Origin of the sequence: Corynebacterium faecium, assembly GCF_027257105.1 — a bacterium.
Taxonomy (GTDB): domain Bacteria; phylum Actinomycetota; class Actinomycetes; order Mycobacteriales; family Mycobacteriaceae; genus Corynebacterium; species Corynebacterium lehmanniae.
Map to the genome: position 1 here is coordinate 113,980 of NZ_JAPYJX010000006.1, position 108,717 is coordinate 222,696.

122 protein-coding genes, 8 tRNA genes and 1 pseudogene (2 of these 131 cut by a window edge) are annotated in these 108,717 nt (G+C 65.6%); 59 read left to right on the forward strand and 72 right to left on the reverse strand.

Annotated elements, in window-relative coordinates; all coding sequences use genetic code 11:
- Positions 1-1,128, forward strand: partial view of a Rib/alpha-like domain-containing protein gene (locus O5O53_RS08020; protein WP_269511136.1) — the final stretch only. The gene continues 7,641 nt to the left of window position 1, outside the view; only the last 1,128 of its 8,769 coding nucleotides appear in the window; its start codon lies beyond the left edge, outside the window; it ends in the stop codon at positions 1,126-1,128.
- 43 nt (positions 1,129-1,171) lie between these two features.
- Here the strand turns inward: O5O53_RS08020 and O5O53_RS08025 are convergent, their stop codons facing one another.
- The 9 genes from O5O53_RS08025 to O5O53_RS08065 form a co-directional block, all read right to left on the reverse strand.
- Positions 1,172-2,752, reverse strand: coding sequence for a ComEC/Rec2 family competence protein (locus O5O53_RS08025; RefSeq protein ID WP_269511139.1), 1,581 nt, complete (start codon positions 2,750-2,752; stop codon positions 1,172-1,174).
- A 2-nt stretch (positions 2,753-2,754) separates the two neighbouring features.
- A complete protein-coding gene (locus O5O53_RS08030) occupies positions 2,755-3,396 on the reverse strand; it encodes a ComEA family DNA-binding protein (protein ID WP_269511142.1) in 642 nt (213 codons plus the stop codon).
- Positions 3,397-3,498: 102 nt separating this feature from the next.
- Positions 3,499-4,299: a DegV family protein gene (locus tag O5O53_RS08035; RefSeq protein WP_269511146.1), complete on the reverse strand. Its 801-nt coding sequence runs from the start codon at positions 4,297-4,299 to the stop codon at positions 3,499-3,501.
- Complete coding sequence (locus tag O5O53_RS08040) at positions 4,300-4,932, reverse strand: histidine phosphatase family protein (protein WP_269511149.1); 633 nt, start codon at positions 4,930-4,932, stop codon at positions 4,300-4,302.
- A 9-nt stretch (positions 4,933-4,941) separates the two neighbouring features.
- A complete protein-coding gene (gene rsfS / locus O5O53_RS08045; protein ID WP_239306239.1) occupies positions 4,942-5,415 on the reverse strand; it encodes a ribosome silencing factor in 474 nt (157 codons plus the stop codon).
- A gap of 66 nt (positions 5,416-5,481) precedes the next feature.
- Positions 5,482-6,102 (reverse strand): nicotinate-nucleotide adenylyltransferase, encoded by a 621-nt coding sequence (gene nadD, locus O5O53_RS08050; RefSeq protein WP_239306238.1) that lies wholly within the window; start codon positions 6,100-6,102, stop codon positions 5,482-5,484.
- A 6-nt stretch (positions 6,103-6,108) separates the two neighbouring features.
- The gene (locus O5O53_RS08055; protein WP_181888920.1) at positions 6,109-6,504 is read right to left on the reverse strand and encodes a hypothetical protein; all 396 of its coding nucleotides are present in this window, start codon (positions 6,502-6,504) and stop codon (positions 6,109-6,111) included.
- Complete coding sequence (locus tag O5O53_RS08060; RefSeq protein ID WP_269511151.1) at positions 6,504-7,442, reverse strand: cutinase family protein; 939 nt, start codon at positions 7,440-7,442, stop codon at positions 6,504-6,506. Before O5O53_RS08060 ends, O5O53_RS08055 begins: the two co-directional genes overlap by 1 nt.
- Before the next feature lie 9 nt (positions 7,443-7,451).
- Positions 7,452-8,738 carry a glutamate-5-semialdehyde dehydrogenase gene (locus tag O5O53_RS08065; RefSeq protein ID WP_269511154.1) on the reverse strand — a complete coding sequence of 429 codons (1,287 nt, stop codon included), beginning with the start codon at positions 8,736-8,738 and terminating at the stop codon, positions 7,452-7,454.
- A gap of 70 nt (positions 8,739-8,808) precedes the next feature.
- Between O5O53_RS08065 and O5O53_RS08070 the strand changes: the two genes are divergently transcribed.
- Positions 8,809-9,042 (forward strand): hypothetical protein, encoded by a 234-nt coding sequence (locus O5O53_RS08070; protein WP_126857909.1) that lies wholly within the window; start codon positions 8,809-8,811, stop codon positions 9,040-9,042.
- Positions 9,039-9,428 carry a type II toxin-antitoxin system VapC family toxin gene (locus O5O53_RS08075; RefSeq protein ID WP_269511157.1) on the forward strand — a complete coding sequence of 130 codons (390 nt, stop codon included), beginning with the start codon at positions 9,039-9,041 and terminating at the stop codon, positions 9,426-9,428. The genes O5O53_RS08070 and O5O53_RS08075 overlap by 4 nt, the downstream gene beginning before the upstream one ends.
- Here the strand turns inward: O5O53_RS08075 and O5O53_RS08080 are convergent.
- Entirely contained in the window at positions 9,425-10,339 is a 915-nt protein-coding gene (locus tag O5O53_RS08080; RefSeq protein ID WP_269511160.1) for a D-isomer specific 2-hydroxyacid dehydrogenase family protein, read from the reverse strand. The two genes, O5O53_RS08075 and O5O53_RS08080, sit on opposite strands and share 4 nt — an antisense overlap.
- 70 nt (positions 10,340-10,409) lie before the next feature.
- Between O5O53_RS08080 and O5O53_RS08085 the strand changes: the two genes are divergently transcribed.
- From O5O53_RS08085 to O5O53_RS08100, 5 genes are all read left to right on the forward strand, one after another.
- The gene (locus tag O5O53_RS08085; RefSeq protein ID WP_269511163.1) at positions 10,410-10,676 is read left to right on the forward strand and encodes a hypothetical protein; all 267 of its coding nucleotides are present in this window, start codon (positions 10,410-10,412) and stop codon (positions 10,674-10,676) included.
- Between the two features lie 411 nt (positions 10,677-11,087).
- The gene (locus O5O53_RS08090; protein ID WP_269511166.1) at positions 11,088-11,681 is read left to right on the forward strand and encodes a hypothetical protein; all 594 of its coding nucleotides are present in this window, start codon (positions 11,088-11,090) and stop codon (positions 11,679-11,681) included.
- A gap of 188 nt (positions 11,682-11,869) precedes the next feature.
- Positions 11,870-12,148 (forward strand): pentapeptide repeat-containing protein, encoded by a 279-nt coding sequence (locus O5O53_RS11750; protein WP_158093103.1) that lies wholly within the window; start codon positions 11,870-11,872, stop codon positions 12,146-12,148.
- Between the two features lie 701 nt (positions 12,149-12,849).
- Complete coding sequence (locus O5O53_RS08095) at positions 12,850-13,275, forward strand: YjdF family protein (protein ID WP_269511169.1); 426 nt, start codon at positions 12,850-12,852, stop codon at positions 13,273-13,275.
- Positions 13,276-13,483: 208 nt separating this feature from the next.
- Entirely contained in the window at positions 13,484-13,723 is a 240-nt protein-coding gene (locus O5O53_RS08100; RefSeq protein ID WP_181888928.1) for a hypothetical protein, read from the forward strand.
- Positions 13,724-13,744: 21 nt separating this feature from the next.
- Here the strand turns inward: O5O53_RS08100 and proB are convergent, their stop codons facing one another.
- The 8 genes from proB to O5O53_RS08140 all read right to left on the reverse strand — a co-directional run bounded on the left by proB (position 13,745) and on the right by O5O53_RS08140 (position 21,702).
- Complete coding sequence (gene proB, locus O5O53_RS08105; RefSeq protein ID WP_269511172.1) at positions 13,745-14,860, reverse strand: glutamate 5-kinase; 1,116 nt, start codon at positions 14,858-14,860, stop codon at positions 13,745-13,747.
- A 21-nt stretch (positions 14,861-14,881) separates the two neighbouring features.
- The gene (gene obgE, locus O5O53_RS08110) at positions 14,882-16,387 is read right to left on the reverse strand and encodes a GTPase ObgE (protein ID WP_269511175.1); all 1,506 of its coding nucleotides are present in this window, start codon (positions 16,385-16,387) and stop codon (positions 14,882-14,884) included.
- Positions 16,388-16,479: 92 nt separating this feature from the next.
- Complete coding sequence (gene rpmA, locus O5O53_RS08115; protein WP_181888931.1) at positions 16,480-16,824, reverse strand: 50S ribosomal protein L27; 345 nt, start codon at positions 16,822-16,824, stop codon at positions 16,480-16,482.
- Positions 16,825-16,845: 21 nt separating this feature from the next.
- Positions 16,846-17,151, reverse strand: coding sequence for a 50S ribosomal protein L21 (gene rplU, locus O5O53_RS08120; RefSeq protein WP_181888932.1), 306 nt, complete (start codon positions 17,149-17,151; stop codon positions 16,846-16,848).
- A 185-nt stretch (positions 17,152-17,336) separates the two neighbouring features.
- Positions 17,337-20,090, reverse strand: a complete 2,754-nt coding sequence (locus O5O53_RS08125) for a translation initiation factor IF-2 N-terminal domain-containing protein (RefSeq protein WP_269511178.1) — start codon at positions 20,088-20,090, stop codon at positions 17,337-17,339.
- Positions 20,091-20,262: 172 nt separating this feature from the next.
- Entirely contained in the window at positions 20,263-20,820 is a 558-nt protein-coding gene (locus tag O5O53_RS08130; protein WP_269511180.1) for a TetR/AcrR family transcriptional regulator, read from the reverse strand.
- Between the two features lie 137 nt (positions 20,821-20,957).
- Positions 20,958-21,368, reverse strand: a complete 411-nt coding sequence (gene ndk, locus O5O53_RS08135; RefSeq protein ID WP_034998207.1) for a nucleoside-diphosphate kinase — start codon at positions 21,366-21,368, stop codon at positions 20,958-20,960.
- Positions 21,369-21,396: 28 nt separating this feature from the next.
- Positions 21,397-21,702, reverse strand: a complete 306-nt coding sequence (locus O5O53_RS08140; RefSeq protein ID WP_269511183.1) for a hypothetical protein — start codon at positions 21,700-21,702, stop codon at positions 21,397-21,399.
- Positions 21,703-21,727: 25 nt separating this feature from the next.
- Here O5O53_RS08140 and O5O53_RS08145 point away from each other — a divergent pair, with 25 nt between their 5' ends.
- Positions 21,728-23,137, forward strand: a complete 1,410-nt coding sequence (locus O5O53_RS08145) for an AMP-binding protein (protein WP_269511186.1) — start codon at positions 21,728-21,730, stop codon at positions 23,135-23,137.
- On the opposite strand, the gene O5O53_RS08150 is transcribed toward O5O53_RS08145, so the two are convergent.
- Genes O5O53_RS08150 through O5O53_RS08165 form a run of 4 tightly spaced genes read right to left on the reverse strand, consistent with a single transcriptional unit; the run spans position 23,134 to position 28,728 of the window.
- Positions 23,134-23,559 carry a DUF4233 domain-containing protein gene (locus tag O5O53_RS08150; RefSeq protein WP_269511189.1) on the reverse strand — a complete coding sequence of 142 codons (426 nt, stop codon included), beginning with the start codon at positions 23,557-23,559 and terminating at the stop codon, positions 23,134-23,136. The two genes, O5O53_RS08145 and O5O53_RS08150, sit on opposite strands and share 4 nt — an antisense overlap.
- Positions 23,556-25,049 carry a bifunctional tetrahydrofolate synthase/dihydrofolate synthase gene (gene folC / locus O5O53_RS08155; RefSeq protein WP_269511192.1) on the reverse strand — a complete coding sequence of 498 codons (1,494 nt, stop codon included), beginning with the start codon at positions 25,047-25,049 and terminating at the stop codon, positions 23,556-23,558. The genes O5O53_RS08150 and folC overlap by 4 nt, the downstream gene beginning before the upstream one ends.
- The gene (locus O5O53_RS08160; protein WP_269511194.1) at positions 25,050-27,752 is read right to left on the reverse strand and encodes a valine--tRNA ligase; all 2,703 of its coding nucleotides are present in this window, start codon (positions 27,750-27,752) and stop codon (positions 25,050-25,052) included.
- A gap of 22 nt (positions 27,753-27,774) precedes the next feature.
- On the reverse strand, positions 27,775-28,728 hold the full coding sequence (locus O5O53_RS08165; protein ID WP_269511197.1) for a malate dehydrogenase: 954 nt from the start codon (positions 28,726-28,728) through the stop codon (positions 27,775-27,777).
- Positions 28,729-28,870: 142 nt separating this feature from the next.
- Between O5O53_RS08165 and O5O53_RS11755 the strand changes: the two genes are divergently transcribed.
- On the forward strand, positions 28,871-29,608 hold the full coding sequence (locus O5O53_RS11755; protein ID WP_269511201.1) for a TetR/AcrR family transcriptional regulator: 738 nt from the start codon (positions 28,871-28,873) through the stop codon (positions 29,606-29,608).
- Positions 29,609-29,618: 10 nt separating this feature from the next.
- On the opposite strand, the gene clpX is transcribed toward O5O53_RS11755, so the two are convergent.
- The gene (clpX, locus tag O5O53_RS08175) at positions 29,619-30,899 is read right to left on the reverse strand and encodes an ATP-dependent Clp protease ATP-binding subunit ClpX (RefSeq protein WP_269511204.1); all 1,281 of its coding nucleotides are present in this window, start codon (positions 30,897-30,899) and stop codon (positions 29,619-29,621) included.
- Positions 30,900-31,009: 110 nt separating this feature from the next.
- Between clpX and O5O53_RS08180 the strand changes: the two genes are divergently transcribed.
- Positions 31,010-31,771 (forward strand): alpha/beta fold hydrolase, encoded by a 762-nt coding sequence (locus tag O5O53_RS08180; RefSeq protein WP_269511207.1) that lies wholly within the window; start codon positions 31,010-31,012, stop codon positions 31,769-31,771.
- 50 nt (positions 31,772-31,821) lie between these two features.
- Positions 31,822-32,457, forward strand: a complete 636-nt coding sequence (locus O5O53_RS08185) for a hypothetical protein (protein WP_269511210.1) — start codon at positions 31,822-31,824, stop codon at positions 32,455-32,457.
- Positions 32,458-32,521: 64 nt separating this feature from the next.
- Here the strand turns inward: O5O53_RS08185 and O5O53_RS08190 are convergent, their stop codons facing one another.
- The 5 genes from O5O53_RS08190 to O5O53_RS08210 all read right to left on the reverse strand — a co-directional run bounded on the left by O5O53_RS08190 (position 32,522) and on the right by O5O53_RS08210 (position 35,881).
- Entirely contained in the window at positions 32,522-33,142 is a 621-nt protein-coding gene (locus tag O5O53_RS08190) for an ATP-dependent Clp protease proteolytic subunit (protein WP_034998194.1), read from the reverse strand.
- A 30-nt stretch (positions 33,143-33,172) separates the two neighbouring features.
- Complete coding sequence (locus O5O53_RS08195; protein WP_181888944.1) at positions 33,173-33,769, reverse strand: ATP-dependent Clp protease proteolytic subunit; 597 nt, start codon at positions 33,767-33,769, stop codon at positions 33,173-33,175.
- Between the two features lie 387 nt (positions 33,770-34,156).
- Positions 34,157-35,512, reverse strand: coding sequence for a trigger factor (gene tig, locus O5O53_RS08200; RefSeq protein ID WP_269511213.1), 1,356 nt, complete (start codon positions 35,510-35,512; stop codon positions 34,157-34,159).
- Between the two features lie 79 nt (positions 35,513-35,591).
- Positions 35,592-35,668, reverse strand: a tRNA-Pro gene (locus O5O53_RS08205).
- 138 nt (positions 35,669-35,806) lie between these two features.
- A tRNA-Gly gene (locus O5O53_RS08210) sits at positions 35,807-35,881 on the reverse strand.
- An 85-nt stretch (positions 35,882-35,966) separates the two neighbouring features.
- Here O5O53_RS08210 and O5O53_RS08215 point away from each other — a divergent pair.
- From O5O53_RS08215 to O5O53_RS08245, 7 genes are all read left to right on the forward strand, one after another.
- The gene (locus tag O5O53_RS08215) at positions 35,967-36,764 is read left to right on the forward strand and encodes a DUF1542 domain-containing protein (protein ID WP_269511216.1); all 798 of its coding nucleotides are present in this window, start codon (positions 35,967-35,969) and stop codon (positions 36,762-36,764) included.
- 60 nt (positions 36,765-36,824) lie between these two features.
- On the forward strand, positions 36,825-37,598 hold the full coding sequence (locus tag O5O53_RS08220; RefSeq protein WP_269511219.1) for an electron transfer flavoprotein subunit beta/FixA family protein: 774 nt from the start codon (positions 36,825-36,827) through the stop codon (positions 37,596-37,598).
- Positions 37,599-37,607: 9 nt separating this feature from the next.
- A complete protein-coding gene (locus O5O53_RS08225; RefSeq protein ID WP_269511222.1) occupies positions 37,608-38,537 on the forward strand; it encodes an electron transfer flavoprotein subunit alpha/FixB family protein in 930 nt (309 codons plus the stop codon).
- Positions 38,537-39,949 carry a cytochrome b/b6 domain-containing protein gene (locus tag O5O53_RS08230; protein ID WP_239306217.1) on the forward strand — a complete coding sequence of 471 codons (1,413 nt, stop codon included), beginning with the start codon at positions 38,537-38,539 and terminating at the stop codon, positions 39,947-39,949. The genes O5O53_RS08225 and O5O53_RS08230 overlap by 1 nt, the downstream gene beginning before the upstream one ends.
- Positions 39,950-40,034: 85 nt before the next feature.
- Entirely contained in the window at positions 40,035-40,982 is a 948-nt protein-coding gene (locus O5O53_RS08235) for an FTR1 family iron permease (RefSeq protein WP_269511225.1), read from the forward strand.
- On the forward strand, positions 40,982-42,232 hold the full coding sequence (gene efeO, locus O5O53_RS08240; RefSeq protein ID WP_239306215.1) for an iron uptake system protein EfeO: 1,251 nt from the start codon (positions 40,982-40,984) through the stop codon (positions 42,230-42,232). The genes O5O53_RS08235 and efeO overlap by 1 nt, the downstream gene beginning before the upstream one ends.
- Positions 42,232-43,500 (forward strand): Dyp-type peroxidase, encoded by a 1,269-nt coding sequence (locus O5O53_RS08245; RefSeq protein WP_239306214.1) that lies wholly within the window; start codon positions 42,232-42,234, stop codon positions 43,498-43,500. The genes efeO and O5O53_RS08245 overlap by 1 nt, the downstream gene beginning before the upstream one ends.
- A 6-nt stretch (positions 43,501-43,506) precedes the next feature.
- Here the strand turns inward: O5O53_RS08245 and O5O53_RS08250 are convergent, their stop codons facing one another.
- From O5O53_RS08250 to O5O53_RS08265, 4 genes are read right to left on the reverse strand one after another with little or no spacing between them, the layout of a single operon-like run.
- Positions 43,507-44,301, reverse strand: coding sequence for an N-formylglutamate amidohydrolase (locus O5O53_RS08250; protein WP_269511228.1), 795 nt, complete (start codon positions 44,299-44,301; stop codon positions 43,507-43,509).
- Positions 44,270-46,045 carry a glycosyltransferase gene (locus tag O5O53_RS08255; protein ID WP_269511231.1) on the reverse strand — a complete coding sequence of 592 codons (1,776 nt, stop codon included), beginning with the start codon at positions 46,043-46,045 and terminating at the stop codon, positions 44,270-44,272. The genes O5O53_RS08250 and O5O53_RS08255 overlap by 32 nt, the downstream gene beginning before the upstream one ends.
- Complete coding sequence (locus O5O53_RS08260) at positions 46,042-47,157, reverse strand: glycosyltransferase (RefSeq protein WP_269511234.1); 1,116 nt, start codon at positions 47,155-47,157, stop codon at positions 46,042-46,044. The genes O5O53_RS08255 and O5O53_RS08260 overlap by 4 nt, the downstream gene beginning before the upstream one ends.
- A complete protein-coding gene (locus O5O53_RS08265; RefSeq protein ID WP_269511237.1) occupies positions 47,154-48,074 on the reverse strand; it encodes a glycosyltransferase family 4 protein in 921 nt (306 codons plus the stop codon). Before O5O53_RS08265 ends, O5O53_RS08260 begins: the two co-directional genes overlap by 4 nt.
- 36 nt (positions 48,075-48,110) lie before the next feature.
- Between O5O53_RS08265 and O5O53_RS08270 the strand changes: the two genes are divergently transcribed.
- From O5O53_RS08270 to O5O53_RS08280, 3 genes are read left to right on the forward strand one after another with little or no spacing between them, the layout of a single operon-like run.
- On the forward strand, positions 48,111-48,938 hold the full coding sequence (locus O5O53_RS08270; RefSeq protein WP_269511240.1) for a WcbI family polysaccharide biosynthesis putative acetyltransferase: 828 nt from the start codon (positions 48,111-48,113) through the stop codon (positions 48,936-48,938).
- Positions 48,935-49,798, forward strand: a complete 864-nt coding sequence (locus O5O53_RS08275; protein WP_269511242.1) for a glycosyltransferase family protein — start codon at positions 48,935-48,937, stop codon at positions 49,796-49,798. The genes O5O53_RS08270 and O5O53_RS08275 overlap by 4 nt, the downstream gene beginning before the upstream one ends.
- Positions 49,774-50,880 (forward strand): glycosyltransferase family 2 protein, encoded by a 1,107-nt coding sequence (locus O5O53_RS08280; RefSeq protein WP_269511244.1) that lies wholly within the window; start codon positions 49,774-49,776, stop codon positions 50,878-50,880. The genes O5O53_RS08275 and O5O53_RS08280 overlap by 25 nt, the downstream gene beginning before the upstream one ends.
- A gap of 6 nt (positions 50,881-50,886) precedes the next feature.
- Here O5O53_RS08280 and O5O53_RS08285 read toward each other — a convergent pair whose 3' ends face one another.
- The gene (locus tag O5O53_RS08285) at positions 50,887-51,354 is read right to left on the reverse strand and encodes a ribose-5-phosphate isomerase (RefSeq protein ID WP_239306206.1); all 468 of its coding nucleotides are present in this window, start codon (positions 51,352-51,354) and stop codon (positions 50,887-50,889) included.
- A gap of 5 nt (positions 51,355-51,359) precedes the next feature.
- Complete coding sequence (locus O5O53_RS08290; RefSeq protein WP_269511246.1) at positions 51,360-51,977, reverse strand: mycothiol-dependent nitroreductase Rv2466c family protein; 618 nt, start codon at positions 51,975-51,977, stop codon at positions 51,360-51,362.
- Positions 51,978-52,010: 33 nt separating this feature from the next.
- On the opposite strand from O5O53_RS08290, the gene pepN reads away from it, so the two are divergent.
- Entirely contained in the window at positions 52,011-54,404 is a 2,394-nt protein-coding gene (gene pepN / locus O5O53_RS08295) for an aminopeptidase N (RefSeq protein WP_269511248.1), read from the forward strand.
- Here the strand turns inward: pepN and O5O53_RS08300 are convergent.
- Positions 54,391-55,533, reverse strand: a complete 1,143-nt coding sequence (locus O5O53_RS08300) for a cystathionine gamma-synthase (RefSeq protein WP_269511250.1) — start codon at positions 55,531-55,533, stop codon at positions 54,391-54,393. The two genes, pepN and O5O53_RS08300, sit on opposite strands and share 14 nt — an antisense overlap.
- Before the next feature lie 64 nt (positions 55,534-55,597).
- Here O5O53_RS08300 and O5O53_RS08305 point away from each other — a divergent pair, with 64 nt between their 5' ends.
- Both O5O53_RS08305 and O5O53_RS08310 read left to right on the forward strand, forming a co-directional pair.
- Positions 55,598-56,554, forward strand: coding sequence for a mechanosensitive ion channel family protein (locus O5O53_RS08305; RefSeq protein WP_269511251.1), 957 nt, complete (start codon positions 55,598-55,600; stop codon positions 56,552-56,554).
- The gene (locus tag O5O53_RS08310; RefSeq protein ID WP_181888961.1) at positions 56,538-56,951 is read left to right on the forward strand and encodes a globin; all 414 of its coding nucleotides are present in this window, start codon (positions 56,538-56,540) and stop codon (positions 56,949-56,951) included. The genes O5O53_RS08305 and O5O53_RS08310 overlap by 17 nt, the downstream gene beginning before the upstream one ends.
- Here O5O53_RS08310 and O5O53_RS08315 read toward each other — a convergent pair.
- The 5 genes from O5O53_RS08315 to O5O53_RS08335 form a co-directional block, all read right to left on the reverse strand.
- Entirely contained in the window at positions 56,948-57,574 is a 627-nt protein-coding gene (locus tag O5O53_RS08315; protein ID WP_269511253.1) for a DUF8185 domain-containing protein, read from the reverse strand. The two genes, O5O53_RS08310 and O5O53_RS08315, sit on opposite strands and share 4 nt — an antisense overlap.
- On the reverse strand, positions 57,575-57,979 hold the full coding sequence (locus tag O5O53_RS08320) for an acyl-CoA thioesterase (RefSeq protein ID WP_269511255.1): 405 nt from the start codon (positions 57,977-57,979) through the stop codon (positions 57,575-57,577).
- Between the two features lie 9 nt (positions 57,980-57,988).
- A complete protein-coding gene (ettA, locus tag O5O53_RS08325) occupies positions 57,989-59,659 on the reverse strand; it encodes an energy-dependent translational throttle protein EttA (protein WP_269511257.1) in 1,671 nt (556 codons plus the stop codon).
- A 115-nt stretch (positions 59,660-59,774) separates the two neighbouring features.
- Positions 59,775-60,410 carry a single-stranded DNA-binding protein gene (locus O5O53_RS08330; protein WP_269511259.1) on the reverse strand — a complete coding sequence of 212 codons (636 nt, stop codon included), beginning with the start codon at positions 60,408-60,410 and terminating at the stop codon, positions 59,775-59,777.
- Between the two features lie 168 nt (positions 60,411-60,578).
- On the reverse strand, positions 60,579-62,561 hold the full coding sequence (locus tag O5O53_RS08335) for a bifunctional copper resistance protein CopD/cytochrome c oxidase assembly protein (protein ID WP_269511261.1): 1,983 nt from the start codon (positions 62,559-62,561) through the stop codon (positions 60,579-60,581).
- A 55-nt stretch (positions 62,562-62,616) separates the two neighbouring features.
- Between O5O53_RS08335 and O5O53_RS08340 the strand changes: the two genes are divergently transcribed.
- A tRNA-Arg gene (locus tag O5O53_RS08340) sits at positions 62,617-62,690 on the forward strand.
- A gap of 198 nt (positions 62,691-62,888) precedes the next feature.
- Here O5O53_RS08340 and O5O53_RS08345 read toward each other — a convergent pair.
- On the reverse strand, positions 62,889-63,086 hold the full coding sequence (locus O5O53_RS08345; RefSeq protein WP_367616733.1) for a PspC domain-containing protein: 198 nt from the start codon (positions 63,084-63,086) through the stop codon (positions 62,889-62,891).
- A 219-nt stretch (positions 63,087-63,305) separates the two neighbouring features.
- On the opposite strand from O5O53_RS08345, the gene O5O53_RS08350 reads away from it, so the two are divergent.
- The 7 genes from O5O53_RS08350 (at position 63,306) to O5O53_RS08380 (ending at position 67,552) form a co-directional block, all read left to right on the forward strand.
- Positions 63,306-63,431: a hypothetical protein gene (locus tag O5O53_RS08350; RefSeq protein WP_267465814.1), complete on the forward strand. Its 126-nt coding sequence runs from the start codon at positions 63,306-63,308 to the stop codon at positions 63,429-63,431.
- Between the two features lie 231 nt (positions 63,432-63,662).
- Positions 63,663-65,045, forward strand: a complete 1,383-nt coding sequence (locus O5O53_RS08355) for an MFS transporter (RefSeq protein ID WP_269511263.1) — start codon at positions 63,663-63,665, stop codon at positions 65,043-65,045.
- Between the two features lie 167 nt (positions 65,046-65,212).
- Positions 65,213-65,665 (forward strand): hypothetical protein, encoded by a 453-nt coding sequence (locus O5O53_RS08360; RefSeq protein ID WP_269511265.1) that lies wholly within the window; start codon positions 65,213-65,215, stop codon positions 65,663-65,665.
- Complete coding sequence (locus tag O5O53_RS08365) at positions 65,662-65,982, forward strand: transcriptional regulator (protein WP_269511267.1); 321 nt, start codon at positions 65,662-65,664, stop codon at positions 65,980-65,982. Before O5O53_RS08360 ends, O5O53_RS08365 begins: the two co-directional genes overlap by 4 nt.
- Positions 65,983-65,992: 10 nt before the next feature.
- Positions 65,993-66,799 carry a mycolate reductase gene (gene cmrA / locus O5O53_RS08370; protein WP_269511269.1) on the forward strand — a complete coding sequence of 269 codons (807 nt, stop codon included), beginning with the start codon at positions 65,993-65,995 and terminating at the stop codon, positions 66,797-66,799.
- Complete coding sequence (gene orn / locus O5O53_RS08375) at positions 66,800-67,429, forward strand: oligoribonuclease (RefSeq protein WP_239356637.1); 630 nt, start codon at positions 66,800-66,802, stop codon at positions 67,427-67,429. It abuts the gene before it with no gap.
- 47 nt (positions 67,430-67,476) lie between these two features.
- Positions 67,477-67,552: transfer RNA gene (locus O5O53_RS08380), tRNA-His, on the forward strand.
- Between the two features lie 149 nt (positions 67,553-67,701).
- Here O5O53_RS08380 and O5O53_RS08385 read toward each other — a convergent pair.
- Positions 67,702-68,898, reverse strand: a complete 1,197-nt coding sequence (locus O5O53_RS08385) for a L,D-transpeptidase (RefSeq protein ID WP_269511271.1) — start codon at positions 68,896-68,898, stop codon at positions 67,702-67,704.
- Positions 68,899-69,099: 201 nt separating this feature from the next.
- Between O5O53_RS08385 and O5O53_RS08390 the strand changes: the two genes are divergently transcribed.
- Positions 69,100-69,172, forward strand: a tRNA-Lys gene (locus O5O53_RS08390).
- Between the two features lie 91 nt (positions 69,173-69,263).
- On the opposite strand, the gene O5O53_RS11760 is transcribed toward O5O53_RS08390, so the two are convergent.
- Positions 69,264-70,424 (reverse strand): site-specific integrase, encoded by a 1,161-nt coding sequence (locus O5O53_RS11760; protein ID WP_269511273.1) that lies wholly within the window; start codon positions 70,422-70,424, stop codon positions 69,264-69,266.
- A 31-nt stretch (positions 70,425-70,455) separates the two neighbouring features.
- Positions 70,456-71,079 (reverse strand): hypothetical protein, encoded by a 624-nt coding sequence (locus O5O53_RS08400; RefSeq protein WP_269511275.1) that lies wholly within the window; start codon positions 71,077-71,079, stop codon positions 70,456-70,458.
- A gap of 171 nt (positions 71,080-71,250) precedes the next feature.
- On the opposite strand from O5O53_RS08400, the gene O5O53_RS08405 reads away from it, so the two are divergent.
- The 6 genes from O5O53_RS08405 (at position 71,251) to O5O53_RS08430 (ending at position 73,652) form a co-directional block, all read left to right on the forward strand.
- On the forward strand, positions 71,251-71,493 hold the full coding sequence (locus O5O53_RS08405) for a helix-turn-helix transcriptional regulator (protein ID WP_269511277.1): 243 nt from the start codon (positions 71,251-71,253) through the stop codon (positions 71,491-71,493).
- Positions 71,494-71,515: 22 nt separating this feature from the next.
- Positions 71,516-71,806: a hypothetical protein gene (locus tag O5O53_RS08410; protein ID WP_269511278.1), complete on the forward strand. Its 291-nt coding sequence runs from the start codon at positions 71,516-71,518 to the stop codon at positions 71,804-71,806.
- A gap of 10 nt (positions 71,807-71,816) precedes the next feature.
- Positions 71,817-72,071 (forward strand): hypothetical protein, encoded by a 255-nt coding sequence (locus O5O53_RS08415; protein ID WP_269511280.1) that lies wholly within the window; start codon positions 71,817-71,819, stop codon positions 72,069-72,071.
- Positions 72,068-72,349 (forward strand): hypothetical protein, encoded by a 282-nt coding sequence (locus O5O53_RS08420; RefSeq protein ID WP_269511282.1) that lies wholly within the window; start codon positions 72,068-72,070, stop codon positions 72,347-72,349. Before O5O53_RS08415 ends, O5O53_RS08420 begins: the two co-directional genes overlap by 4 nt.
- 95 nt (positions 72,350-72,444) lie before the next feature.
- Positions 72,445-72,645: a hypothetical protein gene (locus O5O53_RS08425; protein ID WP_269511284.1), complete on the forward strand. Its 201-nt coding sequence runs from the start codon at positions 72,445-72,447 to the stop codon at positions 72,643-72,645.
- Between the two features lie 155 nt (positions 72,646-72,800).
- The gene (locus tag O5O53_RS08430) at positions 72,801-73,652 is read left to right on the forward strand and encodes a helix-turn-helix domain-containing protein (protein ID WP_269511286.1); all 852 of its coding nucleotides are present in this window, start codon (positions 72,801-72,803) and stop codon (positions 73,650-73,652) included.
- Between the two features lie 448 nt (positions 73,653-74,100).
- Here the strand turns inward: O5O53_RS08430 and O5O53_RS08435 are convergent, their stop codons facing one another.
- Together O5O53_RS08435 and O5O53_RS11765 are read right to left on the reverse strand one after the other, a co-directional pair.
- Complete coding sequence (locus O5O53_RS08435) at positions 74,101-74,649, reverse strand: hypothetical protein (RefSeq protein ID WP_269511287.1); 549 nt, start codon at positions 74,647-74,649, stop codon at positions 74,101-74,103.
- A gap of 381 nt (positions 74,650-75,030) precedes the next feature.
- Positions 75,031-75,243 (reverse strand): annotated as a pseudogene (locus tag O5O53_RS11765) (WhiB family transcriptional regulator); the annotation flags it as partial.
- A gap of 23 nt (positions 75,244-75,266) precedes the next feature.
- Between O5O53_RS11765 and O5O53_RS08440 the strand changes: the two are divergent.
- The 6 genes from O5O53_RS08440 (at position 75,267) to O5O53_RS08465 (ending at position 78,408) form a co-directional block, all read left to right on the forward strand.
- Positions 75,267-75,452: a helix-turn-helix domain-containing protein gene (locus O5O53_RS08440; RefSeq protein ID WP_269511289.1), complete on the forward strand. Its 186-nt coding sequence runs from the start codon at positions 75,267-75,269 to the stop codon at positions 75,450-75,452.
- Positions 75,449-75,922 (forward strand): helix-turn-helix domain-containing protein, encoded by a 474-nt coding sequence (locus O5O53_RS08445; RefSeq protein ID WP_269511291.1) that lies wholly within the window; start codon positions 75,449-75,451, stop codon positions 75,920-75,922. The genes O5O53_RS08440 and O5O53_RS08445 overlap by 4 nt, the downstream gene beginning before the upstream one ends.
- Before the next feature lie 46 nt (positions 75,923-75,968).
- Positions 75,969-76,676, forward strand: a complete 708-nt coding sequence (locus tag O5O53_RS08450; RefSeq protein ID WP_269511293.1) for a hypothetical protein — start codon at positions 75,969-75,971, stop codon at positions 76,674-76,676.
- Positions 76,669-77,154, forward strand: coding sequence for a hypothetical protein (locus O5O53_RS08455; protein WP_269511295.1), 486 nt, complete (start codon positions 76,669-76,671; stop codon positions 77,152-77,154). Before O5O53_RS08450 ends, O5O53_RS08455 begins: the two co-directional genes overlap by 8 nt.
- Positions 77,151-77,456: a hypothetical protein gene (locus O5O53_RS08460; protein ID WP_269511297.1), complete on the forward strand. Its 306-nt coding sequence runs from the start codon at positions 77,151-77,153 to the stop codon at positions 77,454-77,456. Before O5O53_RS08455 ends, O5O53_RS08460 begins: the two co-directional genes overlap by 4 nt.
- 385 nt (positions 77,457-77,841) lie before the next feature.
- Positions 77,842-78,408 (forward strand): isochorismatase family protein, encoded by a 567-nt coding sequence (locus O5O53_RS08465; protein ID WP_269511299.1) that lies wholly within the window; start codon positions 77,842-77,844, stop codon positions 78,406-78,408.
- Positions 78,409-78,410: 2 nt separating this feature from the next.
- Here the strand turns inward: O5O53_RS08465 and O5O53_RS08470 are convergent, their stop codons facing one another.
- Both O5O53_RS08470 and O5O53_RS08475 read right to left on the reverse strand, forming a co-directional pair.
- Positions 78,411-79,058, reverse strand: a complete 648-nt coding sequence (locus O5O53_RS08470; RefSeq protein WP_269511301.1) for a DUF305 domain-containing protein — start codon at positions 79,056-79,058, stop codon at positions 78,411-78,413.
- 89 nt (positions 79,059-79,147) lie between these two features.
- Positions 79,148-79,423 (reverse strand): DUF3618 domain-containing protein, encoded by a 276-nt coding sequence (locus O5O53_RS08475; protein WP_269511303.1) that lies wholly within the window; start codon positions 79,421-79,423, stop codon positions 79,148-79,150.
- 79 nt (positions 79,424-79,502) lie between these two features.
- Here O5O53_RS08475 and bcp point away from each other — a divergent pair, with 79 nt between their 5' ends.
- A complete protein-coding gene (bcp, locus tag O5O53_RS08480) occupies positions 79,503-79,988 on the forward strand; it encodes a thioredoxin-dependent thiol peroxidase (RefSeq protein WP_269511305.1) in 486 nt (161 codons plus the stop codon).
- Between the two features lie 25 nt (positions 79,989-80,013).
- Here bcp and O5O53_RS08485 read toward each other — a convergent pair.
- Positions 80,014-80,098: transfer RNA gene (locus tag O5O53_RS08485), tRNA-Leu, on the reverse strand.
- Positions 80,099-80,201: 103 nt separating this feature from the next.
- Here O5O53_RS08485 and O5O53_RS08490 point away from each other — a divergent pair.
- Positions 80,202-80,654 carry a hypothetical protein gene (locus O5O53_RS08490; RefSeq protein WP_269511307.1) on the forward strand — a complete coding sequence of 151 codons (453 nt, stop codon included), beginning with the start codon at positions 80,202-80,204 and terminating at the stop codon, positions 80,652-80,654.
- A complete protein-coding gene (locus tag O5O53_RS08495; protein ID WP_269511309.1) occupies positions 80,651-81,028 on the forward strand; it encodes a DUF3817 domain-containing protein in 378 nt (125 codons plus the stop codon). The genes O5O53_RS08490 and O5O53_RS08495 overlap by 4 nt, the downstream gene beginning before the upstream one ends.
- A gap of 57 nt (positions 81,029-81,085) precedes the next feature.
- On the opposite strand, the gene lptM is transcribed toward O5O53_RS08495, so the two are convergent.
- The 8 genes from lptM to clpS form a co-directional block, all read right to left on the reverse strand.
- On the reverse strand, positions 81,086-81,460 hold the full coding sequence (gene lptM / locus O5O53_RS08500) for an LPS translocon maturation chaperone LptM (protein WP_269511310.1): 375 nt from the start codon (positions 81,458-81,460) through the stop codon (positions 81,086-81,088).
- A gap of 22 nt (positions 81,461-81,482) precedes the next feature.
- A complete protein-coding gene (rdgB, locus tag O5O53_RS08505) occupies positions 81,483-82,082 on the reverse strand; it encodes an RdgB/HAM1 family non-canonical purine NTP pyrophosphatase (RefSeq protein WP_269511312.1) in 600 nt (199 codons plus the stop codon).
- Positions 82,076-82,804, reverse strand: coding sequence for a ribonuclease PH (gene rph / locus O5O53_RS08510; RefSeq protein WP_181888987.1), 729 nt, complete (start codon positions 82,802-82,804; stop codon positions 82,076-82,078). The genes rdgB and rph overlap by 7 nt, the downstream gene beginning before the upstream one ends.
- 23 nt (positions 82,805-82,827) lie before the next feature.
- Positions 82,828-83,595 (reverse strand): MBL fold metallo-hydrolase, encoded by a 768-nt coding sequence (locus tag O5O53_RS08515; protein WP_269511314.1) that lies wholly within the window; start codon positions 83,593-83,595, stop codon positions 82,828-82,830.
- A 33-nt stretch (positions 83,596-83,628) separates the two neighbouring features.
- Positions 83,629-84,450 carry a glutamate racemase gene (gene murI, locus O5O53_RS08520; RefSeq protein WP_269511316.1) on the reverse strand — a complete coding sequence of 274 codons (822 nt, stop codon included), beginning with the start codon at positions 84,448-84,450 and terminating at the stop codon, positions 83,629-83,631.
- A 10-nt stretch (positions 84,451-84,460) separates the two neighbouring features.
- Complete coding sequence (locus O5O53_RS08525; RefSeq protein WP_269511356.1) at positions 84,461-85,081, reverse strand: rhomboid family intramembrane serine protease; 621 nt, start codon at positions 85,079-85,081, stop codon at positions 84,461-84,463.
- Positions 85,082-85,534: 453 nt separating this feature from the next.
- Positions 85,535-86,074, reverse strand: a complete 540-nt coding sequence (locus O5O53_RS08530; protein WP_269511319.1) for a DUF2017 domain-containing protein — start codon at positions 86,072-86,074, stop codon at positions 85,535-85,537.
- A 10-nt stretch (positions 86,075-86,084) separates the two neighbouring features.
- Entirely contained in the window at positions 86,085-86,429 is a 345-nt protein-coding gene (clpS, locus tag O5O53_RS08535; protein ID WP_239307514.1) for an ATP-dependent Clp protease adapter ClpS, read from the reverse strand.
- Between the two features lie 46 nt (positions 86,430-86,475).
- Between clpS and O5O53_RS08540 the strand changes: the two genes are divergently transcribed.
- Together O5O53_RS08540 and O5O53_RS08545 are read left to right on the forward strand one after the other, a co-directional pair.
- Complete coding sequence (locus O5O53_RS08540; RefSeq protein WP_269511321.1) at positions 86,476-87,822, forward strand: nicotinate phosphoribosyltransferase; 1,347 nt, start codon at positions 86,476-86,478, stop codon at positions 87,820-87,822.
- Positions 87,823-87,825: 3 nt separating this feature from the next.
- Positions 87,826-89,790, forward strand: a complete 1,965-nt coding sequence (locus O5O53_RS08545) for an ATP-dependent DNA helicase (RefSeq protein ID WP_269511323.1) — start codon at positions 87,826-87,828, stop codon at positions 89,788-89,790.
- Here the strand turns inward: O5O53_RS08545 and O5O53_RS08550 are convergent.
- The 3 genes from O5O53_RS08550 to nrdF form a co-directional block, all read right to left on the reverse strand.
- A complete protein-coding gene (locus O5O53_RS08550; protein WP_437177853.1) occupies positions 89,780-90,520 on the reverse strand; it encodes a peptidyl-tRNA hydrolase in 741 nt (246 codons plus the stop codon). The genes O5O53_RS08545 and O5O53_RS08550 overlap by 11 nt on opposite strands.
- Positions 90,521-90,590: 70 nt before the next feature.
- Positions 90,591-92,294: an aa3-type cytochrome oxidase subunit I gene (gene ctaD, locus O5O53_RS08555; RefSeq protein ID WP_269511327.1), complete on the reverse strand. Its 1,704-nt coding sequence runs from the start codon at positions 92,292-92,294 to the stop codon at positions 90,591-90,593.
- A 268-nt stretch (positions 92,295-92,562) separates the two neighbouring features.
- Entirely contained in the window at positions 92,563-93,552 is a 990-nt protein-coding gene (nrdF, locus tag O5O53_RS08560; protein ID WP_269511329.1) for a class 1b ribonucleoside-diphosphate reductase subunit beta, read from the reverse strand.
- A gap of 152 nt (positions 93,553-93,704) precedes the next feature.
- Between nrdF and O5O53_RS08565 the strand changes: the two genes are divergently transcribed.
- Positions 93,705-94,418: a FadR/GntR family transcriptional regulator gene (locus O5O53_RS08565; protein ID WP_181888995.1), complete on the forward strand. Its 714-nt coding sequence runs from the start codon at positions 93,705-93,707 to the stop codon at positions 94,416-94,418.
- A gap of 95 nt (positions 94,419-94,513) precedes the next feature.
- Here O5O53_RS08565 and nrdE read toward each other — a convergent pair whose 3' ends face one another.
- From nrdE to ykgO, 4 genes are all read right to left on the reverse strand, one after another.
- Positions 94,514-96,679: a class 1b ribonucleoside-diphosphate reductase subunit alpha gene (gene nrdE, locus O5O53_RS08570; protein WP_239307509.1), complete on the reverse strand. Its 2,166-nt coding sequence runs from the start codon at positions 96,677-96,679 to the stop codon at positions 94,514-94,516.
- Between the two features lie 10 nt (positions 96,680-96,689).
- On the reverse strand, positions 96,690-97,211 hold the full coding sequence (gene nrdI, locus O5O53_RS08575) for a class Ib ribonucleoside-diphosphate reductase assembly flavoprotein NrdI (RefSeq protein ID WP_269511331.1): 522 nt from the start codon (positions 97,209-97,211) through the stop codon (positions 96,690-96,692).
- 85 nt (positions 97,212-97,296) lie between these two features.
- Positions 97,297-97,527, reverse strand: coding sequence for a glutaredoxin-like protein NrdH (gene nrdH / locus O5O53_RS08580; RefSeq protein WP_070475768.1), 231 nt, complete (start codon positions 97,525-97,527; stop codon positions 97,297-97,299).
- Between the two features lie 319 nt (positions 97,528-97,846).
- Positions 97,847-97,969, reverse strand: coding sequence for a type B 50S ribosomal protein L36 (gene ykgO, locus O5O53_RS08585; protein ID WP_005288826.1), 123 nt, complete (start codon positions 97,967-97,969; stop codon positions 97,847-97,849).
- A 114-nt stretch (positions 97,970-98,083) separates the two neighbouring features.
- On the opposite strand from ykgO, the gene nadE reads away from it, so the two are divergent.
- The gene (nadE, locus tag O5O53_RS08590) at positions 98,084-98,908 is read left to right on the forward strand and encodes an NAD(+) synthase (RefSeq protein ID WP_239307507.1); all 825 of its coding nucleotides are present in this window, start codon (positions 98,084-98,086) and stop codon (positions 98,906-98,908) included.
- On the opposite strand, the gene O5O53_RS08595 is transcribed toward nadE, so the two are convergent.
- A complete protein-coding gene (locus O5O53_RS08595; RefSeq protein WP_269511334.1) occupies positions 98,905-99,666 on the reverse strand; it encodes a fructosamine kinase family protein in 762 nt (253 codons plus the stop codon). The two genes, nadE and O5O53_RS08595, sit on opposite strands and share 4 nt — an antisense overlap.
- Complete coding sequence (locus tag O5O53_RS08600; protein WP_269511336.1) at positions 99,659-100,102, reverse strand: methylated-DNA--[protein]-cysteine S-methyltransferase; 444 nt, start codon at positions 100,100-100,102, stop codon at positions 99,659-99,661. The genes O5O53_RS08595 and O5O53_RS08600 overlap by 8 nt, the downstream gene beginning before the upstream one ends.
- A 49-nt stretch (positions 100,103-100,151) precedes the next feature.
- Here O5O53_RS08600 and O5O53_RS08605 point away from each other — a divergent pair, with 49 nt between their 5' ends.
- The gene (locus tag O5O53_RS08605; protein ID WP_269511338.1) at positions 100,152-100,835 is read left to right on the forward strand and encodes a hypothetical protein; all 684 of its coding nucleotides are present in this window, start codon (positions 100,152-100,154) and stop codon (positions 100,833-100,835) included.
- A 49-nt stretch (positions 100,836-100,884) separates the two neighbouring features.
- Here O5O53_RS08605 and O5O53_RS08610 read toward each other — a convergent pair.
- From O5O53_RS08610 to pgm, 5 genes are all read right to left on the reverse strand, one after another.
- Positions 100,885-100,960 (reverse strand) — tRNA-Ala (locus O5O53_RS08610).
- A gap of 41 nt (positions 100,961-101,001) precedes the next feature.
- Positions 101,002-101,074: transfer RNA gene (locus O5O53_RS08615), tRNA-Ala, on the reverse strand.
- Positions 101,075-101,192: 118 nt separating this feature from the next.
- On the reverse strand, positions 101,193-101,927 hold the full coding sequence (locus tag O5O53_RS08620; RefSeq protein ID WP_181889003.1) for a thioredoxin domain-containing protein: 735 nt from the start codon (positions 101,925-101,927) through the stop codon (positions 101,193-101,195).
- Positions 101,928-101,986: 59 nt separating this feature from the next.
- Positions 101,987-102,469, reverse strand: coding sequence for a MauE/DoxX family redox-associated membrane protein (locus O5O53_RS08625; protein WP_239356661.1), 483 nt, complete (start codon positions 102,467-102,469; stop codon positions 101,987-101,989).
- A gap of 18 nt (positions 102,470-102,487) precedes the next feature.
- Positions 102,488-104,113, reverse strand: a complete 1,626-nt coding sequence (pgm, locus tag O5O53_RS08630; protein ID WP_269511340.1) for a phosphoglucomutase (alpha-D-glucose-1,6-bisphosphate-dependent) — start codon at positions 104,111-104,113, stop codon at positions 102,488-102,490.
- A gap of 109 nt (positions 104,114-104,222) precedes the next feature.
- Here pgm and O5O53_RS08635 point away from each other — a divergent pair, with 109 nt between their 5' ends.
- The 5 genes from O5O53_RS08635 to O5O53_RS08655 all read left to right on the forward strand — a co-directional run bounded on the left by O5O53_RS08635 (position 104,223) and on the right by O5O53_RS08655 (position 107,066).
- Entirely contained in the window at positions 104,223-105,641 is a 1,419-nt protein-coding gene (locus tag O5O53_RS08635; RefSeq protein ID WP_269511343.1) for an alanine/glycine:cation symporter family protein, read from the forward strand.
- A gap of 79 nt (positions 105,642-105,720) precedes the next feature.
- Positions 105,721-105,990 carry a CrcB family protein gene (locus O5O53_RS08640; RefSeq protein WP_392398796.1) on the forward strand — a complete coding sequence of 90 codons (270 nt, stop codon included), beginning with the start codon at positions 105,721-105,723 and terminating at the stop codon, positions 105,988-105,990.
- Positions 105,983-106,351 (forward strand): fluoride efflux transporter FluC, encoded by a 369-nt coding sequence (locus O5O53_RS08645; RefSeq protein WP_269511348.1) that lies wholly within the window; start codon positions 105,983-105,985, stop codon positions 106,349-106,351. The genes O5O53_RS08640 and O5O53_RS08645 overlap by 8 nt, the downstream gene beginning before the upstream one ends.
- An 18-nt stretch (positions 106,352-106,369) precedes the next feature.
- On the forward strand, positions 106,370-106,720 hold the full coding sequence (locus tag O5O53_RS08650; RefSeq protein WP_070473751.1) for a CrcB family protein: 351 nt from the start codon (positions 106,370-106,372) through the stop codon (positions 106,718-106,720).
- The gene (locus tag O5O53_RS08655) at positions 106,713-107,066 is read left to right on the forward strand and encodes a CrcB family protein (RefSeq protein WP_269511350.1); all 354 of its coding nucleotides are present in this window, start codon (positions 106,713-106,715) and stop codon (positions 107,064-107,066) included. Before O5O53_RS08650 ends, O5O53_RS08655 begins: the two co-directional genes overlap by 8 nt.
- A 4-nt stretch (positions 107,067-107,070) precedes the next feature.
- Here the strand turns inward: O5O53_RS08655 and O5O53_RS08660 are convergent, their stop codons facing one another.
- On the reverse strand, positions 107,071-108,717 hold the 3' portion of the coding sequence (locus O5O53_RS08660) for an ABC transporter permease (protein WP_269511352.1). Its footprint extends 882 nt past the window's final position; the window shows 1,647 of its 2,529 coding nt (coding positions 883-2,529); the start codon falls outside the window, past its right edge — the gene reads right to left on this strand; it ends in the stop codon at positions 107,071-107,073.

Genomic DNA, 108,717 nt, shown 5'->3' on the forward strand with positions numbered 1-108,717 from the left:
GATGTCACCGCACGGTTCTCGCTGGTGGCTGTCGACGGCACGCCGATGTCCGAGGTGACCGACTGGGACGCCGACGGCGTGTCCAACGAGGACGAAGTAGCCAAGGGCTCGAACCCGTTCGACCCGGCATCCGTGCCGGCCGGCACCGACACGGAGCCGGAGCAGCCGAACGGCGGCTACCCGCCGGAAATCACCGTCACCCCGGGCGACACCACCGAGGTCCCGACGCCGACGCTGCCGGACGGCACCACCGTCACCCCGGCACCGGAAACCCCGGACTGGGTCGAGGTCAAACCCGACGGCACCGTCGTGATCACCCCACCGGAAGACACCACCCCGGGCACCTACCCGGTCGAGGTGGAAATCACCCGCCCCGACAAGGAGCCGACCAAGGCCACCATCAAGGTCACGGTCGCAGACGGCACCGACACGGACCCGCAGCAGCCCGAGCCGGAGCAGCCGAACGGCGACTACCCGCCGGAAATCACCGTCACCCCGGGCGACACCACCGAGGTCCCGGCGCCGACACTGCCGGACGGCACCACCATCACCCCGGCACCGGAAACGCCCGACTGGGTCGAGGTCAAACCCGACGGCACCGTCGTGATCACCCCGCCGGAAGACACCACCCCGGGCACCTACCCGGTCGAAGTCGAAGTCACCCGCCCCGACAAGGAGCCGACAAAGGCCACCATCGAGGTCACGGTCACAGACGGCACTGGCGGCACCACCGAGACCCCCGCACCGTCCGGTTCTTCTGAGCTGACGGAGGAGGAGCGCGGGCGCTGCATCGCCACGGGCGTCGGCTTCGGCCTGCCGCTGCTGGCGCTGATCCCGATCGCGCTCGGCTCGCAGGTGCACCTACCGTGGGTCGACGAGATGTCGCAGCAGGTCAGCGCCGCGCTGCGCGACGCTAACACCCAGCTGCAGCAAAAGGTGGGCGTGTACAACCAGGACGTTGTCGACCAGGTTGAGAGCATCAACCGCCAGCTGCAGGAGTTCGGCCGCGAATACGGCACCGTCATCGGCGGCGCCGGCGCTGTCGCGGTGGTCGTGCTCGCTTCCGCACTCCTGTGGGAAAACTGCACCCCGGGCGAGCAGCTGAGCTCCGAGTCCAGCAGTAAGTAGTACTCGGGGTCAGGACGCCTGACTCGCGACGATGCGTCGCGGGTCAGGCGTCTTCTGCGTTTTCGTTGGGGAAGATGACGGGGATCCCCTCGCGCGTGGCCACAGGTCGGCCTCGCGGTGGGCCGCCCTCCAGCACGACGACGATCTGCGCCCACTCCGGCACCGGCTCCGCATTTTCGATGGTCTCCACGACGTGGGCGCGAAGCCCCGTCGGGTCGACGGGCGCGGGCTCGCCCGGCGCGACAAACAGCGCCAGCCCGACGACAGCAGCGCAAACCGTGGCGCGGGGCCGGCCCGCCAAGAACCCGGCGAGCACCCACCCGTAGACCACCAGCGCCGTCAGCGGGGTGGCCGACACCGTGGCGCTGGGCAGCCCCGCGCCGAATTTCGCCACCGTGTGCACCCACCACGCCAGCGGCTCGACGCACCACAGCACCGGCACCTCCAGCCCGCCGGGCAAAAGCGACGCCACCGCCGCGATGAGCCCCAGCACCGTCACCGGGCCCACCACGGGTGCGACCAGCACGTTGGCACCGACCGAGACCAGCGAGACTTTGCCGGCCATCATCGCCACGATGGGCATGGTGGCCAGGTCCGCCGCCACCGCCACAGCAATGGCGCGCACGAGGATGTCCGGCCAGCCAGTCACCGCCAGCGCGCGGTACAACAGCGGGTAGAGCGCCACGATGCCGGCCGTCGCCGCCACCGACAGGGCGAAGCCGTAGTGCACCGAAAGATCCGAATCCACCAGCACCAACCCGATGACCGACAGGCACAGCGCGTGGATGGGCTCTGCCTGCCGGGAGGCGAGCACCGCCACAAGCCCCACCAGGCCGGACACCGAGGCGCGCAGCACGCTCGGCTCCGGGCCAACCAGCGCGGCGTAGATCAAAAGCGCCACCGCCGAGGCGGCGATCCTGCCGCGTAGTCCCGCCCCAATTGCGGCCGCCGCCACGGTGGCGAAGGTGGCCACGATCGCAATATTCGCCCCGGACACGGCGGACAAATGTGACAGGCCTGTGTCGATGTACATCTGTTGTTCGGCTGGCGGTTGCAGGGAGACGTCGCCAAGCACCATGCCCGGAATGAGCCCGCGCGCACCCTCGCCCACCTGCGCCTGGACCGCCGCGGCGAAGGTGGAACGCACGTGGTGCGCGAACGCCGCCAGCCCCTCCGGCGGCCCGAGGACCTCGACGTCGCCGTTGAGCACGAACGGGTTCACGCCCGGCACGCCGGACTCCTTTGACACCCCGCGGCCCACCACCTGCGCGCCGGCGACCGCGCCGTCGGGCAGGTCGTCTGCGAACACCGGCGTCGTCGACGGCTGGTCGGGCACCTTCACCCGCACCAGGTAGGCGCCGGACTCGGTCTGCTTCGGGGTGCCGCTGACGGTGCCCACGATCTCGGAGGCGGAGACGCTTGCGTGTTTGCGCACCGCCGCCGTGAGTGTCGCCGCCGCGCCGAGGCCCGCGGTCAGCACCGCCTGGCCGTGCTCGCGTGCGAGCAGGCAGCCGGCGGCCAGCACCGCGACAACAAGAAGTGCCGCCCACACCCCGAACAGGACGCAGCACGCCGCCGCGGCCCACACCGCCAGCGCCGCCGGCACCAGCCGCAGCTCCGACACCGCTACAGCCCCACCATGTCACGCATGGCCTCGAACTTCGCGGGTCCGATGCCGCGGACGTCCATGAGCTGCTCCACCGCGGTAAACGGCCCGTTGGCCTCGCGGTGGGCCACGATCGCCGCCGCGGTCGCCTCCCCCACCCCGGGCAGCACGGTCAGCTCGGAGGCGGACGCGTTATTCAGCGACACCGTTCCAGTGTCAGGCGCGGCCGCTCCTCCGCCGCCTGCCGGGGGCGCCGCGCCGACGGCCTGGACGTGGATCTGCTGGCCGTCCACAAGCAGCTGCGCCTGGTTGTGCGCCAACAAATCCGCGTGCGGCAGCGGCTGTGCGATCTGCAGGGCGTCGGCGATACGGGAGCCCTCGTTCAGCGTCATCAGTCCCGGGTTGGCCACCTCCCCCACCACGGCCACGACCACCACCCCGCTGACCTCGGTCGGCGAGGCCACCTGCTCCCAGTCGACGTCCCCCTCCGACCCGCCGCCACGCAGCAGCGCCCACGCACCCACCACAACCAGCAGCGCGACCACCGCCGCGGCGGCCGGCTTCACCGGCACGGACACACGCGGCGCGGGATAGCGCACGGCCAGGAGGTCCTCTTCCCCGGTGGGCCGGGTGAGCTCCTGGAGACGATCGATGGCGTTCATGCCCGGCACGCTAGGTCCACAAACCCCGCACCGGAAGACCCCAACCGCAAACCTGTGGATAACGTTGTTGCAGCGTCACCTATCAGGGCGGGTTATCCACACCTACTGGGCTGATTCCCGAGAAGAAAAGACAACCGACAGCCCAATGGCGCCGGGGCCGGTGTGGACCGCGAGGACGTCGACAAGCGGCTCGCACATCACCCGCGAGCCCTCCGGCAACTCCGCCTCAAGCGAGGCCACCAGCTGCTCGGCCGCCTCCTCGGCGTCCGCGTGTTGGATCGCCGCGAACACCGGCTGTCCCTCGGCGCGCTCCACCACCAGCTCTGTGAGCTTGGCAAACGCCTTCGACTGGGTGCGGGTCTTGCCGGCGAGCTCCAGCTTGCCGTCGTGGATGCGCAAAATCGGCTTGTTGGCTAGAAGCGCAGCCGAGAGCACCGCGGTGCCGGTGGGCAGGCGTCCGGACTTGCGCAGGTCGTCGAGCTGGTGCAGGTACACCCACGTCTCGGAGCGGGCGAGCGTCGATTTCGCCATCGCCTCGCACGCCGCCAAATCGCCGCCCTCCTGGGCCACGGTGGCGGCGGCCATGGCGGCCGCGCCGATGGTCATGCCGGCGGCATCCGTCTCCACCACTTTCACCGTGCCGGGAAACACCGCGGATGCCGCCACGGCCGCGGACCACGTCGACGACAGCGCCTTGGACAGGTGCAGCGCGATCACCCCGTCGTCGCCGCCGCGCTCCAGCTGGCGCGCGTAGCAGGCCGCAAGCTCCAGCGAGGACAGCCCGGAGGTGCCCTTGTCCTCGCCGCTGCCCATGACGTGCATGTCGGCGACGGTGATGTCCAGCTCGCGGACCACCTCGGGCGGCAGCCCCGCCGAGGAATCCACCACCACGCGCACTGCCATTTAGTTCAGCCCCCGGTTCCAGGCTTCGAGGAACCAGCGGATCTTCGCCGGTTCGTCCAGGCGCGGCATCGCCACCAGCCGCGCCGTGTTCGCGTTGCCCAGGCCCTTGATCGCGGGGTACTGCGCCACCACGAAGCCCAGCAGCGACGCGGTCAGCGCGGCGATGGTGCCGCCGTGGGAGACCAAAAGCACGGCGGAGTTGTCCCACTCGTCGTAGTCGCGCATCAGCTCGCCCACCACGGCCTGCGCGCGCGCCGCCACCTCGAGACGGCTCTCCCCGCGCGGCGGCGCCCACGTCGCGTCCGTGCGCCACACCGCCCGCGCACCTTCGTGCTCCGTGTCCACCTCGGTGTGGGTTTTGCCTTGCCAGTCGCCGAGGTGCGTTTCGCGCAGCCGCTTATCGACGTCTACAGTCAACCCCAAATCCGCCGCAACCACGTCAGCAGTGTTTTTCGCGCGCACGAGGTCGGAGGAGATGATCTTGGAAATACCCAGGTCACGCAGCTCTTTGGCGGCGGCGTGGGCCTGGTTCACACCGCGTTCGGAGAGCACGGTGTCCAGCTGCCCCTGCATGCGGGAGGTGGCGTTGTACTCCGTTTCGCCGTGGCGCAGCAGGATCAAACGTCGTTGCATGCGCGACGCCTAGAACTCGTCGTCTGCGGCCGCCGGGCCGTCGCCGGCCAGCGGCAGGTCCTCGATGTTCTGCGCCTCGCGCAGCTCGGCCTCGTTGCCGAAGGTGGCGGGGCGCTCGTAGGGCTCCAGGCCCTCGACCTCGATAGCCGGGCAGTCCGCGTACAGGCGGTCCAGGCCGTAGAACTCGCGCTCTGCCTCGCGCTGGATGTGCACGACGAAGTTGCCGTAATCCAGCAGCACCCAGCGGTTTTCGCGGTTGCCCTCGCGGCGCTTCGGCTCCACGCCCTCATCCGTCAGGTCGTCTTCGACCTCCTGGACGATGGCGGCGACCTGGCGCTCGTTGTCGGCGGAGACGATCACGAACACGTCCGTGATGGCCATGACGTTGGAGACGTCGATAACAGCGATGTTCTTGCCAAGCTTTTCGTCGGCCGCTTTGGCGGCAATCTTGGCCCGGTCGATGGAGATCTGCGGAGCGGTCAAGTGGCAAACCCTTCGTTGGTTGGACAGACCCCGTCATTGTCCCACGACACGGCCTAAGAGTGCTACTTAGGCATAGAGGGCGTTCTTGGTGATGTACTGCACCACCCCGTCCGGCACGAGGTACCACACGGGCCGGCCCTCGGCGGCACGCTCGCGGCAGTCGGTAGACGAGATGGCCATCGCTGGGATTTCCACCAGGTGCACGCGCTCCTGGATGTCGGCCGGCAGCATGTCCTCGCGCAGCTCGTAGCCGGGGCGGGTCACGCCGACGAACTCGGCGAGCTGGAACATCTCCTCCCAGTCGTGCCAGGACATGATGGAGGCCAGCGCGTCGGCGCCGGTGATGAAGTACAGCTCCTCGTCCGGGAACTGTTCGCGCAAGTCCCGCAGCGTATCGATGGTGTACGTCGGCCCGTCGCGGTCGATGTCGACGCGGGAGACGGAAAAGCGCGGGTTGGAAGCGGTGGCAATCACCGTCATCAGGTAGCGGTCTTCCGCCGGGCTGATGGTCTTGCCCGCCTTCTGCCACGGCTGGCCGGTGGGCACGAAGATGACCTCGTCCAGGTTGAACCGGTCCGCCACCTCGCTGGCGGCGACCAGGTGGCCGTGGTGGATCGGGTCGAACGTGCCGCCCATGACCCCGATGCGCCGCGCCTGCTCCAAGGAAGCTGCGTAGTGCTCCGTCATGCGCCGTTACCTCGCCGGGGGCAGCATGCGGATGTCCACCGACTCGATGAACAGCAGTCCGGCGCCGAGCACCAGCGCGAGCAGTGCGCCGACCACGCCGACGACGGCACCGATGCTGAGCTCGTCGCGTGTGTCGTCCGCCCACTTGTTGGCGCTGCTCGAGGAGCCGGCGGCAACCTCACGCTCCTTGCACACCTGCTTGCCGTCCACCTCCACCGGGATCGGGTTGCCCTTGGCGTCCAGGATCGGGTTGCCCTTGGCGTCCACTTCCCACTCGCAGGTCTTTTCCACCGTCACGCGCTGCGTGGTGTCGCGCGTGATGGTCTCCGCGCCCGCAGGCGCAACTGAAAGCGCGACGGCGCAAGCGGTCGCGGCGGCGGTGGTCCGAATCAGCTGGTTCATTAGCCGTACCGTACCTGATCCACGAAGCGCCCGAACGCGTCGGAGACTTGGTTGTCCCAGCGGGAGCTCCAGCGGAAGTAGCGGGCGTGGTTGCCGCCGGTGGCGCGGGAGGCCTCCAGCGTCTGCACGGACAAGTCGCACACGGCGTCCAGCGGCAGGCAGTAGTTGACGCGGTTGCGGGTCGCCGCGGCGGTCTTGGTGTTGAACGGCAGCGCGCCGAGGATGCCACCCGCGCCGCCGCCGCGCACGCCCACGGTGGACCAGTCGCCCGGGGCGGTGTTCGGGTTGCCAAAGTAGACCACGCCGGCGAGCTGGCCGCGCCGCGCCAGTTCACGCTCGTGCTCCAGCAGAATCATCGCGCCCTGGGAGTAGCCGGACAGGATGTACTTCGGGCGGCAGCCGGTGGCGCGCTCGTAGTCGTTGACCATCTGCATCACACCACCCCGGCCGATCTTCACCGAGTCCAGGAACTGGGTCGCGGCGGTGCGCGCCATCATGAACATCGGGCTGGCCCACTGGATGGCAAGGCCCAGCGCCTGAAGGAGCGTCGACGGCACGGCAACCTCGGGCACGTCGTACTCCGGGAAGGTTGCCGGGTAGTAGCGCGGCTCCAAGCCGATGACCTCGACGTCCTTCATCAGCGAGTTGCCGCCGTGGGTGGCGGTGTAGCGGCGCTCCGCGTGCTGGAGGAAGGCGCGGATGGTCTCCGCTTCCCAGCCGTTGGAGGTCCAGGCCGCCCCGCCCGAGTAGCGCGTGGGGTAGATCTGGGTGTTTTGGCCGGAGCCGCGGGCGGCGATGACCGCGACGGCCGGGCAGCGGGTTTGCGCGTCGGCTTCCTGCACGGGCGCGACGGGGGAAACGGTGGCTGTCACGGCGGTGGCGACAGCGGTGGCGAACAGGCCGAAGCGGGCGCGCCAGGAGGAACGGGATTTTTTCACGCGGATAGACTAGCGCACCTGGCCGGTACCTTCCAGGATCCATTTAGTGGTGGTCAGCTCCGGCAGCGCCATCGGCCCGCGGGCGTGCAGTTTCTGGGTGGAGATGCCGATTTCGGCGCCCATGCCGTATTGCTCCCCGTCCGTGAAGGCGGTCGATGCGTTGAGTACGACGGCGGCGGCGTCCACGGCGTCAGCGAATCGTCGTAAAGCATGTGCGTCCTGGGCCGCAATCGCCTCGGTGTGGCCGCTGGAGTAGCGCGCGATGTGGGCGATCGCCCCCTCGACGCCATCTACGACGGCACTCGCGATGTCCATGCTGAGGTACTCCTCGGCGAAATCGGCCTCGGTTGCAGGCGCAACGTCCGCACCGAACGCATGATGCTTCTCGACGTCTCCGTGCACCTCAACCCCCGCATCCTGCAACGCAGCAACGACCGCGCGTTTGTCCTCGTCCGCGAGAGCGGCGTCAATGAGCACCGTCTCGGTGGCGTTGCACACGCTGACCCGGCGCGTCTTGCCGTTGATGAGCATCGCGATCGCCTTGTCCAGGTTTGCGGAGGCGTCGATGTAGAAGTGGCAGTTGCCGGTGCCCGTCTCGATGGTGGGCACGGTTGCGCCGGTGACCACCGCCTCGATGAGCCGGGCGCTGCCGCGGGGGATGACCACGTCGACACACCCGCGTGCGGTGATGAGGTCCTGGACCGAATCGTGGGACTCGCAGGGCAGCAGCTGCACCGCCTCGCGAGGCAGGTCGTGTGCTGCGAGGGTGTCCTGCAGCACCTCGACCAGTTTTTCGTTGGAGCACCGCGCCGTCTTCGAGCCGCGCAGCAGCGCCACGTTGCCGGATTTCAGCGCCAGGCCGAACGCGTCGACGGTGACGTTCGGGCGGGCCTCGTAGACCATGCCCATCACGCCGAGCGGGACGCGCACCTTCTTCATCTGGATGCCGTTGGGCAGCGTGCGGCCGGTGAGCACCTCCCCCACCGGGTCCTGCAAGCTGGCCACCTGGCGCAGGCCGCCAGCGATGCCCTCGATACGGTCCTGGTCGAGCGCAAGCCGGTCCAACACCGACTCCGCCAGGCCGTTTTGGCGGCCTTGCTCCAGGTCGCGGGCGTTGGTCTCGAGGATCTCCCCGGCGCGCTCCGTCAGCGCGGCCGCCGCGGCCAGCAGCACCGCGTCCTTCGCCGGGGTCGGCAGCGCGGCGATGACCGGCGCGACCTCCTTCGCGCGGCGCGCCTTCGCGAGCACCTCCTCGCGCTCGGCCTGTCTTTGCTGGTCAGTCTGCTGCGCACTCATGCAGCAATCCTAGCGCTAGACGATTACCAAAACCCTTGACACCGGCGCGGGGGTAGCCCACTATTTCGGTATGACCGATCTGCAGCTCTTCAACGTCCCGGAAAAGCTGGTGCGCGCCCTTGAAGCGCAGGCCCAGCTTCGGAACACGTCTGTGTCCGACGTCGCTGTTGACGAGCTGACATTCGCGCTCAACCGTCGCAAGCGTTCCGCGGCCCTGGCTCGACTCGCCAATCTTCCCCGGGTGAGCACGAAGGGCGAATCCATCGCCGAAGCTGTTCGCGCTGAACGGGATGCCCGCGCATGATTCTGGATACGTCCGCTGCAATCGAGCTATTGCTACGGACTGAGAAGGGCGACCAGGTACTCGAGCTGGTCTCTGTTGAAGACGCAGAAATCCACGCGCCTCACCTACTGGTAACTGAAGTCGTGCAGGTAATGAGAAGGCAGGTGCGTTCCAACGTTTTAGACGTGAGTAGAGCGGCCGAGTCTTTATCGATCTTGAGCGAGCTGGGTATCCAATTTCACGGACACCTTCCGCTCATGGCTCGAACCTGGCAGCTCCGCGAGAACGTCTCCGCTTACGATGCCACTTTCATTGCGCTTGCCGAAACGCTTAATCAGCCGCTCGTCACCGCAGATGCCCGCCTCGGTAACGCACCTGGATTCGGGGCCACCATACTGGTCATTTAGTACCCCGCGTCGACGTCGACTTCGGTGGCCATCTTCTCGCCCGCGGTAAACAGCTCCCAGTTCTTCGCGGCCAGCCCGCCGATGCGGCGCTCCATGAACCGCGGGATGTTGGCCACGTGCGGGGTGATCACGCAGTTGTCCAGGCCCCACAGCTCGTGGTCGGCGGGCAGCGGCTCGGGCTCGGTGACATCCAGGCCGGCGCCGCGCAGGCGGCCATCGGCAAGTGCCTGCGCTAGCGCCTGCGTATCGACGAGCGGCCCGCGCCCCACATTGACAATCACCGCGCTGTCCTGCATCTTCCCGATGGTCTCCACGTTGACCATGTGGCGGGTTTCCTCGGTCAGCGGGGCGATGAGGACGAAGTAGTCGTGGTTGGCCCAGACATCGTCGGAAAGCGTCACGGTGCGGTCCGCGCCTTCAACGGGGTTGCCGGAGCGGTTGACCGCAGTGATCTCCATTCCGAAGGGTTCGAGGAAACGGATCAGCGTTTTACCGATGCCGCCGGCGCCGATGATCGCGAGCTTCTTGTTGTCGAAGAGGTATTCCTTCTCCTTGAACAGCTGCGTGTTGTTCCACTCGCGATCTACCGCTTTCATACGGTGCTCTACTGCCAGTAGGAGGGCGAGGGTGGATTCGGCCACGGTGTCGTCGTAAAGCCCACCCGCATTAGCAAAGCGCACGCCATTGGCCGCATGCTTGGACAGAATGCCGGCCTCCAGCAAACCTTCAATGCCGGCGTACTGGATCTGCACAACCTTCACGCTGTCCGGCAGCTCATCCGGGAAATCCTTCGGACCGCCACCGAACAACACGAGGTCCGGGTTGTCCTCAAGGGCGACGTGTTGATGTCCCTTCGCCTCCAGCGCGGCGATGGGTTCGTTTTTAGGCTTTGGCAAATACGTGAACTTCATGCCTACCCAGAGTATGGAAAAACTCGACCTCCGGCCCCGGCATTCACACCCCGGCATTCACACCATTTAAGTGTCCAAGACCGCCGGTGCCGCCCCTGGGAAACTGACAAACGAGTCCCGCGAACGTGCCAACGGACTCTTGAAACGTCTTCGTCAATTCGACGTGGTCATCGACTGCGACCCGTCCTCCCCACCCATCGTGGGCCTCACGAGCCTTCCGGGCTTCACCCACCTGCCACGCACAGTAGAAGACAAGAACTTCGTCATGAAGATCAAACCCGAAACTCGCATCACTCCGCTGGGTGACAAGATCTGGCGCATGGTCCTTCGGAGATAATCGACTCCATGCGTTCTCTCATCCTGAGACTTCTCGTCATTTTGCTCGCAATCGTATTGCAGCCGGTGCGGCAGACCTTGTAATTGCCAAACGTGCGGGATTATCCCCGATTGACAGGCGGGCTCTCGAGGAGTTCCAAACACTCGCCGACACCCCGCAACTGTGGCGCGACGTCGACGTAGTGTCACACCCGTTCGTCCTCATGAGCAAAGACTCCGGATTCAGCTATCTCGTCACAAACGAGCCAGTATCGTCGCCGTTTGCCGAGCCGATTCCTGCACCGGCGGCAGAAGGTTTCCACGTATACCGGCTTGCACGCCTTTACCCGCAGCTGCTGCCAACATGGTTGCTCGGTGGCAACTTCACCACTATCGGTCACCCAAACGAGTGCTCGGTCAGGATTCCTATTACGTGAAGTTCGGCGAGCACAGCTTCGACGTTCCAAACTCTTCTGAACACTTCATCACTTTCCTCGCACACGAGGCTTTCCATTTCTACGGGCAGGAGAACTGGAGCATGGATCCGGGTCCGCTTGGTCAGCCAGATCTTGCTTTGCTGGAAGAAGAGCTCGTGCTTTTCGACGAAATACGCGCCGAAACCAGCCCAAGCCGCCTCAGAGACTTAGCCCACGGGCTGTTGGCTATTGAGATGCGCCGACTCGCTGCCGACCCGGAGTACGTCGCCGCTGAACGCTGGAAGGCAACGGTCGAAGGCACAGCAACATACGTTGGGATCAAAGCTTTGGAAATAAAGGCCCTTACACTATCGTGTCGCAGTGGACGGATAAAAATGGAAAGCTGGTTTACCTTCGGGAAAAGGCTCGGACGAAAAACCAGAACAAACACGGTCTATCCATTCGTGCTTCACAAGCTTCAACAAAATATGCGCCAAAAATTAAGCGCTCCGGCGACCGCTATGAATATCGCCTGCCCATGGATCATATTTCCTGCTCAGGTTGGGGACCTTTTAAGAAGTGCCGGAAAGTTGAAACCACAGACATATTAACGGTGGTTGGTTTCAACAAGATAAGGGACGGCAAACCTTACGGAGTTGTAACCACTCACTGCCTTGGCTACCAAGGCCGTTGCCCGCAATGGATTATCAATTCACCGCAGATTAAATAGCAAATGTACAAAACGATGCCTCAATCGTGGGCCACGGAGCTCGCTGGGGAAGACATTTCCGGGAAAGATATGTCCAACTATGACCTGACGGATATCAATCTCGAAGGAAGCATATGCAAAGGATGCTCGTTTCGCGGCTCCATGGTGGCATGGGCTAACTTGAAATCGGCAGATTTCACCGACGCAGATTTTACGAACGCAATTCTTAGCGAGTCAGACCTTCGTGGAGCGACATTAACGCGCGCGAATTTTACGAACGCATATCTGGTACCTGTTACCGCCAGTCCAAGGCAATTCTCTGAATGTACAGGTTTGGATGCAAGTAATGCGATACTTTATAGCCCCTGATTGCGCCTACACGAATTCCGTTCAAGCCCTACGGTGTATCGGGTGTTGAAAAACGCATAGATACGGCGCGGCGTGCGGGTGAATATACGCCCCACGGTGATTGCTGTATGGCAGGCAATATGTTTAGGCATATGGCACGACATACGCTAAAGCATATGTTATAGCGTATGTTCACCGAAACGTGGCTTTACCTGTTGGTTCTTTCATTGAGGCGGGCTCCGAAAATGCCAGTCCACAGGGCGAGTAGTCCCAGCGACGCAATAAGTGCGGTAAGAATTAGCGGCAGCTCTGCGAGGTTGAAGATGAGATAAGCGCCCAGGATCATTGCCACGCTGGTTCCGCCTCCAATCGCGGCGACTCGCATACGGTCTTGGGGCTGTTCGCGGCGGATGGTCTGGACGGCCAAGACGGTGGCACACACCAGCGCAGCCAAGACAATAACTATGTACAGTCCTCTTCTCCTTTCGGTGCTGGCGCTTATCCTATCGGGAGGGTGTGCACGGTCTGCGTGCTGCATTTCCTCAGAATCAGGGTGTGTTAGTGTTACCTCCCGTAAGATCCTGATGCGCGAAACGCACAGTCTCAGTAGGAAGTCTGAGCGATAGCACTAGCCAGTTCTATCCGTCGCTTTAGCTCTTGCGCTCATTAGAGCTAAGGAATCCAGCGTCGTCAGGTCCGCTTTAGCGTACCTGGAGACAACTTTGCCTGCTCAATTCACCCTTTTTCACGATGGTCAATTTTGGTGCGGAGTCTACGAGACTTCCAGTAACAACCAACTCCGCGCCGTCCGAGTAGTTTTCGGCCCAGAGCCTAATAACGCCGAACTTTATGAGTGGCTGCTCGTCAATGGTTCTTCCCTAGTCAAACGGGCCCATCGTTCCGTACCTATACCTGGCGCTATTGAAGAGCCACAGCGAGGAAATCCCAAACGCCTGCAGCGGAAAGTCAATAAAGAGCAACGCAAGACTTCAGGGGTGTCCTCGAAAGCCCAAGAAGCAACAAAATTAAATTTTGAATTAGCTAACGCAAACAAAAAGAAAGCTTCTCGGATCGCTCGGCGCGAGGAAGCGCAACGGAAATTTCAGATCCGTGCCGCTAAAAAGAAGGCCAAACATAAAGGCAAGTAGTCGAAGGCGTCAAAGCGAAGTTGCCATACAGCGAGAGCAAAGCTGTGTAGGCGTGAGTCAACTTATGCGCACGTACGCTCCCCGCTATATGCCTACAAGGACAAAGGGTGCCCCTAGCCTAGTGAGGGACGCGTCAACTCGGAAGATTTACATCGTTTGAGCTTGGCGTTTCCCTCCTTCCGAAGCCGTCGGATACGACTTCGGACCTATGTACTTCGACAACACCGCACACGCGCCGTTTTCAGAAATAGTGCCGTTCTACCAGTCAGGGCAGCTCGACGAAGGCTTTCTCGCCGGCCGGATGCCATACGAAACAGGAGCGCAACTCGCACTACTCCTCGATGCGCTGGACCCTGCCCAAAACTGGCAGTACTACCTCAATGGTCAAAGCCCGAATGAGAAGCGAACACTCATCGACGCCCTTGAACACACCCTCCAGGTGCACTGAAACTTCACTTACGGCTACCCCCTACAACCTGGAGGCGTAGTTGCTCAGGTAGTCGGCGTGGACGACTGGGCGGCGTTGGTGTTCGGGCAGCTCGTCGGAATGGCGTCCCAGCATCCCTGCGAGTTCGGAGGCGTCGTACGCCACTTCCCCGCGACCAATAGCTTCGGAGTCCGGCCCAAGGATCTCCACAATGTCGCCTGCATGGAACTCGCCTTGGATCCCGGTAATCCCCACTGCGAGCAGGCTCGTGCCGCCGCGGGTCACGGCCTCGACGGCGCCCTTGTCCAGGCGCAGCACCCCCTCCGCGTCCGCAGCGTAGAGGGCCCAGAACTTCCAGGCGTTGAGTTTGCTCTCCGGACGAGTGTGGAACACGGTGCCCACCTGCGCGTTTTCGAGCGCGTCCTCGATCTTCTCTGTGGACGTGAGCAACACCGGCACGCCGCCGCGGGTGGCCAGGCGCGCGGCCGAGACCTTCGCCGCCATGCCGCCGGTGCCGAAGACGCCCCCGTCGCCGGCTTCGACGTCGGTGAGGTCGTTGCCGGAGCGGACTTCGTCGAGAAGCTTCGCCCCAGGATCGGCGGGGTTTTTGTCGTAGAGTCCGTCCACGTCCGACAGCAGCACCAGCGCGTCCGCCGACACGAGGGTGGCCACGATGGCGGAGAGGCGGTCGTTGTCGCCGAAGCGCATCTCGGAGGTGGCCACGGTGTCGTTCTCGTTGACGATCGGTACCGCGCCCATCTGCCGCAGCCGGTCGATCGTGCGCTGCGCGTTGCGGGCGCGCTCGCGGGACCCGGCGTCGCTTTGCGTGAGCAGCACCTGTCCAACCGTCCGGCCGTAGCGCGCGAACGAGGCGCCCCACACCTGCGCGAGGTGGATCTGCCCCACCGACGCGGCCGCCTGCTTGGTGGCCAGATCGCGCGGGCGCACCTTCAGCCCCAGCGGCCCCATGCCCGCCGCGATGGCGCCCGAGGACACCACGACCACTTCGGAACCGCGCACGATGCGGTGTTCAATAGCGTCCACGATGCGGTCGATCTTCGCCGGATCCAGCTCGCCTGCGGCATTGACCAGGGAACTCGTGCCCAGCTTGACCACAATGCGGCGAGCGGCGGCGATCTCTTCGCGGAGGGAAGTCATGCGTTTGGAGTCTACGCGGCCCTAGCCCTGCCAGCGCTCGCGGTCGGCTTCTTCGCCGGTGCCGTAGTCGTACTCGTCGATCAGGCCGCGGCGGGCCTGCGACGCACGCTTGCGCTCCGCCGCGGACGTGCGGTCCGTGCCGCCCAGGCGCGCGTCCTGGCCGCGGCCGGCCAGCGTCGGGTCGCCGCCGATGGTCGGCTCCCAGTCGAACGAGATCTCGCCGATGGTGACCGTGTCGCCCTCGCGGGCACCGGCCTTGCGAAGCATGTCCTCCACGCCTGCCTTGTTCAAACGGTCCGACAGGTAGCCGACGGCCTCGTCGTTTTCGAAGTCCGTCTGGCGCACCCAGCGCTCCACCTTTTCGCCGGTGACCAGCCAGCCTTCCGGGTACATGGGGTCGCGCACGACCTCCACGCCGCCGTCCTCGCCGCGTCGGCTGAGGGCTTTGGGGCGGATGACCTGTGGTTCGTCGATAGGCATAGTGCGACGCTTCTTGCGGGTGCGCTTGACGATGTCCCACAGCGCCCACTTCAGCTCGTCGAGGCCCTCGCGGGTGGCGGTGGAGATCATGTACACCGGCCAGCCGAACTTCTCCTCGATGTCCGCGCGGAGAAACTCGGCGAGCTCCTTGGCCTCCGGGATATCCATCTTGTTCAGCACCACCAGGCGCGGGCGCTCGCGCAGGTCGCCCAGGCCGGAGTCCATGTCGAGCGCGTCGGCGTAGGTGTCCAGCTCGTGCTCGAGCGCCTCGATGTCGGAGATCGGGTCGCGGCCCGGCTCCATCGTCGCCACGTCCACGATGTGCGCGAGCACCGCGGTGCGCTCAATGTGGCGCAGGAAATCAAGGCCGAGGCCCTTGCCTTCGCTCGCGCCCGGGATCAGGCCGGGCACATCCGCGATGGTGAACGTGTCGTGGCCGACGTTGACCACGCCCAGGTTCGGCGCAAGCGTGGTGAACGGGTAGTCCGCGATCTTCGGCTTCGCTGCGGAAACCACGGAAATGAGCGACGACTTGCCTGCCGACGGGAACCCGACCAGGCCCACATCCGCCATCGACTTCAGCTCCAGGATCAGGTCGTGCGCCTCCCCCGGCTCGCCCTTCAGCGCGAAACCGGGGGCTTTGCGTTTCGCCGTCGCCAAGGCGGCGTTGCCCAGGCCGCCGAAGCCGCCCTCGGCCGCGATGAAGCGGGTGCCCGGGACGGTCAGGTCCGCGAGCACCTCGCCGTCCTCGCTGCGCACCACCGTGCCCACCGGCACCTCCAGCACGAGATCTTCGCCGCGGGCGCCGTTGCGCCAGTCGCCGGCGCCGTTCGCGCCGCGCTGCGACTTGATGTGCGGGCGGTACTGGAAGTCCAGCAGGGTGTGGACCTGGGTGGACACCTCAAGCACGATGTCGCCGCCGTGCCCGCCGTTGCCGCCGTCCGGGCCACCGAGCGGTTTGAACTTCTCGCGGTGGACGGACGCGCAGCCGTGGCCGCCGTCGCCTGCTTGCAGGTGCAGGGTTGCGCGATCAACGAATTGGGCCATGGTGGGTTTTCCCGCCTTTCTTTAGGACACGGACGATGATATGCAAAAAGCGCCGTCGGCCCGAATGGACCGGCGGCGCCTACGCTTCGCGGTTACGCGGTGGCGGTTGCCTCTTCGGCGGTGCCTTCGTCGACAACGCCTGCTGCCTCGGCCTGCTCGAGGACCTCGGAAGCGACGCCCTGGCCGTCGGCCGGGACGATGTTGACGATGCGGCGCTTACGCTTGATGCCGAACTGGACGGAGCCTGCGGTCAGTGCGAACAGCGTGTCGTCGCCGCCGCGGCCGACGTTGTCGCCCGGGTGGAACTTGGTGCCGCGCTGGCGGACGAGGATCTCGCCGGCCTTGACCTGCTGGCCACCGAAGCGCTTCACACCGAGGCGCTTGGACTCAGAGTCACGACCGTTCGAGGAGCTGGATGCACCCTTCTTGTGTGCCATTGTTCAAATTCTCCTATGTGTTTACTTGATGCCGGTGATCTTGACGGTGGTCTGCTGCTGGCGGTGGCCCTGGCGGACCTTGTAGCCGGTCTTGTTCTTGTACTTCAGAATGTCGACCTTCTTGCCCTTGCCGTGCTCGACGATCTCTGCGGTCACGTTGACCTTGGACAGTGCGTCTGCGCCGGAGGTGACGTCTGCGCCATCTACGAGAAGGATCGGGGTGAGTTCGACCTTGTCGCCTGCTTCACCCTCAAGCTTCTCGACCTTGACGAGGTCGCCCTCGGCAACCTTGTACTGCTTGCCGCCGGTCTTGACGATCGCGTACATAGAGGGTTACCCCTTATCTCTACTCGCCCGCCCCCTGCATGCTCGGAGGCGGAAATGGAACAGTTTGAGCGTTTCGGGGCCGATGGTGAGCCTGCCGTGCCCGCATGCGTAGGCAACGAGGCGGCACGCCCCGAAACAGCGACTCGGCAAGACTACACCGGCACCCTGCGCTTTACCAAACCGCGTTAGCTGCTGCGGCGTGTGGCGCGCCTGCGTCCGCGCCGCGGGGATGCCTTTGCTTCTCGACGGCGCTCCGACTGCCCCTCTTCCTTCTTCGGCCTTTCCTTCTCGGCCGCGCGGGCGTTGGCGGCTGCGGCGGACGTGGCGTTGGACTTGCGCACTGCGCGTCGGCGGCCCCGGCGGCCCGCCGCCGGCTTCTCCTTTTCTGCCGGCTCAACCTTCTTGGCATCCGAGTCGGCTACTGCTGCGGTGGTCTCCTCGGCGGCGTCCTGGTAGTCCTCGCGGCGCGGGCGGTGATCCGAGCGGGAGTTGCCGCGGGTGCGGCGCTTGCGGCGCGGCGAGTTGTCGAACTCGTCCACCGCTTCCTCGAAGCTCTGCTGCGGGGTGTCCTGCGTGTCCGCCGGGCGCTCGTCGCGCTGCTCCTGCGCGTCCGTCTGGTCCGTCCGGTCCGTCTGGGGGCCGCGCCCACGGTTGCCTCCGCGGCGGCCGCGGCGGCGCGAGGAACGGCGGCGCGGCTCGGAGCTGTCGTCGTCGACGTCGGAATCCGCAGCGTCAGCGGAGTCGCTGTCGTCGCTGAAGATCGAGTTGAGCAGGTTGTCCATCTCGTCTTCGTTGAGGTGCTTGCGCTTGGAGCGGCGCGAACCGCGCGACGGCTGCTCGTCGCGGCCCGAGTCGCGCCCGGTGTCGTGCTCAGTGTCGTGCTCCGCCTCGGCGGGCTTGTTGCGGCCGCGGGAGGAGCGGTGCTCGTCGTCACGCGAACGGCGCTTGGAGCGCTCCTCGCGCCCGCGCTCGGAGTAGGGGTCGTGCTCGACGGGGTCGTCGGAAACGATGATGCCGCGGCCGCCGCAGCACTCGCACTCGGTGGAGAAGGTCTCCAGCAGGCCGTTGCCCAGGCGCTTGCGGGTCATCTGCACCAGGCCCAGCGAGGTGACTTCGGAGACCTGGTGGCGGGTGCGGTCGCGGCCGAGTGCCTCGTTCAGGCGGCGCAGCACGAGCTCCTGGTTTTCGGGCAGGATCATGTCGATGAAGTCGATGATGATCATGCCGCCGATGTCGCGCAGGCGGATCTGGCGCACGATCTCCTCGGCGGCCTCCAGGTTGTTGGAGGTGACCGTCTCCTCCAGCGAGCCGCCGGAGCCGGTGAATTTGCCGGTGTTGACGTCGATGACGGTCATGGCTTCGGTGCGGTCGATGACCAGGGTGCCGCCGGACGGCAGCCACACGGTGCGCGACAGCGCCTTCTGCAGCTGCTCGTCGATGCGGTGGACCTCGAAGGCGTCCTTGCCGTCGTGCTTCGAGCGGTCGAACTTCTCCAGGCGGTCCAGCAGGTCCGGGGCGACGGACTGCACGTAGGCGTGCACGGTGTTCCACGGCTTGCGGCCGTCCACGATCAGCGACGTGAAGTCCTCGTTGAACAGGTCGCGCACGACCTTGACCAGGATGTTCGGCTCCTCGTAGAGGGTGACCGGCTTCGCGCCCTTGGAGTTTTTCTCCTTTTCCGCCTGGTTCTGGATGGCGGTCCACTGGTTGTGCAGGCGGTTCACGTCGGCCGCGATGGCCTCTTCCGGCACGTTCTCGGCTGCGGTGCGGATGATCGCCCCGCCCTTGCCGGGCACGACGTTGTTCAGGATCTCCTTCAGGCGCTTGCGCTCCGGCGCCGGCAGTTTGCGGGAGATGCCCGCGCTGCGGCCGCCCGGCACGTACACCAGGTAGCGGCCGGCCAGCGAGATCTGGGTGGTCAGGCGCGCGCCCTTGTGGCCGACGGGGTCCTTGGTCACCTGCACCAGCACCTGGTCGCCGGATTTCAGCGCCTGCTCGATGCGGCGCGAACGCCCGCCCAGCCCGGCGGCTTTCCAGTCCACCTCGGAGGCGTAGAGCACGCCGTTGCGGCCCTGCCCGATGTCGATGAACGCGGCCTCCATGCTGGACAGCACGTTCTGCACGCGGCCGAGGTAGATGTTGCCGATCATGGAGGACTGGCTTTCGGCGGTGACGAAGTGCTCCACCAGCAGCCCGTCTTCGAGCACGCCGACCTGGGTGATCTTGCCGTGGCCGTCGTGGCGGTCGCGCTCGCGCACCACCATGTGGCGCTCCACGGACTCGCGGCGCGCCAAAAACTCGGCCTGGCTGACAATGCGGGAGCGTTTGCGCTGCTCTTCGCGCTTCTCGGTGCGGCGGCGGCGCTGCGCCTCCAGGCGCGAGGAGCCTTTGATCGCCTTCGGCTCTTCGATGACTTCGGGCTCTTGCGTATCGACGTCCTCCGGCGAAGCCTCGTCGTCAGGCTTGGGCTCCTTCTCCTCGCTCGGGGCAGCCTGGCGGGTGGCGCGGCGGCGCTTGCGCTCCGGGGCCTTGAAGACGGGAGCGCGGTTGGTTGTCTCCTCCGGCACGGGGGTGATCTCCGGCTCGACGTCGGTGAGCGGGCCCTCGCGCAGGTCCGCCTCGACCTTCTCCTCGATCTGGTGGATCTCGTTTTCCACGTCCTTGCGCACGCGCTGGCGGATCTTCTCGTCCGCGGCGTCGTCGGCGGTCTCGTCGCCGGTGGTGTCTGAGGCGGCGGCGTCGGCGAGCGCGTCGAGAAGCTGCTCGCTCTCAGCGCGCGTCAGCGTGGATTGCGCGACCTTGACCACCCCGAGCTCCGACAGCGCCACCACGAGCTCTTTCGACGGCACGCCGAGGGCCTTGGCCAGGGTGAACACGCGGGTTTTCTCCGCGAGCTGGGAGCGGTCGAATTCGGCATAAATATTCTTGTGACCAGCCAATGTGCGTCACTCTCCAATTTTGCTCAGCCGCAACCCGCCGGGGTGTGCCGGGCGCTGGCAAAACGGTGCCGAAGCGGCCGCGCGGCGAACCCCACGGTGCGGTACATGTGAAAGTTTCCTAGCACCGCCAGGCGGCGCTTGCGCTCCCCATTGTGGCACAGCGGGGCAGTGTTTACTTCTCGGCCAGTCGCAGAAGGTCGGCCACCGCGGCCACGGGGGCGTTCTCGTGGGATTCGGTCAGGGCGGTGCCCACCACGATTTGCAGCACACGCGCGGCGTTGAAATCCACGCCGGCGCGCTGCAGCAGCTGGGAGATGAGCTCCTTCAGTTCGCTGAGGGTGCGGCCGACAAAGTCGCCGACCTCGCCGGTTTCGCGCTGCGCCTCCACAAACGCGGAGATCACGGCGCGCGCCCGCTCCGGCTGGCCGCACGTCACCACCGCGACGGCCGCCTCCGCCAGGTTCACCGGGTCTGTCAGCGCCTCACCCTCGGCGGTTGCGCGTTTGAACGCGTCACGCCGGCCCTGCTCCAGCCGTTCGAAGCAGGTAGCCACAAGTTTGTCGCGCGTGGAGTAGTAGTAGCCGATGGATCCCACCGGCACCGACGCCGCCGCAGCGACCTGGCGGTGCGTCACCCCTTTGAGTCCCTCCGAAAGCAGCAGACCGATCGCCGCATCCAGGATCGCAGAGCGCTTCTCCACCGCTCGTGCCTGTTCGCTGCGAGATGCCACCACCATCTCCCTTTCTCACTATGCGGATTACATGCGACTCTATTTATACAACAATTGATCCCGCGTGATTCTAATTCCCCCCGTCCAAGGCGTGAAAAACACCGCAGCCGGGTGGCTGCGGTGTTGGCTACGTGCACTTAGAGGTTCGGGAACCAAATTCCGATCTCGCGCTCGGCGGACTCCGGCGAGTCCGAACCGTGGACAACGTTCTCCGCCACGGACAGCGCGAAGTCGCCGCGGATGGTGCCCGGGGTGGCCTTGGCAACCGGGTCGGTGCCGCCGGCCAGCTGGCGCCACGCCTCGATGGCGCGCTCACCCTCGACAATGCCGGCAACCAGCGGAGCGGAGGTGATGAAGTCCACCAGCTCGCCGAAGAACGGCTTGTCCTTGTGCTCTGCGTAGTGCTTCTCAGCGGTCTCGCGGTCTGCAGTGCGCAGGTCCAGCTCCACTAGCTTCAGGCCCTTGCGCTCGATGCGGGAGATGATGTCGCCGACGTGGCCGTTTGCAACACCGTCGGGCTTGATCAGGATCAGAGTACGTTCAGTCATAGCCCAAAATCTTACCCCAAAGTCGTGGTTAAGCCTCGCGCACGATGCGCGCCGCGTCTTCCGGCGTGGTGTTGCGGAACCACAGCTGCACCTGCTGCACCGCCAGCTGGAAGTTCCCCTCCGCCTTCATGCGGTTGACGGTGGCTCGCTGCTCGTCGTCAAGCTCGGGCGCAATCTCCTCGCGGCGCGTGTATTGCTCGTAGAACCCGAGCACCAAAAACAGCCCGGCGGCGACGATCGCCGCGGTGCCCACCCACCCGGGCAGGGTGGTGTAGACGGTAACCACCGCGACGATGGAGAACACGGCGGCCAGGGCAAAACTCACGATGCGCATGGGCCATACCGTAGCCTTGTTGCCCATGGTGCACAGCTCTCCCCTGCCGGATGTCGCGCTGCCAAATACCGCGCTCGACCGCCTGGTCCCGCGCTCGGGTCTGCCCGCCATCACCGAGTACGACACCGGACGCACCGTCTCCTACGCCGAGCTGGGCGCGCTCGCCGACGCCGCCGCCACCCGCCTGCGCAACCGCGGCGTGGGCCCGGGCAGCGTGGTTGAGCTGCGCTTGCCCAACTCGATCGACTTCGCGGTCGCCTTGCTCGCCGTTTCGCGCACGGGTGCGGCGGCGTGCCTTGTCGGGCATTCGCTTATCGACGCCGAAGCGTCCCGGTTGTCTGCCCTCGCCGGCGCCACCCACCGCGTCGAGCCGGACGATCTCGCCCCCGGCCCCGCCGACGCGTTCGCGCCCGCGGACCCTGACTCGGTGGCCGCCATCCCGTTTTCCTCCGGCACCACCGGGCTGCCCAAGGGCGTGGAGCTGACGCATCGCTCGATTACCGCCAACGCGGTGCAGTTCAACGCGGCGCTGGCCGCCAGCGGCATCGGCGCGGGCACCCACGTGGCCGCTCCCCTGCCGTTTTCCCACATCTACGGGCTGAACACGCTGCTGCTGTCTTCGCTGGCCGCGGGCCGGCACGTGTTCACCGCCGCGCGCTTCGACCTCGCCGAGTTCGCCCGCGCCCACCGCGAGCACGCCATCGAGCTGAGCTTCATCGCCCCGCCGATCGCGCTGGCGCTGGCGAACTCGCCTGCCGTCGACCCGGCCGATTTCGCCGCCTGCGCCCACATGGTCTGCGGCGCCGCCCCCTTGGACGAGGCGCTGGCGCGCCGCGTGGAGGACCGCCTCGGCACGGTCATGCTCCAGGGCTACGGCACCACGGAGTCTTCGCCGGTGACCCACGTCGGCATCGCCGGCAGATCCAACCCGGGCACCATCGGCTTCGCCATCCCCAACACCGAATTCCGCGTGGTGGACTTAGGCACCGGCGCGGAGCTTCCCGACGGCCACGACGGCGAGCTGCACGTCCGCGGCCCCCAGGTCATGCGCGGCTACCTCCACAACCCTAAGGCCACCAGCAACGCCATCGCGGACGGCTGGCTGCGCACCGGCGACATCGCGCGGGTGAACCCGGACGCCACGGTCACGGTCGTGGACCGCGCCAAGGACGTGTTCAAGTACCACGGGTTCCAGATCGCCCCGGCCGAGCTCGAGGCGCTTATGCTCACGCACCCGCAGATCGATGATGTGGCTGTGGCCGAGCGCGGCGGCGTGCCGAAGGCTTTCGTCGTAAAGCAAGGGCCCTTGAGCGAAACCCAAGTGATGGAGTGGGTGGCGGCTAGGGTGACCGCCTACAAAAAGGTGCGCGCCGTGGCGTTCGTGGAGGCGATCCCCCGCAACGCCGCCGGCAAGATTTTGCGCAAGGACCTTTAAGTGCCCAGGTGTTGGGTGGTGAGGTAGCCGCCGCGCATGCGCTGGACAATTTCGGAGCGCATGCGGATGACGAAGTACCAGACAATGCCGAAGATGATGCCCACCGCCGTGACGGACCAGTGGATGAAGAAGCCGAAGATCAGCGGGATCTGCAGCGCCAGGTCGATCCACAGCGCCGCCGGCTTCTTCTGGAAGAACGCCATGACCACATGCGCCAGCCCGATGACGGTGACGTAGACCCAGTTGAAGGTGGTCCAGTGCTCGCCGCCGTCGACTTTCAGGATGACGGTGAGGATGAGCAGGACCGTGATGGCCTCCATGATCAGCGTGCCGGCGAGCACGCCGGTCAGCCCCGACAACGGGTCCTTGACGGGCGCCTTGCCGGGGCCGAGCGGGCCCATCTGCTGCTTTTTGGGTGTCATTGCGGGTCCTTTCCAAACATGGCGCGGGCCTCGCCGGCGGTGACCACCGAGCCGGTGATGATCACGCCGGAGCCGGACTGCACGCCCACCTCGGCGAGCGCTTCCTCCGCCAGCTCCACGGCGAGTTCGTAGGCGGACGGCAGGTGCTCCTCGACGTGCACGCGCTCGTCGCCGAAGACCTCGCGTGCGGTTTCCGCCAGCTCGTAGGCGTCCGTGGCGCGCGAGGAGCTGTTCTGCGTGATCACCACCTCGGTGAGCACGGGCTCGAGGGCCTCCATGATGCCCCGGGCGTCCTTGTCGCCCAAGATGCCCAGCACGCCGATGAGGCGCGTGAAGTCGAAGTCGCGCTCCAGCGCCGCCGCGAGCGCCTTCGCGCCATGGGGGTTGTGGGTGGCGTCGATGAAGGTGGTCGGGGTGGCGCGCACGCGCTCCAGGCGTCCCGGCGAGGTGGTGGCGGCGAAGCCCTCGCGCACGGTGTCCGCGTCGAGCGTGCGTTCTGACGACGCGCCGAGGAACGCCTCCACCGCCGCCAGCGCCACCGAGGCGTTGTGGGCCTGGTGCGGCCCGGACAGCGGGATGAACACCTCCGGGTACTCGCCGGAAAGTCCCTTCAGCGTGAGCGTCTGCCCGCCCACGGCCACCTCGGAGGCGGCCACGCCGAACTCCTGGCCGAAGCGGGCCACCGGCGCGCCGATTTCCACCGTGCGCTCCAGAATCACGCGCATCGCGTCCGGCTCCTGCTGGCCGATCACGGCCACGGCGTCCGCGCTGCGGATGATCCCGGCCTTCTCGCCGGCGATTTCGGCGATGGTGTCGCCCAGGTAGGTGGTGTGATCCAGGCCGACGGGCATGATCACGTCCACGTCCGCGTCGACGACGTTGGTGGCGTCCCAGGTGCCGCCCATGCCGACTTCGACCACGGCGACGTCGACAGGCGCATCCGCAAAGGCCGCGAACGCGAGGCCCACCATGACCTCGAAGTAGCTCATGGGCACACCGGTGCGCTCGTCCACCATCTGGATGTACGGCTCGATCTCGCGGTAGATGCGCACGAAATTCGCCGGGTGGATCGGCTCGCCGTCGATGCCGATGCGCTCGGTGACGGACTGCAGGTGCGGACTCGTCGTGCGGCCCACGCGGTTGCCGAACGAGCGCAGCAGCGACTCCACCATCCGCACCGTGGATGTCTTGCCGTTGGTGCCGGCGACGTGGATGACCTTGAAGGACTTCTGCGGCTCGCCAAGGAAATCCATGAGCAGCTCGATGCGCTCCAGCGACGGGTCGATGTCCGTCTCCGGCCAGCGGGCGGTGAGCTCCGCTTCCACCTGCGCGAGCGCGACGAGGTCTTCCTCGCTCACGCCGCGCGGGGCGAGCGCGTCGTCCTCGCGCCCCTCCCCCGGCGCGCCGAGGTTGAGCGTCAGGCCAGTGTCGGTCTGCTGGATGTCGTACTGCTCCGGAAGTTCGGGCAGCTCGAAATCATTGTCTGCCACTTAGGCCTCCGGCAGCTGTTCCAGGCGGGCGGTGACGCGCTCGAACTCTTCCTGCGCGACCTGCTGGCGGACCTTGATCTTCTCCACGACCTGCTCCGGCGCGTTGGCCAGGAACTGCTCGTTGGCGAGCTTGCCGCCGGTGGTGTCCAGCTCCTTCTGCGCCGCGGCGAGCTCCTTTTCCAGGCGCTTGCGCTCCGCGGCGACGTCCACGGTGCCGGAGGTGTCCAGCGCGACATCGAGGTTGGCTTGGCTCAGGCGCATTTCAATGCTTGCCGACGCGCTAAAGTCCTCCCCCGGCTCCTCCACCCTGGCAATCTGGCGGACCACGTCTTCGAGCTCCGCCAGGTCCGCGGACGCGAAGTCCACGCGCGCCGGCACCTTCTGAGAGGGCTTAACACCCTGGTCGGAGCGGAAGCGGCGCAGCTCGGTGATGAGCTTGATGGCGTCCTCCACGCGGGTGCGGGCCTTCGTGTCGGTCTCGGCGCCGCCGTTGGTGTCGTCCGCGGTCGGCCACGGCGCGATGGTGACGGTTTCCTCGCCGGTGAGCGCCTTCCACAGCACCTCGGTGACAAACGGCATGGTCGGGTGCAAAAGGCGCAGCACGACGTCGAGGACGCGGCCGAGCACGACCTTGGTGGTCTCGCCCTGCTCGCTCTCGCCGTCCCGTGGGATCTGGGTCTTGGCGATCTCCAGGTACCAGTCGCACAACTCGTCCCACGCGAAGTGGTAGAGCAGCTCGTTGGCCTTGGCAAACTGGTAGTCGTCCAGGTAGGCGTCCACCTTGGCGCGCACTTCCTCGGCGCGGTCCAGGATCCAGCGGTCCGCGTCCGTGAGCGCCTCGCGCGCCGGCAGTTCGCCGACGTGCGCGCCGTTCATCAGCGCGAACTTGGTGGCGTTAAACAGCTTGGTGGCGAAGTTGCGGGCGGCGGTGGCGTGGTCGTCGCCGATCGGCAGGTCCACGCCCGGGTTCGCGCCGCGGGCCAGGGCGAAGCGCAGCGCGTCCGCGCCGTACTGCTCGACCCAGTCCATCGGGTCGATGCCGTTGCCCAGGGACTTGGACATCTTGCGGCCCTTTTCGTCGCGCACCAGGCCGTGCAGGTACAGGTGCTCGAACGGAATCTGGGGGCGGCCCTCAGCGCCCTCCCCCAGGATCTCGGGGGTTTCCTGGCCGGCGAAGGTGCCGAACATCATCATGCGCGCCACCCAGAAGAACAGGATGTCGTACGCGGTGACCAGCACGGTGGTGGGGAAGAACTTCTCCAGCTCCGGGGTCTTTTCCGGCCAGCCCATGGTGGAAAACGGCCACAGGGCGGACGAGAACCAGGTGTCCAGCACGTCCGGGTCCTGCTCGTAGCCTGCCGGCGGCTCCTCGTCCGGGCCGACGCAGACCACGTCGCGCTCACCGTTTTCGTCCTCCGGGCCGTACCAGATCGGGATGCGGTGGCCCCACCACAGCTGGCGCGAGATGGTCCAGTCGTGCATGTTGTCCACCCAGTCGAAGTAGCGCTTCTCCATGGATTCCGGGTGGATCTTGGTGTCGCCTTCGCGCACCGCGTCGCCGGACATCTTCGCCAACTCGTCGACCTTGACAAACCACTGCAGGGACAACCGCGGCTCGATCGGCTCGCCGGAGCGCTCCGAGTGGCCCACGGAGTGCACGTACGGGCGCACCTCCTTGACAATGCGGCCCTGCTCCGCCAGCGCCTCGCGCACGGCCACGCGGGCGTCTTCGCGCGTCATGCCGTCGAAACGGGTGCCGGTATCGGCGATGCGCCCCTTCTCGTCCATGATGATCGGCATGTCCAGGTTGTGGCGCAGGCCCATCTCGTAGTCGTTCGGGTCGTGCGCCGGGGTGATCTTCACGGCACCCGTGCCCAGTTCCATGTCCACGTAGTCGTCCGCGATGACCTCAATTTGCAGGTCCTCGCGCAGCGGGTGCGGGAACACCTGGCCGATCAGGTCGGCGTAGCGCTCGTCGTCGGGGTGGACGGCGATCGCGACGTCGCCAAGCATTGTTTCCACACGGGTGGTGGCCACGACCAGGTGCGGCTCGTCGTCGTTCAGCGAGCCGTAGCGGATGGAGACGAACTCGCCCTCGACGTCCTTGTACACCACCTCGATGTCGGAGACAGCGGTTTCCAGCACCGGCGACCAGTTGACCAAGCGGTAGTCGCGGTAGACCAAGCCCCGGTCGTAGAGCTGCTTGAAGATGGTCTGCACGGCGCGCGACAGGCCGTCGTCAAGCGTGAAGCGCTCCCGCGACCAATCCACCGAGTCGCCGATGGCGCGCATCTGCGTGGTGATCGTGCCGCCGTACTGCTCCTTCCACTCCCACACGCGCTCGATGAACTCCTCGCGCCCGTAGTCGTAGCGGTCCTTGCCCTCTTCCGCCTTGAGCTTGGCTTCCACCTTGGTCTGGGTGGCGATGCCCGCGTGGTCCATGCCCGGCAGCCACAGCACCTCGTAGCCCTGCATGCGCTTGCGGCGCACCAGGGAATCCATCAGGGTGTGGTCGAGGGCGTGGCCCATGTGCAGCTGGCCGGTCACGTTCGGCGGCGGCAGCACGATCGAGTACGCGGGCTTGTCCGAGGCCGGGTCCGCCGTGAAATAACCGGCGTCTACCCAACCTTCGTACAGGTCGCGTTCGTGGGCGCTGGGTTCCCACGACTTGGGCAGGTCGTTCGCAAGATCGTTCTGAGTCACGCGCCCTATCTTAACCAGCGCCCTAACACAGCTTGTCGGCGATGGCGGCTTCCTCCCGCAGGGCCTCGATGTTGGCGTTGATGCGGGTCCTTTGGTCGTCGGAAAGCTCGAGCCCCTCGACGAGACGCCAGCTGCCGTCGCTGACGGCCGGGAAGCCGAAGACGAGGCCAACGTCGACGCCGTATTCGCCTGTCGACGGCAACGCCACCGTCGCCCACCGCCCCCCGGTGCCCTGGACCCAGTCGCGCATGTGGTCCACGGACGCCGACGCCGCAGAGGCGGCCGAGGATTTGCCGCGCACGTCGATGATCTCGGCGCCGCGCTTGGCCACCCGCGGGATGAACTCGCCGGTGTACCACTCGCGGTCCACCTCAACCGGGTTGCCGCCCGCGGTGGCGTAGGTGACGTCCGGGAACTGCGTGTCCGAATGGTTGCCCCACACCACGAGGCGCTCAATGCTTCTCGACGGCACGGACAGCCGGTCCGCCAACATCGATTGCGCCCGGTTGTGGTCCAGGCGCATCAACGCGTTGAAGCGGTCTTTGGGCACGTCGGGCGCGGCCTTGGAGGCGATGTAGGCGTTGGTGTTGGCCGGGTTGCCCACCACCAGCACGCGGATGCCGTCGGCGGCGCCGTTGTTGATGGCCTTGCCCTGGCCGATGAAAATCTGGCCGTTTGCGACGAGCATGTCCGAGCGGGACTCACCCTTGCCGCGCGGCTTCGCGCCCACTAGGAAGGCGGCTTCGGCGCCGTCGAAGGCCTTCACTGCGTCGTCGGTGACCTCGATGGAGTTCACCAGCGGCAGCGCGGAATCCGAAAGCTCCATCGCGGTGCCCTCGGCGGCGCGGACCGCGTCTGGGATTTCTAACAGGGTCAGATCCACCGGCTCGTCGCCGTAGACGTTGCCAGCGGCGATGCGCCACAGTAGGGAGTACGCGATGTTGCCGGCGGCGCCGGTGACCACGATCTTTGCCATGTGTCTTGCTCCTTCACTCAAGCGGCTTGTGTGTTGCATCACGGTAACTTACCCCCGGCCGGGGCGGAATTTCAGCGCTATGCGTCCGGGAGCGGACATCTGGTGCACGATTGAGAGGTATTTCGAGTGAAAGGGGACGGACGTGACCGACGGTGCCGACGCGACCTCTGGGGCGCCATCCCCCGACGCCGTCGTCCACGCCGCCCTCGTCGCGTTCGCCCGCAAAGGCTACTCGGGCGCGAAGATGGAATCCCTGGCCAAGAAAACCGGCATGACCAAGCGGATGATCCACTACCACTTCGGCGACAAGCGCGGCCTCTACACCGTCGCGCTGCGCCTTGCGCTGGAGCAGCTGGCCCCGCCCGAGAACATCCTCAACCGCTCGCACGCCGTGCCGGTGGAAGGCATGCGCCGCTTCGTCGACGCGCTCTACCACGCGTTTTTGCACAACCCCGATGCCGTGCGCCTGGTGCTGCGCGAAAACCTGGACCCAGAAGTTAAGGCGGAGGACGCGTCAATGCTCGCCGGCGTGCGCGAGGTGAGCCTGCACGCCGAACGGCTCCTCCTCGCCGGCCAGGACGCCGGCGCCTTCCGCCCCGGCATCACCGCAGTTGACCTGCTCGCCCTGATTTCTTCGCTGTGCTTCTACCGTGTCGGCAACGCCGCCACCGCCAAGCACGTCTTCGGCGTGGACGCGGAAAGCCGCCGCAACGTCGACGGCATGCGCCGCATGGTCATCGACGCCGTGCTGGCGTTTTTGACCTCCAACATCTCGTACTCCGGCTACGAGTCCTACCTGGAGGCCGCCCCGGCACCCGCCGAGGACGCGGAGCCGGACGAGCTATTCGATATCTACGGCGACGAAGGCTGGATCGTCTAACGGCCCGTCGCTAAGCAGACTGCTTTTCTTCGGCCTCGATGTACTTCGGCTCCTCCGTGCCGAGCGCCACGGCCTCGTCGACGACGACCTCGGCGACGTTCTCGCGGTCCGGCAGCTCGTACATGATGGGCACGAGCAGCTCCTCCATGATCGCGCGCAGGCCGCGGGCGCCGGTCTTGCGCTCCGCCGCCTTATCGGCGATCACGCCGAGCGCCCCGTCGGTGACGGTCAGCTCCGCGCCGTCCATGGCGAACAGGCGCTGGTACTGCTTGACCAGCGAGTTCTTCGGCTCCGTAAGCACGCGCTTCATCGAATCACGGTCTAGGTCGTTCACGTGCGCGAGGATGGGCAGGCGGCCGATGAACTCGGGGATCAGGCCGAACTTGACCAAATCGCCCGGCTGCACCTGGGCCAGCAGGTCCGCCTCGTCGCGCTGCTCCTTCGAGTCAATCTCCGCGCCGAAGCCGATGCCCTTCTTACCCACGCGCTCCGCGACCACCTTGTCCAGGCCAGCGAAAGCACCTGCCACGATGAACAGGATGTTCGTGGTGTCCACCTGGATGAACTCCTGGTTCGGGTGCTTGCGCCCGCCCTGCGGCGGCACGGACGCGGTGGTGCCCTCCAGAATCTTCAGCAGGGCCTGCTGCACACCCTCGCCGGAGACGTCGCGGGTAATGGACGGGTTCTCGGACTTTCGCGAGATCTTGTCCACCTCATCGACGTAGATGATGCCGTGCTGGGCGCGGTTGACGTCGAAATCCGCCGCCTGCAAAAGCTTCAGCAGGATGTTCTCCACGTCTTCGCCGACGTAGCCGGCTTCGGTGAGGCTGGTGGCGTCCGCGATGGCGAACGGGACGTTGAGCATGCGCGCCAGCGTTTGCGCCAGGTAGGTCTTGCCGGAGCCGGTGGGGCCGAGCAGGAGGATGTTGGACTTGGCGATCTCCACGTCCTCGTCGCGCTTGCGGCTGGACACGTTGGACGTCTCGGCCTTGATGCGCTTGTAGTGGTTGTACACCGCCACAGCCAGGGTCTTCTTCGCGGTGTCCTGTCCGATGACGTACTCGTCCAAAAACGCCGTGATCTCGCTCGGGCGCGGCAGGCGGTCCGGGTCGTCCGCGTCCTTCGTGTTCTGCGCGCCGGCGAGCTCTTCCTCGATGATCTCGTTGCACAGCTCGATGCACTCGTCGCAGATGTAGACGCCGCCGCCGGCGATGAGCTTGCGCACCTGCTGTTGGCTCTTCCCACAGAAAGAGCACTTGAGCAGGTTCGCGCTGTCGTGCGTAGTTGCCATATGCGCCTATCTACTCCCGTCTTCGGTCAATCCCCACCGAGTGTAATGCTTGCGTCAAACCGTACCCGCCGCGCCGACACAACTGTCACGCGCGTGCGAAAATGGGGCCCATGACGCTTCTTCACACGCAAGAATTCGGCACCCCCGACGGCGAAGCGGTGGTGCTGCTCAGCTCCATCGCCACCACCTCTGACGCCTGGTCCGAGGTCATCCCCGCGCTTTCCGGCTACCGCGTGATCACCGTCGACCACCGCGGCCACGGCGGCTCCGGCGTGCCCGCCGAGCGCCCAACGGAGGTGGGCACGCTCGGCCGCGACGTCCTCGCCGCACTCGACGAGCTCGGCGTGGATCGCTTTTGCGTCGTCGGCGTCTCCCTCGGCGGCGCGATCGCGCAGTGGCTCGCCGCGAACAGCGGCCGCGTAGACAAGGCCGTCTTCGCCGCCACCGCCACCTTCCTCGGCGGCGAGGAGGCATGGGAGCAAAAGATCAACACCGCGCTTCACGACGGCACCTCCGGCCTGACCTCCACCCTGATGGGCAACTGGTTCACAGAAGCTTTCCGCGCGGAACACCCGGAGGTGGTGCAGCGCGTGGCCGACATGATCGACTCCGTCGACGACGAGGGCTACGCCCACAACGGCGCCGCCCTTGCCACCTGGGATTTCGCCGACGAGCTGGGCAAGATCACCTGCCCGGTGCTCACCATCGCGGGTGCCTCCGACCCGACCTGCCCGCCCGAGAAGCTGGCCGAGATCGCCGCCGGCGTGGCCGGCCCGTCCCAGTCAGTGGTGGTGGACCCGGCCGCCCACCAAGTGGCCATTGAGAACCCGGAAGAATTCAACACCGCACTAACGCGGTTCCTCGGAAACTAATCCGCTAGCCTGTACACGTTAAAGCACCGCGCCCCGAAAGGAACCGATCCGTGAATCGCAGCCGCACACTTTCTGCCTTCGCCGCAGCCGCCCTCGCCGCGTCGCTGCTGGCCGGTTGCTCGGACTCCGGCGCGGACGTAGAGCCCCTGGCGGAACCCATGCTGGACTTCCCGCAGACCAGCACCACCGCCACCCCGACCCCGACGACCACCGAGGCCGACGATGAAGAGGAGACCACCACCTCCTCGTCCACCACGACGAAGTCCTCGTCGAGCTCGTCGTCCAAGTCGTCCACGCGCACCTCCACGAAGTCGAGCTCCAAGCGCTCGGAGTCCCGCAGCTCCAACAACTCAGGCTCCGACAACGCAGCGCGCGAGCCGGAGCCGGTGCGCGAAACCATCGTCGACGACCGCCCCGGCGCCACCTGCGCATGGCCCACCCAGGGCGCGTCTTCCGGCAACCAGGAGTACAGCACCTTCTGCGACCGCGAATGGGCCCGCACCGTCACCTCCGACGGCCAGGACTACTACTGGGCCGCCCAGGGCCAGGGCTGGGTCTCCGTCGACCCCGTCACCACCGACGAGGGCGGCATCTGCTGGGCTCGCGAGGACTTCGAAACCGCGCCGGAGGCCATCCGCAACGCCGTGGCATTCTGCGACCCGGCGTCCGGGGAGGCTGAGGAGTAGCCGGAGGTTTCGTCGCAAAGCAAAATGCGCCCGGAAGTGAACCGGGCGCATTTTTTGTGGGCGCTTAGCCGTTGAGCTTGCGGTAATCGAAGACCTGGTCGATGATCCCGTAATCCACAGCCTCGGAGGCGGTGAGGATCTTGTCGCGGTCCGTGTCAATGCGGACCTGCTCCGACGTGCGGCCCGTGTGGTGCGCGAGCGTGTCCTCCATGAGGCGGCGCATGCGCTCGATCTCCGCGGCCTGAATCTCCAGGTCGGACACCTGGCCCTGGGTGCCCTGGGTCGCCGGCTGGTGGATCAGCACGCGCGAGTTCGGCAGCGCGGCGCGCTTGCCCGGCGCACCAGCGGCGAGGATCACCGCGGCTGCCGACGCGGCCTGGCCCAGGCAGACAGTCTGCACGTCCGGGCGGACGTACTGCATCGTGTCGTAGATAGCCATCAGCGCGGTGAACGAGCCGCCCGGGGAGTTGATGTACATGGTGATGTCGCGGTCCGGGTCCTGGGACTCCAGCACCAGAAGCTGCGCCATGATGTCGTTCGCCGACGTGTCATCCACCTGGGTGCCCAGGAAGACAATGCGCTCCTCGAACAGCTTGCCGTACGGGTCGATCTGCTTCGTGCCGAAGCTCGTTTCCTCCAGGAACTGCGGCAGCACGTAGCGGGAGTTGGGCATCTGGAAAGTCATAGTGGGTGTCTCCTTAATTCCTCGTGTGCCTTAGTTCTCGCCGATGGAGTGCTCGCCAGCCTGGGCCGCATTCTCAATGACGTGGTCCACGATGCCGTACTCCTTCGCCTGCATAGCGTTGAACCAGCGGTCGCGGTCCGAATCCTTCGTGATCTGCTCAAAGGTCTGGCCCGTGTGCTCCGCGATGAGCTGCGCCATCTCGCGCTTCGTCTCCGCGAACTGCTCCGCCTGAATAGCGATGTCGGCTGCCGTGCCGCCGACGCCCGCGGACGGCTGGTGCATCATAATCCGCGCGTGCGGCAGGGCGTAACGCTTGCCCTTCGTGCCGCCCGAGAGCAGGAACTGGCCCATCGACGCCGCCAGGCCCATGCCGTAGGTGGCGATGTCGCACGGGGAGTACTTCATCGTGTCGTAAATCGCCATACCGGCGGTGACGGAGCCGCCCGGCGAGTTGATGTAGAGGTTGATGTCGCGCGTCGGATCCTCCGCCGACAGCAGCAGAATCTGGGCGCAGAGCTTATTGGCGATCTCGTCGTCCACCTGCTGGCCCAGGAAAATAATGCGCTCCCGGAGGAGACGCTCATAAACGGAATCTCCCAGGTTCATGCCTTGGGTCGGGGAAGTCATAACAGACGCTCCTTTGCTAGTTCATCCGGTAACGCCACTACCCTACTCGGGTGATTCTGTAACTCCGAGCCTGTTCGCTACCGGCGTACGGGTCGGTGTTTGGGGCGGGTTCCTGACAGATTACGGCGGGCGTTTGCGGCGACCTGGGGCGATCGGGGCAGCCTGACAGATTCTGCCGCGAAGCGTCTTGGCGCGGGTGGTTGTGCGGGATAGTTCACCGGCGGATGAACCATCTTGCATCGGGGTCACGCGCGACCTGGGCCAAGTGAACTATTTGCCCGTCCAGTGCCTACAAGTTCACGAAACCGGCCCGGCCGAGTGAACAATCCTGCAGGAATGACAAAAGCGGCCGGGGCAACACCATGCCCCGGCCGCTAAGAGAACGGCTTAGTTCTCCTCGGACTCCTCAGCCTCGTCCTCCTCGATCTCGCCGAAGTACTCGTTCGGGTCAACCTTGTTGCCGGCCTCGTCCTCGACCTGGGTGCGGGAGATGGCGATGGCCAGGGCCTTGCCGCGGCGCACGTCGGAGAACAGGTTGGCAATCTGGCCGGACTGCTGCAGCTGGGCCACGAACTGGTTCGGGTCCATGCCGTAGGACTGCGCGGTGAACAGGATGTGGTCGGTCAGCTCCTGCTGGGAGACCTCCGGCTGCTCCTGCTCTGCCACAGCGTCGAGGAACAGCTGGGTGCGCACGGACTCTTCGGCCTGCTCGCGGGACTGCTTGTCAAACTCCTCGCGGGTCGTGCCCTGCGCCTCGAGCAGCTGGGCGAACGCGTTCTCGTCGTGCGCCATCTGGCCCAGCAGCTGGTGGAGCTGGTTGTGCACCTGCTCGTCCACCACGGACTCCGGCAGGGCAAACGTGGACTCTGCCAGGGCGACCTTGAGCACCTCGTCGCGGATGTCCGCGGCCTGCTTGGCCTTGGCGTTCTCCTCAACCTGCTCGCGGGTGGAGTTGCGCAGCTCCTCGACGGTGTCGAACTCGGACGCCATCTGCGCGAAGTCGTCGTCGAGCTCCGGCAGCTTGCGCTCCTTGGTCTGCTGGACGGTGACCTTCACGGTGGCCTTCTCGCCCTTGTGCTCGCCGTACTGGATCTCGGACTCGAACTCTGCGTCCTCGCCGGTTTTCAGACCGCGCAGCGCGGTGTCCAGGCCCTTCATCAGGTCGTCGGCGCCGACGCGGTAGGTCAGGCCCTCGGCGGAAGCATCGTCGAGCTTCTCGCCGTCGACGGTGGCCTCGAGGTCGATGATGGCGAAGTCGTCGGTCTTCAGCTTGCGCTTGGTGTCCTTGAGCTCACCAAAGCGTTCACGGAGGGTGTCCAGCTCGGCGTCGACTGCTTCGTCGTCAAGCTTGAGCTCCGGAACCTTCACGGAGATCTTGGAGAAGTCCGGCACCTCGATCTCCGGGCGCACGTCGACCTCGGCGGTGAACTCGACGACGTCGTTGTCCTCGATCTTGGTGATCTCGATCTCCGGCTGGCCGAGCGGGTTGATCTCGTTTTCCGCCAGGGCCTGCTCGTAGCGGGTCGGCAGCATGTCGTTGACGACCTGCTCCAGGATCGGGCCGCGGCCGAAGCGAGCGTCGATGAGCTGGCGCGGAGCCTTGCCACGACGGAAGCCCGGGATGTTGACCTGCTGGGCGATGGCCTTGTAGGCCTGGTCGATTTCCTTGCCCAGCTCGTCGAACGGCACGCTGACGTTGAGCTTCACGCGGGTGTCGCTGAGCTTGTCGACGGAAGTCTTCACGGATTTCTCCTGTACTAGATCGAAACAACGTTTGTCAGATGTTTATATGTGGCGGGCCCGCGAAACCACGGGCCCGCCTTGGTCGGGGCGACAGGATTTGAACCTGCGACCCCCTGCTCCCAAAGCAGGTGCGCTACCAAGCTGCGCCACGCCCCGTTGCGGTAAAACCGCACGGTATGAACCACATTCGTTGAACGTGTGTAGTTCAGAACAGTCATTGTAGCGGTGCTTCAATCACCGTCCGCATTGAGGGCACAAAAACACCGGCCCCGCAACCGGAACCGGTGTCATGTGTGGAGGGAATGACGGGAATCGAACCCGCGTCTTCAGCTTGGAAGGCTGAGGTATTAGCCACTATACGACATTCCCAAGCGCCGAAATCTGCAGCGCTGTGCGGAACTTTAGCGCAGGCGTATGCGTTGAACCAAACACGAACGAAATTTTAGGAGGAGTCATGTTCACCCTGTTGCTCATTTTCTTGATGGTCGGCGCGTTGGTGATGTTGCCGAACATGAGCGGGCAGCGGCAGATGCCACAGTCGCGGCGCCAGGTGGCAAGGCAGCAGCAGCTGTCTTTCGACGACGCGTACGCCGACGCTAAGCGGTGGACCGACCGCTTGGGCTCGCAGGTGCTGAACCTCTCCGGCAACGACACTGCGTCACAGCAGGCGATGGCCGACGCCTCCGAGCGCTTCAACGCGGCATCCGCCGGGCTGAGCGAGGCGCGTTCTGTCAAGCAGGCGATGCTCGCGCGCGAGTCCGCGCTGGAGGGCCTGCACTACGTTAACGCGGCCCGCGAGATCATGGGGCTGCCCGCCGGCCCGCAGCTGCCGGAGCTGGAGGGCCAGCGCCAGGCAGGGCGCGTGACCGAGCAGCGCACCGTCACGCAGGAGGACGGCACGCAGGTCATGGCGTCGCCGCACGCCACCACGCAGACGCCGCACTACTACCCCGGCGGCGCCGTCGCGGGCCGCCCGGTGCCGGCCGGCTGGTACTCCACCGCGTGGTGGGGCCCGGCGATGATGACCGGCGTGTGGGCGGCGAGCTCCATGATGTTCTACTCCGCGATGTTCGCGGGGATGTCCGGCGTGGCGTCTGCAGAGGCGTTTGAGGCCGGCGGGCTCGGCGAAGGCATGGACGGCGCCGGCGAGATGGGTGACATGGGTGACATGGGCGATGCCGGCGGCGACTTCGGGGACTTCGGCGGGTTCGGCGACGGCGGCGGCTTCGACTTCGGGGGATTCGACTTTTAGCCGTGCGTTACACTGCACAGCGATCGCGAACCCCAGAAAGCTCAAGAGCAAGGAGTGGCCGTGCGCATTGCTGTGCTGCTGAAAGAAGTGCCGGACACGTACAGTGACCGCGAAATGAACCTGGAGACGGGTTTGACGGACCGCTCCGGCGACGTCGTCGCCGACGAGGTCAGCGAGCGCGCCGTCGAGGCCGCGCTGCGCATCGCCGAAGCCGGCGAAAACATCGAGGTCGAGATCTTAAGCGTCGGCCCGGAGTCCTCCGCCGATTCGGTGCGCCGCGGCATCGCCATGGGCGCGAGCGAGGCCTACATCGTCTCCGACGACGCACTCACAGGCGCGGATGCGACGTTGACTGGTGAGGTGTTGGCGAAGCTCGTCGAGAAGCAGGGCTACGACCTCGTCATCGCGGGCGCCGAGTCTTCCGACGGCGGCACCGGCGTGGTTGCCCCCTTCATGGCCGAGCTGTTGGACTGGCCGGTGCTGACCAACCTCACCGAGCTCACGCTCGAGGGCGAGACCGTGCGCGCCACCCAGGCCTCCGACGCCGCCACCGCCCAGCTCGAAGCGCAGCTGCCGGCCGTGGTGTCCGTCGCCGACGAGTTCGCGGACCCGCGCTACCCCAACTTCAAGGGGCTGATGGCCGCGAAGAAGAAGGAGCTGCGCACCGTCACCCTCGCCGAGCTCGGCGTGGACCCGGAGGATTTCACGCACCCGCGCGCCATCATGACCAGCATCGAGCGCCGCCCGGAGCGCGAGCGCGGCGAGATCATCGACGCGAACTCCACCGCCGCCGCCCGCCTGGTGGACTTCCTCGAATCCAAGAACCTCATTTAAGGAGCAGCCATGACCCAGATTCTTGTTGTCCCGGACCGCTCCTTCGACGGCTCGGTCAGCCCCGTTGCGGCCGAGCTCATCGGCGCCGCGTCCGCCGTCGGCACCCCGGTGGTGCTGGCGTCAGACCGCGCGCACGCAGAGGAGTTGGGTGCGCTCGGCGCCGCGGTGGTGCTGGTGTCCAACGCCCCGCTTATCGACGCAGCTACCGCCGCCTTCGACGAACTCTTCCCAGCAGCCGTCCTGTTCGCCCACACCGTGCGCGGGCGCGAAGCCGCCGGCCGGTTCGCCGCACGCACAGGCAGGGCGCTACTCACCGACGCGGTGTCTGTGAGCCGCGACGACCAGGGCATTGTCACCGAGCACCAGAACTTCGGCGGCGTCTACACCGCTTCTGCCGCGGCGACGCACTCCGCGCCGGTGATCACCCTGCGCAAGGGTGCGGTGGAAACGCGTGCGGAGGCGGCCACGCCTGAGGTGCGCGAGTTGGAGGTGGCGCCGACGGGACGTCGAGAGGCAGAAGTGCTCTCCGTGACCCCCGTCGAGCGCACCTCCGACCGCCCCGACCTGCTCACCGCCGACAAGGTGGTCGCAGGCGGTGTGTCCTTGGGCGACGAGGACATGTTCGAAGACCTCGTTGGCGGGCTTGCCGACGCGCTGGGTGCCGCCGTCGGCGCCACCCGCTCCGCCGTTGACGAAGGCCAGGTACCGTACGAGGCGCAGATCGGCCAGACCGGCGTGATGGTCAGTCCGAAGCTCTACATCGGCGTCGGCATCTCCGGCGCGGTGCAGCACCTGGTGGGTATGCAGACCGCCGACACCATCGTGGCGATCAACTCCGACGAGGACGCCCCGATCTTCGACATCGCCGACTTCGGCATCATCGGCGACCTGTTCGACCTGGTGCCGGACATCATCTCCGAGATTGAGGCGCGCAAGTAATGCAGGTAGAACTCCGCCGAGGACTGCCGCGAGTGCCAGGCGGCGAGCCGTGGCCGCCGGCCGGCACCGTCGACGTTGCCGACGCGCCGGTTGAGGCGGCGCAGGTTGAGGCCGCGCCGGCGCCGGTCTCCGACGACACCGTCGAGGTGCCGCTGCGCCGCGGCCTGCCGCGCGTGCCGGGCGGCGAGCCTTGGCCGCCCGCTGGCACCGTGAAGGTTGCCGTGCCCGCCGGTGCCGCCGCAGAACCCGCCGCCGTTGACGACGCGGAGTCGGCGCACACGGTCGAGGTGCCGCTGCGCCGCGGCCTGCCCCGCGTCGAGGGCGGCGACCCGTGGCCGCCCGCCGGGACCGTGCGCGTCGCCGCCCCGGCACCGGAAGCTGAGCCCGAACCGCATCCGGAAACCGAAACAGAACCCGCTGCGCCTGTGGCGGCGACGGTGGTGGACGACGCTGTCGCCAAGACGGCCCCCGAGCCAGCCCCGAAACCGGTTCCGAAACCGGCCCAGCAGCCGGCACCCGCGTCGGCGACGGCGGGGAAACCGGAGGGCGTCGCAAGGCAATGGCTCCCATGGGCGATCGGTGCGCTACTGCTGCTCGCCGCGGCGGTCTTCGGCGCTCGCTGGTTTGTCGGCACCGAGACCGGCGCCGGTTTCATCGAGCGCTACGACGGCATCCAGCCGCTGCCGGATAATGCCCCCGTGGGCTTCCCTGCGTGGCTGAACTGGGCCCACTTCTTCAACATGTTCCTCATGGCCCTCATTGTGAAAACGGGCCTTGACGTTCGCCGCGAGAAACGCCCCGACGCCTACTGGCAGCCCAAGAAGGGCGGCAAGAAGATCTCCGTGACACTGTGGCTGCACCAGGTGCTGGACGTCGCCTGGGTCGTGCTCGGCGTCGTGTTCTTCGTGCTGCTGTTCGCCACCGGGCAGTGGATGCGCATCGTGCCCACCAGCTGGGACGTGTTCCCCAACGCGGTGTCCGCGGGGTTGCAGTACCTCTCGCTGGACTGGCCAGATGAGAACGGGTGGGTGTACTACAACGCCCTGCAGGAGCTGTCGTACTTTGTCACCGTGTTTGTGGCGGCGCCGCTGGCCATCGCGTCCGGTTTCCGCATGAGCGGAATGTGGCCCGCCTCCTGGAAGGCCGTCCCGGTGTCGTGGGCGCGGGCGGTGCACTTCCCCACCATGGTTTACTTCCTCATCTTCGTCGCCGTGCACGTATTCTTGGTCGCCGCAACCGGGTTGCGCGGCAACCTCAACGCCATGTTTGCCGCGCGTGACGACGCCTCCGGATGGCTCGGCCTCATCCTCTTCCTTCTCGCCGTCGCGGTGACGGCCGCCGGCTGGTGGGCGGCCCGACCCTCTGTGGTCACGCCGGTGGCGCAGGCCACGGGCAAGGTGACGCGCCGCTAGGCTGGCACACCTTTTCGGGGTAGCCAGCCTAGCCTAAGTTAGGTAAGACTTGCCTGAATCACGCGCGGCGGTTTAGCGTAAGTCTATGTTCCTCGCCGCATTCCTGGTCGGCCTGCGTGAAGGCCTCGAGGCCTCGCTGATCGTCGGCATCCTGCTCGCCGGCTTGGACCGGCGCGATGCCGCCGGGGCCCGGCGCAGCCTCTGGTGGGGTGTCGGGCTCGCGGTGGTCATCTGCGTCGTCCTCGGCGCCCTGTTCACCTTCGGCCGCTACGGCTTAAGCTTCCGCGCCCAGGAGGCCATCGGCGGCACACTGTCGCTGGTTGCGGTGGCCATGATCACCGGCATGGTGCTGTCCATGTCCAACAAAGACGGCATGGTGCGCAAAGTCCTCGACGCCAAGACGGGCGACGCCGTCGCAGCCGGCGCGAGGGCGATGTTCTGGCTCGCGTTCATCACCGTCGCGCGCGAGGGTCTCGAGCTGACGCTGCTCATGTGGGGGTGGGTGGTGCAGCCGGCGGCGGTCATCGGGGCGTTCCTCGGTATCGGCGTGGCGCTGGTGATGGGCTACGCCATCTACAAGGGTGCGCTGCAGATGAACATGCGCACGTTCATGCAAGTGTCCTCGGCGTTGCTCATCGTCGTGGCCGCGGGCATCCTCGCCTACGCCATCCACGACCTTCAAGAGGCGCAGTTCTTGCCGGGGCCGTTCTCCGGCGCGCCGATCGCCCCGACACACCCGCGCACCGGGGAGGTGCTCGTGGGGTTTGCGACGTACCCGTTCTGGATGGCGTCGTTCCCCTTCGGTTGGGCATTCGATTTCGAGCACGCCATCGACCCCACGGGGCCGATCGCCACCTTGGTCAACGCGCTCACCGGGTTCGAGCCGAAGATGAGTTGGCTGCAGGTCATCGGCTGGGCCATCTACATCGCGGTCATTGTCCCAATTTTTGTCAACCACGTTCGCCGGGATCAGGGGGTGGGGCGGCCGGAGGTCGTCGATACGCACCCTGCTCTCGTAGGAAAGGAAGTCTAATGTCACACCACCGAACCCTCGCCGCCGTGGCCGCGCTGCCGCTGGCACTGACGCTCACGTCGTGCGTGGAAAACGCCGCCAACGCCGACAGCATCGAGGTCACCTCCGACGCCGACACCTGCGCCGTGAGCACCGACAGCACCGAATCCGGCGCGCGCACGTTCAAGATCAACAACACCGGCAACCAGGTGACGGAGTTTTACCTGCTCGCCAACGACGGCCTGCGCGTCATCGCCGAGCGCGAGAACATCGCCCCCGGCGAAACGGCCGACCTGACGGTCTCGCTCATGCCGGGCGACTACTTCACCGCCTGCAAGCCGGGCCTGCGCGGGCCGAACGTCGGCCAAAGCGCGTTCACGGTTACCGGCGAGGCCGTGGCCGTCGACGAGTCGGACCAGCAGCGTTTCGACGACGCCGTCGCCTCCTACGTCAACTTTGCTAAGAACGAAGTGGCCGAGTTCGTCCCCCTCGCCGAGGAGTTCGCCGCCGCCTACGCCTCCGGCGACGACGAGAAGGCGCGCGAGCTCTACCCCACCACGCGCGTGCACTACGAGCGCATCGAGCCGATCGCGGAGGCGCTGGGCATCCTCGACCCGAAGATTGACTACCGCGAGGTGGACTACATCGCAGAAGCCGATGAGCTGAAGGCGGAAGACCCCGCCTTCGACCAGTGGCGCGGCTTCCACCGCATGGAAAAGGATCTGTGGGTGCCAGAAAAGGACGCCAAGAATGCCGACGGCGCCGACGCCTGGCAGGACTGGGAACCCTCCACCCCGGCCCAGCGCACACAGGTCGCGGAGCTGTTCGTCGCCGACGTCAACCAGCTGCTTGACACGGTTAACGACCCAAACTTCGCCGAGGACCAACAGCTGACCATCGACTCGGTGTCCAACGGCGCGATCTCGCTTCTGGAGGAGGTGGCCACCACCAAGGTCACCGGCGAGGAAGACTGGTGGAGCCACACCGACCTCTACGACTTCGCGGCGAACATCCAGGGCTCACGCATCGCGTTCGACCTGGTCGCCCCCATCGCCGCGGACCGCGGGGAAAACGGCGCCAAGCTGGTCCAAGATATCAACGACCGCTACGACGACGTCGAGGAGATGCTCAAGGAGTACGGCTCGCTGGAGACCGGGTTCGTCTCCTACGACACCGTCGACGCGGCCGCGCAGGCGGAGCTGACCCGGGCGCTCGACGCGCTGCGCGAGCCGCTGTCCCAGCTCACCGGCACCGTACTGGGGCTGGGCTAATGGTCAGCCGGCGACAGCTTCTCACCCTCGGCGGCCTGGGCACCCTGGGCGCGGCCAGCGCGGCCGCCCTCGCCGGGTGCGCGAACGAGGACGGGGCGAAGAACAATGATGCGGCGGGTGGGGCCGGGGGTTCGTCGTCAAGCGAAGAGCTCATCGTGGACTTTGCCGGCGAGCACCAAGCCGGGATTATCACGCCCATGCAGAACAACCTGCACTTCGCGGCGTTCGACATTTCGGAGAAGGCGGATCGGGAGGACGTGATCGACCTGCTCGAGCGCTGGACCGCGGCGGCGCGCCGGCTCACGCTCGGCGGCGACGTCTCGGCCAAGGGCGCGTTCGGCACCGGCGATAGCTTCCCGCCGGACGACTCGGGCGAGGCGGTCGACCACGGCCCCTCCGGGCTCACGCTGACCTTCGGCTTCGGCCGCTCCTTCTTCCGCGAACAGCTGGGCACCGCCGGCAAACTCCCCGCCGAGTTCACCGAGATGCCCACGATGACCAACGACTTTTTACGCCCCGAGTTCTCCGAGGGCGACATCTGCATCCAGGCGTGCGCGAACGACCCGCAGGTGGCAAGCCACGCGATTCGCAACCTCACCCGCCTCGCCGTGCCCACCGCGACACTGCGCTGGACCCAGCTCGGCTTCGGGCGCGCGGGCGCAACCGGGACGGAGCAGCCGACACCGCGCAACCTGTTCGGCCAGAAGGACGGCACCGCCAACATCCGCGCCGACGAGGACGCGGAGTTGGCGAAGCACGTGTGGATTCCCGCCGACAGCTCGCAGCCGTGGGCCGCGGGCGGGACGTACATGACGGTGCGCCGCATCGCCATGAACATCGAGGTGTGGGACACGCTGCAGCTGCGCGAGCAGGAGCGCGTGACCGGCCGCGACAAGCCGGTCGGCGCGCCGCTGTCCGGCGGCGACGAGTTCACCGAGCCCGATTTCGATGCGGTCAACGAGCGCGGCAACCCGAAGATCGACCGCGCGTCCCACCTGTTCAACGTGCACCCGGCGCAAAACGACGGCATCCGCATGCTGCGCCGCCCCTTCAACTACGTCGACGGCACGAACGAGCAGGGCCGCATGAACGCGGGTCTGTTCTTCATCGCGTTCACGCAGACGCCGGAGCGTTTCGCGCGCGTGCACAAGTCGATGTCGCGCGACGAGATGTTCACCGAGTACCTGAAAACCACCAACACCGGCACCTACCTCATCGTGCCGGGCGTGGGAGACGAGGGCTACATCGGCGAAGGCATGTTTGCTTAACGACGTCTACAGCGGGCGGCCCATGTCGGTGCGCGAAATCTCCACGGCTTTACGGATCACCTCGGCCAGCGCGGCCTCGACGCGCACCCGCGACTCGTCGGATTCGAGCAGGTCCTTGCGCACCTCGAACATGACGGCCAGCACGGCGGTGTTCTTGTCGTAGTCCACCGGCACGTACGCCCCGGCGAACGGGGTGTTGCGCTCGACGTTGAAGCCGGCGGCGGTGAAGGTGCGGTCGGCTTCGTCGGCAAGCACGGCGGGTGTGTGCACAGAGTGAGTACCGATGCACACATCCGGGAGGAGTTTGCCGGGGTGGATGCGGTATTCGTCGGGCTGGTTGTTGTAGGAGTGCACGTCCACGATCACCGCGCAGCCACAGTCTTGGATGCGGCCGGAGACCAGCTTGGACACCGCATCGGCGTACGGGAAGTAGTACTCGGCCTTCAGGTCGGCGACGTCCATGTCCAAAGGCCGCAGCGGGTTGCCGTCGCCGAGTTTGAGGAAGATGGCGCCGCGTCCAGTCGAGTCCATGGATTCGCGTTCGTTGGAAAACCGCCCCGGGTCGGCGACCAGGCGGGAGAGGTTGTTCACGATCATCCACGGCGCGCAGCCGGATTGCTCGGCGGCGGCCGCGGCGAGGGTGTCGGTGTGGTCGTCGGTGACGCGGTCGAGCTCGCGCGCAATTTGGTCGTCGGTGGCGATGAAATCAGCGGCAACCTCGGCCGGGATTTCGCGCGACGCGTGCGGCACGTGCACGATCACTGGGCAGTCAGTGCTTCCTTCGTGGATGGTGAAGTTCATAGTTCCGCAGGATATAGCGCTCAGGGGCTTCTTGCTTCTCGACGGCACCTTCGGCCTCGAACGCCTCCAACCAACTTTCCATGGGGAAGGTCCCCCATTTGTCGTGGAACCGGTTGGCGTTGGCGACGATGTCCTCGATGTGCTCCCACGGCGGCGAGGACACGGGGTGCCACTGGTGGTAGGCGTGGGCCCCGCCGACCCAGATCAGCGGGATGCGGTGGCGCTGGAGCTCGCGGGCGAAGTCGGTGTCTTCCCCGCCGTAGCCTTCAAACGTGGGGTCGAAGCCGCCGAAGTCGTGCTCGATGCGCGCCCACGTCTTCGCGGTAAGGGCGAAGGAGAGGGACCAGAACAGGTTGTAGTTGTCGGCGTCGACGAGCTCGCCGTCGGCTGGGTTGGGTCGGGCGGGGTGCGGGTCGGGGTCGGTGACGCGCAGCTCGCCTGGCTTCATGTAGGTCACCGGGCCGGCGGCGACAGCGTCGGGGCGTCGCGTAAGCGCCGCGACGTAGCGCGGGACCAGCGCGTCGGAGGCCAGGCAGTCCGCGTCCAGGAACACGAGCACCTCGGCGCCGCGTTCGATGGCCACCTGCGCGCCCAGGTTGCGGGCGGCAGCGAGATTCCGCGGTCCTGCCACCACGTGGCTTTTCGGCACCGCCTTGGCCAGCACGTCCGCATCGGCGAGCGCGACGGTGACGTGGTCGACGCCCATCGGCATGAGGTTGACCTGGTGGGTCAGGTGGTCGCGCCGGTTCGCGTCGGCGAGCGTGATCACGCAGGTCGCCGGCTGGCCGGGGTCCTCTGCCACGCCGGCGATGACCTCGGCGGCCCGGCGCGCCGCGCCGTCTGCCTGCCAGCGCGCCCAGTCGGTGTCGCGGCGGCGCAGCAGTTCGGGCCATTCTTCTGCGGCGGGGAAGGCGTTTCGGACCGTCGCTAGGCCTTCGAGTGCTTTCGCGCCCGCCTTTTGTTCGGTGAAGGGGCGCGGCTGCGGCAGGATCACCGCCGGGGTGTCGGTGGCTGCCAGGTCCGCCACGGAGTTCTGCCCGCCGGCGGTCACGGCGATGCCTGCGGACTGCAGCAGCTCCGTCGGGTCGTCGACGTGGTTGTCGCCGCCCAAAAAGGTGAACCGGTACTCGGGGCAGGCTGCCTGCACCGCCTCCCAATCGGCCGGCGACCACGTCGAGCCGCCCAGACCCGCCATCACCACCACGTGGTTCGGGTCGCGCTTCACACCCTCGCGCGGGCTAAGCCGCGAGATCCCGCCGACGGCGTGCAGCCGGTCGGCGTGCGCGCGCAGGTGGTCGGGCACCTCGACCCAGTCCGGCCACGCCGCCACGATCGCGTCGGCTTGGGCGTAGGCGAGCTGGTGCGGGGCGTCGCCGCGGTAGCCCGGCATCGCGTGCACCACCACCGGCACACCCATCAGCCGCACGAACGCGGCGACCTCGTTGGACACGTCCACGTAGAACGCCTCGGGCTGGTTCTCGGCCACCCAGTCGGCGATCTGCGCGAACCTCGATGCGATCTGCGGCGCCCCGTACGGCGCGTAGTGCAGCGTGCCCCCGGCGGTCATCGCGCGGCCGGAGCGCAGTTCGCGTGGGCCGGCGCTGGCGTCGTCGAGAAGTGCAACGTCCCCGCCTGCCGAGGAGAGGATCTGCGCCTCGCGGCCCATCGCGCGCAGTTCGCGCTGGATGGCGCGGCAGCGGTGCAGGTGCCCGGAGCCGTGGTGGTGGGCGTAGATCCCGATCATTTTCCTACCTTTCCAAACGCCGCCACCTGGCGGAAGATGTCGGTGTAGTGCTTCGCGGTTTGGGAAAGCGAATGCCTCTCGACGACCCAACGGCGCACCACGTCCCTCTCAATCCCACGCGCCTGGTCGATCGCGGCGGCGAGCGCGTCGACGTCGTCGGCAGGTGCCAGGGCGGCCGGGGCGTCGCGCAGCAGCTCGCCCATGCCGCCGCGGCGAAACGCCGCAACGGGGGTTCCGCACGCCATCGCCTCGAACGCGACGAGCCCGAACGGTTCCTCCCACCGCGGGCTGACCACCGCGACGCTGCACCCGGCGACCAGGCGCCGCAGTTCCGCGTGGGAGAGCTCGCCGATCCACTGCGCGTCGTGCCCGAGGCGCGGCTCGATTTCGTCGCGGAAGTAGTGGTGGTCGCCGTTGCGACCCGCCAAGACGAGGGGGATGCCGGCTTTGCTGCAGGCGTCGATAGCCAGATGCGCGCCCTTTTCCGGCACGAGGCGGCCGAACCACACCGCGGTGCCGCCGCCGTCGCCGGGGCGCCAGAGGTCCACGTTGACGCCGTTGGGGATGATCACCGGCTCACTGGGCAGGCGCCAGTCGCGCGCGGTGGTGCGGCTGACGGCGGCGAAACGCCCGGCGCGCAGGCCAGCGGCCGTGATGGCGGCCTGGATCTCCTCGACCATCGGGGTGTGCAGCGTGGTCAGCATCGGCAGCGGCTCCGGCGACGCGGCCGAGGGGAAGATGTATGGGTTGAGGCTGTTGTTGTGCACCACGTCGTAGCCGCGCGCGACCAGCAGGCGGCGCAGCTGCACAAACGCGGCGTTCTCCCGCTCGCGCCCGCCTTCCGGGTAGGTGGTGTCGGTGGCCTCGGCGGCGTGGGAGCCCCAGTCCACCCCGGGCAGCTCGAGTGTTTTGTCGTTGCCGTCGGAGCCTTCTGCGGCGAAGAAGTCCACGTCGTGGCCGAGGTCGCGAAGAGCTGCGACCATGGTGTGGCAAAACGCCTCCAGCCCGCCGGCGTACGGCTCGCGCACGGGGTAGCGCGCGGGCCCGACCAGCGCGATGCGCAGTTTGCCGGTGCGCGCGGCGTGCGGCGCGGGTTTCGCGGCAACGGTCACTCGCTCACCACTTTCCTGTAGATCTCCTCGTGCGCGCGGCGCACCTCGTCCAGCTGCCGCGCGCGGTCGCCGGCGTACGGCACCGGCCCGCGCGCGAGCAGCCGCGCCGCAGCCTCGCCGGCCGCGCGCCCGTCGCCGGTGCGGTACATCTCCACCGCCTCCGGGGTGTCGGCCTGCCCGGCGTAGCACCCGCAGTCCGGCACCGCCACGGGAACACCCAGGTCGCGGCACATTTCCAGCCACCCCGAGTGTGTCCCGCGCGTGTACGGCAAAATGCACACTCCGGCGCGGCCGACGGCGGCGTGCAGCTCGTCGTCAGTCATGGGCTCGTGCACCACAGTGCCTATCGACGAAAGCTCCGCTCCCCCATGCACATACACATCCAACGGCACCTGCGCCGCGATATCGCGGTAGAACTGCGCGTCCGACACCACGTTGGAGCGCACCGACTTCAAAAACACCGCCGCGCGATCCCCCGGCTCCACCTTCACCGGGTTCTCGACGATCCGCGGGTGCGGCACCACCCGCACGTCCGTCGCGCCGAAGTCGCGGGTAAGAATCTCGGCGGCTTGGTCGGTGAGGGTGATGAGGGCGGATGCTTCGTCGATAAGCAATTGCAACCGCTCGTGGTGCTCGGTCTGATCGACGAGGTGCGGGTTGTCCAAGTCGTGGACGGTGAGCACCAGCGGCACCGGCAGCGCGCGGCAAAGCTCCGCGATCTGCGCGGGCGTGCGGTGCTCGAAGCCGAAGTGGATGTGCACCAGGTCCACGGCGGGCGGGTCACGCCAAAACTCGGCCTCGAAGGCGGGGTGCGGCCACCAGTTGCCGTCGATGTCCGGGTCCGGCAAGAACTCCACGCCAGCAGGGCGGATAGCCTGCGTGTACGGGTGGCCGGAGGGGATAGACAGAACGCGCACCCCACTAATATAAAGGTTTTCGCATACGGTGTTGGCATGCCGTTGCTCGTCGTCGTTGGGAACTGCCAGGCGGAGTCCACCCGCAAGCTTTTAATGTCCACCGGACACTTCACCGGCGAGCGCATCGCCCCAGTCCACGAGCTTGAAGCGGCGGACATGGGGTGGTTTTTGGATCTGGTGGCCCGCGCCGACGTGCTGGTGACGCAGCCGATCCGCGACAACTACCGCGGCCTGCCCGTGGGCACCCGGCAGCTGCAAACGTCGGCGCGGCGCGTGGTTGTGCCGGTGCTGCGTTTCGACGGGCTCATGCCGTACCAGGCCATCATCCGCGACCCGGATGATCCGTCGTTGAACCCGCCGGTAGTGCCGTACCACGACCTGCGCACCTTGGCCGCGGCGGCGGGGTATGCGGGGGCCGCTGCGCCGTCGCCGGATGCGTTGCGCCGCGCCGCCGCCATGTCCGTCGAGCAGATGCGGCTGCGCGAGCAGGCCCACGGCGCGGTTGTGGTGTCGGACTACCTGGAGACCACCCCGGTGTGGCACACCGTCAACCACCCCGACAACGCGACGCTGGCGTTCATGGCGTCGCGCGTGCTGGAGGCGCTGGGGCTTTCCGACGCGCCCGTGGCCCCCGACTACGAAATGCTCGGCGGGCTGGATGCGCCTATCGACGCCGCGGCCGCCGACGCCCTCGGCGTTTCCGTCGCAGGCCGCGAGGAGTGGCGCGAGCGTGGCGCCGGGGCCATCGACGCCGACGAGATCCGCGCCGCGCAGCTGGAGTTCTACCGTGAGCGTCCGGCGCTGGTCGCTCATGGGTTGCAGCGCCACGCGGAGCGCATTGCGAATCTAGGGTTGGTGCAATGAAACATCTCATCGTCGGCCCCGCGGGCCACGGGGTGACCGAGTACGCCCTCGGGCTCGCCCGCGCGACGGGCGCCGAGGTCATCCGGGAGGAGACGTTCGGCGACGCGCCGCTGAATGGCCCCGTCCACGTCACGTTCACCGACCACCTCTTCGGCGACACGGCCGAGCGCCTTTTGGCGCGCATCGACGGCCCGCTGTCCGTGAGCCTGCACGACATCCCCCAGCCCGAGGAGGGCGCCGAGCGCTACGCACGTCGCGCCGGGGTCTACCGCGAGCTCGTGGAGAAGGCGGACGTCGCGGTGGTGAACTCCAACCACGAAGCCTCGTTTTTCGACGCCGCGACAACCGTGATCCGCCTGCCCATCCCGGTCATCGACTCGCCCTTCGACCCCGAGCCGGGCAGCGTCGGCGTGCTGGGCTTTCTCTACCCCGGCAAGGGCCACGAGGACCTCATCGAGGCACTCCCGGACCACCGCCTGCGCTTCCTCGGCGCGGTCTCAACCGGCCACGAAAAATGGGCCGAAAACCTCGACGCCGAAATCACGGGCTGGCTTTCCGACGCCCAACTCGCCCGCGAAATTGGCCGCATCGCGGTGCCGGTGTGCCCGCACCGCCACTTCTCTGCCTCCGGTTCACTCATGGCGTGGCTGGGCGCGGGCCGGACCGTGCTGGTGCGCGACTCCGCCTACGCCCGCGAGATCGACGCGTGGCTGCCCGGGCGCGTGACGCTGGTGGCTGACGGGGGCTGGCGGGAGGCCGTCGCAAAGCATGTGCCTGAGCAGCTCGAACCGCCGCGCTACGGGTGGGCCGAGGTCGCCGAATTGTGGGAGGAAACATGGCGTTTAGCTGGCCTGATGTGAGCGTGGTCATCCCGCACTACAACGACGCGGAAGCGCTCGAGCGGGTCGTCGCGGCGGTGCGCGCGCAAGACTACGCGGGCGAGGTGGAGATCGTCGTGGCCGACGACGGCTCCGCCGAACCACCCGCGATCGAGGGCGCGCGCGTGGTGTGGCAGGAGGACAAGGGCTTCAGGGCGGCCGCGGCGCGCAACCTCGGCGCGGACGCGGCGCGCGGCGAGGTGCTCGCGTTTCTCGACGCCGACACCGTGCCCGAGCCCGGCTACCTCTCCGCGGTGGTGCCGCACGTCGTGGGCGATGCGCGGGCGGTGGTCGTCGGCGCGCGCCGCACCGGCGCCGATGATAAAGAGCCGCAATGGCTTATCGACGCCTGGTCCGCCACCGCCAACCTCCGCAACACCGACCACAGCTCCTGGCGCTACATCATCTCGGCGGTGCTGACGTGCTCGCGCGAGTTCTTCGACGAGGTCGGCGGCTTCGACGGCACGCTCGTCGGCTACGGCGGCGAAGACTGGGAGTTCGGCTTCCGCGCCTGGAACGCGGGCGCGAGCTTCGTGCACGAGCCGGCGGCCGTCGCGCACCACGCGGAGGAGGACTTTGGGCAGCGTTACGACGACCCGGCCGTCGCCACCGCCGTCAAAAACGCCGAATCGCTCGCCCTGGCCCGGCGCGTGACCCACCCGTTGGCGCGGCCGGACGGGGTCATCTTCGACACCTTCGACATGCAGGTGGAGGTCCCGGAGCTCGACGGCGAGGGGGTGCGCGACTTCGTCATCGCGGAGTGGCTGAAGGTCGGCGCGTACGTGCGCGTCGCGGAGGTGCCGGCGCTGTTCGCGCACGACCCGCGGGTGGGCACGGCGGAGGTCGACGCGCGGGTGAGCATCGCCGTCGGCGCGGGCTGGGCGCCGCAGGATATGGGCGCGCTTTTGGCGGTGGAGTACGTGCTCTCCCCCGACGGCACGGTGGTGCGCACGAAGCGCGCCGCCGCGCTGGAAATGGAGCCGGCCACCGCGCACCCCGAAGACTTCGGGCTCACGCCGGTGGCAGGCCCGCTGCAGCTGGAGCGCTACTTCGCGGGCTGGTGACGCAGCTTACGGAAGCTCGGGCGCGACGCCGGTGCGCTCGTACTCGGCGAGGATGTCGATGCGGCGCTGGTGGCGTTCCTCTTCGCTCCACGGCTGGGACACGAAGGCGTCGACAATTGCGAGCGCCTCTTCCTCGGTGTGCATGCGGCCGCCGATGCCGATGAGCTGCGCGTTGTTGTGCTCGCGGGCGAGCTTCGCGGTCTCTTCAGACCACGCCAAGGCGCAGCGCGCGCCCTTGACCTTGTTTGCGGCGATCTGCTCGCCGTTGCCGGAGCCGCCGAGCACGATGCCCAGCGAACCCGGGTCAGCCACCACGGCCTCAGCCGCGGCGATGCAGAACGCCGGGTAGTCGTCCAAAGCGTCGTACTCGTGGGCGCCGCAGTCGGTCACCTCGTGACCCTGGGCCTCAAGGTGGGCCTTGATCTGGTTCTTGCGCTCGAATCCGGCGTGGTCTGCTCCAAGGTAAATACGCATGGCGTTTAGCGTACCTGGGGCATCTCCGTGCGGGTGCGCTTGAGTTCGAAGAAGTACGGGAACTCCGCCAACCCAACCGCGTGGTCGAACAACTTGCCGGCCTCTTCGCCTTCCGGCACGCGGGTGATCACGGGGCCGAAGAACGCGTTGTCGCCGAGCTTGACCACCGGGGTGCCCACGTCGTCGCCGACGGCATCCATGGCGGTGGCGTGGAAGCCGCGCAGCAAATCGTCGCAGTCGGACGTGTTGGCCACCTCAACGAAATTTTCCGGCAGGCCCACCTCCGCCAGCGCCTTCGCGATGATCTCGTCGTAGGCGCCGTCGCCCTTCTTGCCGCCCTCGCCGCCGGCGTGGATCATCGTGCCCATCGTGGTGTACAGCTCGTCGACCTTCTCGGGCTGCTCCTCCTTGACCTTCGCGAACACGCGCGCCGGGCCCCAGTTCGCTTCCATCATGGCTGCGTAGTCTTCGGGGATGTCGCGGCCGTCGTTAAGCACTGCGAGCGACATGGGCACCCACTCGACCTCGATGTCGCGGACCTTCTCCACCTCTTTGATCCAGCGGGAGGTCTGCCATGCGAACGGGCAGGATACGTCAAACCAAAATTTCACTTGTTCCGTCATGGCGCCCACGATAGCGCGTGTAGGCTGCGGCAGATGAAGACAAATTTGACTCGCAAGGACGCGCAGACACGCGCCGAACTGATTTCCAACGTCCGCTACGACATCGCCGTGGACATCACGGACGCCGACGAGTTCACCACGGTGAGCACCGTCCATTTTGATTCGAAGGCGGGCACCACCCACTTCGACCTGGTTGCTGCCGGGTTCGAGGCCACCCTCGACGGCGAGGAGACGGGCCGGGAGCTTTCGCTTAGCGACGGCGCCCACACGCTGACCGTCACCTCCCACGACGCGTACAACCGCACCGGCGAGGGCCTGCACAAGTTCACCGACCCGGTGGACGGCAAGGACTACCTGTACACCCAGTTCGAGCCTGCGATGGCGATGAAGGTGTTCGCCGGCTTCGACCAGCCGGACCTGAAGGCCACCTACACCGTCAGCGTGAAAGCCCCGGAGCGCTACACCGTGATCCTCAACGAGGCGGTCACCCGCACCGACAACGGCGACGGCACCGCGACGTGGACCACCGAGATCGACTACCCGCTGTCGACCTACCTCATCGCGATCTGCGCCGGCGAGTTTGAGCGCATCTCCGACACCTACGACGCCGGCGACGGCCGCACCATCGAGCTCGGCCTGTACGCCCGCGCGTCCCTGATCCCGCACATGGATTCGGAGCGCCTGTTCCGCCAGACCAAGGATGGCTTCGACTTCTACCACGCCAACTTCGGCCGCACCTACCCGTTCGGCGACAAGTACGACCAGGTGTTCTGCCCGGAGTACAACATGGGCGCGATGGAGCACGTCGGCTGCGTGACGTACCGCGACGAGTACATCTTCACCTCCGAGCCCACCCCGTACCGCCTGGAGCGCCGCAACGACACCATCCTGCACGAGATGGCGCACATGTGGTTCGGCGATTTGGTCACGATGCAGTGGTGGGACGACCTGTGGCTCAACGAATCCTTCGCCACTTGGTCGGCGGCCACCGCGCAGACCGCGATCGGCGAGTACGCGGACGCGTGGACCACGTTCGCGTCCGTGGAGAAGGCGTGGGCGTACCAGCAGGACCAGTTGCCGTCGACGCACCCGATTGCCGCGGACGCCCCGGACATCGAGACCGCGGAGCAGAACTTCGACGGCATCACCTACGCCAAGGGTGCGTCCGTGTTGAAGCAGCTGCAGGCGTATGTGGGCTACGAGGAGTTTTTCGCGGGCGTGCGTAAGCACTTCGACAACCACGCCTACTCCAACGCCACCTTCGACGACCTGCTCGGCGCGCTCGAGGAGGCGTCGGGCCGCGACCTGTCTAGCTGGGCCGAGCAGTGGCTGCGCACCACGGGCCCGTCGACGCTGCGCCCGGAGATCGGCGAGCGCTTCGCGGTGCTGCAGGAGGATCCGCGCCCGCACCGTGTGCGCGTGGGGCTCTACAAGCTTATAGACGGCTCCGTTTCCCGCGTCAAGCAGATCGAGACCGACATCGACGGCGAACGCACCGAGATCCCCGAGCTGGCCGGCATCGAGCACGACCTGGCGATCGTCAACGACGACGATCTGACCTACGCCAAGATGCGCCTGACCCCCGAGCACCAGAAGTTCGCGCTCGAGCACATCGGCGAGATCGAGGATTCGCTGGCGCGCACCTTGATCTGGTCGTCGCTGTGGGAGTCGGTGCGCGACGGCGAGCTGGCCGCCCGCGAGTTTGTGAAGCTGGTCGCCGCCCACGCCGCCGCCGAGACGCACCCGAGCGTGCAGGAGCGTCTGCTCGCCCAGGCCACGCAGGCGGTGCGCCAGTACGTCGACCCCGCCTGGGAGGGCGAGGGCATGGACCTGCTCAACGCCGCCTTCCGCGGCGCGGAGCCGGCCGCCATCTTCGACCGCGCCCTGGCCCGCCTGACGCCGACCGAGGAGACGATCGCGTACTTCAAGGAGCTGCTGGAGCGCTCCGACAACCAGGAGGTGCGCTGGCTGGCGATTACCAACCTCATCGCCGCCGGCGCCCTGCCGCTGGAGGCGGCGGAGAAGGAGCAGGACAACACGTCGGAGGGCGCGATTTCGCGGCTGCGGGCGAGAGCTGTCGTCGATAAGCGATGGGCTTGGAACAAGCTCGTCGAAGACGACCTGACCAACCTCGAAGCCCGCTACCTCATGGACGGGCTGACGTTCACCTACGACGGGCTCGAGGGGCTGACCGACGAGTACTTCCGCGCCGCGCCCGCGCTGTGGGAGCGGCTGACCAACGAGATGGCGCAGCGCACCCTCGAGGGCATGTACCCGCGCTGGGACGTCACCGCCGGCGCGGTTGAGAAGGCGAACGCCCTACTCAACGGCGACGCGCCGGCCGGGCTGAAGCGCGTCATCGCCGAGGGGCAGGACCGCATCGCGCGAGCGGTGCGCAACCGCGAGGTCGACGCTACAGCTGAGTAAGCGCCTGCTCGAGGTCGGCGATCAAGTCGGCCTCCTCCTCGATGCCCACCGAGATGCGCACGAGCTCGCCCGGCACCTCCAGCGCGGAACCGGCGACGGAGACGTGCGTCATGGTGGCGGGGTGCTCGAGCAGGCTCTCCACGCCGCCGAGGGACTCCGCCAGGCAGAACAGCTTGGTGGACTTGCAGAACGTCTTCGCCTGCTCGGTGGTCTGGAACAGCACGGAGACCATGCCGCCGAAGCGGGTCATCTGCTTTTTCGCGGTTTCGTGGCCCGGGTGGGTCTCCAGGCCCGGGTAGCACACGCGGGCGACTTGCGGCTGGGCGTCGAGAAACTTTGCGACGGCCTCCGCATTGTCGCAATGCTTGTCCATGCGCACGGAAAGCGTCTTCAGGCCGCGGCCGGTGAGGTACGTGTCGAACGGGGACGGGTTCGCGCCGACCCAGCCGAAGAAGAAGCGCAGCTGCTCGTGGAAGCCGGGGACGCGGGAATCGTCGCCGCAGACGATGCCGCCGACCACGTCGGAGTGGCCGCCGATGTACTTCGTGGTGGAGTGCACCACCACGTCCGCGCCGAGGTCGAACGGCTTTTGCAGGTACGGCGAGGCGAAGGTGTTGTCCACCACCAGCGTGGCCTGCTTTTTCACGGCGGCGATGGCTTCGATGTCCACGATGTCCAGCATCGGGTTCGTCGGCGTTTCCACCCAGATGGCCTTGGTGTTGTCCTTCACGGCCGCGGCGACCTCTTCCGGGTTGGTCATGTCCACCACGGTGTTTTCCACGCCCCACTGCGTGAACACTTGCTGGATCAGGCGGTAGGTGCCGCCGTAGGCGTCGTTGGACACGACGATGTGGTCGCCGGGTTTGAGCAGGATGCGCAGGATGACGTCGATAGCTGCCATGCCCGAGGAGTAGGCCACGGCGTACTCGGCGCCCTCCAGCGCGGCGACGGCCTTTTCCAGCGCGGTGACGGTGGGGTTGCCCACGCGGGTGTACTCGTAGCCGCCGCGCAGCTCCGCCAGCCCGTCCTGGGCGAACGTGGTGGAGGCGTAGATCGGCGTGTTGATCGGCCCGTACAGGCTGTCGGGTTCGTATCCGGCGTGAATGGCGTCGGTAGCAAATCCAGTCATGCCCACAGACAGTAGACCAAGCGGTTCATTCCGCGGGCATTTTTATGCACTAGACTCGCTCCCGATGAAAGCGCAAACAGATACTGCAGAAAAGGTCGACGAGGCCGTCGACGGCGTCACCAACTGGTGGAACGACCCAGCCACCCACGAACTCGTGGTGGAACGCCCCCTGAAAATCCTGCTGATCATCGTGGTCGCGCTGGTGCTGAGCTGGCTGGCGCGCAAGGTGATCAACCGCGCCACCCGTCACGGCATCGAGCGCACCCCGTTCATCGCCCCCACCGCCGAAGACACCCCGCAGTACCGGGCGCAGGAGGCCCGCCGCCAGCAGCGCATGAAGACGCTGGGCAACGTGGGCCGGTCCGTCGCCGCGATTGTGATTTGGACGTGGGCGATCCTCGCCGTGCTGGATCAGCTGGGGGTGAACGTCGCACCCCTGATCGCGTCCGCCGGTGTGGTCGGCGTGGCCATCGGTTTTGGTGCGCAGTCGCTGGTGAAGGATTTCTTCTCCGGCATGTTCATCCTCATTGAGAACCAGTTCGGCGTGGGCGACACAATCCAGGTCGGCGACATTGTCGGCGAGGTGGAGGAGATGTCGCTGCGCATCACTACGCTGCGCGACATCGACGGCGCGCTGTGGCACATCCGTAACGGCGATATCGAGCAGGTGGGCAACCACTCGGCGCGTTTTTCCACGGCGCGTCTGCAGATCCCGGTGTCGGTTATGGCGAATCCGGACAAGGTTTCGCGCGTCATCGAGGACACCGCCGTCGCCGCGTGCCAGGATCCGGAGATCCGCGATGTGGTCATGGGCACGCCGACGATGCTGGGTCCCAGCGAGTTCAACCCGACCTACGTGTCGTTCCGTTTGAGCGTGACCACGATGCCGGGCGAGCAGTGGGGCGTGGCCCGCCACCTGAACCACCGCATCCTCGCGGCGTTGCACGAACAGGACGTGGTGCTCACGGCGATGGATTCTGTGCTTGTAGAGATGAAGGAGAGCAATGGAGATCGGCCCTAAGCAGGAGCAGACGCTTTACGACGCCGTCGGTGGCGACGCGTTCTTCCACCGCCTCGTCGAAGGCTTTTACACGCAGGTCAAGAAGGACGACCTCATCGGCCCGATGTACCCGGACCAGGATTGGGACGGCGCGCAGGACCGCCTGCGCTGGTTTTTGGTGCAGTACTGGGGCGGCCCGCGCACCTTCCAGGAAAAACGCGGCAACCCGATGCTGCGCAAGCGCCACTTGCCCTTCGCCATCGGCGAGGCGGAGGCGGACCGCTGGTTGGAGCTCATGGGCAATTCCATGGAGCAATTTACTGACGACGAGCTGCCGCCCGCCTACCGCGCCCAAATGTGGAACCACATGCAGCGCGTGGCCTACATGATGATCAACCAGGGCCCGCGCGCGTACTAAAACAGCAAATTCGGGCGGGTGCTGCGGTAGACGGAGCCGAACGGCGCGTCCAGGCGCACCCAGCTGCCGGAGGTGGCTACGCGCAGGTGGCGCGGGATCTCGGCGGGGGCCTCGAAGCCGGGGATGAGCCCGAGCGAGGTGCAGGCGAAGATCATCCGCATGGGGATCTCCACCGGGTTGTTGCTGTCGGCGTCGGCGGTGAGCACGGTGCCGTCGAGAAGCGAGCGCGGTGGGCCGGCCGGGCCGGAGAACTGGCGGGCCAGGTTGCGGCCCTCGTCGGCCAGGCGGCGGGCGACGCCGATGGGGACTTCCTCGCGGGCGATGAAGCCGCTGGCCGGCGGCAGGGCCCCGGGCCAGGCGGCGTCGCGGGCGGGGCCGACCTCGGTCGCCCCGGACTTCAACGCGTCGAGCATGGCGCGAGCGCTGACGGTGGCGCCGGGGTCGGTGGTGGAGCCGGAGGTGCGTCGAGAAGCAATGGCATCAAACGGCGTGGTCACGAACACGTCGAGTCGGCCCTCGCCCACCTTTTGGATGCGCGCACTCGCCTGGGCGTCCAGCGCGAGCGCACGCGAAAGCAGCGCGGTGAGCCCGCGCGCGCCGCGCTCGATGCGAACCTCGACCATTTAGGCCCCGGCCGTCTTGGACAGGATGCCGATCTCCTTCTGCGTGATCTCGCGCGGCGAGGTCGTGGTGGTATCCACCGTGACCTGCACGCACTCGACCACGCAGCAGACCTTGCCCTGCGCATCCTTGATTTCCTGGCGGGTGGTGAACGACGTGTTGCCCACGTTGGATACCTGCGTCTCCACTGTCACCTCGGTGGTGTTGGGCAGGATCGGGCGGACGTAATCCACCTCGAGGCGGCGCACGAACACCACGAACTCGTGGCCCTGGGAGAAGAAGAACTCCTGGGCGAACGCCAAGCGCGCCTCCTGGGCGAGCTCGATGTAGGCGGAGTTGGTCACGTGCCCGTAGCGGTCGAAGTCGCTCCAGCGCACCGGGATGGTGTGGACGTGGATTTCAGCCATGGGGTACTCCTAACGGGTGAGCTTGCGGTGGGTGACGCGCGACGGCTTCGCGGCTTCCTCGCCGAGGCGCTCGACCTTGTTGGCCTCATAGTCGCCGAAGTTGCCCTCGAACCAGAACCACTTGCCCTCTTCCACGTTGCCCTCCCAGGCCAGGATGTGGGTGCAGGTGCGGTCCAGGAACCAACGGTCGTGCGAGATCACCACGGCGCAGCCCGGGAAGGCCTGCAGCGCGTTTTCCAGCGAGCCAAGCGTCTCGACGTCCAGGTCGTTGGTCGGCTCATCCAGCAGGATCAGGTTGCCGCCCTGCTTCAGCGTCAGCGCCAGGTTGAGGCGGTTGCGCTCGCCGCCGGAGAGCACCTTGGACGGCTTCTGCTGGTCCGGGCCTTTGAAGCCGAAGGCGGACAGGTAGGCGCGCGACGGCATTTCGTTCTGGCCGACGTGGATGTAGTCCAGGCCGTCGGAGACGACCTCCCAGACGGTTTGCTCGGGGTCGATGTTCTCGCGGTTCTGGTCCACGTACGAGATCTTGACGGTCTCGCCAACCTCCACGGAGCCGGAGTCGGCCTCCTCCAGGCCCACGATGGTCTTGAACAGCGTGGACTTACCCACACCGTTGGGGCCGATCACGCCGACGATGCCGTTGCGCGGCAGGGTGAACGACAGGTCCTTGATCAGCACGCGGCCGTCGAAGCCCTTGTTCAGGTTCTCCACCTCGACGACCTTGTTGCCCAGGCGCGGCGGGGTGGGGATCTGGATTTCCTCGAAGTCGAGCTTTCGGTACTGCTCGGCCTCTGCCGCCATCTCCTCGTAGCGCTCCAGGCGGGCCTTGTTCTTGGCCTGGCGGGCCTTCGGCGAGGAGCGGACCCAGTCCAGCTCCTTCTTCAGGCGCTTCTGCAGCTTCTGGTCTTTCTTGCCGGCGACTTCGAGGCGCTCGGCCTTCTTCTCCAGGTAGGTGGAGTAGTTGCCCTCGTAGGGGTAGAGCTTGCCGCGGTCGACCTCGCAGATCCACTCGGCGACGTTGTCGAGGAAGTAACGGTCGTGGGTAATCGCCAGCACGGCACCGGGGTAGGTCTGCAGGTGCTTCTCCAGCCACAGGACACTCTCGGCGTCGAGGTGGTTGGTCGGCTCGTCGAGGAGCAAAAGGTCCGGCTCGCTCAGCAGCAGTTTCGCAAGTGCTACTCGACGGCGCTCGCCACCGGACAGGTTGGTCACCGGTGCGTCGGAAGGCGGGCAGCGCAGTGCCTCCATGGCCTGCTCGATCTTGGAGTCGATCTCCCACGCGTCGGCCGCGTCGAGCTCTTCCTGCAGCTTGCCCATTTCTTCCATGAGCTCGTCGGAGTAGTTCGTCGCCATCTCCTCGGCGATTTCCTCGAAGCGCTGCTTCTTCTCAAACAGTTCGCCGAGGCCTTCCTCGACGTTGCCGCGCACGGTCTTTTCTTCGTTCAGCGGCGGCTCCTGTAGCAGGATGCCCACGGACGCGCCCGGCTGGAGGAACGCCTCGCCGTTGTTCGGCTGGTCGATGCCGGCCATGATCTTGAGCAGCGACGACTTACCGGCGCCGTTCGGGCCCACGACGCCGATTTTGGCGCCCGGGTAAAACGCCATGGTGACGTTGTCCAGGATGACCTTCTCGCCGATGGCTCGGCGGACGTTTTTCATCGTGTAGATGAACTCAGCCACTACGAATCCCCTTTGTTAGTGCGGAGGTAAATACCGCACTTAGGGTACATGACGCACACGCGCGCCCCACCGCTTCCAAGGCGCGTTAGAAGCGGCGGGGCGAAGGCTGCAAAAACTAGAACGGGGCGCCGCCGGTTGCGGCGAGCTCCTCCCCTGCTCTGTCTGTGTCGGCGTCGGTGTCGGTGCGGGTGACCCCGTCGACGTCCTCGGCGCTGACGCGGCGCTCCTCCACCTCCGGCGTGTCCGAGAAGCTGCCCCAGCCGCTCTTGGGCTCGGCGTTTTCGGCATCTTCGCCGTTGAGCTTCTTGTTCAGCGCCTTGGCGTCCATCGCCTTGGGCATCTCGTGGCCGTCGAGGGTGTTGCCGGAGACGGACGTGCGCACCGAGTTGACCTGGTAGCGCGCAAGATCGAACGCGACGTGGCGGGCCTTGAGGGTGGTCTTGGAGCGCAGCGCCACCTCGCCCTTTTCGTCTTTGCCTTCCCAGTACTCGTGGACCAGCTTGCCGATGACAATCACCGGGAAACCCTTGCGCAGCGACGCGCCAGCGTTGACCGCGAGCTGGCCCCAGCACTCGACGTCGACGTAGAACTGGTTGTAGTCGCGCCAGACGTCGTCGCCGTTGTCGTTCTTTTCCTTCTTCACGTCCGAGGTGGCCACGCGGAAGCGCAGCACGGCGTTGCCCGAGTTGAAGGTTTTGAAGTACGGCTCGGCGATCAGGTTGCCGAGCAGCGTGTAGTCGATGTTGGCCATTTTCAAGGCCCCTTTCTGCATGCGTGCGGATGGTGTGCGGTTGCGGGGGCGGGGAGCTCGTCGATAAGCAATTGCCCCCTGCGCGAGCAGAGTCGCACGAAACGCAAGCCGGAAAAAGGGGTCGGCGAAATTGTGGATAACTTAACCTGAGAAATTCACAATCCGCAGCTAGCGGCCATGAATTTGAGAAAGCATCTCGTTGTAGCGGCGCCACTCCTCGTCGTCGGACTCCTCCGCGCGACGGTCCGACTCGGCCGTTTCCGCCTTATCCTCGCGCCACCAACGCATGAACAGCTCGCCGAAGACGATCACCAGCGGGAAGGAGCCGGACGCCCACGCGATGCCGCCGCCATCCTTCTGCACGGCCAAAAGGTCCGGGTTCCACGGCAGCTCCAGCGAGCGGTAGAACTCCTCGCCCATCACGGAGCCGAGCTGCATGAGGTAGACGCCCATGAACAGGTGGAACGGCATGGATACCCACAGCCACAGCAGGCGCACCTTCGCGGTGGGGCGGCCCTCGATCTCGTCGGGGCCGATGAGCTCCCAGAAGTAGAGGTAGCCGGAGATGAGGAACGCGGCGTTCATGATGACGTGGCCGGCGTGCTCGGAGATCATGAGCTCGTAGAACGGCTGGATGACGTACATGGCGTAGAAGACCACCAAGAACTGGATGGTGGACACCGGCGAGAACGTCACCGCGCGCAGGAACTTGGAACGCTGGAAGCTTTCCGCCCACAGGCGCGGGTTGAACTCGCCGGCCGGGTACGCCTGACGCACGAGTGTCAGCGGCGCGCCGAGCACCAGGAACACCGGCACGCCCATGGACAGGATCATGTGCACTGTCATGTGCGCGGAGTAGGAGGCGGGCATGTGCATGCCCATGCCGGAGCTCAGCGTGACGACGACCATCGCGCAGCCGGCCAGCCACCACAGCGTGCGCGCGACCGGCCAGCCGTCCACCCGGCGGACCAGGTGCAGGTAGTACGCCGCCAGCAGGATCGCAATGACGCTGAACAGCAGCTCCGGGCGCCAGGTAGTGATCCAGTTGGTCCAGGTCAGCGGCTCGGTGAGGTTGTATCCCATCTGGATCTGCATGCGCGTCAGGTTCGGATCCAGCGGCGGCGGGGGCGGGGTGCGGCCGAGCGTGACGGCCAGGCCGGAGATCGCCGCCATGACGAGCACCTCGCCCGCGGCGAGGCGGGTGAACGCGCGCGGTTGGGTTTCCAGCTGCGGGATGGTGCGCTCGCGGTGCACGTAGCCGATCATGCCGAGGACGACGATGCCGACAGTCTTGATGATCAGCACCCAGCCGTAGCTGTACTGCGTGAGGTCCTCCAGGCGCACCCGCACCAGCGCGTTGACCACGCCGGAGACGGCCATGGCCAGGATGGAAAACAGCGCGATGCGGGAGTAGCGCTGGGTGGCGGCGGTGAGGCCGGGGCCTCGTCGTAAAGCATGTGCGACAAGCGCCATCAGCCCGCCCACCCAGAGCAGCATGGCCACGAGGTGCCAGATCAGCGAGTTGGTGCCGAAGTCGTGCGCGCCGCCGGTGGCCGAGTGGCCCGTCAGCGCGATCGGCATGACCACCACGATCGCGCCGACGAACAGCCAGACCTGGGACCACCAGCTGGACGCCGCGTAGCCGAACGCCGCCACGATGGCGGCGAAGACGGCGACGATGAGCCACACGCGCGCGTCCGCCACCTGGTCCAGCGCCTGCGACCACGCGGCCGCCTCGAAGAGGACGGTTTTCAGAGGTTGGCCGGAGACGTCCGAAAGCACCAGCGGGATCATGACCAGCCCGATCAGCGCGATGCCCGCGCTGGCGTGGGCGCCGGTGCGCGAGGCGAGGTGGCCGTCGACCGTCAGGCGTGCGCCGTTGAGATCTTGTTGGGTCTGCTTCGGCGGGATGAGGAAGGCCGAGAGCAAAAACGAACCCGTGGCCAGCGCCATGAGCAGCCACGCGACGCCACGCAGCGCCGGCAGCCCGACCGTGGTGGCCGCGCCCGGATCCGGGATGCCCAGTTCCGCGAGCGAGCCGCCCGAGAACGCCTCCCCCACCGCGCCGGCGACAACAGCCGCGATGGCGAACGCGGCCAAATACAGCGGCCAAGCGGGGGCGACAGTGCGGGTGCGCGCGGGTGCAGTCATGCCGCATACCCTACTTTCGCGTGTGCCTGAGCCATAACTACAATCAGCCGGTGTTGCCCCCATAGCTCAGTGGATTAGAGCATCCGGTTTCTACCCGGCTGGTCGCGGGTTCGAATCCTGCTGGGGGCGCAAATTTCCGCCCTGAGCAGGCACTTTACTGAGCGTGGCGACGCGCTACGGCCAAAACTTAACGTGTAGGCCCAAAAAGCCCCCTCCGCCGGCACAGCGGAGGGGGCCGATCACATCCCGGCGGACACTAACGGTTACCACTGGGCAGCATGACCAACGAACCGCGCAGATTCACATAGCGTGCGCCCGACGGGGCGCTCAATATCGTGGGTAGATAGCCCACTGCAATAAGTAGACGAAAACCATGGGTAGCCCGCAGAGACAGGCAATCACGTAAATGGTCCTGACCGTGTCGGCGGAGGTTCCGTATGTTTCGGCTACTCCAGCACAGACCCCTGCTATGAGCTTGCCCCCCTCGACTTTGTGCCATTTTTCTCGCTGGGACATTATGAACATCCTTACTCAAACGTTTGCGTTCACAACGATTCCGTGACGGTGTGCTCGGGTTGCATCGTAGCCCAGCTTTACCACTGCGGCGCTCCACTTCCGAGGCCCGTGCGAAAGCGCGAGCTTTCGTTCTTTTCGCCTGTTCAGAGGGGGTTTTCGGCGTGGTGTCCGGGTTTGCGCATACAGTCGGCGGGGCAGATTTCCCCTACCCCAAGGAGACCCTAAACCATGACTGACCCGAAGAACTCCCCAGTCAACGAAGACAGCATTGAGAACCTGTCCGACCCGGACGCCGACACGTCCGTGCAGGAGACCGGCGAGGACAACGACTTTGAAGCGGACGGCCGCGACTAGGCACGTCCAGCGAAAACCGGCCCCGCGTTTGTAGCGGCGGCCGGTTTTTGTACGAATCGCCCGCGCCAAATCCTGACCTGGGGGTTTGCAGGCTGAAAATTGGCGGAATTGTCGATTCGTGCACAACCCTCCCAGAGCGCCGCACCGTTTTGAAACGCCTGTCCCACCATGTGGCACATTCGTCCGCACACTGATATTTATTTCCCACACAGTGGAATGAAAGGACGGGCGATGACCACCAGCGTCGAACACCACCCCACTCCCCAACCAGCGGCACCCGCCGCGCTCCGGGAGACCACCCCGGAGGAGCGCCGCCGCGTCAAACTCGCGTCCACCATCGGCACGACGATCGAGTTTTACGACTTCTACGCCTACGCCACCGCCGCCGTGGCAGTCTTCCCGTTCCTGTTCTTCCCCAAGTCGGAGTCCAGCACGGTTGCACTTTTGTCCTCATTTGCCACGTTCGGCCTGGCGTTTATCGCCCGCCCACTCGGCTCGGTGCTGTTCGGCCACTTCGGCGACAAGGTCGGCCGCAAGGCCACCCTCGTCGGCGCGCTGCTGACCATGGGCATCGCCACCTTCGTCATTGGCCTTTTGCCCACCTACGCGCAGGCCGGCATCTGGGCCCCGGCGCTGTTGGCCCTAATGCGCTTCTGCCAGGGCCTGGGCCTGGGCGGCGAATGGTCCGGCGCGGCGCTGTTGTCCACAGAAACGGCAGCTAAGGGACGCCGCGCGTGGGCCGGCATGTGGCCCCAACTCGGCGCACCGTTCGGATTCCTGCTGGCCAACGGCCTGTTCCTGATCCTGGTGACAGTGCTGGGCCACACGTCCGGCGACTTCGAGGGCGCGTTCATGGCATGGGGTTGGCGCGTGCCGTTCCTGCTGTCCATCGTGATGGTCATCATCGGGCTGTGGGTGCGCCTGCAGGTTGAGGAGACCCCGGTGTTCCAGCAGGTGGAGCAAAACGACCAGAAGGCCGCCTCCCCGCTGGCCGAGGTGTTCAAGACCGCCTGGAAGCCGCTGATCCAGGGCACGTTCATCATGGTCGGCTGCTACACGCTGTTCTACATCGTGACCACCTGGTTCCTCTCCTACGGCATCGGCTCCGCCGAGGAGGGCGTGGGCCTGGGCATCGCCTACCCGACGTTTTTGAAGCTGCAGCTGGTGTGCATCTTCGGCTTCATGCTGGGCATCCCGGTCGCGGCGCACCTGGCCGACACCTACGGACGACGCCCGACGCTGGGCCTGACGTCCGTGGCCATCATCGTCTACGGCCTGTGCTTCAAGTGGCTGCTCAACCCGGAGACGTTCACGATGGTCTCCCTGGGCATCTTCCTTTTCATCGGCATGATCCTGATGGGCTTCATCTTCGGCCCGATGTCCGCAATCCTGCCGGAGCTGTTCCCCTCCAACGTGCGCTACACCGGCTCGGGCATCGCCTACAACGTATCCTCCATCCTCGGTGCTGCGATCGCCCCGTTCATCGCCACGGCGCTGAGCTCCAACTACGGCCCGAAGGCGGTGGGCTACTACCTGGTGGTCGTCACCGCGATCTCGTTGGTGGCCATCCTCACCGCACCTGAGACCAAGGACCAGGAGATGCACGAAATCTAACGCGTCGTACAAAACCTGAACTCGGGCGGCTTCGGCCGCCCGTTTTTCACGCCACCACCCCGTCAAACGCCCCCCTGAGTTCAGGTTTTCACCGAGGCCACCAAACGCGCATATATCCCCTCCGAAAACTCTTGCTTTCCACTCCGGAAAGTGACACACTTGCAGACATGGAAAGCAACGCACCGCAGCCCAACCCACCGCAAACGCAGATCTCCCGCGAAGAAGCCCGCGCCGCCCTCGAGCAGATCGACGGCATCGAGCAAGAAACCCAGCGCAAACACACCCCGGCGTGGGCCTACGCCATCCTCGGCACCAGTTTCGGCGTCACGATCGCCGGCACGATCATCGGCTGGAAGTACTGGTGGGTGCTGTTCCTGCTCATCGTCATCGCCTGCATCGCGCTCGCGATCTGGGACAACAACCGCAACGTGCGCCCGAGCATGAAGCAGCCGATCCAGGAAGACCCGAAGACAAACTGGGCCGCCGCACTTGCTCCAATGCTCGTCTTTCCGCTGACCTGGTTGGTCCCCGAGGGCAGCGTGGTCGGCGGGGTCATCGCCGGCGTAATCACGGCGGTCATATTCACGGCCGTCATGATCCACGAAAGCAGGAACCGATGAACGCCCCGGCCATCGACCCCGTCATTCACCCCCTGGCCAGGTTGAAGATTTGTGCGGCGCTGTACGGGGCGGGAGCCGTCGAGAAGCAAACGTCCCGGCACGAGATGCGCTTCAGCTCGCTGCGAGAGAAAACTGACCTGTCGGATTCGGCCCTGTCGAAGCAGCTGGCCACGCTGGAGGAGCACGGCTACGTCACGCGCTTCCGCGAGTACGGCTCCACCCGCGCAAAGGACACGGTGTGGGTCACGCTCACTGCAACCGGCGCGGAGGCCTTTGAAAACCACACGGCCGCGTTGCGCGAGATCGCTGGCGGGTAGATTCGTCCTCATGAGTTTTCCCGCACCAGCACCCGGCGCGTTCGCGCTGATCACCGGCGCGAGCCAAGGCATCGGCGAGGCCATCGCGCGCCAGCTCGCCGCTGAAGGCCACAACCTCATCCTTGTCGCAAGGCGCGAAGATGTTTTGCAAAAGCTTGGCGACGAGCTCTCGCTCGCCCACGGCATCAACGTCGAAATCTTCGCGGCAGACCTGTCCAAGGCCCGCGACGTGGACGCCCTGATCAAACACATCAACGACCGCACGGTTTCGATCTGCGTGAACTCGGCGGGCATCGCCAGCTTCGGGCCGTTCATGGCCCAGGACTGGGAGTACGAGACGAACCAGTTCAACCTGAACGCCACGGCGGTGTTCCGCATTACCAAGGCGGTGCTGGACCAGATGGTGCCGCGCGGCGAGGGCGCGCTGTGCAACGTCGGCTCCGCGGCCGGCAACCTGCCGATCCCGAACAACGCCACCTACGTGTTCACCAAAGCAGGCGTGAACCAGTTCACCGAGGCGCTGCACTACGAGCTCAAGGACTCGGGCGTGCACGTGACCCTGCTTGCCCCGGGCCCGGTGCGCGAGGCGTACATCCCGGAGGAAGAGCAGTCCATCGTGGACAAGGTCGTGCCGGATTTCCTGTGGACCACCTACGAGTCCTGCGCCGCCGACACCATCAACGCGATGCGCAAGAACCGCCGCCGCATCGTGCCCGGCCCGCTTTCGAAGGCCATGGACGTGGTGTCCAACTACGCCCCGCGCGGGTGGCTGCCGCCGATCATGGGCAAGTTCTACGCACAGATGGGAGAGGAATAGATGGACATCGCTGCCAAGGACAACCGCATCGTCTGGGTCGACCTGGAGATGACGGGCCTGGACCCTTCCCGCCACGTCATCGTGGAGGTCGCCGCCCTGGTGACGGACGCGGAGCTGAACATTATCGACGAGGGCGTGGACCTGGTCGTGCACGCCACCGACGCCGAGCTCGCCGAGATGGACGACTTTGTCACGCAGATGCACTCCGACAACGGGCTGCTCGATGACATCAAGGCGTCCACGGTCTCGCTCGCGGAGGCGGAGGATGCGGTGCTCGGGCTCGTCGAGAAGCATTGCGATCCTGCGCACCCCGCGCCGCTTGCCGGCAACTCGATCGCCACGGACCGCACGTTTATCAGAGCGCAGATGCCGCGCCTCGATGCGGCGCTGCACTACCGCATGATCGACGTCTCCACGGTCAAGGAGCTTTCCCGCCGCTGGTTCCCCAAGGCGTACTTCAACCAGCCGCAAAAGGGCATGGCGCACCGCGCGCTGGCGGACATTGTGGAGTCCATCCGCGAGCTTGATTACTATCGACGCTCCGTGTTCGTGCCCTCCCCCGGGCCCGACACGGAGGCCGCCGTGGAGGCTTCCGCAGGCGCAACCGACGCCTACCAGCCGTTTTTGTGAAAACACGGTGAGGGGCTAAGGTAGATCCCGCTGCAAAAACAGCAATGGTGGCTGTAGTTCAGCTGGTAGAGCACCAGGTTGTGATCCTGGGTGTCGCGGGTTCGAGTCCCGTCAGCCACCCCAAAGTTCAAGGCCTGGCCCGCAGAAATTCGCGGGCCAGGCCTTAGTTGTTGGCGCCTGGTTTGTCCCCGGCTGGCCCCTCCCGTTCGGCCACGGGTATGCCGTTTTAGCAATGTGGCAAATATTTGCCACATTCCAAAACCAGCACACCCCTACTCGTACAGCGGCTCACCGGAACCGCCGGAGCGCTGCTCCCAATCGAGGTTCCAGTACCCCAGGCCGTCGTAAGGCGTGAGCGTGCCGCCAGCGGTGTTCTTCACCACCACCGGGTCGCCGCGCTTGACAAAGTTCTGGAACCACTGCGCGTTGTCGTAGGAGGCGTTGATGCAGCCGTGGGACTGGTTGTAGCTGCCCAGCGCGCCGAGCGCCCACGGGGCGGAGTGCACGTAGATGCCGGAGTAGGACAGCTGCGTGGCGTAGTCCACCGGCGTGACGTAGCCGCCGGCGTCCAGCGCGAGACCGTAGGTGCGCGAGTCCATGGTCAGCTTCTCGTGCTCGTCGCCGACCACATACACACCGTTCGGGGTGTCGTGGACGTTGTCGGTGCCCAGGGAGATCGGGAACTCCTTGACCAGCTCGCCGCCCGAGTAGACACGCATCATCTTGTCGGCGTTGTCCACCACGGCCTCCACGTTGTCGCCGATGGTGAAGTTCGTCTCGCTGTCCTCGCCGCCGTAGACGCCCTTGCTCAGCTTCTGGCCGTAGATGTCCACCTTCACGCTGACTTCAGTGCCGGGCTCCCAGTAGTCCTTGGGGCGCCAGCGCACCTCGTACGGGTCCAGCCAGAAAAACGCGCCTTCGGTGTCGTTGGAGGTCTCCACATCGATGTGCTCCTCCATCGCCTTGGTGTCCTGGACGGGACTGTCGAAGCGGATGGTCACGGCCTGCGCCACGCCAACGGTCGCGCCGTCCAAGGGGCCGACGTAGGCATTGACCGTCGCGTCCGGGGTCAGCGTGGTAAACGAGGACACCACCTTCTGGCCTTCTTTGTCGCGCGCCTCCACGGTGTAGGTGCGGCCGTAGCCGAGCGGCTCGGCGACGGACCACTCAGACTTGTCGCCGTCGAACTCGCCCTCGATCTCCTTGCCGGCCTCGTTGGTCATGGTCACAGACGACAGCCCCGCGGTGGCGGTCACCGTGATCGGGTCCAACGGCGCGACACCGGTCTCCCCGTTTGCCACGCTGACCTTAGGCGGGCGCGGCGAGGCCTTTTCGGTGGTTTTTTCCACCAGGGAGGCGTCGGAGGTGTGCGCGGCCGGCTCCAGCTTGCCGGTGTCCCCGATGGTGCACGACGCGAGCGTCGCCGCTGCAGCCACCAGCGCACAGGCGCGTACCACTCGACGGACCACGGCAAACCCCTCACACAACTACTGTTTATCAATCCCCCATACTCTATCCCCTCACCAGCCAAAGTCCACTATTGTCGCGCGTGTGTTTACGCACATTGCCTATCGACGATTTCTCGCCCCTGACCAGCCGATTTCACGCTAGGCAGAGTGGGTGCTACAGTTTCTTTTCGTTGCCGAGAGCGACAGAGAAAAACAAAATACGCGCCATTAGCTCAATTGGCAGAGCAACTGACTCTTAATCAGTGGGTTCGGGGTTCGATTCCCTGATGGCGCACAAGAAAAGCCCCTTCACCAGCGGAAACAGTTCCACCGGGAAGGGGCTTCTTCGCGTTTCGGGGTCAATCCCCACTAATTCCCCCACACTTTCAAGAAGTTTCGCCCGCGCCGAGCGATTCCAGCGCCCACGAAGCATCGGGGGCTTTCGGCCCGAACTTGAGATACTTGTCTTCGGTTATCTTCGTGTTGGCATGACCGGCGACACGGGAAGCGGTGAGCACGTCTGTCTGTTCCGCCACTATGGTGAGCACAGTTCGCCGTAGTGTGTGGGGCGTGAGTCCTTCGAAGGTTGATCCGCAGACCCGGCGAAGCCGCGTTCGCACGTTCGCGGGCGACCGGGGCGTTCCGTTCGCCGTCGCGAAGACGAAGACCGCATCGGGGGCTTTCTCGATATTGAGCCGGTGAAGAGCGTCGGCGGTGAACGTCGGCACCATCACTGTTCGCCGCCCGCTCTTCGTTTTCGGGCGCGGTTCCCAAACCAGCGAAGGACTATCCGGGGTAGCCTTCCGTTGCTTCACCGACCCGGCGACCGTGACCTCGACGGGGTTCGCCGCGAAGTTCACATCTTCCCAACGAAGGCCGAGCACTTCCCCGATTCGGAAGCCGGTTCCGAGCATCACGTCTACGACGTCGGCAAGATATGGCTGTAGCGGACGCCCGCCCGTTCCGGGCTTCGACTTCCCGACGTTCTTCTCTTCCCAATCGTGGATAGTCTTCCGAAGACGGGCGACTTCTTTCGGGGTGAGCGCGGTTGTTTCCTTCGCCGCTGTTTCCATTGTCGGAATGGCCCGCCCGGGGTTGAAGGTCACGATGCCTTGAGACTCGCCGAACGCGAACGCTTGGGAGAGCACGCGGCGAAGTGAACGATGCACCGAAGGCTTCCCTTCCGCCGCTTCTTCGACCCACGCGCCGAGACGCGGGGCGGTACATTCCCGAATGAGTAGATGCCCGCGTTCGGCCTTCACGCGCTCATAGGGCACCTTGTAGGCCGCTAGTGTGCCTTCCGAGAGCTTCCCGGCGTCGGCACGCTGTTCCACCGTCGCCCACCACGATTCGAGCAGAGCCGACAACGGCGAGCTAGCGTTTAGATCCGCGTTTCCGAGATTCGCCCGCTCTTCGGCAATGGCGCGGGCGTCTTTGAGCGCCGACGTCTTCGTTCGGCGTTCGATATCGACTTGATGCTTCCGCCCATCTTGGCCGCGATACCAGCAGCGGGCACGCCACCCGCCCCGCGACTTTTGGGCGTTCACGGCCCCGACTTCCCCCACTTCCAGCCGACGCCTACCCATTTTCTAGCCCTTCGTAGTCGCCGCCTTCGATTACACCGCCGAGTGCAATAATTCGCGCTTCAACGGCCCCGAGCCGACGAATGGCGTTATCGCGGTTCGCTTCCGAACGGGCGGTTCGGTTCGCCGGTTCGCTAAGCGCCGCGATTCGTTCGGCTAAGCGACGCCGCTCTTCGGAGAGCCGTATTAGTTCGTTTCCCGTCGCATTTTCACGACGGTGGATCGCCTTTTCTTCGTCGGTGAGGGCTTCGCCTTTTTCCCGTTGGGCCGCTATGGCTGTCGACGTGTTTTCGCTCGCTTCGCGCCGTACCAGAAAGTGCGCCGCGTCCAAGCTAGGCAGATCCACCATCGGCGAAAACTCGACATATTCGTCGGGCATACCTGGATATAGCAGCGTGGCGAGTGACGTGTTCAGAGCTTCCGACAACACAAGCGCATCGGGTAAATACAAACGCTTCCGCCGACCAGTTTCGAGATCGGCGATAACCGCCTTCGTCACTTTGTGGCCAATTGCGGAAGTTCGGTCTTCGAGCTTTTGGGCACTCAATTCCAAATCGATTCGCCGCTTTCTCATGGACTCGGAGAAAACTTCCACCAGCTCAATTGCCCAATCTGACATGCATAAAAGCATACGACACATGTCGCGCCGCGTTCCCGTTGATATTAAATAATCCCGTCTCATACTCGGCAATTTAGACTAATGGCGTCATTTCCACAAGACTCTTGTGCCATACACATGATTACGCTACGGTGTTGTGTAGGTTCACCGAATATCGAGAAGGGAGAAACGATGAACCGAACACCAGACCAGCTACTCACAGCCGCCGAGCTGGGCGAGTACCTAGGCGTCTCGAAGCAGAGTCTCGCGCAGATGCGAACGAATGGCACCGGCCCGCGCTTTATCCGCGCTTCGGCGAACAACATTCGCTACCGCTGGGCCGACGTCATGGCCTGGCTCGAAGCGAACTCGCACGAAAGCACGGACGAATACACCAACCAACCGGGCACGTTCAACCGGAAAGTAACTGCCTAAGCAGGCAAAAAGGGGAGACACAATGCGTATCGAGAAGTACAAAGACCAGCGCGACATACTCGGCACCCGCACCCGCGCCTTCCAGATCATCGACAACGACGGCGCGTTCTATCTCGCGGGCCGAACCGATTATCTGCACGACCTTCCGCCCGTCGAATGGGTATGGAAGCAGGCAACGGATCGCGACCTTCGCCCCGGTTCGGCACGATTCCGCCGCATTATGGCCGCGTGCCTGGACAGCGAAGGGGAAGGTGGCACGCTTCGCCGCCCCGCCGACGTCACCGCCCGCATCGAACAGCTCGCAGACGTCTAAGGGGGCAACCATGACCAGAATTCCCCGTTCTGCACGCGACCTAATCGAGAGCGCGAACCGTGAAGGTGAGACGCCACAAGACGCGATACATCACGCGCTTATCCGTATCCTTCCGGGCTTCTTGAGCACCGAAGTCTTCGATACCTACACGCTGGGCGAAGACCTAGCGCGCTGGGCTGTAGCGAACCTTGAAGACGTAGACCTTGACAGCTACCGGCACGGAAGCCGCTACCTCGAAGGGAAGACGAAGGCAGAACCGCAATGACCGACCCGCTGACCGTCGAGAGTCGCCGTAGAAGAACTCTTCTTTTCGACTCGATGAAGCACCACGAAAGCATTTGCCGAACGCTTCGATCCGAAGACCGAACGGCCTTCGCTTTTCACTCGATCCACTTCGCCCGCGCTGGATATGAGCTAACCGCCCATATGTTGCGCTGGAATGAGTTAGAGCCGGTAGAAGCCGCCGACATGATCGAACTGTTTAACCGCATCACCGAAAACGCGGCGAGCACCTTCACGCCCGGAAGCCGGGGTGAACTATGACCGTCGCCGAACAGAGAAACGCCCCCGCCGTAGCTGCAACTACATGCGAGGGCAAAGACCACAGCCTAAGAATTCAGAAAGGAACCGGATCTTCCATGCACATTACCACGGCCCCTAACACTTGGCCTATCAGTAATAACGTCACGGTGACGGAAGGCGACCACGGCCCCGCCGTAGTAGTCACCGCCGACACCCCGCTCACCATCGAGCAGACCCGCCGCTTAGTTCGTGACCTTCTCGAAGCGCAGCGTTTCATCGCCGACACCTTCGAGCCGATCCCGTTCGTTCTGGCGTAAGTGCGCACCGGGCCGGGGAAGCTCTTCCGCTGCAACGGATTCCCCGGCGTCACGGAGGAAGGACACGGCCCCGGAACGCCCGGGGCCGCTTTCGACTACCGACCACGGGCAGAAAGCGAACACAGTTGTCACACTACGAAAACCTAGGTTCCTTCGTGGAGGAACTACCGGCTGACGAATGGAACAAAGAAACGTACGTCTTCGATGAAGAGACGTTACAGTTGTCTAGTTGGGCGCGCAGCGAATGGGCACGGAAGTACGCCCCGATCCCCGCGTTAAAGGGCGTCCGCACCACCACACAAAACGCGAAGCTCGTGCTGTCCACTATCGCCGATTACAGTAACCCGACCTATTGCGGTTCGTGGCCCGGTATCGACACGATCATGGAAGAGACGGGCTTAAAACGCCGAGCAATTCAGTACGCCCTTCGAGCACTGGAAGCGGCCGGGCTAATCGAAGAAGCCCCGCGTCTTGCCGAAGCGTGCCCGAAGTACCTCGCGATACCCGCCGATAAACGGCCCGTTTTTTATCACGTCTACTTCGTCTTTGATAGGCGCTACATTACGCCCGCCTTCACAGAATGGGCAGACTCAAGGCTCGGAGAATTGCGGGAAAAGTATGCGAAACAGCGCCGAGCGGGGTGCAACGAGGAACCGAGCGGGGTGCAACGGGTAACCGAGCGGGGTGCAACGGGTGACCAAACGGGGTGCAACGAGGAACCGAGCGGGGTGCAACAGGTTGCATACAAAACAAGTATTAAACAACTATCTAAAACAAATATTGATCCAAATAGGGATACATGCGAAGCCGAAAAAACCGACGCCACCATCGAAGACCCGAGCGCCGCGCTAGACGCGCTTTCAACCGACCCCGACCGTCTTCGCTTTGAACAGCTCGCAGACACGAACCCGGAACTTCGCCGCCTTCGCGACGAATTCGAGCTATTGAAGAGAGGGCAGACCGGAAACGGCGCACCTTCGCAGTGGACACATCGGTTCACCGGCTAGCGAAGGGAGAGCATCACAGACACAGTTTCAGAGCCGAAAACCGGCTAACTATGGGGGAAAGTATGGGGGAATCGGGCTTACACGGCCCGCTTTACTTCCTTGACCAGCACCGAAGGCGTATCAATGCGACAACGGGCGGTTGTCGGTTCGATGAAAACCGCCCTTTTGCCCTTGATTCAGCGACGGCGGAGCGGGTGCGGAAAGTGTGGCGGGAAGAAATACCAGCCAGCGGGAAGCACGGCGAGATAGGGCGCGGGAGGGATAGAGATACGTTACGTAACTCTAATCCCACATCGAACGACGGCCTGTTGGCCCGGTTGAAGCGTGACCACCCGGACATGGCCCACGAAGCAAACACAAAACCCGGCCTTACGGGAAAAGACCGGGGAAGTGTAGCGCCGAGACAGGGGGCTACCCACTCGCCGCTAACTCAATCATCATCGCCCCGCTACGCGGTCAAACACTTTCGTCCCCGTCTTCGCTTCGGAATATCGTGCTGTTCGACCAAATCAGTAATGACACACCAGCCGACGCCCGTAAAGTCACGAACTTCCGACCAAGTTAGATCGGGCCGATCACGAAGAAGCGAAAGCGTCTGCCTTCGACGCCTTTGCGTAGCTAATCGCGCCAATTCCTTCTTAGCGTGGCGCACACGCCGCTCGCGGGCGGCGTTCGGATCAAGCCGTTTCAGTTCCGCAAAACCCGGCACACCCGCCGCGAAGAGCAGCGTTCGCGCTTCGTAAGCCACACTTCGAGCACAACCACAAACATCAGCGACCTCTTCCGGGGAACGGTTCGGCCCGCGCTGCCACTCGATTAACACCTGATCCATCACGCCACCCCGCCCCGGTAGCTTCACGAACTCTTGGCCCTTATTCACGGCTTTCCGCACTTCTGCCCGATCCCGTTCAACCGACCAGCGGTAACGAAGTTCGTCGGCTAGTTCTTCGTCGCCGTTCTTCACCGCCGTTTCAATCTTCCCGGCGAGAGCAGTCACGCTAGTTCGCTTCCGATCCGCGACCTTCCCGGAATAGTTGTTTCGCGCTGACTGTTCCGGTGACGCCGCCCGAAGAGCCGCTAGCTCTTCGGCGTACGCCCCGCGACAATTGGCACACAGGCCGCGACCTCGATGCATGGCGAACCCGTCAGGAATAGGTGGCTGGAAGCGCGACCAGCGCACCATCGGCGTTCCACAGTTGCGGCACGGCGTCCCGAACTCGATAAAGGGCCGTTTCCGCCCCGGGTAGATGCCCTCGATACCAGCGACCGCTTCTAATGCGTCTAGCGCGCTCTTAGAGCCGTCGCAGAGCACGCCCGCCATGATTACCCCATTCGCCGGTGCTAGAGCTTCACGGCGTAAATCAGAGCCGGAATACAGGGCGTCTCTAGCGCACCGCTTCAACATCGGGCACGACTGGCACACCTTCTTCGCCCGCCGAATGTTGCCTTCCGCCGCTTCTTCCGGGAACAGAAACGCATCACGAACAGACAACGGGGTCACAGTGGCGCACGCGGGGGAAGACACGCCCAAACCGTCGCCCAAACCGGGAAGCGGTCGGGCCGACCAGAACCGCCCCAAACTGACCGCCACCGACTAACGCCGACAATCACGCCATGACCAACGAACGGGAATGGCTGACCTACCACGAAGCCGCCGAACACTTCGGCGTCAGCGAACGCACCCTCAACCGAATGGTGAAGGCCGGGGAAGTCACCATCACCCGCCGCCGCTGGACACGGCCAAGCGTCTACCTCAACGCCGCCGATATCGCCGCCGCGCTGGAAGGTGCCGAAGCATGACCAACTTCGACAAAATGCTTACCTACCAGCAGGCCGCGCAATGGTACGGCGTCACCGAACGCCACCTAAAGCAGCTTCGCGCCGACGGGAAAATCACCGCCCACGAACGCCCCAACCGGAAGACCCGCTACTTCGACCCGGAAGAACTCGACAACGTTCTCGGCAAACCGACGCCCAACCAGCTCATAACGAACCTTCTTTCGCACCTTCCCCGCCGCTACCACGAACCGATCCGCGACCTGATTCGCCGAATCGACCTAGGCGAGCTTCCCCCGAACAGTCTTTTCATCGAGTACCACGAACCGCCGAACCTCGAAGACCTTCTTGCACTCACCGACGCCGAGCTGAAACGCACCCTCGACGCCCTCGCCGACCAACCAGCACCGGAACCGGCACCCGACCTTCTCGAAGACTTCCCCGACCTAGACGAACTACTCGCCGCCGATATCGACCTGGACGGCTACGACTAGACGCCCGGAGCACCGCCCACAAGCCCACACAACGAACGGAGAAAACATGTCCTATTCAGTGAACCTCTTCACCCTCGAAGACCGGCTAAACGGCCTTCGCGAAGAGATGCGCACGAAGGCCGAAGCCCTCGCCCGCTCCAACTCATTCACCGCCGAAGGCAAAATCGAGAAGTGGGATCAGACCCGCGCCGCCTACTTCGACCGGCTGCAAGACCTTCGCGGTGACGTGAACGCGGTAAAGCGCGGCATCGACAACATGCTCGACTACGCTCGCGCCGCCGCCGTCGGCACCCCGCCCGACCCCGCCGCCCCGGACGTCGCCGCTGAACTCGCCACGGCCCGAATTCTCAACCGCCGCAATAAGTGGGAGATGAACACCATCACCGCCGAGCTGAACAAACTTCTCGGCACGCCCACCGCCGCGCTATTGATCGAAGAGTTAATCGCACGCGGCCACGCCGATGAAGCCACCATCGACGCGCTAATCGAGAGCATTGTTCCCGCCGTCTCGGAAGCCCGCGTATTCCAGCAGTACGCGAAAACCGCAATGGCGAACGTGTTCGACCGACTCATTCACGACCTGGACGAACTCGACCAGCGCGGCCCACTCGCCCCCGGAGCAGCATCACCGAGCGGCACGGAAGACCAATACCGCGTGACCCTTGCGACCGTCTTCGGCACCGGCCCCGCCATTGTCACCGCCGAAGGCAAGTACACCTACGACATGAACAAATTGGAGCGATACCGTGGCTAGCCTTTTCGAAAAAGCATTCGCCGAAGCCGTTGAAACTGGGCGCGGCAACATCGACCGACTTGTCGCCCTGAAGCGAGAAGACACCGCCCGAGAGAAACGCGAACTGGACAGGCAGACCCTCGCGGACGAACTCAACGCAGCTCGCAAACAAAAGGCAGAGCAAGACGCTAAACGCACCGCCGCCGCCCGGAAGAAGATTAAGCCCCTTCGCGCCGAGCTGGAAGAGAAGCGCGAGAGAGTCACGGACACCCGCGCAACCCTCGACGCCGCCCAAAAGGCCTACAACGAAGCCCTAGCCGAAGCGAAGGCAACCCACCGCCAGATCCTAGGGATCGCGTGGAACTTGTGGCCCGGCAACACGATTCCACGCGATAACGACGGCAACCCGACAGCCGACATTTTTTCGCAGTTCGGCTACGTCGTAGTAGACGGGGAAAGCATCACCGTGCTACGAGATGAACCTTCAATCTGGGCATGAACAACGACACCATCACCGCCGCCGACCTAGCCGAATGGATACGCACCCGCGACCCGGGAAGCCCACTCGCCGACCCGAACCGCTACCAGATCCACAACCCCAACCGGGTAACGCTGATACCACCACCGCACCCCGAAACATACGGGCTACCCGCGATAACCGTAGAAACGTTCACCCGGGAAGACGGCACCCGCGCCTACAGGTGGCGAACACCGCACGCCGAACGCACCGGAAGCTTCACGGGATACGGAAGCGCCCACGCCTTCGCAACTTCGCTACGCGATTACCTCATGGGCCGGTGAACTACCCCCGATAGACCATCGGGGAACAGGGGTCAAACCCGTGAACCAAGAGGGGGTGAAAACGGGGTGCATTTCACCTTCGCTTCACCCCTTCCCCGGTTCTTAATCGCCCCACTAATTCCCCCTATAATTGGGCGCAATTCGCCGCGATTATCGAAAGCTTAAGAATATTCGAACAGCGTTCCAATCTCGACGTAAAAGCACCTTTTGGACGGTTTTCCTAGACGAACGCCTATTCGAATTCAGTCCAGTGGGTTCGGGGTTCGATTCCCTGATGGCGCACAAAGTGCGGCGAGGCCAGCAGGAATTCTACCTGCTGGCCTCGTTTTGTTCTGCATTTGGCCATTGCGCCCGCTGCCCGCCCCCTGAGAGTAGGCTTAAGCCCATGAAGACAGCATTAGTGATCGTGGACGTGCAGAACGACTTCTGCCCCGGCGGCGCGCTGGCCACCGCCCGCGGCGACGAGGTGGCGTCCAAAATCGCCGAACTGATCTCCACCGCGGACAGCCGCACCCATGACTACGACTGCATTGTTGCCACCCAGGACTGGCACATCGACCCGGGCGCGCACTTCTCGGACGCGCCCGACTTCGTGGATTCGTGGCCGCCGCACTGCCGGGCCGACTCCTACGGCGCGCAGATCCGCGGCCCGGTGAACACCGAACTGATCGACCAGTTCTTCAAGAAGGGCCACTACACCGCCGCTTACTCCGGCTTCGAGGGCGTCAACGACAACGACGAGTTGCTGGCGGACTGGCTGCGCACGCAGAGCGTTTCCCACCTGGATGTCTGCGGCATCGCCACCGACCACTGCGTGCGCGCAACGGTCCTCGACGCGTTGAAGGAAGGCTTCAAGGTCCGGGTGCTGCGGGCAATGTGCTCGCCTGTCGACGACAAGCGCGGCGCCGACGCCCTCCAGGAGATGATCGACGCCGGCGCGGAACTGGTCTAACGCTAGTTCGGCGTGTAGCCGAGCAGGTCTTCCATCTCCCCCATCTCGGCGGTTTGGACGTCGACCATCTGCTGCGCCATTTCGCGCAGCGGGCCGTAAGCGCCGCGGTCGATCTCATCCTGCGTCATGTCGATGACGTGGGCGTGGTGGAAGTGCATCATCTCCAAAAACGCGGTGCGCAGATCGTCGCCGGCTTTTGATTCGAACTCTGCGAGCTGCTCCGGGTGGAACATGCCGTTGGCGATGTGTTTGGAGTGGTGCTCCATATCCTCTTGGATGCCCCACTCGTCAGCCCAGGCTCGCATCTGCTCGTTCTCGCGCTCCTGGCCGTCCTTGATGCGCTGCGCAAGGTCGCGGACTTCGGCGTCGTCCACGTCCGAATCCAGCAGCACGTCCGACATGTCGATCGCCTGCTCGTGGTGCGGAACCATCATCCCGAGGAAGTGGACGTCCACCTCGTTGTAGCCCGCCTCCCCGTCAGCGGAGGTGGTGGTTTCGGGGGAGAATACGGCGCGTATCGACGGCCCCGCGAACGTCAGCACCAGCGCCAACGCCGCAATCACCGCCACTGCGATCCACAGCGGCTTCTTGCTGGGCCGCATCTCCTCGAGTTCCGGAACGTGCGCGGTCTGCGCGTGCTCATTCGTCATTGGTATGCCCTTTCACTCAAGATGAGTATATACAAAACCGCCCAGCTGCGGGAGACAGCTGGGCGGTAACAGCGTGAGGCCTGTTGCCTCTAGCGGTTCGCTAGCAGCTTCTGCAGCTCCTTAAGCTCGCCTTTGCGCTTGCGGCCGTTGTACACCTTGATGCCGACCAGGGCTGCAACACCGACGACGATCCCGCCGATGACCTTCTGCACAGTCTCATCCTGGAGCCAGTTAGCGGCCTCGGACTTTGCGTTACCCGCCAGGGTCTTCGGGTTGGTACGGTCCGCGAGCTCGTCCAAGGTACTGGCGAGCTGGTTGCGGGTGCGCTCGAGGTCGCGCTCGATATCGTGAATGTCTCGTGCCACTTTGGGAAACTCCTACGTCTACGTTGACTTTTACAGACTGACGTCTTTTCGTCTCCACAGTAGTGTAAAACGGGGAGGCATGACTCAGCCGATTAGATTAGAAAAGGGCGACACCGCCCCCGCTTTCACCCTCAAAAACGATCGGGGCGACGACGTCTCGCTCGCCGACTTTGCTGGTCAGCGCGTCATCGTCTACTTCTACCCCAAGGCCAACACGCCTGGCTGCACCACTGAGGCCTGCGACTTCACCGACAACATGGAGCAGTTCCGCGACGCATCGGTGACCGTGCTGGGCATTAGCCCCGACGCTGAAGACAAGCTGGCCAAGTTCCGCACTGACCACGACCTCGGCATCGAGTTGCTCTCCGATCCGTCGAAGGAAACGCTCGAGGCCTACGGCGCTTTCGGCGAGAAGAAGAACTACGGCAAGGTTGTCCAAGGCGTAATTCGCTCAACCTTCCTGGTGAGCGTGGACGATGCCGGCAAGGGCACCGTCGATCAAGCCCAGTACAACGTCAAGGCAACCGGCCACGTTGGCCGCATCTTGCGCGACTGGGATATTTAGGGTCACCAAACGCCCCGAAAAAGATTGGTGCGCCCGGAGAGACTTGAACTCTCACGCCATAAGGCACTGGAACCTAAATCCAGCGCGTCTGCCAATTCCGCCACGGGCGCGTCGTCGTTGGATGTTACACGGCGCAAGGCACTGAACAATAAACGCCAGGCGGCATCCAACTTTCGTTTGGTCTTTTCATGTTGCCGGGTAGACTGACCGGCTGTGAGCGAAGAGAACAAGGCAGTTGAGAGCACCGATGCGGTGCCTCAACGCGAGCGGGTCCGCGTGCGCTGGTGGCACATCGTGCTGCTCATCGCGGCGGCTGTGACCTGTCTGCTGCTCGCCCGATGGCAGTGGCACCGCTACCAGTCTGGTTCGGGCACCTTCCAAAACTTGGGCTACGCACTGCAGTGGCCGTGCTTCGCCGCGTTCTTCGTCTACGCGTACCGCGCCGGCCTGCGGATGGAAAACCAGAAGATCGACGCCGAGAACGCCGGTCTGACCATGGACGACCTCTACGAGGCAGATTTGGCGGAGTTCGGCGAGGTGAAAGAGCCGACCGAGATCGACGAAGACTTCCTGCCGTCGCGCCCTGAGCTGGACGTGGAGGAATACAACAAGCTCGTGGCACCGCGCCGACAAACAAACACTGAAGGTAAAGGTGAATCAGCATGACGCAGCCCACCCCGCAGACCCAGACCGCGCAGCCCCCGCGCATCCACCCGGAGCGCCAGCGCCGCGTGAAGCAGGCGCTGACGCTGTTCACTATCACCGCGTGGATCACCGGTGTGCTGTTTCTTTTGCTCATCACCCGCATGATCATGCAGTACGGCCTTGACATGAACGTCGATTACTTGTCCTGGGTGGCCCGCGTGCACGGCTTCGCGTTCGTGGCGTTTCTGATGGCGTCGCTGAACCTCGGTTCCAAGGCGCGCTGGTCCACCAGCACCTGGATCACCACCGCGATGTCCGGCGTTGTGCCGTTCATGTCCTTCATCGTGGAGGCCAAGCGCCGCAAGGAGGTCAAGGAGAAGTTCCAGCTCTCCTAAGCACAAGACAAAACCCGGCAGGGAAAACCTGCCGGGTTCTTTGCTTTCGGAGAACGTTTACTTCTCGGTGGTCTTGGACAGCACCATCACGCCGACCTTTTCCGCCTGGTCGTTTTGCGGGCTCAGGGTCAGGGTGTCGCCACTGCGCTCGGCGTCGTACTTCAGGTCCTGGTGGGTCAGCGGATCCTCGAGCTTGAACTCCTTGTCATCGCGCAGGCAGTTCGCCTCGTTGGTTTCGCCGTCGGTCTCGGTCATCTGCCAGTCGCAGTCCTTGCCGTCGATAGTGATGGTGGCGTGGCCGCCGCCTTTGCCCTCCTGGGTGGCGGTGATGTCGCCGGTCCATTCGCCGTCGAAATCACCCTTCTGACCGCAGCCGGTCAGCAGAGCGCCGGAGGCGAGAACAGTTCCTACAAGTGCAATCGTTTTCTTCATAAGCACACTGTAACGAATTGCGTCACTTCAGCGCCGCTATGTGCGGGGCCAGGGCCCTTAGCGCCTTGCCGCGGTGGGAGCTTGCGTTCTTCTCCTCTGCAGACAACTCCGCGGACGAACGGCCCTCGGCGTCGGCCGGTGCAAAGAGCGGGTCGTAGCCGAAGCCGTTCTCGCCGCGCGGCTCGCGCAGCAACTCGCCTTCCCAGCGGCCCTCGGCGGTGAACTCTTGCCCGTCCGGTGCTGCCAGGGCGCAGCAGGACACGAACGCGGCGGCACGCTCGTTGATGTCCGCCATCTGGGCCAGCAGCAGGGCGTTGTTGGCCTGGTCGTCGCCGTGGTTGCCGGACCAACGGGCAGACAGGATGCCCGGCATGCCGTTGAGCGCCTTGACGGTCAGCCCGGAGTCGTCGGCCACGCACGGCAGCCCGGTGGCCTTCGCCCCGGCGCGGGCCTTCAAAAGTGCGTTATCCACGAAGGTGAGGCCGTCCTCGACGGGGTCGGGGTACGACGGAGCATCGTTGAGCGACACAAGCTCCACACCCTCGATGTCGAGCTCGCGCAACACCTGCTCGAGCTCACGCACCTTGCCTTGGTTCCTGGAAGCGACGAGAACTTTTACCATCCCAGCGCCGCCTTCTGCGCCGCAATGAGCTCCTCGCAGCCCTTCGCCGCGACATCGAGCATCTCGCCGAGCTGCTCGCGGCCGAACAGGCCGTGCTCGCCGGTTCCCTGGATCTCCACGAAGTTGCCGCCCTCCTGCATCACCACGTTGAGGTCCACCTCGGCGCGGGAGTCCTCCTCGTAGGGCAGGTCCAGGCACACGTGGCCGTCGATGATGCCGGCGGAAACCGCGGCGATGGGCTTGAGCAGCGGCTCGCCCGGGACCACGCCGCGCTCCTTGAGCACAGCGATGGCGTCAGCGAGCGCGACGTACGCGCCGGTGATGGAGGCGGTGCGGGTGCCGCCGTCGGCCTGGAGGACGTCGCAGTCGAGCTGGATGGTGTTCTCGCCGAGCTGGCTCAGATCCACCGCAGCGCGCAGAGAGCGGCCCACCAGACGCGAGATCTCGTGGGTGCGGCCCTTGACCTTGCCCTTCATGGACTCGCGCGGCATGCGCTCGTGGGTGGCGGACGGGAGCATGGCGTACTCGGCGGTGAGCCAGCCTTCGCCGGAATCCTTCTTGAAGCGCGGCACGCCCTCCTCCACGGAGGCGGTGCACATGACGCGGGTGTTGCCGAACTCCACGAGCACACTGCCCGCCGGGTTGGAAGTGAAGCCGCGGGTGATGCGCACGGGGCGCAGTTGGTCGAAGGCGCGGCCGTCCAGGCGCGAAAAATCAGTCATGCGTCCAAGGGTAACGCAGGCGCTTAGGGCTCGAAGGTGGCGCCGGCTTTGCCCAGGATGATCTCGCCGTCGAACTCGGCGCGGGCGGCAGCGAGGACCTCCTCCGGATCGGTCCACGGCTGGATGTGCACCAGCACCAGGGTCTTCACTCCTGCTTCGCGGGCAATGCGTCCTGCTTCCTTGCCGGACAGGTGCATGCCCTCCGCCTTACCCTCGGAGGTAGCGCCCCAGGCGGCTTCGCAGAGGAAGTAGTCGGCGTTGCGGGCGGCGTCGATAAGCGTTGGCGTGTACCCGGAGTCGCCGGAGAAGGTGATCACCTTGCCGGCGGCGTCCTCGATGCGCAGCGCGTGCGATTCTTGTGCCGGGTGGACTACATCGAACGGCGTGATGGTCAGGCCGCTGAGCTGCTCCGGCTGCCCGGCGCGCCAGGTGGTGAACTCGAAAGTGTCCGTAAAGTCGTCCTGCTCCCCCGGCGCGTCCGCGCTCATGCGACCCAGGTGCTCCGGGGCGTACGAGGGGCCGATCAGCCTGTGGCGCTGCTCCGCCGGGGCTGTGGGGTGGTACCGGCGCCACACGAGCAGCGACGGAAAGTCCGAGCAGTGGTCGGCGTGAAGATGGCTGAAGATGACGTGCGCCGCAGACGGGTCGAACCGCTCCTGCATGGCGGCGAGCGCTCCCGGACCGAAGTCCATCACCACATCCGTTTCACCAGGCACGGAGATGACGTAGGAGGAAGCTGGGTTACCGGGCGCGGCCAGGCTCCCGGAGCACCCGAGGATGGTCAACTGCATGGAATCACTCTGCCATGAATGGGGCACATTTTCCTAGTGAATCTTCAAATCGCGGCCGACAGCGTGCACCGGCGGGGCTAGGAAGCGCCGGGCGAGCGCGTCGAAGGTGTCGGGGTCGCCGGTGGATTCGAAGGTGCGGGTGGGGGCGGAAGTGGCGTCGTTAAGCATGTTTTGCTCAGTGAGTACCCGGAGCACGTCCTTAGAGGTCTCCTCGGCCGATGAGACGAGCGCGACCTCATCGCCGATGGCCAGCTGGATCACGCCCGACAGCAACGGGTAGTGGGTGCAGCCGAGCACGAGCGTGTCCACGCCTGCCTCACGCAGTGGTGTCACGTAGCCGCGGGCCACCTCGAGGACTTCCCTGCCGGAGGTCTTGCCCTGCTCCACAAACGGCACGAACTCCGGGCAGGCCTGGGCGGTGACTTCAAGGCCCGGGTGGATGGAAAACAGGTCCTGGTACGCGCCGGACTTCACCGTGCCTTCGGTGCCGATCACGCCGATTTTCTTGTTGCGCGTGGTGGCTATCGCGCGGCGCACGGCCGGCTGGATCACCTCGATGACGGGGATGTCGTAGCGTTCGCGGGCGTCGTGCAGGAAGGCCGCGGTGGCGGTGTTGCAGGCGATGACCAGCATCTTGCAGCCGCGCTCCACAAGCTCGTCGGCGATGCGCTGCGAGTGCGCGCGCACGTCCGCGATCGGCTGCGGGCCGTAGGGGCCGTGGGCGGTGTCGCCGATGTAGATCAGGGATTCGCCCGGCAGCTGGTCCATCACCGCGCGGGCGACGGTCAGGCCGCCCACGCCGGAATCGAAGAGCCCGATCGGTGCTGAATTTGGGTTGCCAGCGAAAGTGTTCACGCCGGCAATCCTATCGCTGGCCAGGATTCTGCAATGAACGCGCTTTGGCCTCGCGTTTCGCGACGAGCTGCGGCGGGTCGTCGGAGGTGATCACCATGCCGGCGACCAGACCGCCGATAGCGCCGAACAGGTGCGCCTGCCAGCTCACGCCCTCAGTGCCCGGCAGCAGCCCGAAGATCAGGCCGGAATAGAAGAAGCCGAGGATAAGCCCGGTGATGATCTGGCCGATGGAGCGGTTGAAAAAGCCACGGATGATCAGATAGGCCAGCCAGCCGTACACCAGCCCGGAGGCGCCGATGTGGTTCGTGCCCACACCGCCGAGCAGCCAGGTGCCTAAGCCACCGATGATCACCACGAACGTTGTGACCTCCCAGAACACGCGCTTGCCCGAGTAGCCCACCAAGAACGCGAAAATTGCGCCGGGGATCGAGTTGGAGATGATGTGCTCCAGGTTCGCGTGCAACAGCGGCGAGGTGAAGATGAACGCCAGGGAGGACACGTCCAGCGGGTGGATGCCAAACGCCTGCAACCACGGGAACACCAGCTCCAGGATGAACACAATCCAGATCGTGGCAAGGAAGCCACCGGCGAGCTTCAGGCCCGTGCTGCGCTGCGCCTTTCGCTTCGGCACCCGTTTGTTTCCGCGGGTTTGGGTGTATTGAGGCTGGCCGTACTGGCCCTGCTGCTGCGGGGTCGCGTACGGGTTGTACGGCTGGGCGGGCTCGCTAAACGCCGGCTGCTGCCGCTCCGGGTGCGAGAACGGTCGCTGGAATGGCTTTCCGTAGCCCGGCTGCCCGGTCTGGCCGTAGCCCCAGCCCTCGGGGGTGTGGTTGTGTTCGCTCATCGTGGTTGGAGTCTAGCGGGTTCGCCGATTGTGGGCCGGGCTGTGGCGCGGCGGTGCTGCGCCACTCCTTGCGCCAAACCCTGAGCACGGGATCCAGAGTATGGCCCAAAACAGGGCGTGCTCTGGGTCCCGTGCTCAGGGTCTGCGAAGGGGTTTGCAGTGGCGGCTGCAGCACGGATTCGAGGAAGGGCCTGCTGCGGTGGCCGACCGGAGGGCGTCGTAAAGCTGCGGGCGAACCCGCTAGCCCATGAGGGCTTCGAGGAGCGAGTCCTGGCAGAACGCGAGCCAGTCGATGAGGCGCTGGCGGTCCTCGCGCGCGGCTTCGCTGCCGGAGTCGTCCGCGGAGGCGTAGAGGCGCATGTCGTTGAGCGCGGCGATGAACTGGTGGGCCTCGTCCTCCTCGATGGTCACCTCGACGCCGCCGGTGGGGCCGAGCGCGGTGTTGACCACCTGCAGGTTGATCAGCTTGGCCTTGATGATGTCGTTTTCGTGCAGGCTGCGCAGCAGGCCGTTGTCGCCGTCGAACTCCTCGTCGCCCTCGCGCTCGAAGTTGGGCAAAAGGCGCGCCAGGCGGGGGTCCTCGGGAGCCTCGGTGTGGCCGGTGGCGACGCCGAGCATCTCCGCGAACTCGTCCTTCGGCGCGGACTGGGCGCGCGCGATCAGCGCCTCGGACACGGTGGCGGTGAGGTCGCCGATGACCTCGCGCTCCATCGGGTCGAAGACGGTGGTGTACTTCGGCGTCGAGCGCATCAGGCCCTTCTTTTTACGCCACGGCTGCATGGACTCTCCCCTACCCTGCCTGCTGCATTGTGGCCCAAAGCCCCGCGGTATGCAGCTTCTTCACGTCGGTTTCCACCTTGTCCTTCTCGCCCGAGGAGACCACGGCCTTGCCCTCGGTGTGGACCTGCATCATCAGCTCGGTGGCGCGCTTGCGGTCGTAGCCCAGCACGGTCTGGAACACGTAGGTGACATAGCTCATCAGGTTGACCGGGTCATCCCACACGATGCACAGCCAGGGCAGGTTCTCGCTCGTGGCCACGTCCACGTCGATGGCCTCGTCCAACTCCGGGGTTGCCAGCGGCGAACCCATGCGCTCCGCGCGGCTGGCCGCAGGAAAATCGGCTGAGGAAAACATGTGCACCACCTTACCTTCTCGTGCCTGGAGGGTACGCTGGCTCACCATGAACGACACTCCCACCCACTCCACCGGCACGCGCGGCTCCACCGCGTTTTTCACGGACATGTACGAGCTGACCATGCTCGACGCCGCGATCAAGGACGGCACCGCGCAGCGCGACTGCATCTTCGAGGTCTTCGGCCGCCGCATGCCCAACGAGCGCCGCTACGGCGTAGTCGCCGGCACCGAGCGGGTGCTCGACGCGATCACCAAGTTCCGCTTCACCCAAGACCAGCTGGATTCCGCGGACTTCCTCTCCCCCGAGGCGCGCGAGTACCTGGAAAACTACAGATTCTCCGGGCAGATCGACGGCTACCGCGAAGGCGAGCTGTACTTCCCGTACTCGCCGATTATGACGGTGCGCGGCACGTTCGCGGAGTGCGTGATCTTGGAGACGGTCCTTTTATCCATCCTCAACTCCGATTCCGCCGTGGCCTCGGCGGCCTCGCGCATGGTCTCGGCAGCCGACGGGCGCCCGATTATCGAGATGGGCTCGCGTCGCACCAACGAGCAGGCGGCCGTCTCCGCCGCGCGCGCGACCTACATCGCCGGCTTCAACGCCACCTCCAACATGGAGGCCTCCCTGCGCTACGGCATCCCCGCCTCCGGCACCTCCGCCCACTCCTGGACGCTGCTGCACGTGGACGAGGACGGCAACCCGGACGAGAAGGCCGCGTTCAAGGGCCAGATCGACTCTCTCGGCGTGGACACCACGCTGTTGGTGGACACCTTCGACATCACCAAGGGCGTGGAAAACGCGCTCGAGGTTGCCGGCACCGAGCTGGGTGCGGTGCGCATCGACTCCGGCGACCTGGGCATCGTCTCTAGGCGTGTGCGCAAGCAGCTGGACGAGGCCGGGGCGTTTAACACCCGCATCATCGTCTCGTCCGACCTGGACGAGTTCGCCATCGCCGGCCTGCGCGGCGACCCGGTGGACGGCTTCGGCGTGGGCACCTCCGTGGTCACCGGCTCCGGCGCCCCCACTGCGGGCCTGGTGTACAAGCTGGTGGAGGTGGACGGCCACCCGGTGGCCAAGCGCTCCTCCGGCAAGGTCACCTACGGCGGCGGCAAGTCCGCGCTTCGCGCCTACCGCTCCTCCGGCGTGGCGGTCGGCGAGGTGATCCACCCGCTCGGCGTGGACGTGCCCCGCAAGCAGAACCTGGAGTACCGCGAGATGACGGTGCCGCTGATCCGCGACGGCGAAATCGTGGACGGCCAGCCCGGCATCGAGGAGATCCGCGAGCTGCACGCGGCCGCCCGCAAGACGCTGCCGTGGGAGGGCCTGGCGCTGTCGCGCGGCGAGGTGGCCATCCCGACGAAGTTCGTCGGCTTCCCGGAGCCCACCGAGTAGGCCGTGGCAGCAGACGAACCGCTCACTCAGTCCACCACCGACCTGCTCGCCGCCGCGGTCGAAGCCCTCGGTGGCTCGCGCCGCCCCGGCCAGGTGAAAATGGCCGAGGCGGTGACGAAAGCCCTCGACTCGGAGCGCCACCTGGCGGTGCAGGCGGGCACGGGCACCGGCAAGTCCCTGGCCTACCTCGTCCCCGCCATCCGGCACGCCCAGGCGCACGGGACCACGGTGGTGGTCTCCACGGCGACGATCGCGTTGCAGCGGCAGCTCGTCGACAGGGATTTGCCCAGGCTGGCGGACGCGCTCGAGCCGCTGCTGCCTGAGCGCCCCACCTTTGCCATCCAAAAGGGCCGCAACAACTACTTGTGCAAGCACAAACTAATGCTTGATAGCGCACCTTCGGAGTCCCTCATCGAGGAAGAGGACCTGTCCTGGCTGGGCAAGCACGTCAAGCGCGTGGCGGAGTGGGCGCAGGACACCGAGACCGGCGACCGCGACGACCTGGTCCCCGGCGTGCCGGACATGGCGTGGCGGCAGGTGTCCGTCACCTCCAACGAGTGCCTCGGCGCGACCCGCTGCCCGCACGGCGAGGAGTGCTTCGCGGAGCTCGCGCGCGAGCGCACCAAGGACGTGGACATCGTGGTGACCAACCACGCACTTTTGGCTATCGACGCCCTCGCGGACGTGGCCGTCCTGCCCGAGCACGACGCCGTAATCATCGACGAGGCCCACGAGCTCGACGGCCGCATCACCTCCGTGGCCACCAACGAGATCTCCGCGCGCGCCCTGGCGATGGCCGCCCGCCGCGCCGGCAAGCTGGGCGCGGAGCGCGACACGCTGGAAAACGTCATCGACGACTTCACCGCCGCCATCGACCTGGAGGCCCCAGGGCGCTGGGAGGTCATCTCGGAGCCGGCCCGCGGCGCTTTCGCCGCGCTTCGCGACGCCCTGTGGAAGACCCGCACCGCCATTTCCGACGCCCCACCCGGTGAGTCCGAAAACGACCCGGAGAAGTTCGCCGAACGCGCCAACCTGCGCAACCACTTGGAGGACCTGCACGACGCGGTGGTGCGCATCCTCGAGGTCTTCGACGAGCCGGACCCCGCCAAGCACTCGGACGTGGTGTGGCTGACCCGCTCGGAGCGCTACGGCGACTCCGTCTCCGTCGCTCCCCTGTCCGTGGCGGGCCTTTTGCACGAGCGGCTCTTCGGCGAGAAGACGGTCGTGCTCACCTCCGCCACGTTGACCGTGGGCGGCAACTTCAACGCTATGGCCGCCGCCTGGGGCCTGCCGCAAGGGACCTGGGATTCGCTCGACGCCGGCACGCCGTTCGACCCGCGCAAATCCGGCATCCTCTACACCGCCCGCCACCTGCCCACCCCGGGCCGCGACGGGCTGTCCGCGGAAACATTAGACGAGATCGCGGAACTGATCACCGCCGCCGGCGGGCGCACCCTCGGTTTATTCTCCTCCCGCCGCGCCGCGGAGCAGGCCGCAGAGGCCATGCGGGCGCGCCTGCCTTTCGACATCCTGCTCCAAGGCGAGGACTCCACCGGTACGCTGGTGGACACCTTCGCCAAAAACGAGAACTCCTGCCTGTTCGGCACGCTCACCCTCTGGCAGGGCGTGGACGTGCCGGGCAGCGCCTGCTCGCTGGTGATCATCGACCGCATCCCCTTCCCCCGCCCCGACGATCCCCTCCTGCAGGCCCGCTCCAACGCAGCCGACGCCGCGGGCCGCTCCGGGTTCATGGAGGTTTCCGCCACGCACGCCTCCCTGCTCATGGCGCAGGGTGCGGGCAGACTTTTGCGGTCTGTCGACGACCGCGGGGTCGTCGCCGTGCTCGACAACCGGTTGGTGACCAAGCGCTACGGCTCGTTCATCCGGCGCAGCCTGCCGGCGTTCTGGGACACCACGGACGCGGACGTCGTGCGCGGGGCGTTGCGGAGGCTCGTCGCTAAGCAATAGCGAGCGCTGTGGTGGAGCCGGGCGCGACCTCCGTGAACCCGGCGTCGCGCACCGCCACCGCATCGGGGCGGGCGGCGAGCTCCGCGAACTCCTCGCGGAGCAGCTCGCGCACGTTTAGCGGGAAGCCGTTGGCCGCCCAGCTTTGCGCCCAGGCGGTGTCGCGCGCGGCCGCGAGCAGCATTGAGGCGTGGCCGGCCTGGGCCGCTGCCTTGCCCGCGGACATGTGCAGCGACGCGTCGAGCGCGATCAGCGGCACGTGCGGGTCGCGCGGGAGCACCTCCCCCGGCTCGATGTCCGTGCCCTTGATCTGCAGCTTCGCAATCGCGTGCGGGACGTCTGCAACCGCCGAGGGGACGAAGGCGCGCACGTTGCCGACGGTGACGCCGGGCAGCGCCTGCACGTCGTCCCAGGCCTTGTTGCGGGCACGGCGGGCCACCTTGCGGATGCGGTGGGAGTACCAGGCGTCTAAGGCCTCGCGCCAAAACCCGTCCTCTCCCGCGCGCGGGTCGAGGCACACGGCCACGGCGGCGCGGGCAGCGTCTTGAAGCACCTGGTTTCGGCTGGGCGGGTCCTGTTTGGGCAGGTTGATGGCCATCTGCATCGCCTGCACCGTCTGCGGGTCGTCCGGGTCCTCGCTGCGGGCTTTGTAGTCGCCCGAGACGCGCTCTGTAAGGAGTTGGTGGGCGGCGGCGATCATCTGCTCAGTCACCGGGGTCAGGGTACTCCTCATTGCGTTGGGCCTGAAACGACGAAAACCCCCGCCGAAGCGGGGGTTCGTTCAGGAGGCCGGTGTCCGGCGACTACTTGGAGTCGCGGTGGCCGGTGTGCGCCTCGCGGCGCAGGGTCTCCACCATGTGCGGGTAGTGCAGCTCGAACGCCGGGCGCTCGGAGCGGATACGCGGCAGGGCGGTGAAGTTGTGGCGCGGCGGCGGGCAGGAGGTTGCCCACTCCAGGGAGTTGCCGTAGCCCCACGGATCGTCGACGGTGACGATCTCGCCGTAGCGCCAGGACTTGAACACGTTCCAGATGAACGGCAGGAAGCCGATGCCCAGGATGAACGCGCCAACCGTGGAGACCTGGTTCAGCAGCGTGAAGCCGTCGGTGTCCAGGTAGTCGGCGTAGCGGCGCGGCATGCCCATGTTGCCCAGCCAGTGCTGGACCAGGAAGGTCATGTTGAAGCCAACGACGGTGAACCAGAAGTGGATCTTGCCCAGCTTCTCATCCAGCATGCGACCGGTCATCTTCGGGAACCAGAAGTACACGCCAGCGGTGGAGGCGAACACCACGGTGCCGAACAGGGTGTAGTGGAAGTGCGCAACCACGAAGTAGGAGTCGTGCAGGTGGAAGTCCAGCGGCGGGGACGCCAGCATGATGCCAGTCAGGCCGCCGAAGAGGAAGGTGAACAGGAAGCCCACGGCCCACAGCATCGGGGTCTCGAACGTGAGGTGGCCGTTCCACATCGTGCCCAGCCAGTTGAAGAACTTCACGCCGGTCGGGACCGAGATGAGGAAGGTCATGAAGGAGAAGAACGGCAGCAGGATCGCGCCGGTGGCGAACATGTGGTGCGCCCACACAGCCATGGACAGGCCGGCAATTGCCAGCGTTGCAAAGATCAGGCCGATGTAGCCGAAGACCGGCTTGCGGGAGAACACCGGGACGATCTCAGAGATCACGCCGAAGAACGGCAGCGCCAGGACGTACACCTCGGGGTGGCCGAAGAACCAGAACAGGTGCTGCCACAGGATCGTGCCGCCGTTGGCGGTGTCGTAGATGTGGCCGCCCAGCAGACGGTCGTAGAGCACACCCATCGCCGCAGCGGTCAGCAGCGGGAAGATCATCAGGGCGATGATGGAGGTGACGAAGATGGTCCAGGTGAACGCTGGCAGACGGAACATGGTCATGCCCGGCGCACGCATCGTCAGCACCGTGGTGAGCATGTTCACCGCAGAGGCGATGGTGCCCACACCGGTGGCGCCCACGCCGACAACCCAGAGGTTGGCGGAGACGGACGGGGTGTGCACAGCGTCAGCCAGCGGCATGTACATGGTCCAGCCGAAGTCGGCCGCACCGCCCGGGGTGACGAAGCCGAGGAGCATGGCGACAACGCCGACGGTGGTCACCCAGAAGCCGAACGCGTTCAGACGCGGGAAGGCCACGTCCGGCGCGCCGATCTGCAGCGGCAGCACGTAGTTGGCGAAGCCCCAGACGATCGGGGTACCGAACGCCAGCAGCATCACGGTGCCGTGCATGGTGAACAGCTGGTTGAACTGCTCGTTGGACAGGAACTGCAGGCCCGGGCTGAACAGCTCGGTGCGGATAAGCAGTGCCATCAGGCCGGCCACGAAGAACCAGACGAAGGACATGATGATGTACATGATGCCCAGTTCTTTGTGGTCAGTCGTGGTGAGTTGCTTGTAAATCTTCGAGCCCTTACGAGCGTTACCCGTCGGCTCGGGGCGTGTCGGCGGGACGTAATTATCCAGCCGCGGTGCCACAGCGGTCATCTGATCCTCCTGACTACGGCACCTGCACCCCGTCCAGCTCACGCCGGAATGGGCACAGATGCCACGAGTGATACCGGATCAGCATAACGTTCTGCACATTGATTTTCCAGCCTCCCGCAATGCTGCCCCCCGTGCGGGGTCAGCGCCGGCGACGGCCAGTCCGGGCTGTTACTGGTGAGGCGCAAGGGACCTAGACGGGAGGCAAGAAAAATCCCCGGCTCGCAAGCGCGAACCGGGGACCACCGAAGGTGCGTCGTAAAGCTTGTGCCTAGAAGTCCCAGTCGTCGTCCTGGGTGTCCTCCGCGCGGCCGATGACGTAGGAGGAGCCGGAGCCGGAGAAGAAGTCGTGGTTCTCGTCCGCGTTCGGCGACAGCGACGCCAGGATCGCCGGCGAGACCTTCGTCTCATCCACCGGGAACAGGCCCTCGTAGCCGAGGTTGTTCAGCGCCTTGTTCGCGTTGTAGCGCAGGAAACGCTTCACGTCCTCGGTCCAGCCGAGCGCGTCGTAGATGTCCTCGGTGTACTGGTTCTCGTTCTCGTAGAGGTCGTAGAGCAGCTCGAAGGCGTAGTCCTTCAGCTCCGCCTTGCGCTCCTCGGACTCGCTTCGCAGCGCCACCTGGTACTTGTAGCCGATGTAGTAGCCGTGCACCGCCTCGTCGCGGATGATCAGGCGGATGATGTCCGCGGTGTTGGTCAGCTTGGAGTGCACCGACCAGTTCAGCGGCAGATAAAAGCCCGAGTAGAACAGGAAGGACTCCAGCATCACGGAGGCGATCTTGCGCTTGAGCGGGTCGTCGCCCTCGTAGTAGCTCAGAATGATTTTCGCCTTGCGCTGCAGGTACTCGTTTTCCTCGGACCAGCGGAACGCGTCGTTAATTGCGGGCGTGTCCGCCAGCGTCATGAAGATGTTGGAGTAGGACTTCGCGTGCACCGACTCCATGAAAGCGATGTTGGTCAGCACCGCCTCCTCGTGCAGGGAGTTCGCGTCCGGCAGCAGCGAGACCGCACCGACGGTGCCCTGGATGGTGTCCAGCAGCGTCAGGCCGGTGAACACGCGCATCGTCGCCTGCTTTTCCTCGTCGTTGAGGGTGTTCCAGCTCGGGATGTCGTTGGACACCGGGATCTTCTCCGGGAGCCAGAAGTTGCCGGTCAGGCGATCCCACACTTCAAGGTCCTTGTCGTCCGGAACGCTGTTCCAGTTAATAGCCTTCACGGGCTTGTCGTGGGACTCGAGGTAACGCGCGTAATCGTCAGTCATGGCGACCATCCTACTTCGGTGTCAAAAGACCCGAGTGAAGTCCCGCGCTCCCCCTGGAAACCGCCCACACGCAATGCCGTAACCGCGGAGGTGCATGACATAAACTACTCGCAGATTGCTGCAATACATCATCTTTTTAAGGAGGTCGCGCCGTGACTACAAGCGGTCATCGGTCCTCTCAACCCCTGCTTTCCTCGATTCTGGACACGCTCGGCGAAGACATCGTCTCGGGCCGGCAGCCGGAGGGGCACACGTTCACGCTCCACGACTTGTCGGAGCGCTTCGGCATCTCCCGCACCGTGGCACGTGAGGCGATGCGCGCACTGGAGCAACTGGGGTTGGTCTCCTCCTCGCGCCGCGTGGGTTTGAAAGTGCTGCCGCAAAGCGAGTGGAACGTCTTCGACCACTCCATCATTTCCTGGCGGCTGCGCAGCGAGGAGCAACGTCCGGCACAGTTGGCGTCGCTGCGGGAGCTTCGCGACGCCATCGAGCCGGCCGCCGCCCGCCTCGCCGCCACCAACGCGTCCCGCGAGCAGGCGCGCCGGTTGTGCCAGCTGGCGGACCAGATTGTGGAGCTGGCAGGACAAGACGCCGGCAACTCCGAGGCGTTCCAGGAAGCGGACCTGGAGTTCCACGGCCTGATGCTCGAGGCCTCCGGCAACGAGATGTTCGTGGCGCTGACCCCGCCGATCATGGACATCATGTCCGGCCGCGCGCTCTACGGCATCATGCCGGACGACCCGCACGTGGACACCATGCAGATCCACGTGGATCTCGCGCAGGCCATTTCCTCCGGCGACGCGGATGCAGCAGAAGATGCTTCTCGACGTCTCCTCCGCGGCGTCAACGATTTCATGGAGATGTAACTCTCCCCGCGCCTTGCAAACGAAAACCGCTGACGTGCTAGTTGCCCAAAAACGGAACTAGCAGATCAGCGGTTTTCGTCGAGAAGCACGCTCACCTACAGCATGCAGGAGACGCAGCCCTCGATCTCGGTGCCTTCCAGCGCCATCTGCCGCAGGCGGATGTAGTACAGGGTCTTGACACCCTTCTTCCACGCGTAGATCTGCGCGCGGTTGATGTCGCGGGTGGTCACCGTGTCCTTGAAGAACAGGGTCAACGACAGGCCCTGGTCGACGTACTTCGTGGCCACCGCGTAGGTGTCGATGATCTTCTCGTAGCCGATCTCGTAGGCGTCCTTGAAGTAGTCGATGTTCTCGTTGTCCATGTGCGGCGCCGGGTAGTAGACGCGGCCGATCTTGCCTTCCTTACGGATCTCAATCTTGGAGGCGATCGGGTGGATCGAGGACGTGGAGTTGTTGATGTAGGAGATCGAGCCGGTCGGCGGCACCGCCTGCAGGTAGCGGTTGTAGATGCCGTCGCGGGCGACGTCCTCCTTCAGCTGCGCCCACTCCTCCGCCGTCGGTACGGCAATGTCGGAGTTGGCGAACAGCTCCTTGACCTTGTCGGTCTTCGGCTGGAAGTCCGCCGGGTCGTAGCGGTCGAAGAATTCGCCGGTGGCGTACTCGGACTTGGCAAAGTCCGCGAACGCGGTGCCCTTCTCCACTGCGATCTTGTGGGAGGCGCGCAGGCACTGGTACATCACGGCGGCGAAGTAGGCGTTGGTGAAGTCCAGGCCTTCCTCGGAGCCGTACTCGATGTGCTCGCGGCCGAGGTAGCCGTGCAGGTTCATCTGTCCCAGGCCGATGGCGTGGGAGGCGTCGTTGCCGTCGCGCACCGGCGGCACGGAGTCGATGGAGGTCTTGTCCGCCACGGCGGTCAGCGCGCGGATGGCGGACTCGACGGTGCGGGCGAAGTTGTCGGAGTCCATGGCCATCGCGATGTTCAGCGAGCCGAGGTTGCAGGAGATGTCGTGGCCGGTCTCGGCGTAGGTCAGGTCGTCGTTGAGCACGGACGGCGAGTTGACCTGGAGGATCTCCGAGCACAGGTTGGACATGTTGATGCGGCCGGTTTTCACCGGGTTCGCGCGGTTGGCCGTGTCCTCGAACATGATGTACGGGTAGCCGGACTCGAACTGGATCTCGGCGATGGTCTGGAAGAACGCGCGCGCGGAGATCTTGGACTTGCGGATGCGCGGGTCCTCCACCATCTCCTCGTACTTCTCGGTCACGGAGATGTCCGCGAACGGCACGCCGTAGACGCGCTCGACGTCGTACGGGGAGAACAGGTACATGTCGTCGTTGCGCTTGGCCAGCTCGAAGGTGATGTCCGGGATGACGATGCCGAGCGAGAGGGTCTTGATGCGGATCTTCTCGTCCGCGTTCTCGCGCTTGGTGTCCAAGAAGCGCATGATGTCCGGGTGGTGTGCGTTGAGGTACACCGCGCCGGCGCCCTGGCGCGCGCCGAGCTGGTTGGCGTAGGAGAAGGAGTCTTCCAAAAGCTTCATCACGGGGATGACGCCGGAGGACTGGTTCTCGATGTGCTTGATCGGCGCGCCGGATTCGCGGATGTTGGAAAGCAGCAGAGCCACGCCGCCGCCGCGCTTGGACAGCTGCAGCGAGGAGTTGATGGCGCGGCCGATGGACTCCATGTTGTCCTCGATGCGCAGCAGGAAGCAGGACACGAGCTCGCCGCGCTGCGCCTTTCCGGCGTTCAAGAACGTCGGGGTGGCTGGCTGGAAGCGGCCGGTCATGATTTCGTCCACGAGCGCGAATGCGAGCTCCTCGTTGCCGTCGGCGAGGAAGAGCGCCGTCATGGCCACGCGGTCTTCGAAGCGCTCGAGGTAGCGGCGTCCGTCGAAGGTTTTCAGCGTGTAGGAGGTGTAGTACTTGTACGCGCCGAGGAAGGACTTGAAGCGGAACTTGTAGGAGTACGCGCGCTTGAACGTGTCCTTAATAAAGGTCCAGTCGTACTTCTCAATGGTGTCAGGCTCGTAGTACTTGTTGGTGACCAGGTAGTCGATCTTTTCTTCCAGGTCGTGGAAGTAGACGGTGTTCTGGTTGACGTGCTGGAGGAAGAACTGGTTGGCGGCCTCGCGGTCCTTGTCAAACTGGATCTGGCCGTTTTCGTCGTAGAGGTTCAAAAGCGCGTTGAGCGCGTGGTAATCCAGCTGGTCGCTTGTATTGACCGGCTCCGGGACATTCTTACCGACAGTCTGGGTAGTCACATCGCGTCCTTCATCGTGTTCTTGAGTATTTACCGGCGTATTTTTCACGCAGTTTTGCCAAGCGCTCGGATTCGTCCGGAGCATCTTGCCTATCGACGACCTCCGGTCCCCCACGCAGCCCCAACCTTCCAGCGTTCTGGATCAGTTGGCGGCGCACGTGCGCAACGTCCTCGGCCAAGCCCATGAGCTCGAACCGGTACAAGTACGGGACCTTACACTTGTCGGCGATAACCTTCCCGGCAAGGCAGTAGTCTGCCCCGAAGTTGGAATTGCCGGCGGCGATGACACCCCGGATCAGGCTCCGGTTGCCTTCGTTGTTGAGGAAGCGGATCACTTGCCCCGGCACCGGCCGCGAGTTGCCGCCGCTCACGCTCGCCCCGCCGCCGTATGTGGGGCAGATGAGCACGTACGGCTCGTCGACGGTGAGTTCCGGGTCGTTCCTGCGCAGCGGGATGCGCTGGGACGGGAGGCCAAGCTTCTCCACAAACCGCTTCGTGTTTTCCGTCGCGGAAGAGAAGTAGACCACCAGCATGGACGCCGCCTTTCTTCGTGTTGAGTTTTAGTTGTTCGGCGCCGCCCGCCCTATCCCCGCGCTGTGGCGGGGTGGACCGCCGACTTTAGGCAGCCGCTGCGAGGCCCTTGATGCGGTCCGGGCGGAAGCCGGACCAGTGCTCGCCGTTCGCCTCCACGACCGGCGCCTGCACGTAGCCGAGGGCCATGACGTAGTCGCGGGCCTCCTCGTCCATGGAGATGTCGACCGTGGTGAACTCAAGGCCGGCCTTGGTCAGGGCCTTCTCGGTTGCCTTGCACTGCATGCAGGCCGGCTTGCTGTAAACGGTGATCGACATAGTTCTTCAGGCTCTTTCTGTGCGGGTCTTCGACTGGGATTCGACAGGGAATCGACGGGGCTTTCTCGCTTCCCCGGATCCCCCGGGGCAACACCAAGAGACACTATACCTTGGGGGAAACTTCGGCAACTGCTACTACATGTAGTAGTTACACGGGTGGTATTCCCAGGATAGGGCCAGCAAATCACCTACATGTAGTTAAAACATGGACAGCTATCTGCTCCCACGGGTGTAATTTGGCGGAAATTAGATTCGGCCGGAGGTGTCGTCGCAAAGCAAAAAGCCCCGCCACCAAACGGTGACGGGGCAGGATTCGCGCTTAGCCCTGGCGAGCCTTGAAGCGGGGATCCTTCTTGTTGATCACGTAAACCTTGCCGTGGCGACGCACAACCTGGGCGCCCGGCTTGTTCTTCAGCGACCGAAGCGACTTGCGGACCTTCATCGGGCGCTCCTTTCTGCTCGGATTACCTGCAATTAGCGACCTACGGCGGGCTGCCGGGTCGCAACACGGGGGTAAATGTTACACATCGGACGCGCTGAATCAAAACCTCCTACCATGAGCGCCATGCAGTCAGACATCATCGCCGCCCTCGGCGTGGCACCGACCATCGACCCGGACACCGAAATCACCCGGCGTGTGCAGTTCCTGGTGGACTACCTGGACGCCACCGGCGCGAAGGGATACGTGCTGGGCATCTCCGGCGGGCAGGACTCCACGCTCGCCGGGCGCCTGGCGCAGCTGGCGGTGGAGCAGCGTCGCGCGGACGGCAACGACGCGACGTTCGTGGCGGTGCGGCTGCCCCACGGCGTGCAGGCCGACGAGGACGACGCGCAGCTGGCCCTGCAGTTCATTCAGCCCGACGAGACGGTCACGGTGGACATTGAGCCAGCCACCACCGCCATGGCGGGTGCTGTGGCGGACGCGCTAAAAGCGGGCAGTCTCGGCGACTTCAACAAGGGCAACGTCAAGGCGCGCATGCGCATGATCGCCCAGTACGCCATCGCCGGCGAGCGCGGCCTGCTGGTGGTGGGCACGGACCACGCGGCGGAGAACGTCACCGGGTTCTTCACCAAACACGGCGACGGCGCCGCGGACCTCGTGCCGCTGGCCGGGCTGAACAAGCGCCAGGGCGCGGCGCTGCTGGACCACCTGGACGCGAATCCCCGCCTGTGGGAGAAGGTCCCCACCGCAGACCTAGAGGAAGACCGCCCCGCGCTTCCCGACGAAGACGCGCTCGGCATCACCTACGCCCACATCGACGACTACCTGGAGGGCAAACAGATCCCACAAGAGGCCGCCGAGCGCCTCGAGCACCTGTGGCGCATCGGCCAGCACAAGCGCCACCTGCCGCCGGGCCCGAACGACACCTGGTGGCGCTAGCCCACCACGCGCAGGGTCTCCTCCGCCGCGCGCACGAGCGCGGAGCCGTAGGACGGTCCGTGCGTCCACGCGTGCACGGCCAGCGGGTGCAGCTGGTGCACCGCGATGCGCCGCTGCCAGTCGCGGCCCAGCTCGCTGCCGGCGTCCAGATACCCGTCCACAATCGCGCTGTAATGCGGCGCGCCGAACAGCTCGAGCATCGCGATGTCGGTCAGCGGGTGCCCGCCGTGCGCCGCCGGGTCGATGAACCGCGGGCCCTCCGACCCGAACAGCAGGTTGCCCGCCCACAGGTCGCCGTGGATGCGCGCCAGCGGGGCGTCCTCGTCTTCTTCAAGCAGCGCATCGCATGCTTGCTTGACGACGTCCATGCCGCCGCCCCCGAGATTCCCCGCCTTAAGCGCCTTCTCGGCGAATGGCAGCACGCGCTGCTCCACATAGAACTCGGCCCATCGCTCGGTGGGCTCGCACGCCTGCTGGCGAGTGCCGATGAAGTTGGGGCCGTCCCACCCGTCCGCGGGCGCGCCGAACGCGGCGGCGCCCATGGCGTGGATGGCGGCCAGCTCCCGGCCGGCCTGACGGGCGGCGTCCACGGTCGGGCGGGCCGGATCCACCTTTTCGATGGTCAGCGTGTTCGCGTCCTCGTCCAAGTCGAGCACCTCCACCACCGCGGCGGAGCCCTCCCGCAGCCAGCGCAGGTACGCGGCCTCCGCGGCCGCCGCTCCCGGCGCGCTGCCGTGCTTGACAAACGAGTCAGACATCGATGCCCTCCATTCGTAGTAGGAAACGTTTGGCCTCTACCCCGCCACGGTAGCCGCCGAGTTGGCCGTCGGAGCGCAGCACCCGGTGGCACGGGATGAACAGCGGCAGCGGGTTGGTCGCGCACGCGCTGCCCACCGCCCGCACCGCTTTGGGGTTGCCCACCGCGCGAGCGAGCTGCGCATACGTGGTGGTCTCCCCGAACGGGACCTTCGCCAGCTCCCGCAGCACCGCCGCGCGGAACTCAGTCACGCCTGACAAGTCCAGCGGGACGGTGAATTCCCGGCGCGTGCCAGCGAAGTACTCGGCCAGTTCTTGGGTGACCAGGGGGCTCACCGGAGGTTCGTCGATAGGCAGCGGCTCCCCCTCGAAGCACACGCGGGTGAGACCGCGCCCGCTCGCGGCGAAGCGCAACGGCCCGATCGGTGAGGAAAACATGCAGCTCAGAGTAGCTCGCAACCATGATGATTGCGCTACACTCCTGGCCATGCACAGGAGACTCACAACCGCCCTCACCTGCGCCGCAGCCATGACCTTGGCCGCCTGCGGCAGCTCATCCGACACCATCGCCGGCACCAGCCCCGCCATCGCCTCCGCGGTGTGCGACGGCGACGACGGCTGCGAATCCGACATGCGCCAGCTCAGCCACAAGCTCGACGCGTCGGACGACACGGACGGCGACGGCATCATCGACCGCGAGGAACTCGACGCCGCCTTGGAACGCCTGGACAAAGAAGCCGAGGAGAAGGAGGCTGCCGCCTCGTCATCCGCGGCGGCAGCGTCTTCGTCCGCTGCGGCTGCCTCATCTTCTGCAGCCGCAGCGTCGAAGTCCGCGGAAGCCGAGCGCGAAGCGGAACGCAAGGCAGCGGAACGCGAGGCCGCGGAACGAGAAGCGGCCGAGCGCGAGGCGGAAGCGCAGCGCGCGGCCGAGCGTGAGGCGGCGAACCAACAACAGCAGCAACAGCAACAAGCCCCCGAACCCGCGCCCCAGCAGCAAGCACCCCAGCAACCCTCCGGCCCGCCGGCCATGGAGTGGGCCACCTTGGGCCCCTACGGCAGCCTGTTCACGTGCGAGCAGGCGCGCGACGTGTGGCCCGTCGATTCGCACGCCTGCTACACCGGCTCGGACGGCAACGCCTACTTCGAGGGCATGCGCCAAGCCGCCCAGTAGCGCACACAAACAAAAAACTGCCCGGCCGAACAGCCGGGCAGTTTCCTTTTGGTGGAGCTAACGGGATTCGAACCCGTGACCCCCACACTGCCAGTGTGGTGCGCTACCAACTGCGCCATAGCCCCATATGGCAGCTGTGCCGCCACAGGAATATGTAGTTGTGGAGTGGAGCTAACGGGATTCGAACCCGTGACCCCCACACTGCCAGTGTGGTGCGCTACCAACTGCGCCATAGCCCCTTGGATAACTCACGTAAATATACAGCCGGGCGCGCGGGCCTCCAAATCCCCAGCGGGAACGTGAAACCGCCCCACCCCGGGACCGGAGTGAGGCGGTGAAAACGCTTGCGGAACGCGTCTACATCTGGGACAGGGTCTGCGGCCAGTCGTCGCGCTTGCCCTCGATGTCCTCGATGTCCTTGCCGTCGACCAGGACGCGCGGGGTCCACGCCTCGCCGGTGTTGTCCTCCTGGTACTTCATGTTGTCTGCACCCATACGCTTGGCGGTCTCGATGAACTTGCCGTCGCGGATGTCCTGGATTGCCGCGTCGGAAGCCTCGTAGTCCTTAGCCATGTCCGCGAAACCGTCGTTGTCGTACTTGTTGTACACGGTCTGCTGGTTCTGGAACAGGTAGTCGCGGATGGTGAACGCCTGGGCCAGATCGCCGTTGGCGAACAGCGCAAGCTCTGCGGCGAGCGCTTTGGTGGAGTGGCCCTCCTCGCCCTTGTCCAGGGCGGTCATCGGGCGCAGGTCCACGTTGATCTCGCCGGCCTTGAGCTTCTCAATCATCGCTTCGTCGCTGGCGATGTGCAGGTCCGCACAGTGGGTGCAGGAGAAGTCCTCGAACAGCTCGGCGGTCTTGGCGTCGGCGTTGCTGCCGGTGAGGTGGATGATGTCTTCATCCTCGTTCCAGGCGACGTTGATGCCTTCGACGTCGATCATCCCCTCCTTGATGGCGGCGCTGCGGTTTTCGCGGCCGTTGAAGACGATCAAGCCGATCACCACAAGGGCGATAGCGAGTACGGCGAGGACTGCCCAGATGAAGGCGGTGTTGCCCTTCTTGTTCGGGTTTTCCACTTTGCGTGTGGTCACAGTTATCTCCTGTTGTGCGTGCCTGGCGGCATGGCGGGTACAGATTTACCCGCACAAGTTTAGGGGTAGATAGCGAACTTCTTAAACGGACGCCACATCATGAAGCCGGTGATCGCGATGTAGGCCACGTCGCGCGCGACGGTAACAAGCAGGTTGGTCTCGCCCTCCCCCGCCGCGGACGGGTCGAAGCAGCCGCAGTCGATGACCAGGCCGCGCTGCCAGGCGGACAGCATGCCGATGATGAACAGCGTCAGCACGATGATGGACACCTTGCCGGACCAGCGCAGCTTGATGCCCAGAAGCAGCAGCAGGCCACCAGCCACTTCGAGCGGGCCGATGATGTGCGCCAGCAGGTAGGACCAGTCGGGGGTGAAGATCTCGTATGCCTCGATGGTCTTTGTCACGTCGAGGGGGACGCCGAGTTTCGCGATGCCGGCGTCCAGCCACACGTACGCCATGTAAAACCGCGCGAGTGCGGAAAGTACGTCCAGCACCAGTGCTTTCGTGTTGCGCTCGGGCACGGGGGTTGTCGTTGTGCTCACAGGTCGTACGTTACTCCATTAGCTGCCCAAAACTCGAGAAACGAGCGCCTGGGCTTCCTCCTGCACCTGCTGCAGGTGCGCGTCGCCTTTGAAGGATTCGGCGTAGATCTTGTACTTGTCCTCAGTCCCGGATGGGCGCGCTGCGAACCACGCGTTTTCGGTGGTCACCTTCAGCCCGCCGATGGCGGCGCCGTTGCCGGGAGCATCAGTCAGCTTTGCGACGATTGCTTCGCCCGCCAACGTATCCGCCGACACCTGGTCAGCCGAAAGCGCCTTGAGCTTGGCTTTCTCCTCGCGGCCGGCCGGGGCGTCGATACGTGCGTAGGCCGGGGATCCGTACTCGGCCTCGAGCTCCGCGTAGCGCGCGGAGGGGGTCTTGCCGGTCACGGCGGTGATCTCGGCGGCGAGCAGGTCCATAATCAGCCCGTCCTTGTCGGTGGACCAGACGGTGCCGTCTTTGCGCAAGAACGAGGCACCTGCGGATTCTTCGCCGCCGAAGCCGATCGTGCCGTCGATGAGCCCTGGCACGAACCACTTGAAGCCGACGGGCACCTCCACCAGCTCGCGGCCGAGCGATGCGACGACGCGGTCGATCATGGAGGACGACACCAGCGTCTTGCCCACCGCGGTGCTGTCAGCCCAGCCGTCGCGGTGGCTGAACAGGTACTCGATGGCCACGGCCAGGTAGTGGTTCGGGTTCATCAGGCCCGCGTCGGGGGTGACGATACCGTGGCGGTCCGCGTCCGCGTCGTTGCCAGTGGCCAGGTCGAACTTGTCGCGGTTGTGCACCAGCGATGCCATGGAGTTGGGGCTGGAGCAATCCATGCGGATCTGGCCGTCGGTGTCCAGGGTCATGAACCGCCAGGTGGCGTCCACGTGCGGGTTGACCACCTCGAGGTTCAGCCCGTAACGCTCGCCGATGGCACCCCAGTAGTCCACGCTCGCCCCGCCCATCGGGTCGGCGCCGATGCGCAGGCCGGATGCCTTGATCGCGTCCATGTCCACCACGTTTCCCAGGTCAGCGACGTAGTGGTCGAGGTAGTCGAACTTCCCGGCGCGCTCGTCCAGCACGCCGCTGACGGGGGTGCGCTTCACGCCGTCGAGGCCTGCGGCGATGTACTCGTTGGCGCGCTTGGCAATCCAGTCCGTGGCCTCCGCCGGGGCAGGCCCACCGGTGGGCGGGTTGTACTTGAAGCCGCCGTCGCGCGGCGGGTTGTGCGACGGGGTGACCACGATGCCGTCAGCCTTGCCGCCTTCGTGGGTCAGGATGGCGTGGGAGACGGCTGGGGTGGGCGTGCAGCGGCCGGAGGCGTCGACAAGCACTTGCACCTCGTTGGCGATGAGCACCTCGAGCGCGGAGACCATCGCCGGCTCGGACAGGGCGTGGGTGTCGCGGCCGATGTAGACCGGCCCGTCGATGCCCTCGCCGCGGCGGTAGTCCACGATCGCCTGCGTGGTGGCCAAGATGTGCGCCTCGTTGAACGCGTTATCCAGGGAGGAGCCGCGGTGGCCGGAGGTGCCGAAGGCGACCTGCTGGTCCGGGTTGTCCGGGTCGATGTCGCGGGTGTAGTAGGCGGTGACCACCTCGGCGATGTCGATGAGGTCGTCCTCGCGGGCGGGCTGGCCGGCGCGTTCGTGTGCCATGGGAATGCTCCTTGTGTCTCAGACAGAGTCCTTCCCACCATCATTGCCCGTGAATGTATTTCCCGCCACCTATATATTATTCACCGCGCCGTATGTTTTACTACTCGGCATGGCTGACACCTTGAACGACATCCTCAGTGCTATCTCCACCTTCGTCTGGGGACCGTTCCTGCTCATCCCCCTGCTGCTGGGCACCGGCCTGTTCCTGACCATCCGCCTGCGCGGCATCCAGTTCCGCACCCTCGGCCGCGCCACACGCCACGCGTTCGTGGACAAGCCCGAGGAAGGCGCCGGCGACATCTCCAACTACCAGGCGCTGACCACCGCCCTGGCCGCAACGGTGGGCACCGGCAACATCGTCGGCGTGGCCACCGCGATCTCCATCGGCGGGCCCGGCGCGTTGTTCTGGATCTGGCTCACCGGCATCGTCGGCATGTCCTCGAAGTACTCCGAGGCGTACCTGGGCGTGCGCTTCCGCACCACCGACAAGAAGGGCAAGCAGCAGGGCGGGCCGCACGAGTACCTGCGCACCGGTGTCGGCGGCCGCTTCGGCAAGACGCTGGCCGCGGCGTTCACCCTGTTCACCATCTTCGCATCCTTCGGCATCGGCAACCTCGCCCAGGGCAACTCCATCGCCGCGGGCATGAACGACGCTTTCGGCATCAGCGCCAACGTCGCCGGCGTAATCATCTTCTTCGCGGTCGGCGCGGCCGTGCTCGGCGGCATCGAGGGCATCGGCAAGATCACCGCTGCGTTCGTGCCGCTGATGATCGTCATCTACGTCGGCGGCGGCATCACCGCGCTGGCACTGATGGCGGACCGGGTGCCGGAAGCCATTGCCACCATCTTCACCGACGCGTTCACCGGCACCGCCGCCACCGGCGGCTTCGTCGGCTCCGGCATCATACTGGCCATCCAGTTCGGTGTGGCCCGCGGCATCTTCTCCAACGAGTCCGGCATGGGCTCCGCCGCCATCGCCGCCGCGGCCGCGAAGACGCAGCACCCGGCGCGCCAGGCGCTGGTGTCCATGACCCAGACGTTCATCGACACCATCCTCGTGGTCACCATCACCGGCCTGGTCATCGTCACCGCCGGCACCTGGGACATGGGCCGCGACCAGGCCGCCATCATGACTGCCACCGCCTTCGAGACGGCCCTGCCCGGCGAGCGGGGCAGCTTGATCGTCTCCGTCGCCCTGATCTTCTTCGCCTTTTCCACCATCCTGGGCTGGTCCTACTACGGTGAGCGCGCCATCGTGGCACTGTTCGGCGACTGGGCGTCCATCCCCTACCGCATGTTCTTCACCGCCCTGTCCTTTGTCGGCGCGGTGGCGTCGCTGGAGCTGGCGTGGACGTTCTCCGACCTGTCCAACGGGCTGATGGCCATCCCGAACCTGATCGGCCTGCTGCTTTTGTCCGGCATCGTGGTGCGCGAGACCCGCGAGTACCTCGCCTGGGACCCGTACCTGAAGAAGACCCCGGAGGAGATCGCAGAGTTCGTGGAACGCCAGCAGATGGACTGGCGATAGACTCGCAGCCGTGGACACATTCCGGACAGCACTCACGGTCGGGCTCGGGGCGGGCCTTGGGGCCGTCGTCAGGCATTTTGTGCTCCTATATGCCGCACCCGGGTCCACGGCGGCGCTCGCACTGACCTTCGCCGTCAACATCGCCGGCTGCTTCGCCATGGGCCTGTACAAGCCGGGTCCGTTGTGGGGCGCGGGCTTCCTCGGCGGCTTCACCACCTTCTCCGCCATTTCGGTGGCGGCGATGCAGTCGGAGGCGATCATCGCGCTGGTCATCGTCGCACTCAGCTTTGCGACGTCTATAGCCTCCTACCTTCTCGGCCACACCCTCCGGGAGCGCCGCCATGGTTAGCTGGCTCGGATTGGCACTTACCCTCGTCGTCGTGTTCGCCGGCGGTGTGCTCGGCGGCATGGCGCGCTTCGCGTTGTCCCAGCTGATCGACAACGCCCACGCCGCCACCTTCGCCGCCAACACCGTGGCCTGCACCATCGCCGGTTTCGCCGCCACCGCCCCAATCGCGTGGCAGATCGCGCTCGGCGCAGGCTTCGCCGGTGCGCTGTCCACCTGGTCCACCTTCGCCCGCGAGCTCGGCGACCTGATCACCGCCGGGCGGCACCGGGCAGCCCTGCGCTACGCCCTGCGCACCGCGGTTCTGGGCATCGCCGCCGCCTGGTTCGGCATGCGCTGGGGCCTGCGGGCCTTCGCCGGCTAGGGCGTTAGAGTGGGAAATGTGCAGTTCAACGACCTCACAACCGGCCTTTCCGTGGCGCTGGGCGCGGGACTTGGAGCTGTCGCACGCTACCTCGTGCTGATCTGGGTCAACCCCACCACGCCCGAAGCGCTCGCGTTGACCGTGACCTCCGCGGTGAACCTCGTCGCCTGCTTCGCCATGGGCCTATTCCAACCCGGCCCGTTCTGGGGCGTGGGCTTCCTCGGCGGGTTTTCCACCCTCTCCGCCGTCTCCCTGACCGCGGTGTCGGATTCCCCGGTGTGGGCCGGGTTCATCATCGTGCTCAGCCTCACCACGGCCACCCTGGCCTGGATGGCCGGCGACGCCACCCGGGGGCGTCGGCATGGCTGACCTGCTGCCACTGCTCATCGGGGTTGCGGCCGTGTTCATCGGCGGCATGCTAGGTGGGTTTGCCCGCTGGCTGCTCATGCGCCAGATCCGCAGCCCGCTTGCGTCCACGTTCGCGGCGAACGTCTCGGCCGCTGCAGTCATCGGTTTTGCGGCGGCTGCGCCGGGCGTGTGGCGCATCGGCATCGGCGTCGGCTTTGCCGGGGCGTTGTCCACCCTGTCCATGCTCGCGCACCAGCTCGGCGAGATGGTCGAAAGCGGCGAGTTCGTCCTCGCCGTGAAATACGGGGTGGGCACCGCCCTCGCCGCCATCGCCGCCTCCGCGGTCGGCGTGTACGGCTTCGGGTAAGCCCCTACTCCGCGATCGCGTCCAGCGGCGGCGTCTTCGCGGCCCTTCCCGCCGGCCACACCGCGGCCAGCAGGCCAACCAGGAACGACCCTACGAGGACGGTGAGGATGAGCTGCCACGGGACGGTGATCGTCGTCAAGCCTTTGGCCTCAAGGACGGTGAGGAACGCCCAGCCCAGTCCGAGCCCCAACAGCACGCCGAGGATGGCGCCGTAGACCGTCATCTGCACCGACTCCAGCGTGATCATCGTGCGGACCTGGCGGCGCTGCGTGCCCACCGCACGCAGCATGCCGATCTCTTGGCGGCGCTCAATCACCGACAGCGTCAGCGTGTTCACGATGCCCAGCACCGCGATCACCACCGCCAGCGACAACAGCGCGTACAGGATAAACAGCATCTGGTCGATCATGGCGGAGACCTCGCCCGCCATGTCCTGCGTGGAGCGGACCTGCACCACGATGTCGTGGCGCACCTCTTCCTCGAGGTTCGCGCGCAACTGGGCCTCGTCCACCGTGCCGTCGTTGTTCACGCCGACCATGAGGACGCGCCCGGTCCCCCGCGCGCCCGTGGCCGCGGCTGCCTCGTCGGAGACAACGAAGGACTGCAAGATATTCGACGGCTCGAAGGTCCCGCCCAGGGTCGCCTCCACCGACTCGCCGGTGGGCCCCGCGACGGGGAGGGTGTCGCCGACGCGCCAGCCGTGCTCCTGTGCCAAAGGCGCCGGCGCGATGATGGTGTTGCCGTCCAGGCTGGAACTGCCCTCCACCATGTCCAGGGCGATCAGGTCCGCCGGGTCGCCCTGCAGCACGTCGGTCATACCGAAGCCGCCGAGCTGGTAGCCGAACTGCCCGTCCACCGTGATCGGGGCCTGGGTGTAGGCGGCCGTCTCGCCGACGCCGTCCACTGCTTCGAGACGCTCCGGCAGGTCCTCCGGCAGCGGGAACACCCCGTTCTGTGGGCCGGACAGCACGAAGTCCGCGGACACCTCGCTGCTGGCGACGTCATCCACCGAGCGCTTCATCGACGCGCCCAGCATGCCGATCACCGTCACCAGCGCAATGCCCAGCATCAGCGCAAACGCCGTGGTGGCGGTGCGGCGCGGGTTGCGGCGCGTGTTCGTGGACGCGAGCCTGCCCACCGCCGCGAACGGCAGCCCGATCACCCGGCCCAGCGGCGGCACCACCGGCAGGCTCAGCGCAGGGCCGGCCAGGAACAGGCCAGTGATCGCGGCCAGTGCCGCCACGCCCACCAGGCCCGCGCGGCGGCCGGTCGCGCCGTCGTCCCAGCCCATCGCGTACACCGCCGCCGCGACGCCCGCGGCCACCAGGATCAGGCCCGCGGCTGTGCGCCAGCGCAGCGGCTGCGGGGTGGCGGCCTCGCTGGAGCGCATCGCCTCCACAGGCTTGACCTGCCCCGCCTTGCGAGCCGGCGCCAGCGCCGACAACACCGTCACCAGCGTGCCCACCACCAGCGGCACCACCACCGCGCGGGTGGACAAGCCCGTGCCCGCGTCCGGCAGCGGCATGCCGTAGCGCGCCATCGCCACCCGGATCAGCGCCACCAGCCCCACGCCGCCGGCCACGCCGAGCGCAGAGCCGATGAGTCCCACCAGCGCGGACTCGAACGCCACCGAGCGGGTGATCTGCCCGCG

Bases quoted from the DNA above. Each gene is read 5' to 3' on its own strand.
- O5O53_RS08030 (WP_269511142.1), bottom strand. From the start codon at position 3,396: ATGAACGCCATCGATCGTCTCCAGGAGCTCACCCGGCCCACCGGGGAA.
- O5O53_RS08035 (WP_269511146.1), bottom strand. From the start codon at position 4,299: ATGGCAGTGCGCGTGGTGGTGGATTCCTCGGCGGGGCTGCCGCCCGAG.
- O5O53_RS08040 (WP_269511149.1), bottom strand. From the start codon at position 4,932: ATGCAACGACGTTTGATCCTGCTGCGCCACGGCGAAACGGAGTACAAC.
- nadD (WP_239306238.1), bottom strand. From the start codon at position 6,102: ATGACGGAGCACTACGCAGCTTCCTTGGAGCAGGCGCGGCGCATCGGG.
- O5O53_RS08055 (WP_181888920.1), bottom strand. From the start codon at position 6,504: ATGAACCAGCTGATTCGGACCACCGCCGCCGCGACCGCTTGCGCCGTC.
- O5O53_RS08065 (WP_269511154.1), bottom strand. From the start codon at position 8,738: ATGAGTGCGCAGCAGACTGACCAGCAAAGACAGGCCGAGCGCGAGGAG.
- O5O53_RS08070 (WP_126857909.1), top strand. From the start codon at position 8,809: ATGACCGATCTGCAGCTCTTCAACGTCCCGGAAAAGCTGGTGCGCGCC.
- O5O53_RS08075 (WP_269511157.1), top strand. From the start codon at position 9,039: ATGATTCTGGATACGTCCGCTGCAATCGAGCTATTGCTACGGACTGAG.
- O5O53_RS08080 (WP_269511160.1), bottom strand. From the start codon at position 10,339: ATGAAGTTCACGTATTTGCCAAAGCCTAAAAACGAACCCATCGCCGCG.
- O5O53_RS11750 (WP_158093103.1), top strand. From the start codon at position 11,870: ATGTCCAACTATGACCTGACGGATATCAATCTCGAAGGAAGCATATGC.
- O5O53_RS08100 (WP_181888928.1), top strand. From the start codon at position 13,484: ATGTACTTCGACAACACCGCACACGCGCCGTTTTCAGAAATAGTGCCG.
- proB (WP_269511172.1), bottom strand. From the start codon at position 14,860: ATGACTTCCCTCCGCGAAGAGATCGCCGCCGCTCGCCGCATTGTGGTC.
- obgE (WP_269511175.1), bottom strand. From the start codon at position 16,387: ATGGCCCAATTCGTTGATCGCGCAACCCTGCACCTGCAAGCAGGCGAC.
- rpmA (WP_181888931.1), bottom strand. From the start codon at position 16,824: ATGGCACACAAGAAGGGTGCATCCAGCTCCTCGAACGGTCGTGACTCT.
- rplU (WP_181888932.1), bottom strand. From the start codon at position 17,151: ATGTACGCGATCGTCAAGACCGGCGGCAAGCAGTACAAGGTTGCCGAG.
- ndk (WP_034998207.1), bottom strand. From the start codon at position 21,368: ATGACTGAACGTACTCTGATCCTGATCAAGCCCGACGGTGTTGCAAAC.
- O5O53_RS08140 (WP_269511183.1), bottom strand. From the start codon at position 21,702: ATGCGCATCGTGAGTTTTGCCCTGGCCGCCGTGTTCTCCATCGTCGCG.
- O5O53_RS08145 (WP_269511186.1), top strand. From the start codon at position 21,728: ATGGTGCACAGCTCTCCCCTGCCGGATGTCGCGCTGCCAAATACCGCG.
- O5O53_RS08150 (WP_269511189.1), bottom strand. From the start codon at position 23,559: ATGACACCCAAAAAGCAGCAGATGGGCCCGCTCGGCCCCGGCAAGGCG.
- O5O53_RS08165 (WP_269511197.1), bottom strand. From the start codon at position 28,728: ATGGCAAAGATCGTGGTCACCGGCGCCGCCGGCAACATCGCGTACTCC.
- clpX (WP_269511204.1), bottom strand. From the start codon at position 30,899: ATGGCAACTACGCACGACAGCGCGAACCTGCTCAAGTGCTCTTTCTGT.
- O5O53_RS08180 (WP_269511207.1), top strand. From the start codon at position 31,010: ATGACGCTTCTTCACACGCAAGAATTCGGCACCCCCGACGGCGAAGCG.
- O5O53_RS08190 (WP_034998194.1), bottom strand. From the start codon at position 33,142: ATGACTTTCCAGATGCCCAACTCCCGCTACGTGCTGCCGCAGTTCCTG.
- O5O53_RS08195 (WP_181888944.1), bottom strand. From the start codon at position 33,769: ATGACTTCCCCGACCCAAGGCATGAACCTGGGAGATTCCGTTTATGAG.
- O5O53_RS08215 (WP_269511216.1), top strand. From the start codon at position 35,967: ATGTTCACCCTGTTGCTCATTTTCTTGATGGTCGGCGCGTTGGTGATG.
- O5O53_RS08225 (WP_269511222.1), top strand. From the start codon at position 37,608: ATGACCCAGATTCTTGTTGTCCCGGACCGCTCCTTCGACGGCTCGGTC.
- O5O53_RS08230 (WP_239306217.1), top strand. From the start codon at position 38,537: ATGCAGGTAGAACTCCGCCGAGGACTGCCGCGAGTGCCAGGCGGCGAG.
- O5O53_RS08235 (WP_269511225.1), top strand. From the start codon at position 40,035: ATGTTCCTCGCCGCATTCCTGGTCGGCCTGCGTGAAGGCCTCGAGGCC.
- efeO (WP_239306215.1), top strand. From the start codon at position 40,982: ATGTCACACCACCGAACCCTCGCCGCCGTGGCCGCGCTGCCGCTGGCA.
- O5O53_RS08245 (WP_239306214.1), top strand. From the start codon at position 42,232: ATGGTCAGCCGGCGACAGCTTCTCACCCTCGGCGGCCTGGGCACCCTG.
- O5O53_RS08250 (WP_269511228.1), bottom strand. From the start codon at position 44,301: ATGAACTTCACCATCCACGAAGGAAGCACTGACTGCCCAGTGATCGTG.
- O5O53_RS08255 (WP_269511231.1), bottom strand. From the start codon at position 46,045: ATGATCGGGATCTACGCCCACCACCACGGCTCCGGGCACCTGCACCGC.
- O5O53_RS08270 (WP_269511240.1), top strand. From the start codon at position 48,111: ATGCCGTTGCTCGTCGTCGTTGGGAACTGCCAGGCGGAGTCCACCCGC.
- O5O53_RS08275 (WP_269511242.1), top strand. From the start codon at position 48,935: ATGAAACATCTCATCGTCGGCCCCGCGGGCCACGGGGTGACCGAGTAC.
- O5O53_RS08280 (WP_269511244.1), top strand. From the start codon at position 49,774: ATGGCGTTTAGCTGGCCTGATGTGAGCGTGGTCATCCCGCACTACAAC.
- O5O53_RS08285 (WP_239306206.1), bottom strand. From the start codon at position 51,354: ATGCGTATTTACCTTGGAGCAGACCACGCCGGATTCGAGCGCAAGAAC.
- O5O53_RS08290 (WP_269511246.1), bottom strand. From the start codon at position 51,977: ATGACGGAACAAGTGAAATTTTGGTTTGACGTATCCTGCCCGTTCGCA.
- pepN (WP_269511248.1), top strand. From the start codon at position 52,011: ATGAAGACAAATTTGACTCGCAAGGACGCGCAGACACGCGCCGAACTG.
- O5O53_RS08300 (WP_269511250.1), bottom strand. From the start codon at position 55,533: ATGACTGGATTTGCTACCGACGCCATTCACGCCGGATACGAACCCGAC.
- O5O53_RS08305 (WP_269511251.1), top strand. From the start codon at position 55,598: ATGAAAGCGCAAACAGATACTGCAGAAAAGGTCGACGAGGCCGTCGAC.
- O5O53_RS08310 (WP_181888961.1), top strand. From the start codon at position 56,538: ATGGAGATCGGCCCTAAGCAGGAGCAGACGCTTTACGACGCCGTCGGT.
- O5O53_RS08315 (WP_269511253.1), bottom strand. From the start codon at position 57,574: ATGGTCGAGGTTCGCATCGAGCGCGGCGCGCGCGGGCTCACCGCGCTG.
- O5O53_RS08320 (WP_269511255.1), bottom strand. From the start codon at position 57,979: ATGGCTGAAATCCACGTCCACACCATCCCGGTGCGCTGGAGCGACTTC.
- O5O53_RS08330 (WP_269511259.1), bottom strand. From the start codon at position 60,410: ATGGCCAACATCGACTACACGCTGCTCGGCAACCTGATCGCCGAGCCG.
- O5O53_RS08335 (WP_269511261.1), bottom strand. From the start codon at position 62,561: ATGACTGCACCCGCGCGCACCCGCACTGTCGCCCCCGCTTGGCCGCTG.
- O5O53_RS08345 (WP_367616733.1), bottom strand. From the start codon at position 63,086: ATGTTCATAATGTCCCAGCGAGAAAAATGGCACAAAGTCGAGGGGGGC.
- O5O53_RS08350 (WP_267465814.1), top strand. From the start codon at position 63,306: ATGACTGACCCGAAGAACTCCCCAGTCAACGAAGACAGCATTGAGAAC.
- O5O53_RS08355 (WP_269511263.1), top strand. From the start codon at position 63,663: ATGACCACCAGCGTCGAACACCACCCCACTCCCCAACCAGCGGCACCC.
- O5O53_RS08360 (WP_269511265.1), top strand. From the start codon at position 65,213: ATGGAAAGCAACGCACCGCAGCCCAACCCACCGCAAACGCAGATCTCC.
- O5O53_RS08365 (WP_269511267.1), top strand. From the start codon at position 65,662: ATGAACGCCCCGGCCATCGACCCCGTCATTCACCCCCTGGCCAGGTTG.
- cmrA (WP_269511269.1), top strand. From the start codon at position 65,993: ATGAGTTTTCCCGCACCAGCACCCGGCGCGTTCGCGCTGATCACCGGC.
- orn (WP_239356637.1), top strand. From the start codon at position 66,800: ATGGACATCGCTGCCAAGGACAACCGCATCGTCTGGGTCGACCTGGAG.
- O5O53_RS08400 (WP_269511275.1), bottom strand. From the start codon at position 71,079: ATGTCAGATTGGGCAATTGAGCTGGTGGAAGTTTTCTCCGAGTCCATG.
- O5O53_RS08405 (WP_269511277.1), top strand. From the start codon at position 71,251: ATGAACCGAACACCAGACCAGCTACTCACAGCCGCCGAGCTGGGCGAG.
- O5O53_RS08410 (WP_269511278.1), top strand. From the start codon at position 71,516: ATGCGTATCGAGAAGTACAAAGACCAGCGCGACATACTCGGCACCCGC.
- O5O53_RS08415 (WP_269511280.1), top strand. From the start codon at position 71,817: ATGACCAGAATTCCCCGTTCTGCACGCGACCTAATCGAGAGCGCGAAC.
- O5O53_RS08420 (WP_269511282.1), top strand. From the start codon at position 72,068: ATGACCGACCCGCTGACCGTCGAGAGTCGCCGTAGAAGAACTCTTCTT.
- O5O53_RS08425 (WP_269511284.1), top strand. From the start codon at position 72,445: ATGCACATTACCACGGCCCCTAACACTTGGCCTATCAGTAATAACGTC.
- O5O53_RS08440 (WP_269511289.1), top strand. From the start codon at position 75,267: ATGACCAACGAACGGGAATGGCTGACCTACCACGAAGCCGCCGAACAC.
- O5O53_RS08445 (WP_269511291.1), top strand. From the start codon at position 75,449: ATGACCAACTTCGACAAAATGCTTACCTACCAGCAGGCCGCGCAATGG.
- O5O53_RS08450 (WP_269511293.1), top strand. From the start codon at position 75,969: ATGTCCTATTCAGTGAACCTCTTCACCCTCGAAGACCGGCTAAACGGC.
- O5O53_RS08460 (WP_269511297.1), top strand. From the start codon at position 77,151: ATGAACAACGACACCATCACCGCCGCCGACCTAGCCGAATGGATACGC.
- O5O53_RS08465 (WP_269511299.1), top strand. From the start codon at position 77,842: ATGAAGACAGCATTAGTGATCGTGGACGTGCAGAACGACTTCTGCCCC.
- O5O53_RS08470 (WP_269511301.1), bottom strand. From the start codon at position 79,058: ATGACGAATGAGCACGCGCAGACCGCGCACGTTCCGGAACTCGAGGAG.
- bcp (WP_269511305.1), top strand. From the start codon at position 79,503: ATGACTCAGCCGATTAGATTAGAAAAGGGCGACACCGCCCCCGCTTTC.
- O5O53_RS08495 (WP_269511309.1), top strand. From the start codon at position 80,651: ATGACGCAGCCCACCCCGCAGACCCAGACCGCGCAGCCCCCGCGCATC.
- lptM (WP_269511310.1), bottom strand. From the start codon at position 81,460: ATGAAGAAAACGATTGCACTTGTAGGAACTGTTCTCGCCTCCGGCGCT.
- rdgB (WP_269511312.1), bottom strand. From the start codon at position 82,082: ATGGTAAAAGTTCTCGTCGCTTCCAGGAACCAAGGCAAGGTGCGTGAG.
- rph (WP_181888987.1), bottom strand. From the start codon at position 82,804: ATGACTGATTTTTCGCGCCTGGACGGCCGCGCCTTCGACCAACTGCGC.
- O5O53_RS08515 (WP_269511314.1), bottom strand. From the start codon at position 83,595: ATGCAGTTGACCATCCTCGGGTGCTCCGGGAGCCTGGCCGCGCCCGGT.
- O5O53_RS08530 (WP_269511319.1), bottom strand. From the start codon at position 86,074: ATGCAGCCGTGGCGTAAAAAGAAGGGCCTGATGCGCTCGACGCCGAAG.
- clpS (WP_239307514.1), bottom strand. From the start codon at position 86,429: ATGTTTTCCTCAGCCGATTTTCCTGCGGCCAGCCGCGCGGAGCGCATG.
- O5O53_RS08540 (WP_269511321.1), top strand. From the start codon at position 86,476: ATGAACGACACTCCCACCCACTCCACCGGCACGCGCGGCTCCACCGCG.
- O5O53_RS08550 (WP_437177853.1), bottom strand. From the start codon at position 90,520: ATGAGGAGTACCCTGACCCCGGTGACTGAGCAGATGATCGCCGCCGCC.
- ctaD (WP_269511327.1), bottom strand. From the start codon at position 92,294: ATGACCGCTGTGGCACCGCGGCTGGATAATTACGTCCCGCCGACACGC.
- nrdF (WP_269511329.1), bottom strand. From the start codon at position 93,552: ATGACTGACGATTACGCGCGTTACCTCGAGTCCCACGACAAGCCCGTG.
- nrdI (WP_269511331.1), bottom strand. From the start codon at position 97,211: ATGCTGGTGGTCTACTTCTCTTCCGCGACGGAAAACACGAAGCGGTTT.
- nrdH (WP_070475768.1), bottom strand. From the start codon at position 97,527: ATGTCGATCACCGTTTACAGCAAGCCGGCCTGCATGCAGTGCAAGGCA.
- ykgO (WP_005288826.1), bottom strand. From the start codon at position 97,969: ATGAAGGTCCGCAAGTCGCTTCGGTCGCTGAAGAACAAGCCGGGCGCC.
- nadE (WP_239307507.1), top strand. From the start codon at position 98,084: ATGAGCGCCATGCAGTCAGACATCATCGCCGCCCTCGGCGTGGCACCG.
- O5O53_RS08595 (WP_269511334.1), bottom strand. From the start codon at position 99,666: ATGTCTGACTCGTTTGTCAAGCACGGCAGCGCGCCGGGAGCGGCGGCC.
- O5O53_RS08600 (WP_269511336.1), bottom strand. From the start codon at position 100,102: ATGTTTTCCTCACCGATCGGGCCGTTGCGCTTCGCCGCGAGCGGGCGC.
- O5O53_RS08605 (WP_269511338.1), top strand. From the start codon at position 100,152: ATGCACAGGAGACTCACAACCGCCCTCACCTGCGCCGCAGCCATGACC.
- pgm (WP_269511340.1), bottom strand. From the start codon at position 104,113: ATGGCACACGAACGCGCCGGCCAGCCCGCCCGCGAGGACGACCTCATC.
- O5O53_RS08635 (WP_269511343.1), top strand. From the start codon at position 104,223: ATGGCTGACACCTTGAACGACATCCTCAGTGCTATCTCCACCTTCGTC.
- O5O53_RS08645 (WP_269511348.1), top strand. From the start codon at position 105,983: ATGGTTAGCTGGCTCGGATTGGCACTTACCCTCGTCGTCGTGTTCGCC.
- O5O53_RS08655 (WP_269511350.1), top strand. From the start codon at position 106,713: ATGGCTGACCTGCTGCCACTGCTCATCGGGGTTGCGGCCGTGTTCATC.